Genomic DNA, 115,343 nt, shown 5'->3' on the forward strand with positions numbered 1-115,343 from the left:
GTTGGATATCATATCCAACCTCTATCTTCTTTATTAGTAATTTGAACAAAGTCAATTAAAGTGATTGATCACGAAAGGTTATAACTAAAAATTATAGTACTATTAAAATAAAATAGTCTAAAAATGATTGTTTTTTTTATTTTTTAACTATATAATTTAATTAATTAGGATTGTTATAAATACATGAGAAATTGATTTATTATTGAATAATTTCTTAGTATTTTATTAACTGGTTATAAAATAATGTATCAAGAATTTTAAAAACAGTAACATCAATTTTGTTCATAAAAACTATTATATATAGTAAATATAAAATTAAACATTAAGGAGGCAGCTGATGAAATTTATTTTATTTAGTGCACGAGAAGATGAGAAGATAGCGTTAGAATCTTATCAACAAAAGCACCCAGAAATTGAGCTTGATATCTACACGGAATCAATTGATGGCAATACAATGTCTTACATTAAAAAAGGTTATGATGGGTTAATTGCATCACAAGTAAAAGCCATTCCTGAGGCAGCTTATCATTTGATGAAAGAATCAGGCATTAAAGTTTTTGCTACAAGATCTGCAGGTTATGACATGTATAACCTTAAACTGTTGAAAGAATTAGGTATTCGTTTAACTAGAGTACCAGTCTATTCACCATTTGCTATTGCTGAGTTTGCATTTACCAGCGCCATGTATTTTTCACGTGATTTTGATATCATACAAGCAAATGCTCAAAAAGGTGACTTCAGTTGGCAAAAATCAATTACAAGTACTGAAATTCGTCGCAAGACCGTGGGAATTCTTGGTACTGGGAATATTGGACGCATTACTGCCGAAATGTTCAAAGCAATGGGTGCAACAGTGATAGGATATGACCTTTATCCAAATAAAGAGTTGGAAAGCATTTTAACCTATGTTTCAAGCGTAGAAGAATTAGTTGAAAAATCAGATATCATTTCACTACATGCACCTGCAACTGAAGAAAATTACCACATGTTTGATGCTGAATTGTTTAAACGTGCTAAGAAAAATCTCATCTTAGTTAATGCAGCGCGTGGTAGTTTGATTGATACAGAAGCTCTTTTAGACGCTCTTGATAATAATCAATTACGCGCAGCAGCTATTGATACCTACGAATACGAAGGACCTTTTGTAAATCAAACTGTTTCTTTAGATGCTGTTGATGATAAAGTGTTCTTAAGACTCCTTAAACATCCAAAAGTTCTTTATTCACCACATGTGGCCTTCCATACTTATAACGCTATTGAAAACTTGGTTCACATAGCGATTGATGGCGCAAAAAGTATTCTTCTTGGTGAAGAAGTTGAAGAAGAAGTTAAACTTTAAACCAATGTCAAAAACTACCATTATAATCACTATCACGCAAGTGGTAGTGATTTTTTCTAACCAAAAGTGTTAATTAACAGATGCGATAAAATGACAGAAAAAAAGAAGTAGGATATAATGATAGGAGATTATTTTGAGGAGTTTTAAATGTTTGAACGATTAAAATTATGGTATTACAATCATAAAACCTGGATATATAATACTCAGTATATTTTATACTCGATTGTTTTAGTCACTATTGTTATGCTGATTGACTTAGGGTATTTTAATGTCAGAGATTATATACCAGCAATTTTCTATACGAAAGTCTCATTAGCCAAGACTATTTTAGCTACACTTGCTGGTGCACAATTGACCATCACAACCTTTACTTTTTCAACCATTTTATCAGTCATGTCAAATTACATGTCTAATTTTTCACCGCGCGTGGTAGAAAATTTTGTTGACACTAAGATTACGATGAAAGTATTAGGAATCTTCTTTGGTGGCTTTTTCTATAGTATTACGGCACTCGTTTTTATGCGTGATGTTTTGGAAAACCAGCAAGTTATAGCAGGTTTTGTCTCAGTGGTTTATGCCATTGTTTCTATGACTTATTTTATCATTTTTGTACAAAATGTTATTAGAAGCTCTAAAAGTGAAAATCTCTTATCTGATATCTATAATGAAACACTGTCAGTGATTGAAAAAGAACTGGATAAACGTGAGGAATACCAAGGTTTTTTCAGCGATGTTGAAACACAGTCTATGCAACTTTACCCTAATGATAATGGTTTTTTAAGTGTCATTAATTTTGGTGAAATTTCAGATTTATTAAAAGAAAATAGTGCTGAACTCATTGTTGATTGTAAAATTGGAGATTTTGTCAATGAAGAAAAACCACTCGCTCACATTAATAAGGCTGAAAGTACAACTTTTGATGATGATTTAATGTCAAAAATAGCCGATTGTTTCATCTTGTCTGAGAATAAAGTTTATGAAAATGATTATAGACATGGCATCGATAAAATTGAAGAAATAGCTGTTCGAGCGCTATCGCCAGGGGTTAATGATCCAAATACTGCCATCCAGTGTATCCATAAAATTAGTCTCTTATTAGTCCCCATATCAAAAACGGTCAATAATCATATTATTGTTCAAGAAAATAAGAATGCTAAAATTGCATATACTGCTTATACTTTTGAAGAAGACCTCTATCATTCTTTTAACCAGATTGTTAATTATGGCAAAGAAGACATTGACGTCATGTATACTGTTTTAGAGGGCCTTGAGACCCTTTACTATTCAGCAGTTGCAGCCAACAAAAAAGCTGTTCTTGATTTTGTCAAAGATATGTATGACCATATTATTCCAAGACCAAGTGGTCAACTCAATCAAGAACGCTTAGACTATATTTATCAAAGAATACTAACAAAAAGTCAAGAAATAAAAGAAGCTTAATTTCTTTATTTAATCAAAAGAGTCATAACAGTTCACATTGATACTAGTTAGGCAGGAAAAGTTTATGAAAATTGTATTTGCGTCTGATTCTTTTAAAGGATCACTATCCTCAGAAAAAATTTCAGAGTTATTAGAGACAGTGACACCGCAAATTTTTCCAAACGCTGAGATGGTGTCTCTTCCAGTTGCTGATGGTGGCGAAGGGACAATGTCAATCTTAGTCAAGGCTTTAAAGGGGAGTTATAAAAAAGTAATAACAGAAGATCCATTGGGAGAGCCAGTGACGGCTTGTTATGGTTTACTGCCAAAGCATACTGCTATTATCGAAATGGCGAGTGCTTCAGGATTACCACTAGTGAAAGAAGAAAAAAGAAACCCTCTTTTAACGAGTTCTTATGGCACTGGCCTATTGATTCGTGATGCGCTTGACGAAGGGGTTGAACACATTTTAATAGCACTAGGTGGCAGTGCCACTAATGATGGGGGCATGGGAGCAATGACTGCTCTAGGCATTCATTTTTTAGATAAAAATGGTCAACGTCTAAAAGGGTCGGGTGAAGAATTAGCCAAGGTATATGCGATTGATGTTTCAAACGCTCACTCTAGACTTAAAAATGTTCAATTCACCATTTTATCAGATGTTACCAATCCTCTTTTAGGAAAAAATGGCGCCACCTATACCTTTTCTAAACAAAAAGGGGCTACAGATTCTATGATGCAATCCTTAGAAACGGGAATGACAGAGTTTTCTTACTTGGTTGAAAGATCAGTTGGTAGGCAACTCGTAAATAAAGAAGGGTCAGGAGCTGCTGGGGGGCTTGCTTTTTCTCTCATGGCATTTGTGAAAGCAAATGTGGCTTCTGGGATTGAAACGATTTTAGATATTTTAGGATTTGACACAAAAATTAAAGGTGCTGATTTTATTATTACTGGTGAAGGTCAGTTGGATCGTCAGTCTGCTTTTGGAAAAGTTATCTCTGGTGTCGCTAAAAGAGCAAAAAAACAAGATATCCCGGTTTTTGCAATCGTCGGTAGTTTACAAGACCACTATGAAACGATTTATGATTGTGGGGTTTCAAGTATTATCACTACTGTTAATAGACCAATGTCTCTTGATGAAGCACTTGAAAATAGTGAGTTTCTTTATCAAGATGCTGCCTATCGATTATTAACTGCAATTAGAACTGGTATGATAATCCATCAAAAAAGTAAAAATTAACCCTACTTACAAATTCTTTCTTTGCTATCATTTTTAGTTTAGTGTAAAATAATAATTAAAAGGAAAAAGGAGTCAAATATGATTTTAATAACAGGAAGTAAGGGGCAATTAGGAACTGAATTACGCCACCTTTTAGATGAAAGAAATGTTGATTATGTCGCTGCAGATGTTAGTGAAATGGATATTACGAATGAAGAACAAGTAGAAGCTTTTTTTGCAAAAGTAAAACCAACCTTAGTCTATCATTGTGCTGCTTATACAGCTGTAGATGCAGCAGAAGATGAAGGAAAAGAATTAGATTATGCTATTAATGTGACAGGAACTGAAATTATTGCAAAAGCTTCTGAGAAGTATGGTGCAACGCTTGTTTACATTTCAACAGACTATGTGTTTGATGGCAATAAACCATTAGGAGAAGAATGGTTAGAAACAGATACACCAGATCCACAAACAGAGTACGGACGTACTAAACGTCTTGGTGAAGAAGCTGTTGAAAAATTTGCTAGTCAATACTACATTATTCGTACGGCATGGGTATTTGGAAATTATGGGAAAAACTTTGTTTTCACCATGCAAGACCTCGCCAAAAAACACCCACGTTTAACCGTTGTCAACGACCAATTTGGTAGACCTACATGGACAAGAACACTTGCAGAATTCATGACTTATCTCACAGATAACAGAAAAGAATTTGGTTATTATCACTTATCAAATGACGCAGATAAAGTCACTTCATGGTATGATTTTGCAGTAGAGATTCTTAAAGACACTGATGTTGAAGTAGCACCAGTAGACTCTAGCCAGTTTCCAGCCAAAGCAAAACGCCCGTTTAACTCAACAATGAGCCTAGAAAAAACAAAAGCCACAGGCTTTGTCATTCCTAGCTGGCAAGATGCTCTCAAAGAATTTTACCGCCAAGGGAAAAAATAAAAAAAGAACAAGTATTATGAAATGATTTTTTATCTAATATTTTATATTGATTAATTTATTGAAAAAGTGGTTGTATTTCAACCATTTTTTTAATTTACTTAAATTATTGATTTTTTTTAATATTTTTATACAATTCTACTGTCGAATCAGTTTTTTGATTACTTTACTATTTTTTTTATTGAAGGGGGTACGAATATATGAAAATTAAACAAAAAATGTTTTATATTTTTTTGTTTTTACCAGTTTTCTTTTTGTTACGATGACTGTTAAAGCTGAAGAAAATATAATACCTTTTCCAAATGATCAATTATATTCTAATGAAAAAGGGTTTGAAGAAAACAAAGAAAGTAAAGAATTAATTGAGGAACCAAATCAGACTGTTTCTCAGGATTCTAACACTCCTGAAGGAGTACTAGAAAATATAGATGTTTCTGAGAAAGTAAAAGAAGTATCTGATTTGAAGGAAAATGTTGACAACTCTGTTAACAAACATATAGATAATGAAAATATTGACGAACCAGTTCTTGAAAATTCTAATGAATCAATAAAACAAGAACAAAAAGAGCAAAAAGTAAATACTGATGAGACAATTGATAAAAGAACAAGTAATTTTAGATCAACGACTATTGAAAAAAACAAAGTATCGGTTGAAGCTATTTTTCGTTTATACAATCCCAACACTGGTGAACACCACTATACATCAAGTAGAGGTGAAAATAATTATTTAGAGAAAGTTGGATGGATATCTGAAGGTATCGGTTGGTATGCTCCAGTACGTGGGGATGAAGTCTATCGACTTTATAATCCAAATAATGGTAATCATCATTATACAAAATCAAAAGGAGAAAGTAATTTTCTAAGTAGAGTTGGTTGGATTTATGAAGGTATTGGCTGGCATTCAGGCGGAACAAAAAGTATATATCGACTTTACAATCCCTATGCCAAAGGTGCAGGAAGTCATCATTACACAGGTTCAAAAGGTGAGAGTAATTATTTAGATAAAATTGGTTGGAATTATGAAGGAATTGGATGGTATGCTATTGAGGAATCAGTTTTAGATGATAGCATTACTAAACCAAATAATAAATTAGATGTTGAAATGACATCAACTGGACTTCAAGTAAATTTTTCATCAAATACTATCACTGATTATAGTAAAATAAGATTTTCTGTATGGTCAGAGAAAAATGGAAAAGATGATTTACTAACATACCAATCTGATTTTAATGGGAATGCAACAATTCCATTTTTGAATCATAATGATTTTGGTCTTTATAATATTGAAGCATATTTTGAAAATTCGAATAAAATTCTTGTATCTAAATCAATCGAACTAGAAACTTACAAGACTAATACTGAAATTAGTAAAGTTAATGATACAACTTATACAGTTAGAGTGAACAATGTTCCTATGGCAATTAATGGGATTGTAGTTCCTGTTTGGACATCTAAAAATGGACAAGATGATATAAAATGGTACGAAGGTAAAAAAATAGCAGATGGAGAATATTTGGCCACTATTTTATTAGGAAATCATAATCTTGAAGAAGGATTTTATAATGTTCATGTTTATGGAAAGGGATTTAAAAAGTTAGCTCCTCTAGCTGCAACCGAAGGTTTTACAACAAAACTATTACCAACACAAACAGGTAACATAAATATTTCTAACGTTGATAAGAAAAATTATAGTTTTACAGCCACTGTTTCAGAGGTTGGCCATAAATTAGGTATTAAATCTATTGATATTGCTGTATGGTCCGATCCAAATGGACAAGATGATATAGAATGGTATAGAGCTATTCCTCAAGCTGATGGGACATATAAAGCAATTGTTCATTTAGCAACCCATGAATTTGTAAATGGTAACTATAATATCCATGTATACTATAATCTAAAAAATAATACAAAGTCAGGAGTGGGAGCTTTAACTAAAAAAATACAAGTCCCTGCACCTAGAGAATTTATTCAAAAAGAATTACAATCTATTAGAAGTAAATTTAATGAACTATTTGGTGGAGTTCCAGGGAACAAATCTCTTGTTGTAATGCCAACAAATGGGACTGAACTTTTGTCTATAAATGATAATGTTCAACGTTCAGCATCAACAATTAAACTGTTTATCATGGCTGCAGCATTTGCCAAATCCGAAAGAGGCGAACTTAACCTTAGTCAAGCTTATACCATAAAAAATTCAGACTTGGTAGAAGCTTCTACAGCTTTAGCTGGAAAAGCTGGTGTAACCTATACTTTAGATGATATTACTAGAATGATGGTTCAATATAGTGATAATACTGCTACAAACATTATGATATCAGCAATAGGTGGTGTTGATGCTGTTAATAGTGAAATTCGTCGATTGGGCTATACTAAGACTACTCTAAACAGATACATGAGAATTCAATCTCAGATTGATAGAGGTTTAGAAAATTATATCTCTGCTGTTGAAGCAACAGATTTATTAAAAAACATCTATAATCAATCATCAACAGCTTCTACCCAATCAGATAAAAGTATGCTTAATAAATTAAGCAATAATTTTTATAAATTATGGCTTCCTGCAAATATTCAATCAATTGCTCAAACGTGGGATAAGCCTGGAAATGATCCTAAATTTGGAGTTGAAAACGATATAGCTATTATTAAGCGTAATGGTAGAGCATATGCAGTTGGACTTTTAACTCAAGGTAATAGAGGCAATGGTTTAACCTACACAAATAAATTTGCTCAATTTGGCAAATTCATTGCTAGTCTATTGTAGAAATTATAATATCTAAATGTTTTATTAAGATGAATTTAAAGTAATAGAAAAAAGATAGAAAACCTTTTTAAGTTTTCTATCTTTTGTTTTCCATTGGTTATTGTTGTTATAAACTTATGTTTTTAAAACAGAAATAATTATAATACCAAAAGGTTGATTTAAAGATAATCTAAGAGGTGAAAAACTTCAAATTATTTAAGAGATTGAAACAATAATTTATCAAAATAAGGATATGTTCAAAATCGCCAAAGAAATGAAAATATGATATAATAAAATGATTGTATTGTATAGAATGAGGTTATTATGCGTCACGTTTTTATCCTTGGTAGTAGAGGACTTCCAGCAAGTTATGGAGGTTTTGAAACTTTTGTTCAAGAACTGATTCAAAATCAAGTGTCTCCTGATATTAAATATCACGTGGCTTGTCTTTCAAATGAAAAACAAGGTCATCATTTTGATTACTCAGGCGCTGATTGTTTTACTATTAAACCTCCAAAGATAGGTAGTGCGCGTGTTATTGCCTATGATATGATGGCTATTAACTATTCCTTGTCTTTGATTCAAAAGCAGCAAATAAAACAACCTATTTTTTATTTACTAGGTAATACCATCGGTGGTTTTATTCATCCTTTTGCCAAAAAGATTAAAGGGGTGGGAGGAAAGTTATTTGTCAATCCGGATGGACTAGAGTGGAAACGTTCTAAATGGCCAAAACCTGTTCAAATGTATTTGAAGTACTCAGAAAAAATGATGACAAAGCATGCCAATCTTATCATTACAGATAACCTTGGCATTGAAGACTATATTAGAACCTCTTATCCTTGGTCTAAGACATCATTTATCGCTTATGGAACGGATACAGAATCGTCTAATCTATCACCAACAGACCCAACAGTGAGAGAGTTTTATCAAAAATGGCAAATCACAGAAAAAAATTATTACCTAATATTAGGACGCTTTATTCCAGAAAATAATTATGAAACTATTATTAGAGAATTTATGGCTAGTCAAACCGAAAGGGATTTGATCATTATTAGCAATTACGAAGGCAATGCTTACTTTGAAACTCTTCGTCAAAAAACTCATTTTAATCAGGATGAGCGTATTAAGTTTGTAGGTACCGTCTATGATAAAGAATTGGTTTCCTATATTCGTGAGAATGCCTTTGCTTACCTCCATGGTCATTCTGTTGGCGGGACTAATCCAGGTCTTCTTGAGTCACTAGCTCATACCGATCTAAGTTTAGTGTTGGACGTTTCTTTTAATCGTCAAACCGCTAAAGATGTTGTTTATTACTGGAAGAGCAAAGAAAATGATTTAAAAGACTTACTAAATAAGATGGATAAAAAAGACCATTTTAAAGAACTTGGTATAGCTGCCAAAAATCATGTTAAAGAGAATTATACATGGTCAAAAATTGTCAAAGAATATGAGGATTTATTTTTAAGTGAAAGTTAATATTGTGATGGCTACTTATAATGGCGAAAAATTTCTTGCCGAGCAAATCGAAAGTATCCAAAAACAAACCTTTAAAGATTGGACTCTTTTAATAAGGGACGATGGCTCTAACGATCAGACTAGAACTATCATTCAAGCCTTTGTCAAAAAAGATTCACGCATTCATCTTATCGATTCTGAAAAATTTGATAATGTGGGAGTTATTAAAAGTTTTTATACTCTTGTTAAGCGTGAGTCTGCAGATTTTTATTTTTTTAGTGATCAAGATGATGTTTGGTTGGAAGATAAATTAGAAAAGACATTAGCTAAAGCACAAACTTTTCCTAGCGATAAGCCATTACTGGTTTATACCGACTTATCTGTGGTCAATCAAAATCTTGAAATGATGACTGAAAGCATGATAGAAAAACAATCTCATCATGCCAATACGACTCTTCTTCAAGAATTGACAGAGAATACGGTAACTGGTGGAACCATGCTGATTAATCATACACTTGCCAAAAAATGGACAGTTGATGATAATATTTTGATGCATGATTGGTATCTTGCTTTGTTAGCTAGTGCAATGGGTAATCTTGTTTATATAGATAGACCAACTCAATTATATCGTCAACATGACAATAATGTTCTTGGCGCAAGGACATGGACAAAAAGAATGAAAAAGTGGCTAAAACCACACTTACTATTAGAAAAATATTGGTGGCTTATCACAGAAAGTCAAAAACAAGCCCGCCATCTCTTACAATTTGATTTATCAAAGCAAAATAAAGAGATGATTATAGCATACACTTCTCTACTTGAACAACCATTATCGAGAAGATATGCTGCATTAAAAAAGTATGATTTTAAAAAGAATCGACTTTTTCATACCCTCGTGTTTAGAGGACTTATTCTTACAAAAATAGGCTATAGGAGAAAATAAAATGTTGTTATTCCGAAAAGAAAATTGGATTCTTTTGCAAGAAATGGTAAAAACAGATTTTAAATTACGATATCAAGGCAGTTTGATTGGCCACTTGTGGTCAATTCTAAAACCACTCTTGTTGTTTACTATCATGTATTTGGTTTTTGTGCGTTTCTTGCGTTTTGATGACGGTACTCCACATTATGCTGTTTCCCTATTACTTGGGATGGTGACATGGAATTTTTTCACAGAAGCTACGAATATGGGTATGATGTCAATTGTTTCGCGAGGAGATCTACTTAGAAAACTTAATTTCTCAAAAGAAATTATTGTTTTGTCTTCTGTAGTTGGGGCGGCTATTAATTATTCTATTAATATGCTTGTTGTTTTGGTCTTTGCTCTTTTAAATGGTGTTGCCATCAGTTGGAAAATATTAATTGTTTTTCCTCTCTTTTTTGAAATTGCTTTATTGGCTACTGGGGTTGCATTTGTTTTATCAACCTTGTTTGTTAGATATCGAGATATTGGTCCTATTTGGGAAGTGGTCCTACAAGCCGGTCTTTACGGTACCCCAATTATCTACTCTTTAACCTTTATTATAAATAGAGGGCAGGTAACATTTGCTAAGGTTATGATGTTAAATCCAATTGCACAAATTATTCAAGATTTAAGGCATTTCATTGTCTATTCAGGGAGCCATAGGATTAGTGATTTAATTCAAAATCATTTCTTGGTAATGATTCCATATGTACTACCAATTATTATTTTTATTATTGGTTATATTGTTTTTAACAAAAATTCTAAGAAATTTGCGGAGATTCTTTAATGAAAACAAATGACATAGCAGTTAAAGTAGAACATGTTAGTAAGTATTTTAAATTGCCAACAGAGAGTTCTCAAAGCTTAAGAACAACTCTAGTGAATCGTTTTAAAGGTGTAAAAGGCTATAAAGAGCAACATGTTCTTAAAGATATTAATTTTGAAGTGAAAAAAGGTGATTTCTTTGGTATCGTTGGTCGAAATGGTTCAGGTAAATCAACTCTATTGAAGATTATTTCACAAATCTATTTTCCAGAAAAAGGTAAGATTACTATTGATGGGAAAATGGTCTCCTTTATTGAATTGGGTGTAGGGTTTAATCCAGAATTAACAGGACGTGAAAATGTTTATATGAATGGTGCCATGCTTGGTTTTACAACGGAAGAAGTGGATGCCATGTATGATGACATTGTTAATTTTGCTGAACTTCACGAGTTTATGAATCAAAAACTAAAAAATTATTCTAGTGGGATGCAAGTTCGTTTAGCATTTTCAGTAGCCATTAAAGCACAAGGTGATATTTTGATTCTTGATGAAGTTTTAGCTGTTGGAGATGAAGCTTTTCAAAGAAAGTGTAATGATTACTTTTTAGAGCGTAAAAACAGTGGAAAAACAACCATTTTAGTAACTCATGATATGGGTGCCGTTAAAAAATATTGTAACAAAGCCGTTTTGATTGAAGATGGATTGATAAAAGTTCAAGGTGATCCAGATGATGTGGCTAATCAATATAGTTTTGACAACGTTAATATTGAAGATGTTTCTCAAGAAGATAACGATGGCAATGACAAACAACAATTAGTTTCTGATTTTAAAATTAAATTATTGTCTAAAAATCAAGTATCGCCAGATGAAGAATTAGTCTTTGAATTTTCTTATAATGTTTTATCAGATATTGAGACTCACGTTGCTATTTCTATGATTGATTTAGATACAAACTACGGTTTGTACAACGATAACTCTATTAATCTAACGACATCAAAAAGAGGCTTGAAGAAATTTCACTATAAATGCTCTCTACCTTATTTAAATAACGCCAAGCTAAAATTAGTGGCAAGTGTCAGAGATGAAGAAAAGAGAGTTTTGGCATTCAGCTCTGCTTCAGATTCTCCAGTCTTTTTGATAAACCGTAAAGTAGATGTTGACGATAAATCAGAATTTGATGCTGCGACTGGATTGCTTAAAAGAAATGGAACTTGGAGTGACGTGAAAGGTCAATGAGTATGAAAAAAAATATCCTCTTTATTTCTCCGACAGGAACATTAGAAAATGGTGCTGAGATATCGATTACAAATTTAATGACTCATTTGTCTGATCTAGGATATCAGGTCTTTAATGTTTTTCCAAATATTGGTCATCCAACTCAAAAAAATTATGAGTTAAAAATGACATCTCACCATATTACATACTACAAATTAGAGATTTTAAACTGGTGGTGGGAAGAATCACCAAGCTTTTTACATGGTACAACAATGGATAGATCTTTTTTCTATGAAAAAAATATCAATGAAATAAGAACTATTATTGCTGAAAACGATATTGACGTAGTCATTAGTAATACTGTTAATGTTTTTCAAGGTGCCATTGCTGCTTCACTAGAAAAAAAGAAACATATTTGGTTAATTCATGAATTTCCAAAAGATGAATTTGACTACTATACTAAAAAAATTGAATTTATTTCTGATTCCTCAGATGCTATTTTTGCAGTCGATGGACCTTTAACTCATAAACTTAAGGAACTTTTCCCTAAGAGTACACAAATTAATTCATTCACACCAATGACAAATTTCATGACACAATCATTAACTCAAGGTGAATCAACACGATTTGTTTCTATTAGTAAAATTAATGATAACAAGAATCAATTGGAACTTTTAGAGGCCTATAAAGAGTTAAATCGAGTGGATATTCCTTTAGTTTTTATTGGTGATTGGGATTCAGATTATAAAAAGCAATGTGATGCTTATATCGAAGATAATGCGTTGGCAAATGTTACTTTCCTAGGGAATAAAGAACAGCCTTGGGATTATGTGACTGATAAAGATATCTGTGTTTTCACTTCGAAAGTTGAAACATTTGGATTGGTATTTTTGGAGGCTGTTAAATATGCTGTACCAACGATTTCTTCAAATAATGAAGGCTATCAATTTGTTGCTGATAAATTCAGGGCAGGTCGTGTCTATCCATTAGGAAATATTGAGAGATTGAAAGAAGAAATGTTTGACTATCTTGAAAATTTTGATGCTCGCAAATTAGAAGCTATAAACAACTCGAAACTATTAAAAGACAATAATCCTAACTATTACTACTCATCACTTATAGAAGAATTACAAATTGATAATCGAAAGAATAAAGTAATGGATGCTCTTTCGTCAATTGTTGGAAATTATAACCCTGATTACCATCCCTTTCAGATACATGAAAAGTTTGTCAGTGTTTATTTTTCAGATGAGAATAATCAATTCAATGAAAAGACAACTCTGAGATTGCCGTTTCGTTTTAAAGATACTTTTGTGATTAAAGTCCCTTTGGGGGTTAAAGAAATAAGAGTCGATTTATCTGAGACACCAAATTTTTTCAACTCTTTCTCACTGATTAATCAGATCTCAAAACAAATAATTAAGCCTAAAATTTCAACTCATGTAGAAATAGAAGAAGTCATTGTTTTTGATCATAATGATCCTCAAATTGTTTATAATGTTGAATCTTTTGAAGGTAAGGAATTGTTATTTTCTTATGAACTAGTAAGTATGACTAAGATCTTAAAACAAGATTACATTGAAAAAATTATCACTTTTAAAAATAATGAATTGAGAGATTTAAATCAGATTCAAGATAAATTAAACGAAGAAAAAGCTAGTCAAGAAAGTCAGTTCTCTCAACTTGAAAATCAATACAATGCTATTGTTAATTCAAGACGTTGGCAGATAACAACCAAATTAATTAATCTATTTAGGAGAAAAAAATGAACCGTTTGTTACTCTATGTTCACTTTAATAAGAACAATAAACTGAGCCCTCATGTTATTTATCAGCTTGAAAAGATGAAGCCTCTTTTTTCGCGTATTGTTTTTATTACAAATAGCATGTTAAAAGAACAAGATAAGACTACTCTACAAAACAAGCATCTATTTGATGAGTTTATTCAAAGAGAAAACAAGGGTTATGATTTTGCAGCATGGCATGATGGGATGGAAAAAATTGGGATGGATCGACTTTCAGATTACGATTCAATCACTGTAATGAACGATACCTGTTTTGGACCTTTGTGGGATATGGAACCCTATTATAAAACCTATGAAGACGATGATAGTGTTGACTTTTGGGGAATGACAAACCATCAAGCTGTTAAAACAAGAGAAGTGGCTATTGACGAACATTTACAGTCCTACTTTATTTCATTTAAAAAAAGAATAATCAATTCAAAAGTATTTAAGTCATTTTGGAATAATGTAGAATCTTATACCGATGTTCAAAATGTTATCGACAATTATGAAACGAAATATACAAAACTATTTACTAGAGCAGGATTTCATTATGCCTCAATTTTAAATACTGTTCCATTATCCGATGATTTTTTCCATTCTAACTTTACTATCCATTACCCCCATGTTTTGTTAGACCATAAGGTACCATTTGTTAAAATTAAGACTTTTGATTTAACTCAGCATTTGTCGCCATATGTGTTAAAAGAAATTGAAAAAATATCGGATTACCCTGTTGAGTTAATTCTTTCTCATATGAGTGATATTAGTCTTCCAACACCAGCCTATCTTTTAGATAGAAAAGTTTTGAAAAACGATCATAAACCATATTCAAATACCAAAAAAGTTGCTGTTCACCTTCATACTTACTATGTTGACTTGCTAGAAACTTTTTTAAAGCAATTTGAAGCATTTGATTTTGACTATGATTTATTTTTAACTACAGATTCGGAAACAAAAAAAGAAGCAATTAATAAAATTCTCTCATCTAAAGCAGTTAATGCAACAGTGTTGGTAACAGGAAACAGAGGTAGAGACGTACTACCAATGTTTAAATTAAAAGAAACACTATCTCACTATGACTACATTGGTCATTTTCATACTAAGAAATCTCCTGAATATCCCTATTGGGTAGGAGATTCATGGAGAGAAGAATTATTTCAAATGATGTTAAAACCTGCAGAAAGCATTCTTTCGACTCTTGAAAACAATGACAACTGTGGTCTCGTAATTGCTGATATCCCATCATTCTTTCGTTATACTAAAATTGTTGATCCTTGGAACGAAAATAAATTTGCTTCAGATATGAACGATTTGTGGGAAAGAATGAAACTTGATAGACAAATTGATTTTGATAAGTTAAACAATTTTATTATGAGTTATGGTACATTTATCTGGTTTAAATACGATGCTTTAAAACCTCTATTTGATTTGAATATTACAGATGAAGAAGTACCAAAAGAACCTCTACCTCAACATACTATCTTACATTCTATTGAGAGAATACTAATGTATTTGGCTTGGGCTAGAGGATACGACTATAGAATCTCTAAAAACGATATCTATATTACACCATTTGTTGATAATACTGTTCTAAACATTAGACCGGATACACTCCCTAATACTTATGTTAACTTTGATAATATAGGAGGAATCAAAGGCGCATTTAAATATATTTTCTTAGGTCCTGCAAGTGCTATGAAGTATATTTTAAAACGTCTTGTTAAAAAAATAAAATCATGAAAAAACCTAAATTACTCTATTCAACCATAATTAAATATTTATTTTCAATAGTTATCACTTTATACTCTTATAAAGTAACGTCGGATTTAGTGCCCATATTTGCAGGGGTTCTAGAACTGTCCATGATATTCTTTATTTCAAATATGCTTTTTAAAGTAAATAAATACATTGCGAATATTGTTAATACTGTTTTGATGTTACTTTATAATATTGAACAAGTTATTTTAATTTTTGGTGGTTCTTATTTAACTTATACAATGTTAACAAATGTAGATTCGTTAGAAGCCTTGTCAGGTCATGCTATTTTGTATGCTTCAGGTTTTCTTATATTGTTATTTTTTAGCTTTTTACCTATTTCAGAACAGCTAAAAAAAATGGAGTATCAAATTTTATCTTTTTTAGTCATTGTTATATTAGAAATAAGTGTAGTTGGTCTAAAAATTTTTGAAAACACTCCTTTTACAAACTATTACTCTTTAATTCAAATACATCAAGAAAGAATGGATTTATTAAATAGAATAGGAAACAATGAGGTTACTGAAAATTTTTATAAGAGCGAAGTTGTAAATGCTACTAGTAAACCAGAAAATTTACCAGATAATCCAAATATTGTTGTTATTTTTACGGAAGGATTATCTGAAAGAATACTTCATGATGATAGGGGGCTAATGGCCAATACTGTTCAAATTGAGGATGAGTCACTTTCTTTTGAAAACTATTATAATCATACTTTTGCAACATATTTGGGAATTAAAGGGCAGTTATATTCTGGTTACCAAGCAACAAATTACGAAGACAATTATCTTGTAGGCATGCAGGATGTTCTAAATGACAAAAACTACAATACAACCTTTATTAATACAGAACCAAATAATGTTGATTTCACAAAATATTTAAAAAGTATGAATTTTGATGAAGTTATTTCTCCAGATTCAATAAAATCAACCGTTTCTGATAAAAAAGCTTATCAATACTTGTTTGAAACAATGGAAGAAAAAGATAAAGAAGATGCCCCTTTCTTTATTTCTATGTATACTTTTGGAACCCATCTTAGTCTGGACTCTGATGATGAAATTTTTGGAGACGGAGAAAATCCGAATCTAAATAAATTTTATAATTTAGATATTCAATTCAAATCATTTATTGATATGTTTAATCAATCTGAGCTTTCTAAAAATACTATAATCGTTTTCACTACTGACCATGCAACTTATGTTGATGCCGATTATGTTAACACTTTTGGTAATGATAGAGCTGTTGGGCATCTTGATAAAGTACCGTTTTTCATTTATTATAATGGGGTGACACCACAAAGGATAGATGTTAATGGTAGAAATTCTTTATCTTTAGTACCTACCATATTGGATTATGTTGATATTTCAGAAGACAATTATTTTCTAGGAGATACTCTGTTCAATAATAACAGTACAAGCAAATTAGATACTATCTTTTCTTCTGAGGATTCTATTTTTACTACTAAAGATTCTAAAATAGATTTTTTAAAGCCTGAAGTTCGTGATGAAACACTGGATATAATTGAACAATACTACACTTTTAAGTTAATCAAATAAAATAGAATTATTGACTGACTTAAACATTAAGAAAAACTAAACTTCAATGATAAAAATTAGGAGAAGACTGTGAAGAAAATAATTCTTATTCCAGCTTATAATGAGAGTAGTAATATTGAGAGGACTATAAATTCTATCGAAAAAGATGCTCCAGATTTTGATTATATTATTATTAATGATTGTTCTACAGATAATACTCTTGAAATTTGCAAAAGAAATGGGTTTAATGTTATTTCATTACCAATTAATTTAGGGATTGGCGGTGCTGTTCAAACGGGATACAGATATGCTCAAAGAAATGGTTATGATGTTGCTGTTCAAGTAGATGGAGACGGTCAGCACAATCCTCTTTTTCTTTCGAAAATGCTTCATGAACTTACTGAATCTAATCTTGATATGGTAATAGGATCTCGTTTTATAACAAATGAAGGTTTTCAATCTTCGTTTGCACGTCGGGTAGGCATTCGTTACTTTAGATGGTTAATTAAATTAATAACAGGTGAAACTATTACAGATGCAACTTCTGGACTGAGAATGGTTAACAAAAAATTGATTGAGCGTTTTTCGTTTAATTATCCAGATGATTATCCGGAACCAGAAACAGTAGTGGAAGCACTAATTAACGGGAATAATATTAAAGAAATCCCAGTAATAATGAATGAACGAATAGGTGGTGTGTCATCTATTTCAATGTCGAAGTCGATTTATTATATGATTAAAGTGACTTTAGCAATATTATTTGTAAAATTGAGAGGAAAAAAATGATATGTCTAGTATAGCTAGAATTTTTGTAAGTATTTTAATATTTAGTTTTATTGTATGGGTGATAAAGCTCATTAAACATGACAAACTTGCTATTCGGTATTCTCTTTCATGGTTTATACTTGCATTTTTTATCTTAATATTTGCTTGGTTTCCTAATTTCCTAAAATTCATATCAAATTTATTAGGGATATATTCGCCAACAAATATGTTGTTTTTCTTCGGTTTCTGCTTAAGTCTAATGATTATCTTTTCTTTGACTAATAATATTTCTATTCAAAATCACAAATTAAAACATCTAGCCCAAGAAATTGCTCTGTTAAAAAAAGAGGAAGGAAATGAATAAATTAACATCTTATCAAAAAATGTTTTTTTGGAATATGATGGGAAGTCTTTCCACCGCTGTTATTTCAGTTGTTTTGCTGATTGTCGTTTCAAGATTTTTAAATACGATTGACTCAGATAGTTATGTGTTTGCTTACTCATTGGGCAATTTATTTGTAGTCATTGGTCTTTTTCAAATTAGAAATTTTCAAGCAACTGATATAGAAGAAAAGTATTCTTTTTCTATATATTTTTTGGCAAGGCTATTTTCTTGTCTATTAATGATTACAATTACAATCATTTATTTGATGTTGACTAATTACGATATCTATAAATCTCAGGTTATCTTTTATGTCTCATTGTACCGTCTTTCAGATGCTTTATCTGATTTATTTCAAGGTTTATTTCAACAACATGAACGTTTAGATATTGCTGGTAAATCTTTAACATTTCGAAATTCTTTAATCTTTTTGATTTTTGCTATTTTGATTTTTATGACTAGAGATTTACTTTTTAGTTTACAAATGCTTTGCATAACATCTTTTATATTTATAGCATTATATGACATCAGGAAATCAATTAGATTTGATAAAGTTGATTTTATTGGACTTTTGTCAAAAAATTCATTTGTAAAATGTTTAAAATTAATGAATGAAACTTTACCACTCTTTATAAATGGTTTTCTAATTATATTTATTTATAATCAACCAAAGTTTTCTTTGGAAACAATGACAAATTTAGGCAAAATAGCATTTGGCTCCCAAACGATTTTTAATATCTTATTTATGCCTGCATTTGTTATGAATTTGATGATGTTATTTTTTAGACCTGTGATTACAGAAATGGCCATAGCAATTGCTAAGCAAAAGAATCATCAGTTTAAAATTTTGCAAAGAAAGTTGTTCTCTAATTTATTTTTCCTTAGTATATTAATTATTTTTGGTAGCGGAATTGTTGGAATTAAATTTTTGGAAATTCTATACAATATAGAATTAAAGGAATATTGGTTTTCATTAATTGTTATAATGATTGGAGGTTCAATAGGAAGTTTTGCAACTGCTATTGACAATATATTGACTGCAATGAGATTCCAAAAATACCTAATAATTCCTTATTCAGGAAGTTTTATCGTATCTTTACTGTTTTCTAATAAATTAGTTGAAAATTTTCAAATTTTTGGAGCATCATTAAGCTTTATTACTGCAATGGTAGTGTGGTTAACTTTATCAATAGTGGTATTCCAATTTGTAAAAAGGAGAAGTAATGGACATTTTTAAAATTTTCTTTAAAACAAAAGATAAATTTTTGACATCTGTTTTAGTAAGTTTAACATTTCTATTGTTAATTAGTGGCCTCTCCTCAATTTTCTTAAGACAACCTGCAACATGGTATGATGAGGAAATACACTATGTGAGAAGTATTCAAATTGCAAATGGTGATATTCTAAAAACGCAAAAACAGGACAATACAAAATATGGTGGCAAAATTTCTCAAACTCAAAATGAATTTATAACTAAAGCATTTAATAGTAAACTTTTTGATAAAGAAATTGAAGCAATTGAACCCAATTGGATGGAAGATTATGCTTCTATAAGGTCTAATGATAAAAGCATCTATAAAGTTAGTGTAACAGCCGTTAGTTACATGCCATTTCAATATTTTCCTTTTTCCTTTATTGTTCTCATAAATAAAGTTTTACATTTGAGTGTAACTAGCGAATTTATTTTAATGAGACTTTCAGGATTTTTAGTTTCTTTTGTATTATTAATTTTGGCGATTAGAATTATCCCTTTTGGGAAATTAACACTAAGTTTGATTGCACTGTGTCCTCCTTTCTTCTTAAGTATGTCAAGTGTAACGGCTGATAGTTTTGTTTTTGGAATCACTTCTTTATTTATTGCCTATAGTCTTAGTTTAATTTATAAATCAATACAACGAACTGATAGAATCACTAAAAATGAAATCATTATTTATAGCCTGATTTCTTTAGGATTGATTTTTGCTAAACCTCCTGCTTTTTTATTAGTTGCTCTAACGATTCCTGTAATTATTGTAGGATTACATAACAAAGTTCTTACTAAGAAGCAGTCTCTATACCTTTTGTCACTCATCTTATTCCTGGCTTTTATAACCTTACTTTGGTTGTTTATAGTTAGAAATGTTGACAGTAGTCATTATTTTGGTGTGGCTGCTGATATTTCTAAGCAAGTCGCATTTCTTAAATCAAATCCTAAGACAGTTCTTATTTTACTGGTAAAAGAAATATCAAATTATAATTTCTTTGGAATGCAGTTAGGGTATGCAGATTCGGCGAATTACATGCAATTACCCATGCTTTCTTCCTTTTTTATAGTCATTTCTGTGACATTGAGTACTTTAATTAGTGATAACGTTATTGAATATGACAATAGTTGGAATAAAAAATTTGTTTTCTTTTTCAATGCATACAAAATAATTGGTTTCCTTGTTATTGTAGCCATTACTTTTTTGCTTCTTTATTTACAATTTACTCCTGTAGCAGCTCCTCAAATTGATGGTGTTCAACCCCGTTATTTTTTACCGTATTGGTTGCTTTTGTTATCTATTGCACCTAAAAAAATTAATACAAATAAAAAGACAATTATGTTCATTGTTTTATCAGGATTAGTACCACTAATTTATTATTTTATTTTCTTATTTATTCAGTTATAGATTACAAAATTACTATCTTTATTTTTAGTCTTTCAGTTGTACTTTCTAAATATTAAAAGAGGTGTTCTCTAGATGAAGTGATTTCAAAAGTTAGATAATTTAATTAAGGTAAGGATTGAGTTCTGTATTTCACAGAGCTCAGTCCTTTTAATATTTCTAAAAAACAAATAAACTATTTTCGAATAATTTAGTGTGGGAAATAATTTTCTTAATGAGAAATACATTTCTAACAAAAGAAAGGAGAAAAATGAGTAAAAAGAAAAATTTAATATTAAGTTGTTGTTTCTTACTATCTTATTTTATATGCTTGACTACAACAATTTTTGCTAATGAAACTGACTCTGGTCAAATTTATATTGATAATATTAACAAATCATTAGGAACTTATGATGTTTTATTACTTGAACCATCTAACCAAAATAATATTACCAAGATGAAAGTTGCCATCTGGTCAGATGAGGGCGGACAGGATGATTTAAGGTGGTATGAAGCTCACTACAATGATAATGGGGAAATGGTTTTTCATTTTAATGTTAAAAATCACAAGTCTAAAACAGGTCATTACATTACCCATGTTTACACAACTGATAAAAGTGGTCATGTAGAAGGAAAAAATCTTGGTAAAGTTGCTTTTAACATTTCTAAGCCTAAAGTTGAAACAAAATCAGATGGTTTTAAACTTTCAAACTCAATAAATCCTACTGATGGTTATCTGATGACTGCTATTTGGTCTGATGAATATGGTCAAGATGATATTAAGTGGTATCGTCATGACAGTGAAGGAGAGGTAGTTGCTCCTTATATTAATCATAAAGGTTTTGGAACATACCATGCTCATACTTATTGGTTTAAAAATGGTTCTTCTAGTTTTATTGGTTCTAAAACTCTAAGGTTAAACAAACCTCAACTTAATTATCAAATAAGCAAAATTAAAGACACAGCTTATCAAGTCACGATAAACAATGTGCCTCAACATATGAGAAGTATTCTTGTTCCTGTTTGGTCGGATAAAAATGGTCAAGATGATCTCAAATGGTATCAAGCGACAAAAATTGATGCTACTACTTATCAGGTAATGGTACCTCTTAAGAACCATCACTTTAATTTAGGGTACTACAGTGTTCATCTTTATGGAAGAAGTGATCTTTATACTGGTTTAAAGGGATTGCAAAGCACTTCTGGATTTGTTGTGAATACTATTGGGAACTATGAATCTCCTCAAATGGCAAGCACTTATGTTAAAGGGAGTTCTTCCGTTTTTTCTGTCAATGTTAATGAAACGCTTCACTCAAAAGGTATCAAACAGATAAGTGTTGCTGTATGGTCGGATGCTAATCAAGGTAACCTCAAATGGTATCAGAGTCAACACACAAATAATGGCACATTTTCAATAGAGGCTGATGTTAAAAATCATGCCAATAGAAACGGTCTTTATCATGTTCATGTCTATATTACTTATAATGACGGTGAAACGAGAGGTTATCCCTTGTCTCAAGTTTCGCTAAAAGCTAGGTCTGAAACAAGCTATGCTTACTTTTCACAGTATTATATGCCATCAAATTATCAAAATTTATTAACTTACAAATCTCCAACTTCAAGAACAATATATGGTGGTTATGACAATATTTCAACAAGCTACAGTCAAGGCCAGTGTACCTTTTATGTCTACAACCGAATTAGAGAAACGCATGGTTTTGCTGTTTATCGTTGGTTAGGGAATGGTCAAGACTGGGTTAATAGTTTAACTAGTCGCGGTTGGCATCGTAGTAACAAACCAACTGTCGGTTCTGTTTTGTCAGTCAAAGGAGGCTATGATCACACTTATCCTCAGTATGGTCATGTTGCCTTTGTCGAACATGTCAATTCTGATGGCAGTTTTCTCATCAGTGAATTAAATTATAATACCGTGCAAACTAAAGTTCATTGGCGTGTATTGCGGCCACAATTTTATTATAGTTTTGCGAGTTATCAATAACAACAACTGAAAGTCTCTTTATGAGTCTTTTTTTATTTATTATTTCATTAATATTATTACCATTAATCTTGAAGTACCACCCTAAAAATGCTAAAATAAAGAAAAAATTTGAAGACAAGAGGTCAAATGATGCTATTTTCAAAAAAGAAATGGACAGTCATTCTACCTATCGCTACAAGTATCTTGCTATACCCTTCAATGGTTTTGGCAGATGATACCATCACTCAGGTAGAAGTCCCCAAAGTAGAGGAAGTTGTTAGTAACGAACCTTCAACTAGTCAAACTATTCTAGAAACAAGCTTAGTCTCACCTAGTGACTTAAATTCTTCTCAAGAAAACAAGTCATCAGATGAACTATCTTCTTCTGAGAAAGTATCAAAAGAAGAAGCCGTTTCTGTTGAAGATACAACAAGCTCAGTTTCTGATACTGAAGAAGTGAATGCTTCAAAAGAGGAACAAGAGCTAATCAACAATAATAGCAATGGTAAAAATGAAGAAGAAATTGCTAATCGGGACAACGAAGCCACTAACGCAAGTGGTTTTAGAGCGAAACCTGGAACAGCTAATGCTGAAGTTGTGACGGATGTTTCAGAAGGCACAACAGGGCTACGTCTCCAATATCAAAGAGAAATTCCCCAACAAACAAGTATTCTATTTGCGGTTTGGACGGATAAAAACGGTCAAGATGATTTAAAATGGTATCGTGCCGAAACAGGTGGTGTTGCTTATGTTAGTTATGAAAACCATAAGTCCTATGGTCTTTATCATGTGCATACTTATGCCAACCAAAGTGGGCGTATGATTGGCTTAAATGCAACAACGATTACTATTAAAGAACCCACCCCTAAAGTCCAAATCACAAAAGCTGATGATAATCACTATCGTATTAATGTGAGTGATGTGCCTCAAACCATAAAAAGTATTGTGGTACCAATATGGTCTGATAAAAATGGTCAGGATGATTTGAAATGGTATCAAGCCAAACAACTATCACCAACTCAATATGAGACGCTAATCAATGTCAAAGATCATAAAAATGATTTTGGTTTTTATCATGTTCACCTTTATGGTTATAGCGAAATAACCAAATCACTCATTGGTTTAATGGCTACACCAGGTTTTAAACATGAGAATAAACAAGAGGAGACATACGCAAAAGTTAGTCTTCAAGGTTACAATAAAAACAATAGTACCTTCAGTGTAGTTGTGGATGCCAGTCAATCGACAAAAACCCCTCGGTATGTTCGAGTGGCCGTTTGGTCAGAAGCGAAAGGTCAAGATGACTTAAAATGGTACACACCAGCAATTTCAAACAACAAAGCAACTACCCAAGTAGATATTGCTAACCACAGTAATACCAGTGATTTTTATATTGTTCATGTTTACACTGATTATAGTGATGGAAAAACGATTGGGACAGATCTTGGTAAACACTATATTAATCGTCCACAACCCGCCAATAAAATCAGTTCAAAGTTGACTTCACAAGGAATAGAAATCAAGCTAACTTCTGATAGTATTAAAGATTTAAGACAAATTCGTTTTGCCGTTTGGTCAGACGACAAAGGTCAAGATGATTTGAAATGGTATGCAGCAAATTCTAATGGTGTAGCGACAGCTAACTATACTAATCATAAAGGATATGGTACATATCATATTCATACCTATGTTACTCAAAGTGGCCAATTAAAAGGATTAAAGGCTGACAAGCTAACTATTTCTAAACCAAATATCAAGGTTGCTATTAACAAACTTTCTGCAACTAACTATGAAGTGGTTGTGAGTGATGTGCCTCTATATCTTAGTGGTATTGTTACTCCCGTTTGGTCTGACAACAAAGGTCAAGATGATTTGAAATGGGAAAAAGCTGCTAAAATTTCTTCAACGAGTTACAAATCAATAATTGATGTGAGAAATCATCACTTTGATTCAGGTCATTACAGTGTTCATATCTATGGTTACAATCAACTAGAGGGTAATCGTTTGGTTGGATTATCTGCTAGTCCAGGCTTTAATGTGAAAAAGGTAGAACAAGGCAAAATAACAGCAGTTGTAACCAATCATAAACCTAATGAGGGAACTTTAGATGTCCTTATTTCGGAAACACCAACCTCACCAAAGATAAAATCTGTTCGTGTTGCGGCTTGGTCAGAAAGTAAGCAAGAAAACCTCTCTTGGTATGTTTCTGATAGTGTCAGAAATGGTTCAATTGTTGTTCATGTCAACCAAGCTAATCACCAACATAAAAAAGGTAACTATACTGTTCATGCCTATGTTACAAATACGGACGGTCAAGAAATTGGCTTTAATCTAGGTAATCATATGTTAAATTCCAATATTAAGGGATCGGCTTCACAAGGAAATTATGATGTGATTAATCGTGTGGTTTATCTTGATGCAGGACATGGCGGAAGAGATCCAGGTGCCGCTTATTTTGGTCATTCAGAAAAAGAATTGACCACAATAATGCAAAATTTGGTGAGACAGCGTTTAGAAAAAGAAGGCTATAAAGTTGTCACAACACGTGAATCAGAAGACGTTTATGTCGATTTACTAGATCGTTCAAAAAAATCAAACGCTTCTAATTCGGATTTGTTCTTAAGCATGCATTTCAACGCGTCAGTTAATAGTAGTATTAGCGGAATTGAAACCTATATGTACAAATATTATCAAGAGTACCCTTCTCGCATTAATAAGACTTACCACAACAATCCTGAACGATTAGCAAGAAGCCAAGTGTTGGCTAATGCGATTCAATCAGAAACGGTTAAAAGAACGGGTGCCCCAGATAGAGGGGTAAGGCGTGAAACCTTTGCCGTTTTAAGAGAGACAACAGCACCAGCTGTTTTGGTTGAACTTGGTTATTTATCAAATCGTTCTGAAAATAATAAGGTTATCCAACCGTCTTATCAAGCAAAACTAGCTGATGGTATTGTAGCCGGTATTAAGAAATATTATCGCACTTATCAATAAGAGATGATTAATACATGAATAAAAAACCTTTCTTTGTAAAAAAATGGCAAAGAAAGGTTTTTTCATGCTAATATTACGTTATACTAAGACCGTTTTATGGTATAATAGAAAGGAAATTAGACAACGAGGTAAAGCAATGACTTACGATAAATTATTAGACCGATTTTTAACATACGTTAAGATTAATACACGTAGTAATCCAGACAGTACGACAACCCCAACGACTGAGTCTCAAAAGGACTTTGTATTAAATGTGTTAAAACCTGAGATGGAGAGCATCGGTCTAGAAAATGTTCATTATCTTTCTCATAATGGTTACCTTGTGGGTACATTACCTGCCAATGATGAGTCTATGACTAGAAAAATTGGTTTTATTTCCCATGTTGATACGGCTGATTTTAATGCTGAAGGCGTAAATCCTCAGGTGATTACTAATTATGATGGTGGTATCATCCAATTAGGGCAAACATCTTATCAGTTAAACCCAAAAGATTTTCCAAATCTTAATCATTATCATGGTCAAACCCTCATCACGACTGATGGAACAACGCTTCTAGGTGCTGATGATAAATCAGGGATTGCGGAGATTATGACTGCGATGGCCTATCTTGTTAATCATCCAGAAATAAAACATGGTGAAATTCGTGTTGGTTTTGGTCCTGACGAAGAGATTGGCATTGGGGCAAATAAATTTGATGTTGCTGATTTTGATGTTGATTTTGCCTACACCGTTGACGGTGGCCCACTTGGTGAACTTCAGTATGAAACTTTTAGTGCAGCTGGTGCAGAAATTCAATTTTTAGGAAGAAATGTGCATCCAGGAACTGCTAAAGGCCAAATGGTTAATGCATTACAATTAGCGATGGATTATCATGAGCAACTGCCTAAGACAGATCGTCCAGAATTAACTGAGGGTTATGAAGGCTTCTTCCATCTTTTAAGTTTAAGTGGTACTGTAGAAGAAGCATATGCTAGCTACATTATCCGAGATTTTGAGGATAAAAACTTTTTAAAACGTAAAGCCTTGATGGCTGATATTGCCAAACAAATGAATGATGATCTTGGTGAAGAAAGAGTACTAGTGACTCTGTCTGATCGTTATTACAATATGAAAAAAGTCATTGAAAAAGATATGACTAGTGTTGAAATTGCTAAACAAGTCATGGAAAATCTAGACATCAAGCCAGTGATTGAACCTATTCGTGGAGGAACTGATGGTTCTAAAATTTCCTTTATGGGCATTCCAACACCAAATATTTTTGCTGGTGGTGAAAATATGCACGGACGTTTTGAATTTGTTAGTTTAGAAACTATGCAAAAGGCTGTTGATGTGATTATTGGCATTGCTAGCTATAAAGATTAAAATGATAGATTGATTATAACAGAGAAGGAGGTCGCAATGATTAAAATTTTTGGAAAAATGAGATATCACTTTCAACCAGAATTATCATGGCTGATTAGCTATTGGTCTTTAACCTTTATTCCAATTTTTGTTGCCTTATCTCTGCTCTATGAAAAGACAAGTATGTCATCTCAAATATTTTTATTATTTGGTATTTTTCTTCTTTTGACAGGATTTGGTCTCCATCGTTATTTTATTATCGAAGAAACTGGCTATTTAAGAATTGTCACTTTAAACATTTTTTCTAAGAAAAGGCTTTTGATTTCAGACATCTCTAAAATAAATGTTACTAAATCAACACTAACGATAGTCTTAAATAATGGTGAACGCCACCTGTTTTATATGAGAAAATGGCCTAAAAAATATTTTTTAGATGCTCTAGCAGTCTGTGACTCTTTTCAAGGAGAAGTTGAGTTACTTGATAATTTTATTCAACTTGATTATTTTGAAGCTTATAAGAATAATAAAAAAGCTCCTACGGTGTAGTAAGAGCTTTCGTTGGGCATGATTTGACAGCTAATAGTGTCTTATCTGAATTAGGGACTTCCTGAGTTAACTCTTCAGAGTTTGAAAACTTAACAATACCATTGTCATAGTAATCAAATACATCAGAGTAGGTTTGGCAAAGTCCACAAGCTATACATTTTTCTGGAATTATCGTTACTTTCATAGTATTATTGTAATACTAATTTCAAGATTTCACAAGGGAGAAGATATGGTAAAGAAACCATGGGAGACGAAAGTTTTTGCTGAAAGAAGGCAAAACAACTCTCGAAAACATAAAGTGAGTACAGTGATCAGTACGCCATTTTTGACAATTTTATTAGTTGTCTTCTTTGCTATTATTGTTGGTATCTTATTAATTGTTATCTATACTGCAAATGGTGGTTCTGAAAAACAATCCCTTGAAGAGGCGTTTTATAACCCAGATCGAACAACAAAAAACGTTGAACAAGAAACAACATCAGTAGAAGAAGTAAAAGAAACACAAACAACAGTAGAAACAACACCAAAAGAAAATAGAAAAACAATTACTGTAGAAGCTGGAGAAGGCCCGTCGCGTATTGCTGAGCGTGGGGGTATTTCACTTGAAAAATTATATGAACTAAACCCAGATAAAATGAGCACTGGGTCTTGGTTAGCTCACCCAGGAGATGAAGTTTTTGTTGAATAAAGAGGAAAAAATGACACCAATACAAATTGCTATAGATGGTCCTGCCTCAAGCGGGAAAAGCACTGTTGCTAAAATAATTGCAAGAAAATTAAACTATACTTACCTTGATACTGGAGCAATGTATCGCTCGATGACATATTTGATTTTAAAACATCAATTGACGGCTGAGCAAGTTCCAGAGATTATCGCTTTGCTAGATCAGTTCCCCTTATCTTTTGGTCACGGTAATGACGGCAATCCCAGAGTTTTTGTTGGAGATGTTGATATTACAGATATTATTCGTCAAAATGAAGTAACGAAAAATGTCTCTTGGGTCTCTGCTATTCCTGAGGTGAGAGAAAAGTTAGTTGATCTTCAAAGACGTATTGCACTTGAAGGTGGTATTGTCATGGATGGTCGTGATATCGGTACTGTTGTTTTACCTAAAGCAGAATTAAAGATTTTTTTAATTGCTTCTGTTGATGAAAGAGCTAATCGTCGTTATAAAGAAAACCTAGAAAAAGGTATTCCTACTGATTTAGAGACTTTAAAAGAAGAAATTGCTCAAAGAGATTACAAAGATAGTCACCGTAAGGTTTCTCCTTTAAAAGCGGCAGAAGATGCGATTACTCTAGACACAACCGGTTTGACCATTGAAGAAGTTGTCGACTTTATTTTAGAAAAAGCAAATAAAATCATTGACAGTGAAAATAAAATGTAGTATTATGGTATTAATGGGAAAAGCAGAAGTGAGAACTTCTCGCCTTGCAATTAACGTTGTCTGGCTCTACATAACACATTTCAATGATGAAATATAATGTAGTGCGGGCTTGTTAATCAGGCCCGCTTTCGTTTTTCTCTAAAAAATAAAAGAGGTGAAGAACATAGCTAAGAAGGATTTGTTCATTAACGATGAAATTCGCGTTCGCGAAGTACGTCTTGTTGGTCTTGAGGGCGAACAATTAGGAATTAAAATGCTCAACGAAGCCCAAGCACTTGCTGATGAAGCAAATGTTGACTTGGTACTTATTCAACCACAAGCAACACCACCTGTTGCTAAAATCATGGATTATGGTAAGTTTAAGTTTGAGTATCAGAAAAAACAAAAGGAACAACGCAAGAAACAAAGCGTTGTGACTGTTAAAGAAATACGCCTTAGCCCTGTTATTGACAAGGGTGACTTTGAGACAAAACTTCGTAATGGCCGTAAATTCCTTGAAAAAGGAAATAAGGTTAAAGTTTCAGTTCGTTTTAAAGGACGTATGATTACCCATAAAGAAATTGGTGCAAAAGTTCTTTCAGATTTTGCTGAAGCAACACAAGATATTGCGATCATCGAGCAAAGAGCTAAAATGGATGGTCGTCAAATGTTTATGCAACTTGCCCCTATTTCTGAAAAGAAATAAATGTAACACATTATTATTTAGGAGAGTATTAAAAATGCCAAAACAAAAAACACATCGCGCATCAGCTAAACGTTTTAAACGTACAGGTTCAGGTGGCTTAAAACGTTTCCGTGCTTATACATCACACCGTTTCCATGGTAAGACTAAGAAACAACGTCGTCATCTTCGTAAAGCTTCAATGGTAAGCAGTGGAGATTTCAAACGTATTAAAGCAATGCTTACTGGTCTTAAATAAGCGAACACTAGAATATTAATAGAATTATTTGGAGGATTATTATAAATGGCACGTGTTAAAGGTGGCGTTGTTGCACGCAAACGTCGTAAACGTATTTTAAAATTAGCAAAAGGTTACTATAGCTCAAAACATATCTTGTTCCGTACTGCAAAAGAACAAGTAATGAATTCTTATTACTATGCCTACCGTGACCGTCGTCAAAAGAAACGTGACTTCCGTAAATTATGGATTACACGTATCAATGCGGCTGCTCGTATGAATGGTTTATCATATTCACAATTGATGCATGGTTTGAAATTAGCTGAAATCGAAGTTAACCGTAAAATGTTAGCTGATTTAGCAGTTAATGATGCAGCAGCATTTACTGCTCTTGCTGACGCTGCTAAAGCAAAATTAGCAAAATAATGGCAATTATTTCACTACTAATTGATTTAGTAGTGATTTTTTAATTTTTTCAATCTAGCTTAATTCAGTGATTTAATATATAATAGTAATGCTGACTAAATCTGATAGGAAATAGATATGAATATAAAAGAACTCAAAGAACGGCAGAAAAAGATTAGAAATTTCTCAATTATTGCTCATATTGACCATGGGAAATCCACTTTAGCTGACCGTATTTTAGAAAAAACAGAAACAGTTTCAAGCCGTGAAATGCAAGACCAATTACTTGATAGTATGGATCTTGAGCGTGAACGTGGCATCACCATTAAATTAAATGCTATTGAATTAAATTATACCGCCAAAGATGGTGAAACTTATATTTTCCATTTAATAGATACCCCGGGTCACGTCGATTTCACCTATGAAGTGTCACGTAGTTTAGCGGCCTGTGAAGGTGCTATTTTAGTGGTAGATGCTGCTCAAGGTATTGAAGCGCAGACTTTAGCCAATGTTTATCTAGCACTAGACAATGATCTAGAAATTTTGCCTGTGATTAATAAAATTGATTTACCGGCTGCTGAACCTGAAAGAGTGCGTCATGAAATAGAAGACGTTATTGGAATTGATGCCAGCGAGGCTGTTTTAGCATCTGCCAAAGCAGGAATTGGGATTGAAGAGATTTTAGAGCAAATCGTTGAATACGTTCCTGAGCCAACAGGAGATGTTGAAGCACCATTAAAAGCTCTTATCTTTGACTCTGCTTATGATGCATACCGTGGTGTTATTCTTCAAGTTAGGATTATGGATGGCATTGTTAAACCAGGCGATAAAATCCAAATGATGAGTAATGGCAAAACATTTGATGTCACTGAAGTTGGTATTTTTACTCCTAAAGCTGTAGGACGCGACTTTTTAGCAACAGGGGATGTTGGTTACATCGCTGCAGCCATTAAAACTGTGGCAGACACTCGTGTGGGTGATACAGTGACTCTAGCTAATAATCCAGCCACAGAGGCTCTAGCAGGTTACAAGCAGTTAAATCCAATGGTGTTTGCAGGGATTTATCCAATTGATTCCAATAAATACAATGACCTGCGTGAAGCCTTGGAAAAATTGCAATTAAACGATGCTAGTCTTCAATTTGAACCAGAAACCTCGCAAGCACTTGGCTCTGGTTTTCGCTGTGGTTTTTTAGGTCTCTTACATATGGATGTTATCCAAGAGCGTTTGGAACGTGAGTTTAATATTGATCTCATCATGACAGCACCGTCTGTAGTTTATCATGTGAATACGACTGATGGTGAAGTGGTAGAAGTTTCAAATCCTAGTGAATTTCCAGACCCAACAAGAATTGACAGTATTGAGGAACCTTACGTTAAAGCACAAATCATGGTCCCACAGGAATTTGTTGGTGCAGTGATGGAATTAGCACAAAGAAAACGTGGTGATTTTGTAACCATGGATTACATTGATGATAATCGTGTTAATGTGATTTATCATATTCCGCTAGCTGAAATTGTTTTTGATTTCTTTGATAAATTAAAATCATCCACACGTGGTTATGCCAGTTTTGACTATGAAATTTCTGAATATCGGAATTCTCAATTGGTTAAGATGGATATTCTTTTAAACGGTGATAAAGTGGATGCGCTTAGTTTTATTGTTCATAAAGAATTTGCCTATGAACGCGGTAAAATTATTGTTGAGAAGTTAAAGAAAATTATTCCTCGTCAACAGTTTGAAGTGCCTATTCAAGCGGCAATCGGTCAGAAAATTGTTGCCAGATCTGATATCAAGGCACTTCGTAAAAATGTTCTTGCTAAGTGTTATGGGGGAGATGTTTCTCGTAAACGCAAGCTCTTAGAAAAACAAAAAGCAGGGAAAAAACGAATGAAATCTATTGGGTCTGTAGAAGTCCCTCAAGAAGCCTTCTTATCTGTCCTTAGTATGGATGATGATAATAAGAAATCTTGATAATAAGAAAACCCGCCAGAAACAAGTTTCTAGTGGGTTTTTACTGTTATTATTTCTTGACAACCAAATCAATAGCAGCTTTTAATTTTTCTTCTTGCTTAATAGGATCACTATCAGGGTGCTCTACACATTCTATAACTTTATTAGCAATTGCTAAGCCCATAATCCGATTAATACTTGATCTGACAGCACTCAACTGTGTTACAATGTCTATACATTCTTGGTCTTCTTCAACCATTTTTTGAATGCCTCTCAATTGGCCTTCCGTTCGTTTGAGGCGATTTAAAATATCTTTTTTTGATGTCATTAATCTGTCACTCCTTGTATAACTAATATACTATTTGTCCTTATTTTCGTCAAATAAGAAAAATATCATTTTCTTTGACAAGTATTTTTACTTGTGTTAATATACCGGTAGGGGTATATAAAAGGAGGTCTATATGACATTTATTGAAAGTATAAAAGCATTATTTTCAGAACCATTTGAATCAATTACAACCAATGAACTAGCTGATATTCTAGCTTCTAAAACGGTTCAGTTAATTGATGTCAGAACACCAGAAGAATTTAAGCAATCACATATTTCTAAAGCAAGAAACGTTCCTTTAAGTCAAATCAATAGTTTTGTTGGGCCAAAAGATAAAACTGTTTATGTGATTTGTCAATCTGGAATGCGTAGTAAAAAAGCAGCCAACCACCTTAGTAAAAAAGGGTATAAAGTTGTTAATGTCCGTGGTGGTATGAGTCAATGGCAAGGTAAAGTAATAGGAGGTCAAAAATGACAAAAGTTGTTATTGTAGGCGGTGTTGCTGGTGGTATGTCAGCAGCGACACGTTTAAGACGTTTAATGGAAGATGCGGAAATTATTGTCTTTGAAAGAGGGCCATTTGTTTCTTTCGCTAACTGTGGTCTTCCTTATTATGTTTCAGGTGAAATTAGTGACAGAGACCAATTGTTGGTTCAAACACCAGAACGTTTACAGGCACGCTTTAACTTAGATGTTCGTCCTTTTCATGAAGTGACTGAGATTGATCCTTCAAATCAAACTGTTACAGTGAAACATGATGGTCAAGAATTTGTAGAAACATATGATAAACTCATTTTATCACCAGGTGCTAAACCTTTCGTGCCACCTATTGAAAATCTTGAACAAGCAAAAAACGTTTTTAATCTTAGAAATGTTCCAGACCTTGATAAGATTATGAAACATATTGAAGCACTTCAGCCTAAAGAAGCAGTGGTTGTTGGTGCTGGTTTTATCGGTCTTGAAATGGCAGAGAACCTCACTAAAAAAGGTATCGCGGTTACTGTTGTTGAAAAAGCCCCACATGTTTTACCAGCTTTAGATGAAGAAATGGCAATTTTTGTTAAAAATGCTCTTGAAAGAAATGGTGTTAAGGTCATTACTAGCCAGTCAGTGGTTCGTTTTGAAGAAGAAGGAAGCAAGCTCATTCTAGAAAATGGCGACGTCCTTAATTCTAATTTGACGCTTTTATCAGTAGGTATCCAACCTGATACAGAGTTAGCCAAAAAAGCGGGTCTTGACCTCGGCTTAAAAGGTGGTATTTTAGTTGATGATCACTATCAAACTAGTCAAGAAAATATTTATGCGGTAGGCGATGCCATTGTTGTCAATCATCAAATTTCCAAAGAAGATGCGCTTGTTTCTCTTGCTTCACCAGCTAATCGCCAAGGAAGACAAGTTGCAGATGTTATTGCTGGCTTAAAGAGAGAAAACAAAGGATCAATTGGAACAGCTATTGTTCGCGTCTTTGATTTATCAGCAGCATCAACCGGTCTCAGTGAGCGTGTTGCAAAATCTTTAGGTTATGATGTCTCTGTTGTTCATACTTCTGGGAAGGACCATGCTTCCTATTATCCTGGTGCCACAGACGTTACCCTTAAATTAATTTTTAATCGTCAAACAGGTCAAATCTATGGAGCTCAAGGTGTTGGTCAAAAAGGAGTAGATAAGCGTATTGACGTTTTAGCTACTGCTATTAAAGGAAATCTTACTATTTTTGATTTGCCTGAACTAGAATTGACTTATGCGCCACCATTTGGCTCAGCAAAAGATCCAGTTAATATGATTGGTTATGCAGCTATCAATATTGCAGAAGGCCTTAGCCAAAACATTCAGTGGCATGAGTTACCAAAAGCATTAGAAAATGGTGCTAAACTTTTAGATGTTAGAACAACTCCTGAAGTTAAAAAAGGCCATTTCAAAGACTATATTCATATTCCGCTTGATAGCTTACGTGCTCGTTTATCAGAATTAGACAAATCTAATACTTATATTGTTAGCTGTCATAGTGGGCTTCGTAGTTACATTGCTGAACGCCTGCTACAACAAGAAGGCTTTAAGGTTAAGAACTTAGATGGTGCTTATTCGCTTTATAATGCTGTAAGACCAAAGGAGATTAGTCATGATTAAAAGTATTCCAATGCCTTCTTTTAAAGAATTGCACCAACAAAAACAAGTTAATCTCATAGATGTTCGTGAAAGAGATGAATATGAGAGTGGGCATATTCCTGGTGCTCAAAATTTACCTCTTAGTGAACTTCAGTTTAGTTTTCAAACCCTTGACAAAGCCAAAGACTATTTTATTGTTTGTCAATCAGGAAGTCGATCGCTTATGGCCAGCCAATTTTTAGATGAAAAAGGGTTTCATGTGACAAATATTGAAGGTGGCACTAGTGCTTGGCAGGGTGCATTAGAATAAGTAAAAGATGCTCTTATAGGGCATCTTTTTCGTGTTATTTACCCTTTAATTATAAATTTATGATATGATAAAGGATAGTCTAAGAGAACAGGAATAAGAAAATGTCAAATTTTATTGATTATGTCAAAAGAAATCGTAACACATTATTTGAAGAGATGCCCATCAATGAAGTTGATATTGCAAGCATTAATGAACTGGGTTATCTACCGATTGGAGAAGCCATTGATTTTTCAGATAGAATGAATTTTATTTCAATTAAGAAAATTGAAGCAGTCAATCATCGTTTGTTTAATCAGTCTGAATATAGCTTCATGACAACAAAAGAACGAGTGACTTTATATCAAGAAATGCTTAACTCGAAGCGCTATGGTGATATTGAAATTGGTTATTATGTTAATGACATTAATCCTGTTCTTGAAAAACAATTTTCTGCTATGGTTTTTAGACTACCTTCTATTAATTACACTCAAGTCGTTTTTCGAGGCACTGATGATAGTTTAATTGGCTGGAAAGAAGATGCTAAAATGACCTATATGCAGACAATGCCCTCTCATAAGTCTGCTCTCAATTATCTCACGACATTTTTAACCGATTGGCAAGGAGACGTTGTTGTTTCGGGTCATTCTAAAGGTGGGAATTTAGCCTTATATGCTACAAGTATGATTGATGAATCTTACCAAAAACAAATTACTGCTATCTATGCCCTAGATTCGCCTGGTCATTACGAGTCTTTGTTAGAGGCGTCTTGCTACTCTTTGATTAAACCAAAAATTATCTCTATTATCCCTAAAGAATCGATAGTTGGTGTTATGTTAAGACCAGACTTAAACGCTAAAGTCGTAGAAAGTAAGTCTTTTGGCTTCTTACAACATAAAGTATCGCAGTGGCAAGTCAAAGAGAATCAATTTCTTCTTGCTAAAGATACGACAATTATTAGTAAGGCTTTAGAAGAAACCTTCAAATTATGGCAAAAAGAATTAACAACGAAAGAATTAGAAACCTTCTTTGATATTTTCTTTGATTTATTCTTTGATATTGGTGTTGAAAGTTTAGATGATTTAAAAAACAATAAACGAAAAACCTTTGCTCATTTACTCAAAGAAATTGTTCAATTAGGTCCAAAAGAGAAAAAAATAATGCGAAAATCTCTAAGAACCATGCTTGTGATTTTCAATAAGAAGACGCTAGAAAAAGCATTAGATTACCGTCCAGAAATTGCAAAAGATTTTCTAGCTTGGGTTCTTTCTGATAAAGATGACTAATAGCTGATGACATTAATTATTCGCTACTATTTTTAGAAACAGTTTTCATAGTAGCCATCGGCTTTACATTTGCGTGTTTAAGAGAATCATGTTAAGATAGATGAAGAGAAAAATCAGAAGAAGAGGTATGAAATAGTGGCTTTTGGAGAAAACGGACCACGTAAGAAAACATTATTTGAAAAGGTAACAATTGTTGTTGTCCTTTTGATGGCTTTTATTACAGTGGGATCAATTTTATTAAGTGCACTTAGTGCAATCATGTAGAAAAACGCTTTTTAGCGTTTTTTTCTACTAAGAAAGAAGTAGGAAAAATTATGAGTATGTTTTTAGACACTGCTAAAATCCAAGTTAAAGCAGGACGTGGCGGTGATGGGATGGTTGCCTTTCGACGAGAAAAATATGTCCCAAATGGTGGTCCATGGGGCGGTGATGGTGGCCGCGGTGGTAATGTTATCTTTGTAGTCGATGAAGGGCTTAGAACCTTGATGGATTTTAGATACAATCGTCATTTTAAAGCTAAACCAGGTGAAAATGGAATGTCTAAAGGAATGCATGGTAAAGGAGCAGAAGACCTCTATGTCAGTGTACCCCAAGGCACAACCATCAAAGATGCCGAAACAGGTAAAGTCATCTCTGACCTTGTTGAACATGGTCAAGAATTTATAGTTGCAAGAGGTGGCCGCGGTGGTCGAGGCAATATTCGTTTTGCCACACCACGAAATCCTGCGCCAGAAATTTCTGAAAATGGTGAGCCAGGGGAGGAGAGAGAACTCGAGTTAGAACTTAAAATTTTAGCGGATGTCGGTCTTGTTGGTTTTCCCTCAGTTGGGAAATCAACATTACTTAGTGTTGTCTCAGCGGCTAAACCTAAAATTGGAGCTTACCATTTCACAACCATCGTTCCAAATATTGGCATGGTCAGAACAAAATCTGGTGAATCATTTGCCATGGCTGATCTTCCAGGTTTGATTGAAGGTGCTCACCAAGGTGTTGGTTTGGGGACACAATTCTTACGTCACATTGAACGCACACGAGTGATTCTTCACGTCATTGATATGAGTGGCAGTGAGGGACGTGACCCTTATGAAGATTATCTAGCCATTAATAAAGAGTTAGAAAGTTATAATCTGCGTTTGATGGAACGTCCCCAAATAATTGTCGCAAACAAGATGGACATGCCTGAAAGTCAAGCAAACTTAAAAGTCTTTAAAGAAAAATTGCAAGAAAACTATGATGAATTTGATCAGGTTCCAATGGTTTTTGCTGTCTCAGGGATAGCCCATCAAGGCTTGGAAGCACTACTAGATGCTACGGCTGAATTGTTATCAAAAACTGAGAGCTTTCCTCTTTATGAAGAAAGTCAGATGCTTGATGAAGCTTATTATGGCTTTGATGAAGAAGAAAAAGCCTTTTCTATTAGTCGTGATGATGATGCTACCTGGGTATTGTCTGGTGATAAGATTGAAAAACTCTTTGTCATGACTAATATGGAGCGTGATGAGTCTATTATGAAATTTGCTCGCCAATTACGTGGGTTAGGTGTCGACCAAGCACTCCGTGAACGAGGTGCCAAAGATGGTGACATTGTGAGAATTGGTAGCTTTGAGTTTGAATTTATAGATTAAGGAGTTTGATATGGGAGATAAACCTATTTCGTTTAAAGATAAAGATGGCAACTTTGTATCAGCTGCTGATATCTGGACACCTGAAAAACTAGAAGAACTCTTTAACAAGCTTAATCCCAACAGAAAATTTCGTTTGGAAAGAGAAAAAAAGCTAAAAGAGACAAAATAAACAATAGCAAAAAAGACCTGACACATTGTGTCAGGTCTTTTTATTAGACGTTTAAAACTTTATCAAGAAAGTCTTTAAGTCGAGGGTGTTTAGGATGATCAAAAATCTCTTCAGGGGTACCATCTTCAAGGAACTCCCCACCATCAGTAAAGATAACCCGATTGGCCACACGTCTTGCAAAGCCCATCTCATGGGTTACTATCAACATGGTCATACCTTGCTCAGCTAAATCTTTCATAACGTTTAATACATCACCAACCATCTCCGGATCAAGTGCAGAAGTTGGTTCATCAAAGAGCATGATATCAGGGTTCATGGCTAAACTTCTAGCAATGGCCACACGTTGTTTTTGTCCACCTGAAAGACTACTTGGATAGGCATTTGCCTTATCAGAAAGCCCAACTTTTTCAAGTAAGTCTAAACCAATCGTTTTTGCTTCTTCTTGAGAATATGTTCCAAGTTCGACGGGTGCAAAGATAACATTGTTAAGGACAGTCATATGCGGAAATAAGTTGAAGTGTTGAAAAACCATTCCGATATTTTCTCTTGCCTTGTCAACATTGGTTTCCTTATTGGATAAATCAAAGCCGTCAACGATTACCTTACCACTGGTGATACTTTCAAGTCGATTAAGAGTTCTTAAAAAGGTTGATTTCCCTGAACCAGATGGACCAATGATACACACCACATCTCCTTCATGGAACTGGGTGGTGATTCCTTTAAGAACTTCATTTTTACCAAATGATTTATGCAAGTCTTGAACATCAATTTTTAATGTTGTCATTAGTTAGACCTCTTTTCTAGTCGTTTTGCTAGTCTAGTTAATAGAGTGATGATTACGAGATACATGATTGCCAAAATGGCATACATACGGAAACTCTGGTAATTACGGGCAATAATAATCTTACCAGTTTGGAAAAGTTCTACTAGACCAATGGCAGATATAATGGTTGTGTCTTTAAGTGAAATAACAAACTGGTTAATAAAGTTAGGGAGCATCAATCGAACGGCCTGAGGAAGAATAATTTTTCTCATTGTAGTTGTGTAGGAAACCCCTAAACTTCGGCTGGCTTCCATTTGTCCAGCAGCTACAGCTTCAATACCTCCCCGAACAATTTCGGCAATATAAGCACCACCATTTAAACTAAGAGCGATAGTTCCTGCAACAAAATCATTGATAGGACTTTGTTGACCAGTCATTGATTCGATGAGGTTGGGAATTCCCCAGAAGATAAATGCCGCAACAATCATTAACGGTATACCACGAACAACGTCGACAAAAATAGAAGCGATAACGCGAAGACCCTTAATTGGACTAACACTCATCATACCAAAAATCAAACCAATAACGATGGCTATCGCAAAGGAAATAATAGCTAAGCCAAGTGTTCTCATAAGTCCTGTCAATAATTGTTGGTAGTTATTTGAAACCAAACCTAAAATAGTAGTTTCATCAACAGATGATTCTTGACTTTGTTTTTCGCCTAAATAGTTTGCAATAATTTTATCATATTCGCCATTTTCTTTCAAAGCAGCCAATCCATTATTAAACATTTCAATTAATTCTGGATTACTTCCTTTTTTAACTGAAAAACCATACTCCCCAGAAGGTTCTCCAGGAATTGGTGTGTCAAATTCACGACCTTGTTCAATTGCATATTTTAAAACGGCCTCATCATCCATTAAAGCATCTAAAGAACCAGAGTTAAGACTATCATACATTCCAGAAGCTTCGTCGAAAGGTTTTAAAACATAACCGTACTCACTGGCGTGTTCTTCTAGAAATTGATAAGAAGAAGTACCATTTTTTGCACCAACTGTTTTACCAGCTAGGTCTTTATAACTTGTAATTGGACTACCAGATTTTACTGCTAGAATAATGTTGGATAAATAGTAGGGGTCAGAAAAATCAAAAATATTTTTTCTTTCATCAGTAATGGACATACCTGCAATAGCACCATCAGCTTGTCCTGTCTGAACAGCATTTAAAGCGGCATCAAAACCAGGATGGGAAATTTCTATTGAAAAGCCTTGGTGCTCAGCTATCGCTTTGATAAGTTCCAAGTCGATACCAACGTACTGACCGTTGTCATCTTGATATTCAAAGGGAGCAAATGAAGAATCAGAAACAAGTTTATATGTTTCTTTTAGTGGAGTTGCCTTTTTAGAGGAGTCCCCATTAGCATCTGCATCACGTGATGTCCATTTTTCGATGATGGCGGCATAGCTACCATTTTCTTTCATTTCTTTAAGAGCTTTATTAAAATCATCAATCAAGTATTCGTACTGGCTGCCTTTTTTAACGGCAAAGGCAAAACTACCAACACTCTCGCCTTCCATATCAAATCGAAGATCTTTTCCTTGATTAATGGCGTATTGAACAACAGGTTTATCATCCATAAGAGCATCTACAGCGCCAGATTTTAGTGAGCTGTAAATGAGATCGTTTGTGTCGAATGATTTAACAGTGTAGCCATATTTCTCTTTATTGTTATTAAGAAAGCCTTGGGCAACGGTTCCATTTTTAACACCAACAACTTTTCCTTTTAACTCTTTATAGTCAGTGATTTTATTGTTAGAGGTTGTGACGATAACAATTTTAGAATCATAGTATGAATCTGAGAACGTAAATACTTTCTTTCTATCTTCTGTAATTGACATCGCCGCCATAATAGCATCAGCTTGTCCTGCTTGAACAGCATTGACAGCAGCATCAAATCCTGGGAAAGTCATTTCGTAGTCCCAACCAGAAATTTCAGCAACATTGTTAATGATATCAACATCTATTCCCTTGTAAGTTTGATCGGAATCTTTAAACTCAAAAGGTGCTGATGTAGCGTCAGAAACGATAGAAAACGTATCTGCAAAAATAGTTTGTTTTGTTATAAAAAATAGCGAAGCTATCGATAATAACAGTAATAATAGTTTTTTCTTCATTTGATCTCCTTAAAGTGTATTGTTAAAAATTATAACACAAAAATGGACAAATAACAAATAAACTCGATTCAATGTAATAAAATATAACATAAGTTAGTGAGGTAAAGGTATGAAAATCCTAAGGCTTTATGATAAAATAACTTAAGAGGTAAAGCTATGATAAATCGAAAAAATGATAACCACTTTAAACTAGTTTCAAAATACGATCCTTCAGGAGATCAACCGCAGGCGATTGAAACTTTAGTTGATAATATTGAAGGTGGCGAAAAAGCTCAAATTTTACTAGGAGCAACAGGAACAGGTAAAACCTACACAATGAGTCAGGTGATTCAAAAGGTTAACAAGCCAACGCTTGTTATTGCTCATAACAAAACACTAGCAGGTCAGCTTTATGGCGAATTTAAAGAATTCTTTCCTGATAATGCGGTAGAGTATTTTGTTTCCTACTATGATTACTACCAACCAGAAGCTTATGTGCCTTCTAGTGATACCTATATTGAAAAAGACAGTTCTGTTAATGACGAGATTGATAAACTAAGACATAGTGCCACATCTGCCTTATTAGAAAGAAATGATGTGATTGTTGTAGCATCAGTCAGTTGTATCTATGGACTAGGGTCTCCCACTGAATATGCTGAAAGTGTTGTTAGCTTACGACCAGGACTTGAGATTTCAAGAGATCAATTACTCAATGATTTGGTCAATATCCAGTTTGAAAGAAATGACATTGACTTTCAGCGTGGGCGTTTTCGTGTGCGTGGCGATGTGGTTGAAGTCTTTCCAGCAAGTCGAGATGACCATGCTTTTAGAATTGAATTCTTTGGTGATGAGATTGATAGGATAAGAGAAATAGAATCATTAACAGGTCGAGTGATCGGCGAGGTTGAACATCTTGGTATTTTTCCTGCAACCCACTTTATGACCAACGAAGAACGAATGGAAGAGTCTATTGCTAAAATTCAAGCAGAGTTAACAGAGCAATTAGCCGTTTTTGAAAAAGAGGGCAAGCTACTAGAAGCTCAAAGGCTAAAACAACGCACCGAATATGATATCGAAATGCTTCGTGAGATGGGCTATACTAATGGCGTTGAAAATTATTCTCGCCATATGGACGGAAGAAGTGAAGGTGAGCCACCCTTTACCTTGTTGGATTTCTTTCCAGATGATTTTTTAATCATGATTGATGAGAGTCATATGACGATGGGTCAGATAAAAGGGATGTACAATGGTGACCGTTCAAGAAAACAAATGCTAGTTGACTATGGTTTTAGATTACCAAGTGCTTTGGATAACCGTCCACTACGAAGAGAAGAATTTGAAGAGCATGTTCACCAAATTGTTTACGTGTCAGCGACACCTGGTGATTATGAGATGGAACAAACGGATACTGTTGTTGAGCAGATTATCCGCCCAACTGGTCTTCTTGACCCGATTGTTGATGTGAGACCAACCATGGGACAAATCGATGACCTACTTGGTGAGATTAATGAGCGTGTCAGTCGAGGTGAGAGAACCTTTATCACAACGCTAACCAAGAAAATGGCTGAGGATCTGACCGATTACTTTAAAGAGATGGGCATCAAGGTTAAATACATGCATTCTGATATCAAAACCTTAGAACGTACAGAGATTATTAGAGATTTAAGGCTGGGTGTGTTTGATGTTTTGATTGGAATTAATCTCTTACGCGAAGGGATTGATGTGCCAGAAGTCAGTTTAGTGGCTATTTTGGATGCTGATAAGGAAGGTTTCCTTAGAAATACACGTGGTCTTATTCAAACCATTGGACGTGCTGCGAGAAATGCTGATGGGCGCGTGATTATGTATGCGGATAAAATGACAGACTCAATGAGCCAAGCCATCAAAGAAACCGCACGCCGTCGTGAGATTCAAATGGCTTATAATGAAGAACATGGCATCACGCCAAAAACAATTAAAAAAGACATCAGAGATCTTATTGCCATTACAAAAAGTGTGGCTAAAGACAGTGAGCCTGTTGAATACGATAAGATGACCAAGAAAGAACGACAAGAAGCCATTAAAAAACTTCAAGGTCAAATGCAAGAAGCAGCAGAAATTCTTGACTTTGAGTTGGCCGCTCAGATTCGTGATATGATATTAGAATTAAAAACGATGGATTAAGGAGAAATTTATGCCACGTAGTCAAGAAGTCATTTTAACAAATATGTGTTTAATAGAGGATAATAAAGGAAATGTACTTGTGCAGATAAGAAAACCGGAAATGTATCGCTGGTCTGGTGTCGCTTTTCCAGGAGGACATATTGAAGAAAAAGAGAGTCTCCACGATGCTGTCGTAAGAGAAGTGTTAGAAGAAACAGGATTAACGATTAAGCAACCTAAACTAGTTGGGATGAAACATTGGTACAATCAAGAAGGTATCCGTTACCTAGTTTTTCTCTACCGTACCAATCAATACGAAGGAAAACTACAATCCTCAGACGAAGGTGAAGTCAAATGGGTAAAGAAAACAGAACTTCATAATATGGACCTGGCCTTTGATTTATTAGAATTACTCAAGGTATTTGAAGATGATTGCCTGTCAGAATTTTTCTATCGACCGACAGATAATGATAAGTGGCAAAATGAATTATACTAAGCAAAAACTAGTGGCTAAAAGACCACTAGTTTTTATTAGTTTGAAGTATGAAATCGCTTTTAATAATTAAAGAAATTTTATATAATATATTATAAATATAATTAAAAACAGGAGGAATACGTTAAGTGAATGGGAAAGTTTTAGGATTAGATATTGGGGTTGCTTCAGTTGGAGTGGGGATTATTGATAGTAAAACTGGGAAAATATTGCATTCCAGTTCAAGAATATTTCCTTCAGCAAATGCTGACAACAATAAAGATAGACGTTCAGCAAGACAAGCAAGAAGGTTGCTCAGACGCAAACAACATAGAGTGAAACGATTGAAATATTTGTTTGACAAATATCAATTAATTCAAAATGTTTCATTTTCTCATTCTGATGTTAATCCCTATGAAGCGCGTGTGAAAGGTTTGGCAGAAAAATTAACAATTGATGAGTTGTACTATGCTCTTTTAAATATGTTAAAGCATAGAGGTATCAGTTATTTAGATGATGCTGAAGAAGATGGAGGAAATAGTTCTTCAGAATATAAAAAATCTATTGAGGAAAATAGAAAACTGCTTAAAACTAAAACACCTGGAGAAATTCAGTTAGAGCGTCTGAATAACTATGGACAATTAAGAGGCAATTTCATTGTTTATAATGAAAATAATGAAAAAGAACATTTTATAAATGTGTTTTCAACCTCAGATTACAAAAAAGAGGCACAACAACTTTTAGAAACGCAACAAAAATGGCATGATAACATAACTAATCAATTCGTTGAAGAATTTATTGAGATTTTAACTGTGAAAAGAAAATATTATATCGGTCCCGGAAATGAATCATCAAGAACTGATTATGGTATTTATCGAACAAATGGTGACACATGGGATAATATTTTTGAAATTCTAATCGGAACTTGTGCTTATACTGGAAAAGTTAGAGCAGCAAAAGCATCTTATACAGCACAGGAATATAATTTATTAAATGATTTAAATAATTTAACTTATCCGACAGAGACAGGAAAATTAAGTCAAAACCAAAAAGAAGAAATAGTAACTTTTGCAAGAGATAAAGGTGCCACTGTTAAGCAACTTTTGAAATTTATATGTCAATCACTATCATGTGATTTAAGTGATATAAAAGGCTTTAGAAGAGATGCAAAAGATAATCCAGAAATTTCAACTTTTGAAGCATATAAAAAAATGAAAAAAGGGCTAGAAACAGTTGATTTTTCAGAACTTACAAGAGACGAAATTGACACATTAGCTCATATTTTAACTATTAATACTGATAAAGAAGCAATAGAGCAAGCTATTAAAATGGCTATAAATAAAAATGAGTTACCCTCTTGGAATGACAGCCAAACTACTGAATTGGTTCAACTCAGAAAAACAAATAGTACTCTTTTTGGAAAAGGATGGCACAGTTTTTCAATTGAATTGATGAAGGAAATAATACCTGAATTATATGCTACTGATAAAGAACAAATGAGCATTTTATCAGATAATAAGTATGTCTCTATGAAATCAAAACTGATGAATAGAAGTCAAAAAACTAAATATATTGATGAGGAGATAGTAACTGATGAAATCTATAATCCAGTAGTTGCTAAGTCTGTTAGACAAACAGTAAAAATCATCAATTTAGCAATTAAAAAATATGGTGAGTTTGATAAAATTGTTATTGAAATGCCTAGAGATAAAAATGAAGAAGAAGCGCGAAAGAAAATTAAAGCAAATCAGGATAAAAATAAAAAAGAAAAAGACTCTGCTCTTCAAGAAGCTGCGCTTCTTTATAATGGCAAGGATAGATTACCTCATCATGTCTATAATAATTATAAAGATTTAAACCTTAGAATTCGTCTTTGGTATCAACAAGAAGGAAGGTGTTTGTACACTGGTCGGAAGATAAATATACAGGATTTGATTGATAATCGTCAAAATTATGAGATTGACCATGTTTTACCACTGTCATTATCATTTGATGATAGTATTTCAAATAAAGTACTTGTAACGGCCTTATCTAATCAAGAAAAAGGACAAAGGACACCACTCCAAGCTATTCGAGAAATGAAAAATGCTTGGTCTTACTCAGAGTTTAAAAAATATGTTTTAAGTTTAAAAAGAATTGGAAAAACCAAATTAAATTATTTATTAACAGAAGAAGATATCAATAAAATAGAAGTAAAGAAAAAATTTATCGCCAGAAACCTTGTGGATACCAGATATGCTTCACGTGTTGTTTTGAATACTTTACAAGATGAATTTAAGCGCCTAAAAAAAGAAACCAAAATAGCAGTTGTTAGAGGAAAATTTACAGCTCATTTACGCTATCAATGGCAAGTTGAAGAAAAAAATAGAGATACCTATCACCACCATGCTATAGATGCCCTTATTATTGCAGCGTCTGCAAATTTGAAGCTTTGGAAAAAGATGAATGACCGTTTATTTGATGAATCAGATAGTCAATTTGTTGACTTAGAAACTGGTGAGATTATTTCAATTGATAACAAAGAATATAAAGAACTTGTTTTCCAACCACCTTTTAAAAAATTTACAGATACTTTAAATAGCAAAGAATTGTGGGAATCTATTTTATTCTCTTATCAAGTAGATTCAAAAGTGAATCGAAAAGTTTCGGATGCGACTATTTATGGGACAAGAAAAGCAAAAATTGGTAAAGATAAAAAAGAAGAAGATTATGTTCTAGGTAAAATTAAGGATATTTATAGTCTAGAAGGCTATGATAAGTTTATTAAACAGTATAATAAAGATAAAAGTAAATTCTTAATGTATCAAAAAGATCCAAAAACATTTGAAAAAGTAATTGAAGTCATTTTAACAGACTATCCTGATAGTAAAATGGATGAGAATGGCAGAAAAATTAAATGTAATCCGTTTGAAGAATATCGTAAAGAAAACGGATTAATGAGAAAATGGTCTAAAAAAGGAAATGGACCAGAAATTAAACAATTGAAATACTATGATACAAAATTAGGGAGTCATATTGACATAACACCTGAAAATAGTAGAAACAAAGTTGTCCTTCAATCTTTAAATCCATGGCGTACAGATGTTTATTTTAATCCAGAGACAATGACTTATCAATTGATGGGAATACGATACTCTGATTTAAGTTATGATAAAACAAATTACGGTATTTCAGTTGAGAAATATCATCAAATTAAAAAACAAGAAGGGATTGCTGAAATTGCTGAATTCAAATTTACGCTTTACAAAAATGATTTATTGTTGTTGAAAGATAGTAAAACCAGTGAAGAAATGCTAGTTAGATTTTTATCAAGGACTCTTCCAAACACCAAAAACTATGTAGAATTAAAACCTTATGGAAGTTCTCAAGGCCAAAAGAATGAACCAATATTATCTATTTTAGGAAATGCTGATAAAAATGGTAGAATGATAAAATCGTTAGCTAAACCTAATTTATCATTGTATAAAGTTAAAACAGATGTTTTAGGCAATCTTTTTTATATTAAGAAAGAGGAGTTGAAATTAAAATTTTAAAAATTTATCAAAAATACTTGAAAAAAAGGGTGCAAAGAGGTAAAATAATTGTGTAAGAGACGTCTTACACAATTACTTAAATCTTGCCGAGCCTACAAAGATAAGGCTTTGTGCCGAAATCAAACACCCTGCTTTGCGGGGTGTTTTTCGTTGTAGAAAAGAGGGATAAAAATGTCGTGGCGAGTAGTACATGTGAAAGATAGCCAAAAAATGAAACTAAAACTAGATAATCTAGTGATTCAAAAAGGTGGCGAGGAATTTATAATTCCTCTTAGTGATATTTCTGTCATTGTTGCTGAAGGTGGGGAAACAGTTGTAACACTTAGATTGTTAAGTGCATTGAGTAAGTACAATATTGCTTTAATTGTTTGTGATACAAATTTTTTACCTACTGGGTTTTATATGGCATATCATGGTCATTTTAGAGCCAGTAAAAAAGCTAGAAAACAAATTGCTTGGACAGAGACTGAAAAGGATGCTTTGTGGCGAGTGATTATCCATTTTAAAATCAATAATCAGCAAGACCTACTCAGTACATTAGAAAAAGATATTAAGGCTATTCAACTATTGGCAAATTACAAAGAAGAGATAGAGCCGGGTGATAAGAGTAATCGAGAAGGACATGCTGCAAAAGTTTATTTTAATGAGCTTTTTGGCAAAAACTTTACACGAAAAACTCAAAAAGAAGGAGATGTTATTAATGCAGGCTTAAATTATGGTTATACCATTTTGAGAGCACAGATGGCTAGAATAGTTGTTGGGTATGGCTTGTTACCTTTGATTGGTATTTTTCATAAAAATGAATACAATCAGTTTAATCTTGTTGATGATCTAGTTGAACCTTTTAGGCAGTGTGTTGATTTTTGGGTTTATCATCATTTGCAAGAGGCAGAATACCTAACCTATCATCATCGCTTGCAATTAATCAATTTACTAAATGCTAAAATTAAATACGGGAAAGAAAAATGTAGCGTATCTACTGCAATGGATCGTTATGTTCGAGGTTTTATTAGTGCTATAGAAAAAGGAGATATTAGTAAATTTCACTGCCCTGTAGTATCAAGTTTGGAATGGAGTGACTTATGAGGTATGAAGCTATGAGATTATTGTGTTTTTTTGATTTACCAATGGAAACAAATCAAGAAAAAAGAGTTTACAGAAATTTTAGAAAAGAACTAATTTCAAATGGTTTTGAAATGCTACAATTTTCAGTCTATTATAGAACATGTCCAAATAGAAGTTTTGCTAATAAGTATAAGAAAAAATTGAGCAATATACTGCTTCTCAATGGAAATGTTAGATTACTATCAGTTACGGAAAAGCAATTTTCTGAAATGACTTTAATTATTGGAACAAAGACTCGTCAAGAAGAAATAATTAGTGATAAAAAGATGGTGATTATATGAAGCAGATAAAAATATCTCATCCAGTTAATGAATATATTACTTTTAATTCAGGATCGTTCACACAAATTGTTGGGAATAATAAGGAAATAAAAGATTATATATTTCGTTCAATCAATTGGTATTTTACAGGAAAAAAATACAGCGAAATTGATTTATCTTTATTTCAACAAAAAGAACCCGAGATAAGAGAAGGTGATGTTTTGTTATCTCGTTCTGACTATCATCTTATTTCTCTACAATACAGTGGTGATTTAATAGAACAAATGTCATATAAAAAGGGAAGTCTAGCATATGAGTATCTAAAAGAAATTAGTGAGAATGTTGATTTTATGTCAGAATTGGAAAAAATAAATCATTCATTGACTCGGATTGCCACACTATTAAATCAAAAAATGAATATAAAAAATAATCATTTAGTCTATGGGGTAGATAATATTGATTTGACCTCACAGCACATTATTTCAAAATATTTATTACCAACCTATCTATTTGAAAATTTATCTATTTCTTATGAGATGCTTAACAATGATTTAAGCTACCAACTATTTTTTGATATGTTAGAATCTTATTTATCTTTTAAAACGGGTAAGTTACTATTGATATGTCAAGGGGTAGATTCTAAAGTATCTTTTAGAAATTATCAAGAAATTTGTCAACAAATAAAAAGAATGTGTCAAAAATTCCCATATTTTAAAGTGATATTATTTCCTAGTAGTAGTGCTTATACCGATATGGATCCCAAATATTTAGAGTCGGTTGTTGTGGTTGCCGATGCGATTGAAAATTTTTTTGAAGCAGACTTTATGTATGAACGATATAAAAGAAACTATCCTACTAATTATCCCATGTCACAAAATGAATTTTTACATTCTTTAGCAAGAATTGGTGATAACTTGTTTTCTTCTAAGGAAATAATTGAGTCAATGGCTTTTCAAGATCTAATATCTTTGAAGATAATCAATCAGCTTTATCATTATTCAACACCTAAAATAAATCAAATGATGCCGTCAAAGATGGAATTAGCATATTTATTTTCTTAAAATTGACAGTTTAGAAGAAACTTTTTATAATAGGGTTGAGAGGAAAAACTAAATAAGACGTTATTTGAGGTTTTTGTACTCTCAAGATTTAAGTAATTGTAAAACAATTGCTCGTGCAATCCTTATTGGTGATGGGTTTTTGTACTCTCAAGATTTAAGTAATTGTAAAACACACGTAGTCGGTCAGATTGTCTTCGCCTAGTTTTTGTACTCTCAAGATTTAAGTAATTGTAAAACCTAGGCTAGATTTTGAGAAAATGCGAGAAGGTTTTTGTACTCTCAAGATTTAAGTAATTGTAAAACAACGCTATCGACTTACTAGATAGCGCCAAGGTTTTTGTACTCTCAAGATTTAAGTAATTGTAAAACTTGATAAGTCTGCTTGTTTTAGATCATCAAGTTTTTGTACTCTCAAGATTTAAGTAATTGTAAAACTAGAAGAGAGTTTGAAGTATCTGCTAGTGGTTTTTGTACTCTCAAGATTTAAGTAATTGTAAAACCTGGAACGAATTCTCCATCTCTTTGATCTAGTTTTTGTACTCTCAAGATTTAAGTAATTGTAAAACCTGAAATCACATTTCCTGTAGTTGAAATTGGTTTTTGTACTCTCAAGATTTAAGTAATTGTAAAACTGGATAACTACCATTACGGACGACACTGACGTTTTTGTACTCTCAAGATTTAAGTAATTGTAAAACTCAAATCGTAAAAGATGGACAGAAATATGTGTTTTTGTACTCTCAAGATTTAAGTAATTGTAAAACTGCTGGATTATGACCAAAAAGGAATTCGTAGTTTTTGTACTCTCAAGATTTAAGTAATTGTAAAACTAATTAAGTTATCTTTATTTTGATGAATTTGTTTTTGTACTCTCAAGATTTAAGTAATTGTAAAACAGATTACCTTTTTCAAGTTTTGTATACGAAGTTTTTGTACTCTCAAGATTTAAGTAATTGTAAAACATCACATTTGAAAGGAGAAAGCATGCCTAAGTTTTTGTACTCTCAAGATTTAAGTAATTGTAAAACCAGAACACATTAAGAGCATTACGCTTGAGGGTTTTTGTACTCTCAAGATTTAAGTAATTGTAAAACCAGAATAGTCAAGCGGCAACGACAGCAGAGTTTTTGTACTCTCAAGATTTAAGTAATTGTAAAACTTTCAAGGAAGTCATTAAAAGCTATTTCAAGTTTTTGTGCTCTCAAGATTTAAACTCACTATTCTAAACAATAATAAAAACAGCAGGACTTTCCTCCTGTTTTTTTCATCCTTTAATAGTTTCCATATTCATAAAAAATGATTTTTGAAATGATAAAGAGCGACTACCAACTCCCCCAACAAGTCAAAGTCTTGTTTTTTCCTATACTAATAGTGTATAATAGCATAAAGGAGGATTAGACATGGAGTTACACTCACATCTTGAGAGAAATTTGGATGATGCTTATGATCATGTGATTGCGCATTTGAAAGAGAAAAAAGTACGTATCACTGAATCACGCAAAGCCATTATTTCTTATATGATTCAGTCCCTAGATCATCCTAGTGCTGAAATGATTTACCGTGATCTAAAGCCTAAATTCCCTAATCTAAGTCTAGCGACTGTTTATAACAATATTAGATTTTTGGTCGAAGAAGGATTTGTTTCAGAAATTAAACCAAGTAATGACAATACGACCTATTTTGATTTCATGGGACATAAACACCTTAACGTTGTCTGTGAACAGTGTGGTAAGATTACTGACTTTATGGATATCGATTTCTCGCATATTCAAAAAGAAGCAGCAGATCAAACCAACTATAACATTACAAAAACTCAATTTTTAATCTATGGTATTTGCCCAGAATGCCAACTAAAAAACAAAAAAAGCTGAAAGGCTTTTTTATTTTGTTTAGAATTATTCTAAATAACCTTGACTTTTTTATTTATAACGATTATAATTAAATTATAGTTAATTAGAACGGTTATAAAAAGGAGTCAGTCATGAAAGTCATCAATTGGTTAAAGAAAAACCCTAAAATGTTAAAAACTTTACTGTGTTTAGTTCTCATCATTATAGGATTCATTGTTCAGAGATATCAACCAACCATTGGAACACTCATATTAATTATGGCCTTTGTTGTTGGTGGTTATGATTCAGCCAAAGAGGGTTTTTTAGACCTGATTGAAAACCATCACTTAAATGTTGATATTCTCATGTTTCTTGCAGCAATTGGTGCTGGTCTTATTGGTTACTGGCTTGAAGGGGCGATTCTTATCTTTATTTTCTCTTTGTCCAATAGCTTGGAAGAATTAGCCATGGAAAAAAGTAAGAATGCCATTTCAGCATTAATGTCTTTAACACCAGATGTCGCAAGAAAGATGACAGCTGATGGTCAAATCGTAGAAGTGGCAACAGACTCTCTAAAAATTGGTGATGCAGTCCAAGTTCGAAAAGGCGAAGCCATCCCAATTGATGGAACACTCAATACTACTTTTGCTCTTGTTGATGAATCGATGGTGACTGGGGAACCTATTTCTGTTGAAAAATATGAAAATGATACGTTGATCGGTGGTACTATTAATCTAGACAATCAGATAAGCATGACTGTTACTGTTGAAAACAAGGATACCCTTTTTGCTAAGATTGTTAGTCTAGTTGAAGAAGCTCATGAAAATAAAAGTAAGACAGCAAGCTTTATTGAAGGTCTAGAAGACAATTATGTTAAGGCAGTCTTACTTTTAGTGCCAGTTTTTATCCTAGCTAGTCACTTTATCTTTGGCTGGGCATGGATTGATAGTTTCTATCGTGGTATGATTCTTTTGACCGTTGCTTCACCTTGTGCTTTGGTAGCTAGCTCAACGCCGGCTACGCTATCAGCCATTAGTCGGGCAGCCCAAAGTGGTCTCATCGTTAAAGGTGGTGATATCATTGACCGCATGGGCGATATCAATGTTGTCGTTATGGATAAAACAGGAACACTGACGAAAGGACTACCAAGTGTCGTTGATAGTAAAATGCTTTCTGATAACATCCTTGTCAATCAAGTGGTGAAAACAGTTGAAGAAACAAGTACTCACCCCATCTCTACTGCCTTGATGGAATACACCAAAACTCTTGATTCACTTGAATTAGACAGTATAGAAGACGTGACCGGCAAAGGCTTTATTGCCACGTATCATGGAGATTTCTGGCGTATTGGTAAAAAAACCTTTATTTTGGAAGCTATCTCTCAACTACCACAAGAGTTGAAAAATCCAATTGAAATGGCTGAAAAAGAAGGCAAAACTTTAGTGTTTGTTAGTCGTAATCATGAATTGATGGGTTATTATGCTCTCTTTGACGAGGTGAAACAAGAAAGTCGTCTAGCGGTTTCACAATTACAAGAGATGGGAATTAAAACCGTTATGCTAACTGGTGATAATGAAAAAACAGCTCAGCATATTGCTGATATGCTAGGGATTGACCAAGTGATTGCCAACTGTCTTCCCCAAGATAAAACAGCAGCGATCGAGAGACTAAAAGAAAAATACCAAGGCGTTGCCATGGTTGGTGATGGGATTAACGATGCGCCAGCACTTGCTTTAGCAGATGTCAGTTATGCTATTGGGGCAGGAAGTGATATTGCCATTGAAAGTGCTGATAGTGTTATAATGGACGATTTGACGAGACTACCGTTTTCCATTGCTTTATCAAAAAGAATGAAAACCGTTATTAAAGAAAATATTATCTTTGCATTAGCTGTTATTTTCTTCTTGATTTTGGCCAATGTTCTTCAATTAGTAAGCCTTCCTCTTGGAGTGGTTGGTCATGAAGGTAGTACTATTCTTGTCATCTTAAATGGGTTACGTCTGTTGAGAAGAACTCCCTTTCTTGCATCTTTCAAGCTAAAAGGATATAATGTAGAAAAACTTGAAAGAGAGTTCGTATGATTTATTTTGTTGTTGGTTTGTTGGCAGTTTTCTCCATTGTAAAAATTATTAGTTTTATAATGATTACCAAAAATATCAAGCCAACCAAGGAAGATATTGCTGCGGCAAAAAAGCGATTAGCTGAAGAAGAACTTGCTAAAAAGAAACGGCCAGACGATGATGATTTTGATTTCTAAATACTTAAAAAGCCTTTCTTGATTGAAAGGCTTTTTTATGTTTTTGCTTGATCTTAAAAGAGTTTAATCATTTATAAGGTTTTTAATTGGCCACGGAAATCTTCAATACTTTCATAGCCTTTTTCTGCCATAATGGCTTTTAATTCATTGGTAATTCGTTCAAAAACACTAATCCCTTCTTGATGAAGAGCAGTTCCAATTTGAACCATGCTGGCACCACAAAGGATGTGTTCAAAAGCATCACGTCCAGTCTTAACACCACCGGTTCCAATGATTTTGATAGAAGGATTAAGACGTTTATAAAAGGCATGGACATTAGCTAGGGCAGTGGGTTTGATATAGTCCCCACCAATGCCACCAAAACCATCTTTTGGTTTGATGACAACCGATTCATCATTGATAACCAAGCCATTTCCGATAGAATTAACACAGTTAACAAAAACGAGAGGGTATTGATTAAAAATGTTAGCTGCTTGATCAAAGTGAACAATGTCAAAATAAGGAGGCAATTTGACACCGAGTGGTTTAGTGTAATAAGAGAAGACTCCTGACAAAAGTTTTTCAGTGGCTTCAAAATCGTAAGCTATTTGAGGTTTTCCTGGAACATTTGGACAAGAAAGATTAAGTTCTACTAACCCTTGATAGTCGCTAGCTTGTACTTTTTTTAAAATAAGATGTGTTTCATCAGGAGATAAACCAACTAATGAAAGAAAATGAGGTTTGCTGTCAGGATTTTTTTCCAGTTCAGTGACATAGGCTAAATAATAATCAATACCAAGATTTGGTAGGCCCATTGAATTAATGGAACCCAAGTCGGTATCAAAGTAACGCGGTTCAGGATTCCCAGCACGCTCATTCAAAGTTCCTGTCTTTGTTACAAATGAACCAGCGATAGATGCATCAATTTCAGCAAGTTCTTCTTTAGTGTAGCAGTGAATACCAGCGGCATTCATCAAACAGTTTGAAAAGTGAAAGTTTCCAACAGTAGTAGCAGTAGATGTCATAATAACCTCCAAATTGATTTTTACTATTGTACCACGTGAGAAGAAATGTAGGCAAGTGTAAATAGTGTTTTCAAGTTTTTTCTTTCTTTTAGTAGATTTTTTCACAAATTTTTTGTAAAATAGAAAAGGTAAATTAATGACAATCGTCAAAATTAAAAGGAGAACGTTAAATGGCAAAATTAGTATTTGCACGTCATGGTGAATCACTATGGAACAAGGCTAACCTCTTTACAGGTTGGGCAGATGTAGACCTTTCTGAAAAAGGTGTTGAACAAGCAATTGAAGCTGGTAAATTAATCAAAGAAGCTGGTATTGAATTTGATATCGCTTTTACTTCAGTGCTTAAACGTGCTATCAAAACAACTAACTTGGCACTTGAAAGTGCTGATCAATTATGGTTACCTGTTGAAAAATCATGGCGCTTAAATGAACGTCACTATGGTGGCTTAACTGGTAAAAATAAAGCTGAAGCAGCAGAAGAATTTGGTGATGAACAAGTTCATATCTGGCGTCGTTCATACGATACACTACCACCATTAATGTCTAGAGATGATGAACATTCAGCACATACTGATCGTCGTTATGCATTGCTAGATGACAGTGTTATTCCAGATGCTGAAAACTTAAAAGTGACTTTAGAACGTGCGTTACCATTCTGGGAAGATAAAATTGCACCAGCCCTTAAAGAAGGTAAAAATGTCTTTGTAGCGGCGCATGGTAACTCCATTCGTGCACTAGTGAAACACATCAAACAATTATCAGATGATGAAATCATGGGTGTCGAAATTCCTAACTTCCCTCCACTTGTTTTCGAATTTGATGAAAAACTTAATGTTCAAAATGAATATTATCTTGGAAAATAAATAATTTGAATAAAAATCAAGGAGTATCATAGGTGCTCCTTTTTTATAATAGAAAAAAATTGTTTAAAAATGTTTATCTAAATGTTATGTTTTAAGGGAATTTCAGAAAAACTAAGAAAATAAAAAAATCAAATAAAATAAAGCAGATATCCTTGTATATTACAAAAATTAATGATATATTTGTATATGGAATATCCTCTATAAAAAATGAAAGGAAGTAGATATGTATTCTAAAATAAAAACATTTCTAAAGTCGTCTATAATCGCACTAATTGCCGTTATAGGTGTCTTTACTGTTTCAGCAAATACTGTTGAAGCAAAAGAACTAAACGATGTCGTTACAGATATTATCATCTGGGATGTCTCAAACGGAAGGGAGGCCTCGAAAAAAGGGACAGGCGAGTATGTGCTTGTTAAAGATTCAAGTTATCGTTTCACAACTGACTTTGATCTTTCAGCATATAATAACAATTTAGCTGATGGAGATTTCTTTAACTTTGATATTCCAGCTCCATTTAATATCAAACCAAGTACTTTTGATATCACTGACCCTGAAACGGGTATTGCTATCGGTACTGCCGAAGTTACTCCTGCTGGTGCGGCTCAAGGTGGAACTGTTAAAATTACTCTTAAAAATTTACAACAATATAAGGATAAAAAACAGACCACTGAGATTCTTAACGTTAAGGGAACTTTTTTTGTTCAGTTTAATATGACTGAGGTGTTGGCGACAACAACAAAAACATTTGAACATATCAAAGATGTGGGAACAAAAGATATTGTTCTCTCCGTTATTCCAAAATCAACTTCTGATAATACTGGAGTGTTGGGAATTGAAAATTATGCCAAATATAGTGGTGTCTTGACTGAACGACCATACAATTCTGCTATTTTAGGTAAATCTGGTACTTATCAACATCCTTGGCGTATTCGTCTTAATGCTTCAGGAAAAAATTATAACGAATTAAAAATTACTGACACTGTAGATGATTCTGGAGCTCCAATGCAGTTTATCCCAGAACTTTTAGTGGTTACTGCGGGTGATGGAATTAATCAAGGTTATCAATTAACAAATCCACAAACGTTAGTAGAAGGTACTGATTATACTATTACTTATAATCCAGCTTATACTAAATATGAAATTAATATTATCAATCCAGGAACAAGACGTTACATGATTGACTATGCAACAACAGCACCAGCGGACGGTTCAATTGTTGCTAATACTGTTAAAGTTACTTCTGATCAAGGTGATGTCACTGTTAGAGATAATTCAACTGCAACTTCAACAACAGTTGAACGTAATAGTCGTGTAACAACTGGTGGAACTATTAGTATTGAAACTGGTAATCGTATCACTATTTATAAAACTGATGAAGACACAGGTAAAGCTTTACCAGGTGCAATTTTCAAAATTACTAAACCAGACAAAACTGAGATAACATTAGACCCAACTGATGCTGAAAACGGACGTGTGCAATCGCCAGTCTTTACTGAAGCAGAAGTTAAAGCTGGTAAGTTTACCATTACTGAGGTGACTGCTCCAGATGGTTACAATATTTCTACTGAACCAATTGAAGTTAGTGTTTCTAATAAAGGTGCCATTCGTACAATTACTAATAAGAAAAAAGAACCACTACCTGTAAGCATTTCTATTGAAGCAACAAAAGCTTTAACAGGACGTGATTTAGCGGCTGATGAGTTTGAATTTGAACTTAAAGACGAAAAAGGAACTGTTCTAGCAACTGCTAAAAATACTGCAGATGGTAATATTGTTTTTGCCGATGTAGCATTTACAAAAGAAGGAACTTACAACTATACTATCGAAGAAAAAGCTGGTGACTTAGGCGGTGTGACATATGACACAACTCCAAAGGCAATAACTATTGAGGTTACTAAAGAAGCTGCTGACCCAGGTACTGATCCTAAGTATGATGGTAAATTAGTAGCAACTGTTACTTCTGAAAAACAAACTTTCAATAATACTTATGCATCAAAACCAGCTCTTGTTACTATTTCGGTAGATAAAAAATTAGTTGGCCGTGATCTTAAAGAAGGTGAGTTCACTTTTGAATTGAAAGAAGCTGGCGCAGTCATTAATACAGCTAAAAATAAAGCTGACGGCACAGTAACCTTTGATGAACAAACATTTAACAAAGTTGGAGTCTTTAACTATACTGTTAGTGAAGTTAAAGGTGATGAAAAAGGAATGACTTATGATGAAACAGAATTCCCTATCACTGTTACTGTTACTGATAATGGCAAAGGCCAATTGGAAGCAACTGTAACTCCAACAGAAAAAATTACTTTTAATAATAGTTACAAAGAACCTGTTTACAAACTAGGAAACTATGTTTGGATTGATGCTAATAAAGACGGTAACCAAGACGCTGGTGAAACACCAGTAGCAGATGTTAAAGTTGTTCTTACAAAAGCTGATGGTTCAACTGAAGAAACCAAAACAAATGCAGATGGTTACTATGAGTTCCCTAACTTACCAAATGGTGACTATAAAGTTGACTTCACTGTTCCAGAAGGTTACGAAGTAACACCTGTGACAGATGATGCTGATCAAGTTGATGGAAACTCAAATAACCCATCAACAACTGGTACTATCAAAGACGCAGACAACATGACAGTTGACTTAGGTCTTGTTAAGAAAGTCTACAAACTAGGAAACTATGTTTGGATTGACGCAAACAAAGATGGTAACCAAGACGCTGATGAAACACCAGTAGCAGGTGTTAAAGTTGTTCTTACAAAAGAAGACGGTTCAACTGAGGAAACTGTGACTGACGATAAAGGATTCTATGAATTCCCTAACTTAGACAATGGTAACTACAAAGTTGACTTCACTGTTCCAGATGGTTACGAAGTAACACCTGTGACAGATGATGCAGATCAAGTTGATGGAAACTCAAATAACCCATCAACAACTGGTACTATCAAAGACGCAGACAACATGACAGTTGACTTAGGTCTTGTTAAGAAAGTCTACAAACTAGGAAACTATGTTTGGATTGACGCAAACAAAGATGGTAACCAAGATGATAATGAAATACCAGTAGCAGGTGTTAAAGTTGTTCTTACAAAAGAAGACGGTTCAACTGAGGAAACTGTGACTGACGATAAAGGATTCTATGAATTCCCTAACTTAGACAATGGTAACTACAAAGTTGACTTCACTGTTCCAGACGGTTACGAAGTAACACCTGTGACAGATGATGCGGACCACGTTGATGGAAACTCAAATAACCCATCAACAACTGGTACTATCAAAGACGCAGACAACATGACAGTTGACTTAGGTCTTGTTAAGAAAGTAGATCCAACAACAACGACTACTACAACAACAACGACTACTACAACTACTACTGAAGAACCAACAACGTCAACTACTACGACAACAACGACAACTTCAGAAGAGCCAACTACAACAACTGTTAGTGGTTCAACTGAAGAACCAACAACAACGACAACTGAGCCAACAACGACTACAACAGAGGCTCCAACAACCACTACTGAAGAGCCAACAACGACTACAACAGAGGCTCCAACAACCACAACTGAAGAACCAACAACGACTACAACAGAGGCTCCAACAACCACTACTGAAGAACCAACAACAACGACAACAGAGGTTCCAACAACTACTAGTGAAGAGCTAACAACAACTACTAAGAAAGAAACACCTAAGAAAGATACTCTTCCAAAAACTGGTGACAATAGTGTTCTTGAAACAACACTCGTAGTCTTTGGTATGATGATTCTTTCAGGATTTGGCTTCTATGTCTATAGAAAACAAACCAACTAATGATAGCTAGAAAATGACATTCATTTTCTATCAGTAATCATTAAAACACTCTAGTACATAATACTAGAGTGTTTTTTTCTTTCTCTAAAATTTTCTATAAGATTGTGAATAATGTTGTTATCTTTGAATAATATTGCTATAATAGAAGTAATTTTAATTATTAAGTGAGGACATTATGGAAACCCCAGAAATAATATTAGAGAAGACTATTACTATCGGCGCACATAAAATTCATAAAACATTTCTGCAAAAAGCTATCCTTGCTTTTATAGGAGGGGCAATGATTAGTTTGGGCTATCTCTTATATGTGAGAGTTGCAGCTAGTGGTATGGATAATCTTGGTGCTTTTGCTGGATTTGTTGGTGCCAGTGTTTTTCCGATTGGACTTATCGTTATTCTTTTGGCTGGTGGTGAGTTAATTACTGGCAATATGATGGCTGTTTCTGCTGCTTTTATTGCTAAAAAAATTTCCATCAAGGACCTTCTAAACAATTGGTTAATCATTACTCTTTTTAATATTCTTGGTGCTATTTTTGTGGCTTATGTTTTTGGTCATCTTGTTGGTTTAACCACTTCGGGCCATTATCAAAAAGAAGTGATAGAAGTTGCGCACGCTAAACTATCAGCCAATCCTTTTCAAGCTTTCTTATCTGGTATTGGTTGTAATTGGTTTGTAGGAATAGCCTTATGGTTGTCCTACGGTGCAAAGGATGGTATGGGTAAAATACTAGGCATTTGGTTTCCAGTCATGACTTTTGTGGCAATTGGTTTTCAACATAGCGTTGCTAATGCTTTTATTATACCAGCTGCTATTTTTGAAGGCGCAGCTGGCTGGGGAGATTTTCTAAACAATTTCACTTTTGTCTACTTAGGAAATATTGTCGGTGGTGCTATATTTGTCTCTTTATTCTACTATCTTGTCTATAGTAAAAAGTCATAAAATTTGATAAAAATTTCTTGTTAATTAATGAAGAAAAAATCTGTCACGAGCAGGTTTTTTTTATTAAATTATGATAAAATAAAAGTCAGAGTTTTAGAAAGTAGAGTATGGTATGGCTGATAATCAACGTCCAACGAGAAAGAATCGAGTTAAAGTAGGAAAAGTAGTTGCTCACCGCATTAACCTACTTTTTTTCATCATTGTTTTTTTATTTACCATTTTGATTTTACGCTTAGCTGATATGCAGTTGATTAATAAGGAGTTTTATACTGCGAAAATCACTGCCTTAACAACTTATAAAGTAACAACTTCTAATCCAAGGGGACAAATTTATGATGCTAAAGGCGTTCCTCTTGCTAAAAATAATATCAATGAAGTGGTTGCTTATACGAGAAATTATACTTCAACAGCTCAAGAAATCAGAGAAACAGCTGAAAAATTATCTAACTACGTTACAATTTCAGATCTTAAAGTATCAGAACGAGATAAGAGAGATTATTATCTCGCTTTGACAGAAAATTACCAAGAAGTTTATGCATCTTTACCAGATGACCAAAAATATGATGATTTTGGAAATAAATTGGCTGAGTCTGTTACCTACAATAATGCAGTAGATGCTGTTTCAGAAGATGATATTGCTTATTCGGATGAAGAATTAAAAGTAGTTTCTCTTTTTTCACAAATGAATGCTACACCAATATTTAACACTTCTTTTTTAAAAACAGACCCCATCTCAGCTAAAGAAATCGCTGTGATAGCAAGTAATCAATCTGATTTACCTGGAGTATCAGTCCAATCAACCTGGGATAGGGTTGTTAATGAGAATTCTTTGTCTGATGTTATTGGTACCATCTCAACAGAACAAACTGGGCTACCAGCAGAAGAGTTAGACGATTATCTCAAAAAAGGCTACTCACTTAATGATCGTGTGGGAACTAGCTACCTTGAAAAATCTTATGAAGATTATCTACAAGGAAAACGAACGACTAGAGAGATTGTTGTTAACAAAAAAGGACAGGTTGTTAGTGATAATATTGAGACACAAGGACAACAAGGTAATAATCTCAAGTTAACTGTTGATTTGAAATTTCAAGAAGGTGTTGAAGATATTCTCAAACGCTATTTTGATTCCGAATTAGCCCAACAAAACACTCAAAATTCAGAAGGTATCTATGCCGTTGTTTTAGATGTTAATACTGGTGGTATTCTCTCAATGGCAGGTTATCAGCATGACATTAAAACAGGTGAAGTCAAAAAAAATGCCTTGGGAACAATTACTGAAGTCTTTACACCGGGGTCTGTTGTCAAAGGGGCAACTATTTCGGCTGGTTTTGAACATCAAGTCATTGCAGGGAATCAAGTCCTTCCTGATCAAGCCATTCAATTGGCCAACTCAGCGCCTATCAAATCTTGGTTTACCACAGCACCACTTCCAATTACTGCTAGTCAAGCTTTAGAGTATTCTTCAAATACTTATATGGTTCAAGTGGCTCTTAAGATGCTTGGTCAAGAATATGTGCCTGGAATGGTTCTGTCTACCGATGGTACTGAGGAAGCTATGACAAAACTACGTGAGTCTTTTGCTCAATATGGCTTAGGAGTTAGTACAGGAATTGATCTTCCCGGAGAATCATTAGGTTTTATCCCGACAGAGTTTGATGTTGCGAATTACTTAACAGAAAGCTTTGGTCAATTTGACAACTACACTCCTATGCAATTAGCCCAATATGCACTAACAGTCGCAAATGGTGGAAATCGTTTGGCTCCTCATCTTGTTGAAGGTATTTATCAGCAAGAAAGTAATGGCGAATCAGGTGATTTAATTGAAAGTATTCAACCAAAGTCTTTAAATACAGTTGCCATCTCTCCTGAAGAAATGGCGATTATCCAAGATGGTTTTTATCAAGTTGTCAACAGTAATTCAACGCTTTCAACTGGTCGTAAAATTGGTCAAGGGGCCAATGTTAGTATTTCAGCAAAAACGGGAACAGCAGAAAGTTATGTGAAAGACAAAGATGGTAAACTTGTGTATACTTCAAACTTAAATGTCGTGGCCTATGCACCAAGTGATAATCCACAAATTGCGATTTCAGTTGTTTTACCGCATGAAACGGATTTATCAGGAACTGTGAGCCATGATATTACTCGTGATATAGTTAATCTTTATCATTCATTGTATCCTATGAATTAGAAAGGATGGTTACCGTGCTCTATCCAACGCCTATCGCTAAGTTGATAGATAGTTTTACAAAATTACCTGGAATTGGTATCAAAACTGCAACACGCCTTGCTTTTTATACCATTTCAATGGCAGACGAGGATGTTAATGAGTTTGCCAAAAATTTACTAGCTGCTAAAAGAGAGCTAAGCTATTGCTCTATTTGTGGCAATTTAACCGATGACGAGATTTGTGATATTTGTAAAGATAAAACCAGAGATCAGTCGATGATTCTAGTCGTTGAAGAAAGTAAAGACATTTCTTCAATGGAAAAAATTCAAGAATATCATGGACTTTATCATGTTTTGCATGGCCTTATTTCTCCCATGAATGGCATAGGACCAGATGACATTAATCTTAAAAGTTTGATTACACGTTTGATGGACAGTCAGGTCAGTGAAGTCATTATTGCTACCAACGCGACTGCAGATGGTGAAGCAACGGCTATGTATTTATCGCGAGTTTTAAAACCAGCTGGTATTAAAGTGACTCGTTTGGCAAGAGGTCTTGCCGTTGGCAGTGATATTGAGTATGCAGACGAAGTAACACTTTTAAGCGCAATTGAAAATCGAACAGAAATTTAGAGGGTGACTAATGAAAAAGGAAACTTTGTTGTTATTATATGGTGGACGTTCAGCTGAAAGAGAAGTCTCAGTATTATCAGCAGAAAGTGTCATGCGAGCTATTGATTATGATCAATTTTTTGTCAAAACATTCTTTATTACACAAGATGGTGACTTTATTAAAACACAAGAATTTGATCAAAAACCTGACGAATCTGAAAAACTGATGACCAATGACAGTATTGTGTTGTCACAAAAAATAAAACCTAGTGATATTTATGAACCAGGTGCGGTTGTTTTTCCAGTTTTACATGGTCCAATGGGTGAGGATGGTTCCATCCAAGGCTTTTTAGAAGTCCTAAGAATGCCTTATGTTGGTACCAATGTTTTATCTTCAAGTGTTGCCATGGATAAAATTACAACCAAGTACGTTTTAAAGGCAGCTAATATTCCTCAAGTTAATTTTCTTTCTGTGATTGAAGGTGAAGTGATTGATGATAAAGTACATCAAATAGAAACGGAATTGAACTATCCAGTTTTTGTAAAACCTGCTAATATGGGGTCAAGTGTTGGGATTTCAAAAGCCGATAATCAAGAAGAATTAAGAGAGGCCCTTTCGTTAGCGTTTAAATATGACAGCCGTATTTTGGTTGAACAAGGGGTTGTTGCTAGAGAAATCGAAGTTGGACTGCTAGGGAACAAAGACGTGAAATCCACCCTACCCGGCGAAGTGGTTAAAGACGTTGCTTTTTATGATTATGATGCTAAATACATAGATAACAAGATTACGATGGCGATTCCAGCCAAACTAGATGACGCTAGCATTACAAAAATGCGTTCCTATGCTGAAACTGCTTTTCGTGCCATTGGAGGTTGTGGCTTATCTCGTTGTGATTTCTTTCTAACAAATGATGGTCATATCTATCTTAATGAATTAAATACTATGCCTGGGTTCACCCAGTGGTCAATGTATCCTCTACTTTGGGAAAATATGGGACTTAGCTATAGTGATTTGATCAAAGAACTTGTTTTGCTTGCTAAAGAGATGTTTGCAAAACGAGAAGACCATCTGATTTAAAATATGCTATAATAAAAGAGCTGATTAGCTCTTTTTTAATAGGAGAAATAAATGAAATTAAAGATACATGAAATTGCCCAAGCTGTAGGGGCAAAAAATGATATTAGTCAATTGAAAGATACCCCAATCAATACTATCGAATTTGATAGTCGTCTCATCAAAGAAGGCGATCTCTTCTTGCCTTTAAAAGGCAATCGTGATGGCCATGACTTTATTCCAGTAGCTTTTGAAAATGGTGCCCTCATAACCTTTAGTGAAAAAGAAGTTGATTACCCACATCTATTGGTTGAAGACACACTTCTTGCTTTTCAAACCCTGGCTAAATATTATCTTGAAAAAATGGCCGTGTCAGTTATTGCTGTAACGGGTTCAAATGGAAAAACGACCACAAAAGATATGATTGCTGCCATTCTTTCGACCACATTTTCTACCTATAAAACGCAAGGAAATTATAATAATGAAATCGGTCTTCCTTACACCATTCTACACATGCCAGATAACACTGAAAAACTGGTGCTTGAGATGGGACAAGATCATCTTGGCGACATTCATTTGCTATCAACAATTGCTAAACCAGACATTAGTGTTGTCACCTTGATTGGAGAAGCCCACCTTGCCTTTTTTGGTAGCCGAAAGAAGATCGCAAAAGGAAAGCTTCAAATTGCTGATGGGATGAAAGAAAAAGGACTCTTACTTGTTCCAAATGATCCAATCCTTGAAGATTTTTTACCAAACAATCAGGAAGTTATCAAATTTGGTCCAGAAACAGACCTCGCAGTTAATAACTTAAAAGAATATAAAGATTACCTCACCTTTTCACTTAATTTTATTGATGGAGAGATTTACTTGCCCGTTACAGGGAAATATAACGCGACAAATGCTATGGTAGCAGCCTATGTTGCATCTAGACTAGGTGTTTCAGATGTAAAAATCAAGTCTGCTTTAAAAAATATTATTCTAACGAAGAATCGAACACAGTGGAAAAAAGCAAAAAATGGAGCTGATATTTTAAGTGATATCTATAATGCCAATCCTACAGCTATGCGACTTATTCTTGAAACTTTCTCTAGTCTTGAGAAGCCAGAAAACAGTAAAAAAATTGTAGTTCTAGCGGATATGAAAGAACTTGGTGAAGCATCAAAATCACTGCATGAGAAAATCATTACCAGTCTTAATCCTGATCAGCTAGATGACGTTTATTTTTATGGTGAAGAAATTTACCCACTTTACCAATTGGCATTGAAAAAATTTCCAGAAGAAAGAGTTGTTTTCTTCAGCAAAAATAACCTAGTAGATGAGATTTCTCAACTGATTGAAAGGGTAAAAGAGCGATTAGAACCTCAAGATCAAATTCTATTAAAAGGTAGCCATTCCATGAATTTAGAAAAACTTATTGAGGCTATTGAGTGAGTAATAGAAATAAAATAATGGTGTCAAACCATTGGTAAATGGACTTTTTCAAGTCTTTTTACCAGTGGTTTTTAATATATTATTATATTGACATTCAAAAGATAAAAAGGTTATAATACTATTGAAAGCGTTAACAACTATATTATTTAAAGGAAGAGGTTTTTTAATGGGAAAAAGATCAAAAGAGTTATTTGATAAGCGTCAACGCTATTCTATTAGACGTTTAACTGTCGGAACGGCATCTGTTATGATTGGTAGCATGTTGCTTGGTGGACAAGTGGTTCTTGCTGATGAAGCAGGTAACACATCCTCTAATCCAATACTAGTAGAAAAAGTAAATTCAGAAACAAAAATTGAATCTCTTGAAATGGATGACAATCAATTGGCTTCTAAGGAGAACACACAAACAACCGTTAGTGAAGATCTTGAAGCCAATGAAGAAAGCACTACAGCTTTATCTTCTTCTGAAAATCCTACTACCGCTTTTTCAGATGCGATTGAAGAAACTGACCTTGCAGCTGAAGAGGTAGAAACTACTAATGCTAATCGCCCGACTGTTGAACTTGAGGTTGATAGTATTGGTCGCTTATATGAAGAAAATAAAGTGTTGACAGTTGACAATAAACGTGTTGATAGTAGTAACGATCAAAGAATTGATCTTGGAGAACATCTTGAAACAGTTAAGGAATTAAATGATGCGACAATTTATATGGAGTTTAAATTAGATTCTAACTCAGGTTTTAAGAGTCTTTTTTCAGCATCTAGTACAGAACATACCAATAATTATCTTACCCTTTATTCAAATGCTGGTACTATTGGCGTGGAAGGAAGAAATGGTAGTAGTCAATTTTATGGGGCCCCAACCGCTAACAGTCAAAAGCTAGTAGCAGGGGAGTGGAATTCCGTTGCCATGACTATAAACTCTTCTGAAGATGCTACTAATAAACTCTCTGTTTATGTTAATGGTGAATTGGCATATGCCGATCAAAAAACAGCTAACTTTATTAAAGACGTTATTGGTGTTAACCGTATGCAAATTGGTGCCACTCCTCGTTTAAATAGGATGCACTGGGGCGCACCGTTTGACTTAAAGAATTTGACCATTTATAATCGAGCTCTGACAGCCGATGAAATTGCAAAACGCTCTGCTATTTTTAAACGTGAAGCTTATCCTGAACGTTTGACAGGTGAGATGGCAGTTTCTGACCGTGTGACAGTGTTTGAGAGTGGTAAAAACAATCAAAGAGCGGCAGATGGTATTTTTAGTTACCGTATACCAGCACTTTTAACAACGAAAAAGGGAACGTTAATTTCAGCAGCAGATGCTAGAGAAACCCATCATAGTGACTGGGGGAACATTGGTATTACGATTAGAAGAAGTACCGATCAAGGAGTTACTTGGAGTAATCGTATTGATGCTATTAATATTAGAAATAACCCTAATCCAGCTAATCGTAGTCAACAATCACCTGTAACGATTGACTCAGTTTTAGTTCAAGATCCTTCTAATGAACGTATTATTTTAATCTATGACATGTTTTTAGAAGGACAAGCTATTCATAGTCTTCCAGCCAATAAGACAAGGTATGAAGAGCCTTATGTAACCATTGAAGGAAAGAGTTATCGTGCCTTATATCGTACCGATAATCAAGGGGAACAAGGCATCTATACTATCCGTGAAAATGGAAAGGTTTACTCACCAACTAATTTAGAAACAGACTATAGCGTTACATTGGAATCTGATCACCCAGCTAAAGAAACGATTGGTGATATTTATCAAAATAATAATTTAGTAGGTAATATTTTCTTTACAACAAATAAAACCAGTCCATTCAGAGCTGCTTGGGCTAGCTATTTGTGGATGCAATACAGTGATGATGATGGTGTCACTTGGTCAAATCCAAAAGATATTACTCCAATGGTTACTAATAATCAGATGAAGTTCCACGGGGTTGGACCGGGAGCTGGTATTGTATTACAACATGGTGATCACAAGGGACGTATCATTGTTCCAACTTATTCAACCAACTATGCAGCTGCTAATCATTTAACATCACAGTCTTCTCGTGTCATTTATTCTGATGATCACGGGGAAACTTGGAAGATGGGTGGCTCCCCTAATGATAATAGAACCTTATCTAATGGGACAACCATTCATTCCCTAACAATGAGTCAGTCAGCTGAACAGTTAACGGAATCTACTGTAGTCGAACTAGACAGTGGGGCATTGAAACTATTTATGCGCAACCCTTCTGGCCGTGTTAAAGTAGCTACCAGTACTGATGGTGGTGTCACCTGGCATGATTTAAAAGCTATTTCAGAAGTAGTTGATGTTTATGTTCAATTATCAGCTGTCCATACTCATCACAATAATAAAGAATATATTATTCTTTCAAACGCCAATGGACCAGCAAGAACAAATGGTTACCTTAGAGTAGCAGAAGTCTTACCTAATGGTGAATTGAACTGGGTAAATCATAAAATTTTACAAAAAGGCGACTATGCCTATAATTCTTTAACTCAGATTGGTGATAATAAATACGGTATCTTGTATGAGCATAACGACCCTGGCTATAATGCTTATAGCCTACAATTCAAATCCTTTAACATGGAATATGCTCTTGCTCAAACACAACCTATCGTTGAGGTCAAATCTATTGACAAGTTAGACGACTATCATTTCCGTCTCAATTTTGATAAGAGTGTTTGGGCACTAAGACCTGAAAATCTTTTATTAGAAGATGACCGTATTGCTTATTTTGTTTCCCAAGATAGCCCAACATCATTAATCTTTAATATCGCTTCTGAGGATTGGGGTAAAGCTATAAAGAGAACCATTCCTTCAGCCATTATTAATGTTAATAAAATTGATGTTGATATTGCTGGTACGCTTCCAACAGCTGACACTGAAAATGTTAATTCTTATGATATTTTAAGACGTGTTAATAATGTAAGAACTAATAAAATTGGCTATAATAAAGCTGAAATTAGTTATGCACCATTTGAAGGTGCTGATTATTACTTTATCAATCGTCTCAATATCGAGACACAAGAAGTTGAAAACTTTAAAACGTTTGATAATCATTTTATTGATCAAACCCTTCAAGCAGACCACAACTATTCTTATAATGTTACTGCGATTAAAAATGGTCAATCTAGTGTTGCTTCCATAGATGCCTTCGTTTTAGCGCATCAAGAATTTATGGATGATCGTGATGAGGCTATTAAGTATGGCGCTGCTTTTGGGAATTGGAGCGATCCAAAACTCTTTGGTGGCACAGAGAAATTTGCCGATATTACTGGAAATACGACACTGACAAAAGAAGATTATACTGCAACTGTTAACTTTGTCGGCAAAGGCATTGAAATATATGGTATCAAGAGCCCAGATTTATCAACTGCAACGGTTAAAATTGATGGGGTTGATCGTGGCATCATTGATTTCCATAAAGAAGGGGCAAAAGAAAGTGGTCTTTTAATCGCTCAATTTAACGACCTAGAAGATGGTTATCATACACTAGAGTTGATCGTTAATAATAATGAGACTACAAGGACAGGAAAACGTGATAAAATATCTCTTGACTCCTTTAGAATCATTTCTGGAGATCCTAACGCTCCAGAACGTTTAGACGATCGTGATTCAAGAATTCAATATGGCTCTGCTTTTGCTGAATTTTCAGATCCACAACTTTATAACGCAACAGAAAAATATGCTGACATCACTCCAGATGTTTCTGTTCCAGCAGAAAATGCGACTATGCGCTTATCTTTTAAAGGAACAGGTATTAGAGTTTATGGTAATAAAGCCACTACACTTGGTGAAGCAATCGTTACTATTGACGGCAATGAAGTTAATCCACTTGTTTTCTTCAAACAGTCTGGTGATGTTGAAAAACGTGCTTTAATTGGTGAGTACACTGGCTTAGATAATAGGTCTCATACCATTACTATCCGTGTTAATCCAAATGCTTCAATGACTAATAAAAAAATTAGTTTGGATTCTTTTGAAATCTTAAAACCACAAGCAAAAGCTATTCTTTCTCCAAGTCTTCTTGATGTCTCTGAAGATGAAGATCACGTATTATTAGTCATGGAAGAAGGAGATTGGCACTCTATTAAGCTTGTTATTGATAGTGTTTCTGATCCGATTATCTTAACTAAAACACCTGATTTGAATTTACAAGATTCATCAGGTAAAGTGGTAGAAAAAATTTCTGATACCCGTTGGAGTATCGCTCTTCCTGAAAATCTAAATCGTGAACAAGTATTAACGATTAAGGCAATTACAAACTATTCACAAGGTGATAGTAATCCAGGAATTGCACGTGTTGCTTCAAGAACACCAGAAGTCAAATACTATCACGTTACTACTAAGTCGGTTCTAAAAGATGGAACAGTTCTATCAGAAAAGATTGTGTTAGACAATCTAGCAACAGGAACGTCTTATGATATAACGCAACAAACACCAGAACAAATGATTGAACATAATGGTAAGAAATATTTCCGTGAATCCGTTTCTGATAACGTTGTGGGCACAGTTGGTGATCAAGATATTATTGTAACCTATACTTATATATTGGCTATCAACGAGCATCCAAATAATTTCCCAAGCTATGAGTTGCCTGAATCAGATTTTGTTCCTGAAACGAAAGTGCCAAATACAGCACCGACAGTTGAAGATAAACCATCCATTGTGTTTACCAATGGAAAAGGGGTAGTCAACGAAGTGCCTGAATTAACCTTCTCAACAGAAAAACGAGAATTAAAAGATGACACATCAGGTGTCATGGTTCAACTAGAAGTTGGTGAAATTGCAGCTATCGAAGGCATCAGTGTGGGTCATAAAGAAACCAAAGACCCAAGCACACCAAATGTGCTTAAAGATAAAGACTATGACCTCTTTGATATCTCATTAGTTGATGCTAATGGTCAAGCCATCAGTCCATTAAAAGACACACTCGTTATCATGCCAGTAGACGAAGGCAAAACCGTAGGAAAAGTGGTTTACCTCCCAAATACTGACCAAGAAGAAGAACTTGACTTTACGATGACAAGTTATGTGGACGCTAATGGTAAAACACAACAAGGCGTTGTCTTTGTGGCAAAACACTTTAGTGAATATGGTATTGTTTATCAAGTGAGAGAAACAAAAGTGCCATCAGACGCACCAACAGCACAAGATAAACCAGTCTTTGAAGGAACACTTGAAAGTAAGGTGCCATCGGATGCTCCAAACTATGAGTTACCGGAATCAGATTTTGTTCCTGAAACATCTGTACCAAAAGTGGCACCAACAGCACAAGATAAACCGGTCTTTGAAGGAACACTTGAAAGTAAGGTGCCATCAGATGCACCAAGCCATCAATTACTAGCCTTTGAAGGCAAACTAGAGCCAATGAGTAAAGGGGATAAGCAAACAAAAGACAAAGTAGAGCAAAAAGAAGTGAAGAGTGCTTCAGCTAATACTTTACCAAACACTGGTGATACGACAAACTCAGCAGTGCTAGGCACCATGTTAGCTCTATCATCACTAGCTTTATATGGTTACGGCAGAAAAAAAGGTGAGCAAGACATTTAATAGCTAAACTTCAAGAACTGATAAGTCAGTTCTACTGATAGAAATGCTGTTCAATGGATAGTATAAAAGGAGTGCAAATGCACTCCTTTTTCTTATGTATAATGGTTAGATTTTTATAAAAGAAAATTGTTTTGTGATTAGCTCTTATCATCACTTAGTGTTAGAAACTGTTCAGTAGTCATTGTTTGTCCCATTAGTGGGAATAGATTTTCTATTGGTAGGTCATGTAATTCTTTAGCTGTTGATGTCATCATATCAGTGATAAAATATTGATTATAAGCATACTGATAGGCATCTCGAGCTGTTGAGTCCACGGCTCCATGAGTTGCAATTCCACCTAGAACAATTGTATCAATGCCTCGTCTTCTTAGTTGCAATTCAAGATCTGTTCCAAAAAAGCCACTGAAGCCACGTTTATCAACGATATAATCATTTTCTTTAACAGCTAGTTCATCAGGAAAGTCAGAAAAACCACCAACATTTTTATTACCAGGTAAAGAAGTCATTGCATTGGGAGCTAGCATATCATTACCGTCATGAAATTTCACTCTAACAAAAGCAATAAAGCCACCCTTTTCTCTAAAAAGAGTAATGAGTTTTTTAGCATTTTTAAGAATAGTTTCAGAAGAATGTGGGGCAGTTGGTATTTCTAGAATACCCTTTTGCATATCGACTAAAACCAAAGCTGTTTTACTAAAATCCATAGAGTTTCTCCTTTTTAATAACAAGATAAATGACCTATTTTTACTGTTTATCTAAGCTATCCAATAATAAAATGATTAGACAATAAAAATAGTATATAATATCTTTATTTTAGAAAAAATAAATAAGCTTTTCAAGAGAAAAAAATTAATTGTGACACTAGAAATAAGACAATAAGTCAAAAAGCTAAACGAACAGTTCATAATTTAAAAAAATGTGACAAAAGGATTGACAGAAGAATAGTAAAGTGATACAATAACAAAGGTTTTAAATAAACTGACCTAAGACAGTAGGGGAGCTCGCTCATAATATTCCTACCGAGGCACAAAACGTTAATAAACGGATTGTACTTTCGTGTCTGGGTTTAGATGCGATTTTTTTGTGTCTAGCCAAAAATAATAACGGAGGTAAAACACTAATGAGTCAAGCAAATATTGCTAAAAAAGCAGAACTTGTTGATTTTTATGCTGAAAAAATGAAAGCAGCTGCAAGTATTGTTATTGTTGATTCACGTGGTCTTACTGTTGAACAAGATACTGTTCTTCGTCGTAACTTACGTGAAAGCGATGTTGAATTTAAAGTGGTTAAAAACGCTATTTTACGTCGTGCTGCTGAAAAAGCAGGTCTTAACAATCTTGAAGATGTTTTTGTTGGGCCAACCGCTATTGCATTTTCAAATGAAGATGTGATTGCACCAGCTAAAATCATCAATGATTTCTCAAAAACTGCTGATAAACTTGAAATCAAAGGTGGTGCAATTGAAGGTGAAGTATCTTCTAAAGAAGATATTATCGCACTTGCTAAATTGCCAAACAGAGAAGGTCTTCTTTCTATGCTTCTTTCTGTTCTTCAAGCACCAGTCCGCAATGTTGCGTACGCTGTCAAAGCAGTTGCAGAAAACAAAGAAGATGCTGCTTAAGCAGTTTAAATGTAGCTTAATTGCTACCAATACTATTTATTAAAAACATAATTTGGAGGAAAAATACAATGGCATTAAACATTGAAAACATTATTGCTGAAATTAAAGAAGCTTCAATCCTTGAACTTAACGATCTTGTAAAAGCTATCGAAGAAGAATTTGGTGTAACTGCAGCAGCTCCTGTAGCTGTAGCAGCAGCTGGTGGCGGTGCTGAAGAAGCTGCTAAAGATTCATTTGACGTTGAATTAACTGCAGCAGGCGACAAGAAAGTTGGCGTTATCAAGGCTGTTCGTGAAATCACAGGTCTTGGTCTTAAAGAAGCTAAAGGTCTTGTAGACGGCGCTCCTGGAGTCATCAAAGAAGGTGTTCCAGCTGCAGAAGCTGAAGAAATGAAAGCTAAACTTGAAGAAGCTGGTGCTTCAGTAACTCTTAAATAATAGAGTCATTTGATAATACAAAAACCATTGTTTTAAGAACAATGGTTTTTTTTATAAACTATTTAGAAAATTTTCGAAATAGTATTGACAAAAACAATAAAAGGATTATAATAAAGTTATCCTAATTAGAAAACTTTCGAAATAGATAAAGGAGTTACTATGGGAATTGATCAAACTTTGAAAGCCTTGAACGATGACAAAAGAAGAGAAATTTTAAAATTATTAAAAAAAGGTAGGCTGAGTGCGTCAGACATTTATCAACACTTTGATGTTTCAGATGCGACGATTTCACATCATTTATCAATTTTATTAAAAGCAGATTTAATCTTTTTAGAAAAAGAGAAAAATTACCGTTACTATAGTCTAAATACTTCTGTTTTTGAAGATATTTTAAATTTTATTACTTTTATTAAAAAATAAGGGGGCCATTATGCAATCAATAAAAAATTGGTTTAAAGTTAGTTTATGGTTATATCTTTTACCATTAGCAGTATCACTCTATTATTATCCTCAATTACCTAATAAGATTGCCATACATTTTAATTTATCTGATCAACCTAATCATTTTACTAATAAATTTTTAGCTTTATTTATTAGCATTGCTTTAATTTTTTTGATAGAATTATTCTCTCTTTACGTGATTTCTAAAGACCCTAAAAAGAACAATCAAAGCAAAAAACTTGTTATTTTTCTTTTGCTATTTATGCCAATAATGGCATTAACTTTAAATATAATCATGATTTCTTATGCTTTAAATACTAGTTTAAATGTCTTTATGCTGTTAAGAATTCTGATTTCTTTTCTTATTATAATCATGGGAAATTATCTGCCAAAAACAAAACGAAACCATACTCTTGGCATTCGTTTGCCTTGGACCTTGTCTAATGATGATAATTGGATAAAAACACATGCCTTTGCCGGTAAAGTATGGTTTATGGGTGGTGTCTTGTTATTATTAGTATCCATTTTTTCTCTAGCAAATAATCTGTTTATTGGCATGATGCTTCTTGTGATACTGTCTCCATTAGTTTATTCCTATGCCATCTATCAAAAACAAAAATAAAATTTATTTTAAACGTGGTAAGGTTTCTTATCGCGTTTTTTTATAGTCAAGAAATGTAAAATCATGGGGTTTAGCTAAGCCATCTCCAATTGTTTTGTTAGCCATTTTTAAATCATTTCTATTTCGAAACAAATTCTTTGACACTTAATTTCCTTTGCAGTAGAATAACATCATCGGTACGGCACCACTTAATGACTAATTGTCTCTTAGTACTCAGTTTGCCACTCAAGAAAGTGCGTTACCTAAAAGAAAAAAGGAGATATTTATTATGAAAATTGCAGTAGTTGGTACAGGAAATATTGGTTCACGTTTAGTTAAACGTTTTTCTAGTCACGGTGTTGATACCATTGTTATTGGTAGTGATTATGACAAATCATTAGCACTAGTAAATGAACTTAATAAAAATGTTGAAGCATTTCAAGATGTAAATGATGCGTTAAAAGCAGCAGATGCTGTTGTCATTGCTTTATGGTTTGATGGCCTTAAAGCTTTCGTGAAAGAACATGAAGAACAATTAAAAGGCAAAATTATCATTGACCCATCAAATAATATCGCTTTTGATGAAGAGGGGAATGTTAAAAGTCTTAACCCAGAAAATCTTTCATCAGGACAACAAATTGCTGAAGTTGTTCCTTCAGACAGTCATTATGTAAAAGCTTTTGGAACACTTCCAGCTGATCAATTAGATGCGACTGAAACTGAAGATGGTAAGAAAGTAACTTTATTCTATGCCACAGATGATGTAAAAGCTGGTGACAAAGTCGCTGAAGTGATTGAAAAAGCTGGCTGGGATGCTGTTTTAGTTGGTGGCGTTAAAGACACTGGACGTATTGAAGTATTTGGTGATTTACACCCATTTGGTGGATTAGAAGGTAAATTACTTTCTAAAGAAGAAGCAAAAGCAAAAATCTAATTAACTTACTTAAACGAGTAAAGAGGTGATAGACTTTTCTATCACCTTTTTTGTTAATAAAAGCCGTCTATTGAAATAGTAATCAGAGGAAAGTAGATATAAAAACAGAGCCTAACTGTTAAGTCAAAAAAGAAAGTGTTATAATAAGCAATAGAAATGAACAAAAAGGTGAAGTCAATTGCGCAAAAAATTAACCAAAGAAGAATTTAAAGAACTCATTAAAGATGGTATTATTGTTTCATGTCAAGCCCTTCCAGGAGAACCTCTCTATGTTGAAGAAGGAGGTATCATGCCTAGAATGGCACTTGCCGCCAAAAAGGCTGGTGCTTGCGGTATTAGAGCTAATTCTATTCGTGACATTAAAGAAATTAAAGAAATGGTTAATCTACCCATTATAGGGATTATTAAAAAGGATTATCCCCCTGAAGAGCCCTATATCACAGCTACGATGACAGAAATTGATGAACTTGTCGAAGCAGATGTTGACGTTATTGCTTTTGATGCCACAAAACGAAAACGTCATGATGGTCTTACCATTTTTGAATTTATCAGTAAAATTAAAGAGAAATACCCTCACCAGTTACTAATGGCAGACATTAGTACTTTTGAAGAGGGCCTTGAAGCCTACAAAGCAGGTGTTGATTTTGTTGGCACAACTCTTTCTGGCTATACAAGCTATAGCGATAAAACGAAAGGGCCAGATTTGTCTTTAATTAAAAAATTATCTCAAGCAAGTATTGATGTGATTGCCGAGGGAAGAATCCATAGCCTTGAAGATTTAATTGCTGTCAAAAACCTAAATCCGACTGGTATTGTGATAGGTGGTGCTATTACTCGTCCTCAAGAAATCGCTGAGCGTTTTATTAATGCCATCAAATAAATAAATGCTAAATGCTGAAATTCTCCAAAATTATCATGATTATTTTTACTAAAAGGGAATAAAAAAATCTAATGTAAAAGAATAAAGACTGTTTCATTCTTAAAAATAAGAACTGACAGTCTTTTTTGATAGTCAGCCTTTTAAAAATAAAAAAGGTGAGATTTATTTGAGGTAACAGTGATAGTTAGAAGAAAAAATGACTATATCATATAATGGACAAATCCCTAAAATTGGACTAAAATAGTAGTGTATAATTATCATTGAAGAAAGGGCGATTTTGTAATGGAAATAAGAGATTTAACGAGTTTGCCCGTTCATATTTTTGAGGAAGCTATTGCTGATAATCAGCATGCTAACATACCGTTTGCTTGGACTGAAACATTTTTAAAAATGATCAATCAAGAACCAGATGCCATTTTACTTCATATCTGGCCAATGGAAAAAACCGTCATTTTGGGCATGTTAGATAAGTTGCTACCAAATCTTTCTGAGGCTAAATCAGTCATAGAAAATAATGGTTATCAGCCTGTTGTTCGTAATATTGGTGGTTTAGCAGTTGTTGCTGACGAAGGGATTCTGAACTTCTCATTTATTATTCCAGATACGTTTAAAGATGCTATTTCAATCACTGATGGTTATCTCATCATGGTTGATTTTATCAAAATGCTGTTTTCTGATTTGCACAAACGGATTGACTATTTTGAAATTGAAGATTCCTATTGTCCTGGCAATTACGATTTGAGTATTGATGGTAAAAAATTTGCAGGTATTGCTCAAAGACGAATCAAAAAAGGAATAGTGGTCTCCATTTATCTTAGTGTTTCGGGCAATCAAGAAGAAAGAGGTCAGATGATTGCTGATTTCTATCAAAAAGGCTTAGCTGGTCAAACCACTAAAGTTAGCTATCCCAAGGTCAATCCATCCTCTATGGCTAACCTCTCAGACTTGTTTGAGGTGCCTTTTACTGTGGATGAGGTGATTGAGAGAATCTCACTAACTTTAAGACAACTAGGGTTTTCAATTAAAAATTGGCAACCTAATCAGATTCAAAAAGAACAATTTGACCTACATTATCAGAAAATGACAAATAACAAGAATTGAAAGAGGTCATAAAATGACAGATAATTCTATTTTATTTAAACCTTTACTCTTGCCAAATGGTGTTGTGTTAGAAAATCGTTTTGTGCTCTCACCGATGGTAACCAATTCTTCTACAAAAGAGGGATTAGTGACACAAGCTGATCTTGATTATGCCAGTCGACGAGCTGCTTCTGCACCGTTACAAATAACGGGAGCAGCCTATGTCGATGTATTTGGACAACTCTTTGAGTATGGTTTCAGCTCAGCCAAAGATGAAGACATTGAAGGATTAACTAAACTAGCACAAGCCATGAAGCGTAAAGGTGCAAAAGCTATCTTGCAATTAACGCACGCAGGGCGTTTTTCTAGTCATACCTTGACAAAGTATGGTTTCGTTTATGGACCTAGTGAGATGAGTTTAAACTCTCCAAAACCTCACCAGGTAAAGGCAATGACGATTCAACAGCTAGCTGACTTGGTAAAAGCATATGCTGATGCCACTAGACGAGCGATTAAAGCAGGCTTCGATGGTGTAGAAATCTCATCAGCACAACGTTTACTCATTCAAACCTTCTTTTCTACTTTTTCTAACGAGCGTGAAGATGAGTATGGTTATAAGACACTTGAAAGTCGTTCAAAACTCGGTCTAGAAGTCTTGAAAGCTGTTCAAGAGGTTATTGAAAAAGAAGCGCCAGCTGATTTTATATTAGGTTTTCGTGCTACCCCTGAAGAAACTAGGGGAGATCAGATAGGTTATTCGATTGATGAGTTTATGACTTTTATGGATTGGGCTTTGGCCGTTGCTTCCATTGATTATTTAGCCATTGCCAGTTGGGGTCACAATGTTTTTCGTAATCGTGTCAGAGGTGCGGGACCTTTTTCTGGACAACTAGTCAATCAGGTGATTTGGGACCACTTTAAAAATCGTTTACCAATTATGGCAACAGGTGGTATTAATACACCAGATAAGGTTTATGAAGCACTTGAACATGCTGATTTTGTTGGCTCATCAACACCTCTTGTGGTCGATCCAGAATTTATTCAAAAAATAAAAGAAAACAGAGAAGATGAGATTAATTTTAAAATAAAATTGTCTGATCTTCATAGCTTGGCTATTCCTGAAGCATCCTTTAAAGACATTGTGCCATTAATGGATTATGGGGAATCATTACCTCAAGAAGCACGTGATTTGTTCCGCGGTTTAGCCAAAAATTATAAGGAGGAGTCATGAAACTAGGGGTCTTAGATTATGGGCTGATTGATGCAGGAAAAACTGCAACAGAAGCCTTAGAAGAAACGGTTCTTCTAGCTAAAAAAGCAGAAGAACTGGGGTTTAGTCGTTTTTGGGTGGCAGAACATCATAATGTGTTTGCATTTTCAACCAGTGCACCTGAATTATTGATGATGCATTTAGCAGATCAAACAAAAACGATTCGAATTGGCTCTGGTGGTATAATGCCTCTTCACTACAGTGCCTTTAAAATTGCTGAACAGATTCGTACGTTAGAAACTTATCATCCTAACCGTATTGATCTTGGTTTAGGTAATTCTCTAGGAACAAGGTTAGTCAAAAAAGCCTTAAAAAGTGTTCATCAAAAAGAAGAGTATTACGATGTCTTAAAAGAATTAAGAAATTATTTATCTCTTAGCGAAGAAAATCCTTTGAATATCACTGTTCAACCCACAATTACTAGTGAACCTCAACTATTTTCACTTAGTAGTAGTGAGGAAACGGCTAAAGTTGTCGGTGAATTAGGGCTAGGCTATAGTTTTGGAATCTTTCCTTATATGCAAAAAAATCTATTGGAAGAAGCCCAAAAAGTGCCAGAAGTCTACCGTAAAAACTTTAAACCATCTTCTTTTCTAAATAAACCTTACGTTACGTTTGCGGTCTTTATCGTTATTGCAAAAACGAAAGAAGAAGCAAATGCTATGGCTAGAAGTCTTGATATCTGGATGCTGGGAAAAGATGATTTTAATGAATTCTCGCATTACCCTACCATTGAAGAAGCAAAGAATTATCCATTATCTGATAAGGAAAAAGAAATAATCAAAGATAATCGACAAAGAATGATAATAGGAACACCACAAGAGGTTGAAAAACAACTCAATGCGTTGTTAAGAATTTCCCAAGCTGATGAAATACTAGCTATTCCACTGGTTCCAGGATTTGAACAGAGACGACAATCTTTGGAATTATTATCACAACTAACGTTATCAAAATAATATATTAAGGAGAAAAACAATGAAAAAAATTGCAAACTACCTCTACATCGAAAAAGAAAATGATCTTTATACTATTAGTATGACCCCTGAATTACAAGATGATATTGGCACCATTGGTTTTATTGAATTTACCGATGAAGATGTTTTAAAAGTAGATGATATTATTTTAAATTTAGAAGCTTCAAAAACAGTTATGGGTATCTCATCACCTATTGCCGGTAAGGTTGTTGAACGAAATGAAGCAGCAACACTAACACCTAAATTATTGAACTCTGAGAAACCAGAAGATAACTGGATTATTAAATTAACAGATGTTGACGAAAAGGCTTTTGAAGCACTAGAAAATGTGTAAAATGGACCAATTATTGGAAAAAATGATTGTCTATTTATGGCAGGAAAATTCTCCAAACTCATCTTTGTCCTTACCAAAAACTTGTGAAGAAAAGTTAGCTTGTTGGCGTGGCTTAATCAATAAAAGACCAGCAAAACCAATTGCAGCAAGCTATTTAGAGGCTGAAGATGATTTTTTAGAAGCTTATAAAGCAAACCAAAAACTTGTTGGTCTGTCTGATTGTCAACAAACTGCTGTTGAAAAGATTTTAACCTACCATGGTGACATCACTTTGTTAGCTGTTGATGCGATTGTTAATGCTGCAAACAGTGAGATGCTTGGTTGTTTTATACCGAACCATCACTGTATTGACAATGCTATTCACACTTTTTCTGGTGTTCGCTTACGGTTAGCTTGTCAAGAATTGATGACAAAGCAACAGCATAAAGAGCCGATTGGGCAAGCAAAGTTAACTTTGGCTTATCACTTGCCTTCAAAGTATATCATTCATACAGTTGGACCAAGAGTCAATCCTAATCAAAGGGTTTCACCTATTCGAAAGGATTTATTGCGACGTTCTTATCTGTCGTGCTTACAATTAGCAAAAGAACAAGGCATTGAGTCATTAGCGTTTTGTGCTATTTCAACAGGGGAATTTGGTTTTCCTAAGAAGCTAGCTGCTGATATTGCTGTAAACTCAGTGCGTGAATGGTTAACAGAACATCCTCAGGGACCAACTGTTATTTTTAACACATTTACCAAAGAAGATCATAACTATTATCAAGAATTATTGAACTAGGAGAAAAAATGACAAAATGGCAAGTCTTTTCTAAAGACAATCTCAATCAAGCACAACAGCTAGCTGCCTTAATTTCAGAAGCCGAAGCCATTGTGGTGGGGATTGGTGCAGGCATGTCTGCTGCAGACGGTTTTACCTATATTGGTCCTAGATTTGAAAATGCTTTTCCAGATTTTATTGAAAAATATCATTTGCTAGATATGCTTCAGGCCAGTTTGTTTGATTTTGAAAGTTGGGAAGAGTATTGGGCCTTTCAAAGTCGCTTTGTAGCACTTAATTATTTTGACCAACCAGTAGGACAATCATACCTTGACTTATTAGAAATATTAAAGAACAAAACCTATCATATCATTACAACCAATGCAGATAATGCTTTTTGGGCTGCCCATTATGATAAAAATAAGGTCTTTCATATTCAAGGAGAGTATGGGCTTTTACAGTGTAGTGAACGTTGTCATCAACAGACCTATCAAGATGAACCACTGATTCGTCAAATGATTCTTCAGCAAAAAAATATGGTCATTCCAAGCGAATTAATTCCTTACTGTCCTAAGTGTCATGCCCCGTTAGAAGTCAATAAACGAAATGAAGAAAAGGGTATGGTTGAAGACGCTGATTTTGATGCTCAAAAAAATCGTTACGATAGTTTTTTAAGTCAACATGAGACTGGAAAGGTACTTTATTTAGAAATTGGTGTAGGACATACGACACCACAATTTATTAAACATCCTTTTTGGAAACGTGTCTCTGAAAATCCAGACGCTATCTTTGCGACACTAAACCACAAACAGTATCGGACACCACAACTGATTAGACCTCAAACACTTGAATTGACACAGAATATTGCTTCTTTAATCGCTGAAACTAAAAGCAACCTATTGCTTAATCACTAAAATCAATTATTAAGAAGGAGAACTCATGTATCTTATTGAACCTATCAAAAACGGTAAACGCATCACTGATGGGGCTATTGCTTTAGCCATGCAAGTGTATGTTCAGCAACATCTTTTTTTAGATGATGATATTTTATTCCCATACTACTGTGATCCAAAAGTTGAAATTGGAAAATATCAAAATGCTATTGTTGAAACTAACCAAGATTATTTAAAAGAGCACAACATCCCTGTTGTTAGACGTGACACAGGTGGTGGAGCAGTTTATGTTGATTCTGGGGCTGTGAACATTTGCTACTTAATTAATGACAATGGTGTTTTTGGTGATTTTAAACGCACTTATCAACCAGCCATTGATGCTCTTCATCATCTAGGAGCAACAGGTGTTCAAATGTCGGGACGAAATGATTTGGTGATTGATGGGAAAAAGGTTTCTGGGGCAGCCATGACCATTGTTAATAATCGCGTTTATGGAGGTTATTCACTTCTTTTAGATGTTAATTATGAAGCTATGGAAAAAGTGTTAAGCCCTAACCGTAAAAAAATTGAATCAAAGGGTATTAAGTCAGTAAAAAGTCGTGTCGGCACTATTCGAGAACACTTAGCCAAAGAATACCAAAACGTCACAGTGGATCAATTTAAAGATTTAGTGGTTTGCCAACTATTAGGAATTGATAACATTGATCAAGCAAAACGTTATGAACTAAGTGATGAGGATTGGCAAGGGATAGAAGCTCTTGCTGATGAAAAATATAAAAACTGGGAATGGAACTATGGGAATTCACCTCAGTATAGTTACCATAGAGATGGTCGTTTTTCAGCAGGAACCATTGACATTCATTTGAACATTGAAAAAGGTCGTATTTCAGATAGTCGTATTTATGGTGATTTCTTTGGAAAGTCTGATGTTGCTGATATCGAAAATGCTCTAAAAGGCGTTAAAATGGAAAAAGAAGATGTTTTCGAAGTACTAAAAAGCTTCGATTTAACCACTTATTTTGGTCAAGTAACAGCAGAAGAATTAGTGGATTTAATCTTCTCATAGACCAAATAGCTAATGAATTCTAAAACAGTAAGTAATAAACTTACTGTTTTTATTATATTATCCATTAAAGATTTAATAAATTGGTTAAAATACTTGAAATTCATGATAAAATTTGATAATATCATTTTTGTAGTCACTAGTCTATTGATAAAAATAGATTGGTAAGAATCAGGAAAAAAAGTAAGTGATTACTTTACAATACAGGAGATGTCTAACATCTCAATCATAACAATAACAAGAAAATTTTCCAATGGCTAACATGATTTTGGAAAAGGCTTTTTGTTTACCTAAAAATAGGCATCAATTAGATGGATGAAAGGGAGTGACGATTAAAACAACTATTTTTTTAAAAAATCTTATATTGCTATGTACTAGGGACTTATTCCCAATGATAAAAAAGGAGAAGAAAATGGCTATCACTGAAGAAATGAAAGAAATTATTAACACTCAACTGGCTATGGTTGCAACTATAGATAGTGAAGGAAATCCTGATATCGGTCCTAAACGTTCAATGCGTTTACATGATGATAATACTTTGATTTTCAATGAAAATACAGGCGGACAAACACAAGAAAATATCAAAAATAATGGTAAAATTGCTGTCGCTTTTGTTGACCGTGAGAAATTATTGGGTTATCGTTTTGTCGGTAAGGCTGAAATTCAAGACTCTGGAGAATTATACGAAGCTGCTAAAGAATGGGCAAAAGGACGTATGGGTGAGCCTAAAGCTGTAGGTGTGATTCATATTGAGCGTATTTTCAACTTACATTCAGGAGCTAAAGCTGGAACAGAAGTGAAATAAAAATAGTAAAAATAAAAAAGGAATCAATTGATTCCTTTTTTTGTTAGGGTTCTATGGTTGCCATTAAAAGATCAGCAGTTGTTGATGGTAATATTCTGACACGATTAAGTGTTAAAAGACCATTACTAGCACTTGCTAAGCCTTCATTTGTAGTTAATCCTAATTGATAAGATTCTTTTGCTAACGAAATGGTTAGGTCGCTATAGCGTCCAGCAGGATAAGCAATTGTCATAGTGTTTTGTTGGAGCTGTTCATCTAGAAATCTTTTAGATTCTTCCATTTGAAAGGTTTGTGTCGCCTGATCACTCATTTCTAAATCAGGATGAGTAACCGTGTGTCCTTCAAAGGACATGCCGTCTTTTTTCATCTCAATCATTTGTTCCACTGATAGGTTGGACACACGTCCTTCCTCAGTAAAACCAGTGATGACATTATTTGTTGCCTTGGCTTGATATTTTTTTAAAATGGGATAGGCAATATTATAAAAATCAACCATGCTATCATCAAAGGTTAGCCAAATCACTTTCTCACTAGGTAATTCATTATTATTAAGTGCACGGTATGCTTCTTCGGGTGTTAGAAAATAATAGCCTTCATCAACTAAGCGTTTAATATGACTTTCAAAAACGTCTGGATCAACAATCAAATTGGCGCTAGCCGCTTCAGAAGGGTCCATAACATGAACAGCGTGATACATCAGTATAGGAAAGGTGACGGGTGTTTCTTGTTGTTGCCAAGTTGGTTCTGAAGTCTCTTTTTCTTTTATAGCGTCACTAGTTGTCGTTTGGCTTTTTTGAGGTGTTTTTTCTTTGCTAACAAGACTTGCTTCTTGACTTTTAAACTCTTTTTCATCTTGTCTACTTTGTTGAAATAAAAAGAAAAGACCAGCCATAAGGCTTAGGGTTAAGATGAGTAGTAGAAAAGGTAAGGGCGGTTTTTTTCTTTTTGTTCTTTTATTGGCACGTCTTGATTGCATTTTATTCTCCTTAAATTATCAATAGTAAGATTATATCATAAAAATAAGAAGGATTATCAATGAATTCTAATCCTTTTTTTGATATAATAAGACAAATCATTTTAAGGAGAACAATATGACGTTAAAGATTGCTTTACTAGGTTTTGGGACAGTTGCTAGTGGTGTTCCTCTCATACTTGAACAAAATAGTGAAAAAATAAACCAATTGACACAAAAATCAATTAGTATTTCAAAAATATTGGTGAGAGATGAACAGGAAAAATCTCGATTAATGGCTCTAGGACACAATTACCACTTTGTTACTGACATTGAAGAGATATTAGCAGATGAAGAGATTTCAGTAGTGGTCGAATTAATAGGACGTATTGAACCAGCAAAAACCTTTATTACAAAAGCCTTAGAAAGCAAAAAACATGTTGTTTCTGCCAACAAAGATCTAATCGCTCTACATGACAAGGAATTACTTGCTATTGCTCGTCAAAACAAGGTCTCCTTTTACTATGAAGCAGCTGTTGCCGGTGGGATTCCCATTTTAAGAACACTATCACAATCATTAATTTCTGATAAAATCACCAGAGTATTGGGTGTTTTAAATGGCACTTCTAATTTTATGCTTACTAAGATGGTTGAAGAAGGCTGGACCTATGAAAAGGCTCTTCAAACTGCCCAAGAATTAGGCTATGCTGAAAGCGATCCAACCAACGACGTGGAAGGGATTGATGCTGCCTATAAACTAGTCATCCTCTCTCAATTTGCTTTTGGAATGACCATTGATTACAAAGATGTGATTCATCAAGGGATTACAAGCATCACTCCTCAGGATGTGACCTATGCCCAAACTCATGGGTATGTGATTAAATTGGTAGGCTCTATCGAAGAAACAAAAAGTGGTCTAGCCGTTGAAGTTGCGCCATCTTTCTTACCTGAAAACCATCCTTTGGCTAGGGTTAATGATGTGATGAATGCTGTTTATATTGAATCGATTGGTATTGGTGAGTCAATGTATTATGGTCCTGGTGCTGGACAAAAACCAACAGCAACATCAGTGGTTGCTGATTTAATGACACTTAGTAATGAAGTGGCAACAGTGGGTGAAGCAAAATTATTCAATAACTTTAACAGACCAACAAAAATAGCCAAACTTGAAGACAATCAATCAGCTTACTATTTCTCAATTGCTCTATCATCTGGTGACAAAGTTGCATTAACAGACTTCCTTAAAAACGAAGGCATAACAGTTAAAGAATTTGAACTTGAAAAGTCATCTAATGACGAAACCCTAGCAATGATTAGCACAACATCAATAACAAAACAAGTTCTTCAACACGTGCAACAAAAGCTTGCTGAGTCATCTGACTATCAGCTAATCAACGCCTTTAGAATTTTAGGAGATTAGTATGAAAATTATCGTTCCTGCAACGAGTGCCAATCTTGGTCCAGGATTTGATTCGATTGGTCTCGCAGTCACCAAGTATCTTGAAGTAACAGTTATTGAAGCATCAAGGACTTGGGAAGTGCTTCATGATTTGACGGATATCCCAACTGATGAGTCTAACTTACTCATCCAAATTGCTTTAAAGGTTAATAAGAATTTAACACCACATCGAATACAGATGACCAGTGATATCCCATTAGCCAGAGGTTTAGGCTCTTCTAGTTCAGTCATTGTTGCTGGCATTGAGTTAGCCAATCAACTTGGTGAAATGAAGTTATCTCTAGACGAAAAACTAAGATTAGCTAGCCTTTTTGAAGGTCATCCTGATAATGTTGCGCCAGCGATTTTTGGTAATTTAGTAGTGGCCAGTGATAACGACTATTTTTCTGGCTATACTGTTTCACCTTTTCCGTCTTGTCGGTTACTGGCTTTTATTCCTAATTATGAGTTGAAAACAAGCGATAGTCGAAATAGTCTTCCGGAAACACTTGAGTACACTCAAGCTGTAGCAGCCAGCGCGATTGCAAATGTTGCTGTTTCTGCTCTTGTGAAAGGGGATTTAGTTACAGCTGGGAAAGCCATGTCTTCAGACCTTTTTCATGAGCCTTATCGCCAAAAATTGGTGCCTGAATTTCAAAAGATAAAAGAACTTGCCAAACAATTTGGTGCATACACCACCTATCTTTCTGGCGCAGGTCCTACAATCATGACAATTCTTGATGATAAAAACGCCAAAAAAATGAAAGAAGCCGTTGATGATTTGCGATTAAATGGTGAAGCCATTATTCTTGACGTTGATACAAAAGGTTTACAGGTTATTTGATCTAGGAGGTAATTATGGAACATTCTGACTGGCATGATCTCATAAAAAAAGAATTACCAGAGGGGTACTATAGTAAAATCAATCAGTTTCTTAACGACGTCTATGATAAGAAAACAGTTTACCCTCCACGTGAGAAAGTTTTTAAAGCTATCCAAGAAACTAGTTTAAAAGATGTCAAAGTGGTTATTTTGGGACAAGACCCTTATCATGGACCCAAACAGGCGCAAGGCCTTTCTTTTTCAGCCCCTGATGAGATTAGTGCACCCCCTTCTTTACAAAACATTCTAAAAGAACTAAAAGATGACGTGGGAGAACGTCCCACTCATGACTTATCTAGTTGGGCTAAACAAGGCGTTCTCTTACTAAATGCGTCTTTAACCGTTCCTGAACATGAGCCCAATGCTCATGCAAATAGCATTTGGGAGCCCTTTACAGATGCCATTATTAAACTAGTTAATCAAAAGAAAACCCCAGTTGTCTTTCTGTTGTGGGGAGGTTTTGCTCGTAAAAAGAAATCTCTTATTACTAATCCTATTCACCTAATTATCGAAAGTGCTCATCCAAGCCCCTTATCAGCCTACCGTGGTTTCTTTGGAAGTCAACCATTTTCAAAAACTAACGCTTTTTTAAAAGCGCATCACTTACCAACAATTGATTGGTTAAACTAAAGGAGATATTATCATGTTATTAATCAAGGGTGGTCGTGTGATTGATCCCAAAACACGATTTGATGCTATTTGTGATATTTTAGTTGATGGTGGAAAAATCATCAAAATGGCAGAAACTATTGTCTCGACTGATGCCAAAATAATTGATGCCAAGGGCTTCATTGTTGCTCCTGGTCTAATCGATATTCATGTTCATTTTCGTGAACCAGGTCAAACACATAAAGAAGATATCCATACAGGCGCCTTAGCTGCGGCAGCAGGTGGTTTTACAACGGTTGTGATGATGGCAAATACTAATCCAACTATTTCTGATGTCAAAACGCTAAAAGAAGTTCTAAACTTAGCACAAAAAGAAGCGATTACCATCAAATCTGTAGCCACAGTCACTAAAAATTTTGATGGTAAACAGTTGACGCCGTTTAAGGAACTGTTAGAAGCAGGAGCCATTGGTTTTTCAGATGATGGGATTCCTCTTACAGATGCTGGAGTTGTTAAAGAAGCTCTACTTAAGGCAAAAGAACATAATACGTTTATTTGTCTTCATGAAGAAGACCCTGCCTTAAATGGTGTTTTGGGCTTTAATGAATCGATTGCTAACCGTCATTTTGGTTTTTGCGGTGCTACTGGTGTTGCAGAATATAGTATGATAGCGCGTGATGTGATGATTGCTTATGATACAAAAGCACACCTTCATATTCAACATCTCTCAAAGGCTGAAAGTGTTAAGGTGGTGGCCTTTGCGCAATCTCTTGGAGCAAAAGTAACAGCAGAAGCATCGCCACAACATTTTTCAGGAACTGAAAACTTATTGTTGGAAAAAGGTAGTGCTGCCAAAATGAATCCGCCTCTACGTTTAGAATCAGATCGCTTAGCTGTGATTGAGGGCTTACAAAACAATACTATCTCAGTGATTGCAACTGACCATGCCCCACATCATCATGATGAAAAAAATGTTGACGATATTACAAAAGCACCGTCTGGGATGATCGGGCTTGAAACATCATTGTCGCTAGGGTTGACTCATCTTGTTGAACCAGGCTTTCTTTCCTTGATGACGTTACTCGAAAAAATGACTGTCAATCCAGCTGGCTTATACAACTTTGATGCGGGTTACCTAGCTGAAAATGGACCAGCTGATATTGTTATTTTTGATGATAAAATCACTAAAACCATTGAACCAGATTTTGCTTCAAAATCGGCGAACTCACCTTTTGTCGGACAAGACTTAATCGGCGATGTCAAATACACCATTGCTAATGGTAAAATCGTTTATCAATCACCTTCGATTTAACATACAAAAAGACCCTAAGATGAACTTAGAGTCTAGATCAACCTTATTTGGTTGGTCTTTTTTGTTTGGTTAGATTTAAACCTATTGGCAGTGTATTTTCAGTCTTATTTTTAATCCGCTTCATATTGTCCTTATGTCTAATCAAAACAATTGATGCCATAGCAAAAATCATCACAATTAGTAGCAAATCATACTGTGGCAGTAATAATTGAAAGGCTGGCAAGATTATAACACTCAAACAAGCAATCACAGCAATGGCAATACTTGAAAAAGAGATCATACTTGATAAGTATAAACATATCATAAAGATGACCAAAAGATAAGTGAAAAAAGGTAGAGAGTATGCAAGAAGAACCCCTGCACTTGTAGCCACAGCCTTACCACCCTTGAATTTTGCATAGATTGGAAAAGTGTGTCCAATGATGGCAAAAAAACCAATCAATAAAGGAGACACCCCAGTCACTCCAAACCAAATCGGAAGAAGTGTCGCCAGCGTTCCTTTTAGTAAGTCAACAAATAAGGTAACAATACCTGCTTTGACTCCTAAAATTCTAAAAGTATTTGTTGTTCCTGTATTACCACTTCCAAGAAGGCGGATGTTTTTATGGAAAATAAATTGCCCAATCCATAGTCCTGTTTGAATAGAGCCAAGCAGGTAGGCAATCAGAATAAATAATAATGGTTTCATACTGTCATTATAACATAAGTGATTGATAAAAAAATAGCCAAAACGAGGACAAAACCTCAAATAGTTTATGAAATAAGTTAAAAATAAAAATTTTTTTGCAAAATAGCAAAAAAACTTGTAATATTAAAAGGATGAGAAAAGGTGGAGGTCATAGATGCCTAAAAAAGAAATTAATCTAAGTAATTATAATGATGATGCCATTCAGGTTCTAGAAGGACTTGATGCCGTTCGAAAACGACCAGGGATGTACATCGGCTCAACAGATGGAACAGGTCTTCATCACTTAGTCTGGGAATTGGTTGATAATGCAGTCGATGAGGCTCTCTCAGGTTTTGGTGACAAGATTGAAGTCACTATTTATAAAGATGGTTCATTGAGTGTTTCTGATAGAGGGCGTGGTATGCCAACAGGGATGCATGCTAAAGGGATACCAACCGTTGAAGTCATTTTTACCGTATTACACGCAGGTGGTAAATTTGGCCAAGGTGGCTATAAAACTTCTGGAGGTCTACATGGTGTAGGGTCATCTGTTGTTAATGCCTTGTCAACATGGTTAGAAGTTGAGATTGTTCGTGACGGCAATATCTACCGTCAACGTTTTGAAAATGGTGGCAAACCTGTTACCACACTAAAAAAAGTTGGGACTGCTCCAAAATCAAAATCAGGAACAACCGTTACCTTTATGCCTGATAGTAGTATTTTTTCAACAACTGATTTCAAGTTTAATACCATTGCTGAACGTTTAAATGAGTCAGCCTTTTTATTAAAAAATGTAACACTTTCTTTAATCGATAAAAGAACAGATGACAAGAAAGATTTTCACTATGAAAATGGGGTTCAAGACTTTGTCTCTTACTTAAACGAGGACAAAGACACTCTAACACCTGTTATCTATTTTGAAGGTGAAGAAGATGGCTTTCAAGTTGAAGTGGCCATGCAGTATAACGATGGCTTTTCGGATAATATCCTATCTTTTGTTAACAATGTCAGAACAAAAGATGGTGGAACGCATGAAACAGGTTTGAAATCAGCTATTACTAAAGCTTTGAATGACTACGCCAGAAAAACAAATCTTTTAAAAGAAAAAGAAAAAAATCTCGATGGGTCAGATTACCGTGAAGGACTGTCTGCTGTTTTGTCGATTTTAGTGCCAGAAGAACACCTTCAATTTGAAGGTCAAACCAAGGATAAATTAGGTAGCCCGCTTGCTCGTCCGTTTGTCGATGGCGTTGTTTCTGAAAAATTAAGTTATTTCCTTATGGAAAATGGTGAAATTGCTTCAAGTTTAGTCAGAAAAGCTATTAAAGCTAGGGCGGCTCGTGAAGCAGCTAGAAAAGCGCGTGATGAATCACGAAATGGTAAGAAGAATAAAAAAGATAAGGGTCTTTTATCGGGGAAATTAACACCTGCTCAATCTAAAAATCCCAAGAAAAATGAACTCTATCTTGTTGAGGGTGACTCAGCTGGAGGCTCTGCCAAACAAGGACGTGACCGTAAATTCCAAGCCATTCTTCCTCTAAGAGGAAAGGTCATCAACACTGCTAAAGCAAAAATGGCAGATATTTTGAAAAACGAAGAAATTAACACCATGATTTATACTATTGGTGCAGGCGTCGGAGCTGACTTTAATCTGGATGACATTAACTATGATAAAATCATCATTATGACCGATGCTGATACGGATGGTGCTCATATCCAAACCCTTCTTCTAACATTTTTCTATCGTTACATGCGTCCACTTATTGAAGCTGGTCATGTTTATATTGCCTTACCACCTCTTTACAAAATGTCTAAAGGAAAAGGTAAAAATGAAAAAATTGACTATGCCTGGACAGATGGAGAACTAGAAGAATTGCGTCAAGAATATGGTAAAAATGCTACGCTTCAACGCTACAAAGGATTGGGTGAAATGAATGCCACTCAACTTTGGGAAACAACCATGGATCCTGAAACGAGAACCCTAATTCGTGTCACGATTGATGATTTGGCGCGTGCTGAACGTCGTGTTTCTGTCCTCATGGGAGACAAGGTAGAGCCTCGTCGTCAATGGATTGAAGACAATGTCAAATTCACGCTTGAAGAAGCAACTAATATACTTTTATAGAGAAAGGAGGCAATCATGTCTAATGTTCAAAATATGTCCTTAGAAGACATCATGGGTGAGCGTTTTGGTCGTTACTCAAAATATATCATCCAAGAACGTGCTCTTCCAGATATTCGTGATGGCTTAAAGCCCGTTCAACGTCGTATTTTATATTCGATGAATAAAGATGGTAATACATTTGATAAGAGTTATCGTAAGTCGGCGAAATCAGTCGGAAATATTATGGGGAATTTTCACCCCCATGGTGACTCCTCTATCTATGATGCCATGGTAAGAATGAGTCAAGACTGGAAGAATCGAGAAATTCTGGTAGAAATGCATGGTAACAACGGCTCTATGGATGGTGACCCACCTGCCGCAATGCGTTACACAGAAGCACGTTTGTCAGAGATGGCTTCCTATCTGCTAACGGATATCGAAAAACAAACTGTTCCATTTGCTTGGAACTTTGATGATACTGAAAAAGAACCAACTGTTCTTCCGTCTGCCTTTCCTAATTTGCTGGTGAATGGCTCTTCAGGAATTTCTGCAGGTTATGCTACTGATATTCCTCCGCATAATCTTTCTGAGGTGATTGATGCGGTCATCTATATGATTGACCATCCAACAGCAACCCTTGATAAATTAATGACCTTTTTACCTGGTCCTGATTTCCCAACTGGTGCCATTATTCAAGGGGCTGATGAGATTAAAAAAGCCTATGAGACTGGTAAAGGTAGAATCGTTGTTCGTAGCTTAACCGATATTGAAACGTTAAAAGGTGGCAAAAAACAAATTGTTGTTAAGGAAATTCCTTATGAAATCAATAAAGCCACACTTGTTAAAAAAATAGATGATGTCAGAGTCAACAATAAAGTGCCAGGTATTGCTGAAGTCCGTGATGAGTCTGATAGAACTGGCTTGCGTATTGCAATTGAACTGAAAAAAGAAGCAGATGAAGAAACAGTCTTAAATTATCTCTTTAAATACACCGATTTACAAATTAATTATAATTTTAATATGGTGGCAATCGATAACTTTACACCTCGTCAAGTCGGTCTGAAAAAGATTTTAAAGAGCTATGTCAATCATCGTCAAGAAGTTATCTTAGCGCGTTCTCACTATGATAAAAACAAGGCTGAAAAACGTCTTCACATCGTTGAAGGTTTAATCAGAGTCATCTCTATTTTAGATGAAATTATTGCACTGATTAGATCAAGTGATAACAAGTCTGATGCCAAAGAAAACTTAAAAGTAAGTTATGATTTTTCAGAAGAACAAGCTGAAGCAATTGTAACCTTGCAACTTTATCGTTTAACCAATACCGATATCGTCACCCTTGAAGAAGAAGAAGCTGGTTTGCGCGAGAAAATTGCAACTCTTTCTGCCATTATTGGTGATGAAAAAACATTATTTAATGTGATGAAAAAAGAATTGCGAGAAGTGAAAAAGAAATTTGCTAATCCTCGTCGCAGTGAACTTCAAGCTAAAACACAAAGTATTGAAATTGATACAGCTAGTCTAATTGTCGAAGAAGACACCTATGTTAGTGTTACAAAAGCAGGCTATCTTAAACGGACTAGCCCCCGATCTTTTTCTGCATCTGATGTTGAAGAAGTTGGGAAACGTGAGGATGACGAATTGATTTTCCTCGAACAAGCTAAGACGACACAACATTTGCTACTGTTTACCAATTTTGGTAATGTTATTTATCGTCCTATTTATGAATTGTCTGATATTAAGTGGAAAGACGTTGGAGAACATCTTAGCCAGTCTATTACAACCTTTTCAACAGATGAAAGCATCATCTATGCTGAAATCATTGATGATTTTGAGAAACAAGCCATGACTTATTTCTCAGTGACTAAAAAAGGACAAATTAAGCGTTTTGAACGTCAAGAATTGACCCCTTGGCGCACTTATAAAACTAAGGCAATTAAATACGCCAAACTAAAAGGTGACGATGACGAAATCATTGCTATCTCACCAATTGTGTTAGAAGATCTTATGATAGTAACTCATAAAGGTTATGCTTTGAGATTTGGTATTGAAGATGTTCCAGTTGTTGGAAATAAAGCGGCAGGTGTTAAGGCAATTAATCTTAAAAAAGAAGATTATGTGGTGAGTGCCTTTAAAGTGACAAGCAGTAATATGTTTATTCTAACGCAACGTGGTAGCCTAAAGAAAATAGCTGTTGAGCTTATTCCAAAAACAAGCAGAGCTAATCGAGGCTTGCAAGTGATTCGTGAATTAAAAGCCAAACCCCATCGTGTTTTTGCAGCAGGTATCATTACCGCAAAAGATGATGTGATTGATTTGTTTACTAGCGAACTTCCAAAAGAAAAAGAATTGTTAGAAATAACATCAAAAACCCAAGAAAAATATAGTGTTAATCTAGCAACGTTATCGCAATCTGAAAGAACCAGCAACGGTAGTTTCATTTCAGATACTATTTCCGATCAAGAAGTATTAAGTGTCAGATTGGTTAGAAAATAAAAAGTAGCAGAGTTTGCTCTTGCAAGCTCCTGCTTTTTTTTGTAAAATCTATAAGAAGAGGTGGATTATGAGTAAAAAAGATAAAAAAATCACAGTAGAAATTGTAGAAAGTAAAATTAGCTTATCAAATAGTGAAATAGACGGCTTTCAATTAAAAATTGGTCGGAAAGTGATTGGGAGTATCGTCGAAATTGATGAAAAATTTGCTGTTGTTGATAATAATGACGTTTTAAGTTTTCATAAAACAATGGATTTAGCCGTGAACAACATCATAGAAAATTATAATTTAAATCACTAAAATCCTTAAAAAAGCTTGATTACAATAAGAATTTATGTTAAAATTGTTCTTGTTGTGGAAAGATAGCGAAGAGGCTAAACGCGGCGGACTGTAAATCCGCTCCTTCGGGTTCGGGGGTTCGAATCCCTCTCTTTCCATTTAATGGGGTATAGCCAAGCGGTAAGGCAAGGGACTTTGACTCCCTCATGCGTTGGTTCGAATCCAGCTACCCCAGTCATGGTATTAGGTTTTACCTAAGGCCGTCAAAGATAAATTTTGTTGTCATTGCGGGTTACCTTGAGAAAATATATTGTTGTCAGAAAGTTAGTAAACTAATTTTCTGTTGGAGGATTTTTTAGAATGAATGAATTTGAAGATTTGCTAAATAGTGTTAGCGAAGTGAGTGCTGGTGACGTTGTTACTGCAGAAGTATTGACAGTTGATAATGATCAAGCTAACGTTGTTATCAGTGGTACAGGTGTTGAAGGTGTTTTAACACTTCGTGAGTTGACTAATGATCGTAATGCTGACATTAATGATTTAGTAAAACCAGGGGAAACACTTGAAGTACTTGTTCTTCGCCAAGTGGTTGGAAAAGATACTGATACAGTGACTTTCCTAGTGTCTAAAAAACGCTTAGAAGCTCGCAAAGCTTGGGACAAATTAATTGGCCGTGAAGGCGATGTCATTACTGTTAAAGTGACTCGCGCTGTAAAAGGTGGATTGGCTATTGAATTTGAAGGTCTACGTGGCTTCATTCCTGCATCAATGATTGATACACGTTTTGTTCGCAACACTGAAAAATTTGTTGGGCAAGAAGTAGATGCTCGCATTAAAGAAGTAGATGCTGCAGAGAATCGTTTCATCCTTTCTCGTCGTGAAGTTGTTGAAGAAGCAGCTGCAGAAGCACGTAAAGAAGTTTTCTCAACATTGACTGAAGGATCAGTTGTAACTGGTAAAGTTGCTCGTTTAACTAGTTTCGGTGCTTTCGTTGATCTTGGTGGTGTTGATGGTCTTATCCACGTGACTGAACTATCTCATGAAAGAAATGTATCACCTAAATCAGTTGTTTCTGTTGGTGAAGAAGTTGAAGTTAAAGTTCTTTCAATTGACGAAGAAGCTGGTCGTGTATCATTATCTCTAAAAGCAACAACACCTGGACCATGGGACGGGGTTGAACAAAAACTTGCTGCTGGTGATGTTATCGAAGGAAAAGTAAAACGTCTTACTGATTTTGGTGCCTTTGTTGAAGTACTTCCTGGTATTGATGGATTGGTTCACATTTCTCAAATTTCACACAAACGTGTTGAAAATCCAAAAGATGTTTTATCAGTTGGTCAAGATGTAACTGTTAAAGTTCTTGATGTGAACGCTTCTGATGAACGTGTCTCACTTTCAATTAAAGCTTTAGAAGAACGTCCAGCACAAGACGAAAATTCTGATGAAAAACGTCAATCTAAACCACGTCGTCCAAAACGTCAAGAAAAACGTGACTATGATTTACCAGAAACACAAACTGGTTTCTCAATGGCTGACTTGTTTGGTGACATTGAATTATAATAATTAAGACAATAAAGCTCACTGGTATTCAGTGAGTTTTTATTATGCCTTAATAGAGTTATGAGTAAAAGGAGAGATACAAAAAGAAGTCTAGAAATTGTTAGACTTCTTTATCGTTGGTGTCAGTTTATTTTTATAATTGCGTTAATACTAAAGAATCTAATAATGAATTGTCTTTAGTCCTTAGTAGACTTTTGTTTTTTATCGAATTTAACCTCGTCGATAAGGTAGTCGATAAAGCGTTCCCCCATCTTAGACAATAATGTTTTTTGATGCTTAATATAAACAATGTTAATTTCGTCTTCAACATTCAAGGGTATTGAAATAATATTGTCTCCATTTAAATTGCTATTTAAAACACCGGTAGCAATAGTATAGCCATCAAGACCAATCAAAAGATTAAAAAGAGTCGCACGGTCACTGACAACAATTGATTTTTTGTGAGATAACTGAGACATGATTTCTTCTGAAAAATAAAATGAATTATGAAGACCTTGATCATAGCTAAAATAAGGAGAATCTTCTAAATCTTTCAAGTTTAAACTCTTTCTTTTTGCAAGAGGATGGGTTTTGCTAATGAAAACATGAGGTTGTGTTTTAAAAAGACTAGTCGCTGTTAAATGATTATCTTCAAACATTTTAGTCAAAACATCTTGGTTATAACTGTTTAGAAATAAGACACCAATCTCACTTCGGAAATTTTTAACATCATCAATGATTTCCCATGTTCTTGTCTCTCTTAGGAATAACTCATAACGTGTCATATCAGTTTTCTTTAATAAGGAAACAAAAGCATTAACGACAAAGGCGTAATGTTGTGAGGAAACACTAAAAAGCTCGCGGTTATTGTTTGGTGATTTATAACGTTCTTCAAGTAGGGCTGTTTGTTCAACAACTTGTCTAGCGTAAGAAAGAAATTCAACACCATCTTTTGTAAGACGAATTCCTTTAGAATGCCTAATGAAGATGGTAATCCCCATCTCTTTTTCTAAGTCTCTCACAGCATTTGATAGACTGGGTTGTGTGATATAGAGTTGTTTAGCAGCTTCATTCATGCTACCAGTTTCAACAATTTTGATAATATAGTGTAGTTGTTGTATTCTCATAAATCTATTTTATCATAAAAGTAAAACTTAAGAACTAGTATTATCTTCAAAAAATTTGACATGTGAAATAAAATTGCAAAAAAGGCTAAATTATGATATAATAGCGGAGAAAATTTCTTATTATTGAGGTGAAAAAAATGTCCTATAGTTCGAGAAGAACTAAACAAAAATCCACAAAATCTTTTGATTTCTTGACAGGTATTAATTCTATTTTTTTACTTATCTTCTCTCTGGTTGGTGGACTTTTTATTTTTAATATTCTTAAGTATAATTTTCTAAATGTCAGATTTATTAATGTTATCATAATAGCGAGTCTAATTCTATTTTTCGTGGTTAGTCTCTTTTTAATTGTCAAAAAAAGAGCTAAAGTGCTTACGCTAATAATGCTTTTGTTGTTGAGTATCGCCTCTGGTATTGGTCTTTATTTAACGCATTCTGCTATTAATATTTCAAATCATTTAAACGAAACAGCTAGTTACTCTGAAATTGAAATGAGTGTTGTTGTTCCTAAAGACAGTGAGATTACAGATGTGAGTCAACTAGATAATGTTTTAGCACCACTTGATAATGATAGATCTAATATTGACGCTTTGATGAATGATATAAAAACGCAAAAGAACAAAACAATTGCTGTTGAAACAACAGATTCATACGATGCAGCATATGAGGCTTTGATTGCAGGTGAAAAATCAGCTATGGTGATGAGTAGTGCGTATGATAGCTTACTAGAGGTCAAGCATGAAAATTACTCTGATAATCTTAAAACGATATACACCTATAAAGTCGTTAAACAAATTGAAAAACCTGATTCATCTGTGACAAATACTGATTCTTTCAATATCTATATCAGTGGTATTGATACTTATGGTTCTATTTCGTCTGTCTCACGTTCTGACGTTAATATCATTATGACTGTTAATAGAAAAACCAATAAGGTACTCTTAACAACAACGCCTAGAGATGCTTATGTTCAAATTCCAGATGGTGGTAATAATCAATATGATAAACTAACACATGCTGGTATTTATGGTGTTGAAGCATCTATTCATACTTTAGAAAATCTTTATGATATAAAAATTGATTACTATGCTAGAATCAACTTCACTTCATTCTTAAAACTAATCGATCTACTTGGTGGAATTGAAGTAGAAAACGACCAAGCGTTTACTAGTCATATTGGTGGTCTTGATTTTCCGGTTGGAAAACTTCAAATGAATTCAGAAATGGCCTTCGCCTTTGTAAGAGAACGTTATTCACTAGAAAATGGAGACAAAGACCGTGGTAGAAACCAGACGAAAGTGATTGCGGCAATCATTGATAAACTAACATCAGTAAATGCGATTACCAACTATACTAATATTATTAACGGGCTAGGTGATTCGATTCAGACCAATATGCCTCTTGAAACAATGATGGGGTTGGCTAACGATCAACTAAGTACTGGGGACCGCTATTCTGTCTTATCACAATCAGTTGACGGCGTTGGGTCAACCGGTGAATTACCATCTTATGCCATGCCATCAGCTAGTCTCTACATGCTATCGCTTGATGAAAATAATTTAGAAAATGCCAAATTGGCAATAAAAGAGACGATGGAGGGAACGAGATGATAGATGTTCACTCGCATATCGTTTTTGATGTTGATGATGGCCCGTCAACGCTAGAAGAAAGTGTGTCATTGTTGAAGATGGCCTATGATCAAGGGGTTAGAAAAATTGTTTCAACTTCTCATCGCCGAAAAGGAATGTTTGAAACACCCGAAGAAAAAATCGCTAAAAATTTTCAAGTTGTAAAAGAAACGATGAGGGAAATTCTTCCCAGCCTAGAACTTTACTATGGAGGAGAACTTTATTATTCGTCGGATGTCCAAAAAGGATTAGAAACCAAAGCCATACCGACCATGAATAATACAAAGTTTGCTTTGATAGAATTTAGTTCACAAACGCCTTGGAAGGAAATCCATTCCGCATTATCTAATGTTCTTATGTTAGGTATTACGCCTTTAGTGGCTCATATTGAACGCTATAACACTCTCGAATTTAACGATAAAAGAGTCAAAGAAATTATTAATATGGGATGTTATACCCAAATCAATAGTTCTAATGTTTTAAAGCCCAAATTGTTTGGTGACAAATATAAAATTTATAAGAAAAGAGCCAAATATTTCCTAGAAAACGATTTGGTCCACTGCATTGCTAGTGACATGCATAATACAGATGTTAGGCCACCTTATATGAAAGAAGCTTATAATCAAATCAAAAAGGATTATGGTAAAACTAGAGCAGAAGAGCTATTCAAGATAAATCCAGGATTATTATTAGAAAATCATTATATTTAGGAGACAAAATGGAAAAGAAAGATAACGGACAGATTGAAATTGATATTTTATTTCTACTGAAAAAAATTTGGAATAGAAAGTTTTTAATTCTATTAGTCGCTTCCCTCTTTGCGACGATAATGTTGGTCTTTAATGTTTTTTTTGTTAAACCAATCTATACATCAACAACTCGTATCTATGTCGTTAATCAAAATTCTGATGCGAGTATCACAACACAGGATTTACAAGCCGGAGACTACTTGGTAAAAGATTACCGTGAAATCATTGTATCTAATAGTGTCCTTTCAGATGTTGTTGAAAAAGAAGGTTTAAATTACTCTGAAGGTACCCTATCTTCAAAAATTTCGATTAACATTCCTGCAAACACTCGTATTATTTCGATTTCAGTAAGTGATGAAGATCCTCAAGAAGCTAGTGAGTTAGCGAACGCTGTGAGAGATGTTGCCGCTCAAAAAATCAAAGAAATAACAAAAGTTGAAGATGTCACTGTCTTAGAAGCTGCTAAACCGGCTTCAGGCCCTTCTTCTCCAAAAATTCAACGTAATACACTTTTAGCTTTTCTATCAGGTGCTTTTTTCACTACACTAATTGTTTTAGTCGTTGAAATTTTAGACGATCGTGTAAAACGTCCAGAAGATGTTGAAGAAGTTCTTGGAATGACACTTCTTGGTGTTATTCCTTCTATTGAAAAGTTGAGATAGGAGTTAAAAATGGCGCAGTTAGAATTAGTAAAACAAAAAGCATTATTGATTAGTAAAACCGAAGAATATTATAATGCTATCAGAACAAACGTTCAGTTTAGTGGGGCAAATATCAAAACAATTGTAATAACATCTGTCCAACCTAATGAAGGTAAAAGTACAACTTCAGTAAATTTAGCAATCTCTATGGCTAGATCAGGCTATAAAACTCTCTTAATTGATGCAGACACAAGAAATTCTGTGATGTCAGGCACTTTTAAAGCCAATTCAAAAATAAGAGGGTTAACAAGCTATTTATCAGGAAGATGTGAATTATCAGAAATTATCTGTGATACCAATGTTCAAAATCTTATGGTTGTTCCTTCAGGTCAAGTTCCGCCAAATCCAACCAGTTTATTACAAAACCAAAATTTTAGCCAGTTGATTGAGCTTGCTCGCTCAGTTTACGATTATGTCATTATTGACTCACCACCTATTGGTTTTGTTATTGATGCTGCGATCATTGCTCAAAAATGTGATGCCAGTATCATTGTAACAGAAGCAGGGAGTGTTAAGAGACGTTTCGTTCAAAAGGCGAAAGAACAAATGGAACAAAGTGGGGCACAGTTTCTCGGTATTATCCTAAATAAAGTCGATACAACAACTGAACAATATGGTGCCTATGGAAATTATGGTGCCTATGGAAATTATGGAAAAAAATAAAGAATTGTAATGTAAAAGAAAAAGAGGGAAATAGTGATGTATAGTTCTTCATCCAGAAAAAATATTTTTTATTTACTAGGTGATCTTATTTCCTTGGTTTTATCATTTTTTGTAGCCATATTATTAAAAAGTAATTTAAACATAAATAATGCTCTATTACCATTTATAATAATAATCATCTCACTAACTTTTATTGCTTTTTCAAATACATACTCAGTATTTGATGTTGAAAGTGTTTTTCAAACTATTAAAGTATCATTTAAAATATCAATGATAAATTCATCTTTTTTGATTATGTTTTTGTTTTTTATTATCTATTATAACCAAAGAATCATTTCAAAAAATGTTATTGAATTTATTGTAATACAATTTATCATTTTATTTACTTTAGTTTTTATCAATAGAAGAGTGATTAATAATGTTAAACGTTTTAGTGATTTGGACAGAAAAAATATTATCTTTTTTTCAAACTCTAAAGATGATGTTATAAATAGAAACGTTTTTTCACAGTATGGCTATCAAATAATTGCCTGTTTGACAAACGGAGAGCAATCACTTCAAGAGATTCCTTTATTAAGAAACTTCGATGAACTTCGTGATTTTTTGGCTGATAATGAGGTCAATGAAATCCTCGTAAGTTATGCTGCAAGAGAAGAATTTTTTTCAATTCAAAATAAACTTTATGAGATTGGTATTCCTGTATCAATTTGTTTAACCGACCCCACTCAAGACAATTTTTCTAGTCTTATTTTAAATAAGAGTGGTTCGTTAATCACGTTAACTCATTCATTAAATTATAGTGATTTTATCAATCTGTTTTTAAAAAGAGTGTTTGATATTATTTTCTCTATTATTGGTTTAATATTGACATTTATTGTTGCACTATTCATTTACCCGATTATACAAAAACAATCTAAGGGACCTTTGCTTTTTAAACAAGTAAGAATAGGGGCTAATGGCAAAAAATTCCAAATGTATAAATTTAGAAGTATGTATTTGGATGCTGAAAGCAAAAAGAAAGAACTAATGCAGAAAAATGAATTAAATACTGATTTAATGTTTAAGATTGATGAAGATCCTAGAATTTTTCCTTTTGGTAAAATTATCAGAAGTTGGTCAATTGATGAACTACCTCAGTTTATTAATGTTTTAAAAGGAGATATGTCTATTGTTGGAACCAGGCCCCCAACTTTGGAAGAGTATAAAAAATACAAATTACATCATTTTAAAAGATTGGTAATGAAACCTGGTATTACAGGAATGTGGCAAGTTAGTGGAAGAAGTAATATAAAGAATTTTGAAAAAGTAGTGGAATTAGATGCTTTTTATATTAGAAACTGGTCATTAAAACTTGATTTAAAAATTATACTAAAAACTTTTAAAGTTGTTTTAAATAGATCAGGAAGTAAATAGAATATATTGGGAATTTAAATGTTAGAATTTGTAAAGATTTTAGGTGTTAAAATTAATCCTCTAACTATGGAGGAAACGTTGGTTGAGGTTGAAAAATACTTATCGAAAGAAAAACCTTTACACTTAATGGGTGTAAACGCTGATAAAATCAACTTGTGTATAAGTAACCCAAAAATCAAAAAAATTGTAAATGAATCTGAAATTATTAATGCTGATGGTGCTTCTGTCGTTTTAGCTTCAAAGTACTTGGGTTATAGCATACCTGAGCGTGTTGCAGGAATAGATCTCATGCAAGAATTACTTCTTTTGAGTGAAAGTAAGAACTATTCCGTTTATTTTCTAGGTGCAAAAGAAGAAATAGTTTTAAAAATGTTAGAACGTTTTAAAACTACTTATCCAAATCTTAAAGTTGCTGGTCATAGAAATGGGTATTTTTCTGATGATGAAATAGACATCATACAAGAAGAAATTCGTGTGCTAAAACCAAATATTGTATTTGTTGGCATAACGTCTCCTAAAAAGGAATATTTAATTGATCATTTCTTGAATAATGGGCTAACCTCTGTTTTTATGGGAGTTGGAGGTAGTTTCGATGTGCTTTCAGGTAGTATAAAAAGAGCACCACTTTGGATGCAAAAAGCTAATTTAGAATGGCTTTACAGAGTCATGAAAGAACCTAAAAGATTGTTCAAAAGATATTTTGTTGGGAATGTAGAATTCATTAATCATGTATTGAAAGAGAAAAGAGAAAAGAATGGGAAATAATGATATTGCCAAGCTTCAAAAAACACTATTAGACGCATTAAAAGAATTTAAAAAAATTTGTGATAAAGAAGGAATAGTTTTTTTCTTGCGTGGCGGTAGTGTCATGGGTTCAGTTAAGTATAAAGGTTTTGTTCCTTGGGATGATGATGTCGACATTGCAATTCCAAGAGATCAATACGAGAGAATGATTGATATTTTAAATGATAAAGTTATTGCTGGTAAATATAAGGTGGTTAGTTATAAATACTATCCAGAGATTCATTGCTATTTTCCTCGCCTTTTCTTGGTTGAAGAAGAAAGAATCAAATTGGGTTTGCCGAGTAATACACATATGGGACTTCACTTAATGGATATTTTGCCTTTAGACGGTGCTCCAAATAATACCTTATTAAGAAATATATATTTTGCAAAAGTTTATGCTTTAAGATATTTATCTAGTCTCGGAACTCCTTATGTTGAGGGACATGTTAACATGCATAGTAAGAAGCAGAAGTTTATTATTAATTTTGGTAAATTTTTTCAACTTCATAAGATTTTTCCTCAAATTAAAGTTTATAACACGTTAGATAAACTTTATAAAAGATATGACTGGCGTGTTCAAGATTATGCAGGAACTATAACAGCCTCTTTATTTAAGAAGGAAGTTATGAAAAAAGAAATATGGGGAAAAGGTAAATTTTTACCTTTTGAAACAGAACAATTTATGGTTCCTGAATTGTATGATAGTTATTTGAAACAAATGTATGGGGAAAACTATCTAACTGAGGAACCACAAAATAAGAAATCCCACCATGAATAGGAGTTGAAAATGATTTGTTACCTTATTCTTCACTATATTGCTAAAGAAGAAACAATAAAATGTATTAATTCTTTAAAAGAAAAAGACTCAAATAATATTAAAATCATTGTTGTAGATAATGCTTCTCCTAATAATTCAGGTGAAGAACTATTATCATTGTATAAAAATGATAGTATGGTAGAAGTGCTTCTTAATAGTGAAAATTCAGGTTTTGCTAGTGGTAATAATTTTGGTTATAAATATATTAAGGATAATTATAAACCAGATTTTATTGTTATCATGAATAATGATGTTGAAATTTCAACAGAAAATTTTTCTTCTAAACTTAATAAAGTTTATGATGAAGAAAAATTTCATATTTTGGGACCAGATGTTTTTTCTACAACTTATAACTTACATCAAAGTCCTAAACGTTTAAAAAATTATTCTTACGAAGAAATTAAAGCACTTAATAATCATTTCTATAGACAATCAAATGATTTATTAAAAATAAAAATTAAGTCTATTATCAAATCTTTTTCTCCTCTCAGAAATTTCATCTATAGATATAGAAATAATAAACTTAATATTGATTTTTCAAAAAAATACTATAACGTACCTTTACACGGTGCATTTGTTGTCTTTTCTAAGGATTATTTTGAAAAGGAAGAGTTTGCTTTTCAACCTGGAACATTTTTTTATTATGAAATGGAAATTTTAGATTACATTTGTACCCAAAAAGAATACAAGACTATTTATTGTCCTGAATTAAAAGTTCTACATCATCAGAATATTTCAACTAATATTGTTTATAATAGTATGTTAAAGAAGACTATTTTTGCTAATAGGTGTAATTATGACTCTACCAAGGTATTTCTAGAGGTGATGGAAAGTTATATGAATAAAGGAGTGAAATAATTTAATTATGATAGGATTGTTATTGCTTTTCATCATTATTTTGCTTTTTGCAATTGTTTGTTATTTACTCTTTGAAAGAGACATACTTTCTCCACCAGTTTTAATGTCTAATATGTTTCTTTTAAGTATCACATTTGCACTTTTAAATGTAAAAAATTGGGAAATTGATTATAGTTTAGAGGCAGCATTAATTCTTATTTCTGGGATAATGGTTTTTACATTCCCTATTCTTTTTATACATAAGAAAATTAGGCCAACAAAAACATTAACTATTGATAGGCCTTTAAGAGTTGATGCTTGGAAAATTATCTCTGCCATTATAATCTGTTATATTATTATTTTTCTTTACAAAAGAGAAATCAATTATTTAGCTTCAGTTGCCGGATACAGTGGTGACAATTTACAGTGGTTCATTAGAAACGTCACTTCTTATGAGGGAATTTTGAACTTCAGTTCGAAAATGAGAATTATGATTAGGTTTGTCGATGTCACTGCTTATATTTTTGCTTTTACCTTAATAAATAATAGAGTTATCCACCGCTATAAGTATAAGTTTGACTACTTAATGCTTATCCCAATCTTTCTTTTCATTTATAAAACATTACTACTAGGTGGTCGCCAAGATATTTTAAAATTATTATTTGCTTGTGTCGTTCAAACCTATATTCTTGAAAAAAGAAAATTAGGATGGGGTAAGTCTATCTCAGGTAAATACTTTACTGTTGGCTTCGCTGGGATTGCAATTGGTATTCCAGCTTTCTATTACACATTATTTTTAGCTGGAAGAAGTACAAGTAGAACCTTGTTCCAATCAATTTCCACCTACATTGGTGGTCCTATTCAACATTTCAATCAGTTTATACAAGATCCTCCAGATAAAAGTCCTTTTTTTGGCAATGAAACCTTAACACCTGTTTTGAATTTTTTAAATCAGCTAGGTATTATTGATTATCAAAATACTGTGCATTTAGAATTTAGAAGATTAGGTGTTACGATTGGAAATGTTTATACCTTTTTTAGAAGACCTATCCAAGATTTTGGATTAGTAGGAATGTATATTTTCGTTATTTGTGTGGGAATATTTTTTGGTTACTATTATTATGCTAACATTAGAAGAGCAGATACAAATTTTCGAAGTGATGTTAGTACCATAGTATACTCATATATCTTTTACTGGATTTTTCTTTCTTCTATTGAACAATATTCTATGACAATTATAAGTATTTATACTCTTATTGGAATTGTTTTATTCTATATTTTGGGTTATTTTTATTGGAAAATTGAATTTAGAAATGGCAAAATAATTATTATCAATCAAGATAATAATGTTATCACAGAGACAGGAAGATAAATATGAAAAAGAAAAAAGTTATGGTGGTTTTTGGAACGAGACCAGAAGCGATAAAAATGTGTCCATTAGTTAAAGAATTGAAGAAAAATATCAATTTCGAAACTACAGTTTGTGTTACTGGACAGCACAAAGAAATGTTAGAACAAGTTTTAAAAGTTTTTGATGTGACACCAGAATATGATTTACAGATAATGAGACATGATCAAACACTGTTTTCAATCACAACAAGTATTTTGACAAAACTCAAGCCAATTTTAGAAGAAGTTGCCCCTGATATAGTATTGGTTCATGGAGATACTTCAACAACTTTTGCCACCTCACTTGCAGCTTTTTACCTTGGGATTAAAGTTGGTCATGTTGAAGCAGGTTTGAGAACATATAATATCAGAAGTCCTTTCCCAGAAGAATTCAATAGACAAGCTGTTTCAATTATGTCAGATTTTAATTTTGCTCCTACCGAAAATGCGAAATTGAATCTAATCAATGAAGGGAAAGCTTCACAGTCTATATTTGTAACTGGAAATACAGCGATTGATGCGTTAAAAACAACAATTTCTACATCATACTATCATGAATTATTTGATTGGATTGGTGATGATCGTTTAATTATGTTAACAGCCCATAGAAGAGAAAACCAAGGTTCTTCTATGGAAAATATGTTTAGGGCTATAAAGAGAGTATTAAAAGAACAATCTGATATTAAAGTTATCTATCCGATACATAAAAACCCTCAGATTAGAAAAATTGCTAATGAAGTTTTTCAAAATGATGATAGGATTAAACTGATTGAACCATTGGAAGTTATTGATTTTCACAATTTTTTAAACAAAAGTTATTTAATTTTAACGGATTCTGGTGGTATTCAAGAAGAGGCCCCTTCTTTAGGAAAACCTGTTTTAGTCATGAGAGACACAACTGAACGTCCTGAAGGAGTAGCAGCTGGGACACTTAAGCTTGTTGGTACTAATGAGGAGATAATCTATCAAAATTTTATTAAGTTATTAAGTGACGATAATGAATATGAGAAAATGAGCAAGGCAAGCAATCCTTATGGCGATGGTGAGTCTTCCAAAAAAATTGTTGAAATTTTAGAAAGAAATTTGTAGCAAACTTAAGGAGAAAAGCGGTTGAAAAATTCTAAAATTGTTAATTTAATTAAAAATTTTAGTTACATTATAACGTCAAATTTTTTAAATTTATTTGTTTCGACACTTGTTATTTTAGTCTTACCCAAGGTCATAGGTGTTGCAAGTTATGGCTATTGGCAACTTTATACTTTTTACTTAACCTATATAGGATTCTTTCATTTTGGATGGTGTGATGGTATCTATTTAAAATTTGGGGGAAAGAATTATAATGACTTAAATAAGCAATATTTTTTCTCACAATTTTTTCAATTCTCATCATTTCAATTAATTTTATCTATTTTAGTACTTTTATATTCTATTTTTGTCATTCAAAATTTTGAAGAAAAGTACATTATGATTGCTATATCTGTTAACTTTCTAATAACTAATATTAGACAATTTTTCATTTTTCTTTTACAAACAACTAATCAAATAAAACAAAGTTCTCTCATTATGATTAGTGATAGGGCGATTTATGTTGTTATGATAGTTATCTTGTTGTTTAGTGGGAAAACAAGTTTCTATCTTATGATTCTACTAGACAATATTGCCAGATTTATTTCTTTACTTTACTCAAGCTATATATGTAAAGACATTGTTTTTTTCCCAATTAAAAAACTTTATATTAACATTAGAGAAAGTATTGACAATATTCTAATTGGCATTAACTTAATGTTTTCAAATATAGCTAGTAGTTTGATTATTGGAATTATTCGTTTCACTATTCAAAGGAATTGGAGTATTGAAACTTTCGGGAAGGTTTCTTTAACTTTAAGTATTTCAAATTTAATGATGACCTTCATCAATGCTATTGGAATAGTGATTTTCCCCATTCTAAAGAGATCAAAATCATCCAATCTACCTATCATTTATAAAAGTTTACGAAACATTTTAATGTTATCAATGCTTTTTGTTTTAATTCTTTATTTCCCCTTAAAAATTATTTTAACGTATTGGTTACCCAATTACTCTGAAAGTTTGGTTTTTATGGGTATTATTTTTCCAATGACTGTATTTGAAAGTAAAACGTCTCTATTAATTAATACCTACTTAAAAGCGCTAAGAATGGAGAAAGTAATTTTTAAAGTTAATGTGTTTACTATGTTATTAAGTTTAGTAATCACTCTATTTACAGCATTTTATTTTAAGAATTTAATAATAGTTGTTTTAACAATTATCATTCTTCTGGCATTTAGAAGCATACTTTCTGAAATAATTTTGGCGAAGCACTTAGATGTAGCAGTCAATAAGGATATATTATTAGAGTTACTGTTGAGTTTTGTTTTTATTCTTTCTAATTTCTTATTCTCAACAATGCATTCATTTATAATCTTTGTTTCATTCTATTTACTATATATTTTTATTAAGAAGTCAGATTTATCTAATACTTTTAAGAATTTCAAACAATTGATTAAAAGTTAATTAAGTATTACTAACTAACCGGTATAACAGAAATAAAGGAAATAAAATTATGATGAGATTAAGTGTTATTATTCCATGTTACAACGAAGAAGAAAATATTTTCCCTTTCATTGAACAAATAAAAAAAATAGAAAAACAACTCAAAGAACATCTTTTATTTGAATATATTTTTGTTGACGATGGTTCAACTGATAAAACACTTGAAAGAATTCAAGAAATTCGACAAAATAATAATAATATTTTCTACTTGTCATTTTCAAGAAATTTTGGCAAAGAAAGTGCCATGTTAGCTGGCATGAAAGCAAGTAAAGGGGACTATATTACTATTATGGATGCTGACTTGCAAGACCCCCCAGAATTGTTACTTGATATGTTTGATAAAATCAAAGAAGGCTATGATATTGTCGGTACTAGAAGAATTAATCGCAAAGGTGAGCCGTTAATCAGATCATTATTTTCAAAAATGTTTTATAAAATCATGAATCTGATATCTGAAATAAAAATGATTGACGGACTAAGAGATTTTAGTCTCATGACAAGACAAGTTGTTGACAGTATCTTATCATTAGAAGAAGTGAACCGATTTTCTAAAGGTATTTTTTCTTGGGTTGGTTATCGTTCAACATATCTTAGTTATGAAAACAGAGATAGAGTTTATGGTAAGTCATCATGGAATTTTTGGTCACTATTAAGATATTCATTTGAAGGATTTATTAATTTTTCTGAGGCACTTCTTAATATAGCTGTGTGGAGTGGTACATTATCATTTATCCTTTCAATAATAGGTATTATTTTTATCGTAGTAAGAAAACTAACGATTGGTGGTAGTGTTAATGGTTGGGCTAGTTTAGTGACCATAATATTATTAATTGGTGGCATACAATTACTCTGTATTGGTATTTTAGGAAAATACATTTCTAAAATTTTCTTAGAGACAAAAAAACGCCCACTATATTTTATAAAAGAGAAGGCTTTAAATAATGATAGATAAGAAAATTAACGCACTCGTTCAAAGTAATAAGAAAGTCTATTTATCTCTTTTTCTATGGTCGCTTCTTTTTACAATTATTTCTGTTGTCGCCATTAATGTTTCTAACCCACCCTATGATTATCAGTTTCACATGATACGTATTATTGGACTTGCAGATTCTTTAAAAAATGGTGATTTTCTGCCAAACTTAAATCATATTTTTGCCTATGGCACAGGGTATGCCTCAAATATGTTTTATGGCAGTTGGCAACTGTATTTGCCGGCTTTAGTGATGATAATTTTTAACAATCCTATCACTTCTTACACCTCTTTTGCCGCTTTTTCAATACTTTTAACTTCTTTTTCAACCTATTTTTCTTTTGAGAAAATGATAAAAGACAGGTACAAAAGTTTTCTTATCGCATTAATCACTCCCTGTTTTTTTCCAATATTTGGATTTGGAATGACTTATGTGGTTTTTTTAGTCCCTTTATTGTTTTACGCTATTTATAAAGTGATCTATTTAGATAAGAATAACCCTGTTTTCCTAGGCGTAGTGATTGCCATTTTAGTTCAAACACACACATTATCCACCTTAATTTTAGGGTTTATTTCTTTGGTATTTGTATTGTTTAATGTCAAAAGACTCACTCTAAGGTATTTCCTATCATTTTCTTTGTCGCTCATTTTAGCAATCTTTCTATCGAGTGGTTATATTTTTCAATACATAGAGCAGGTTAAATCCCAACATTTCTATTTTTCTTGGACAACTCGAGATTTTCCTGTTGCTCGTGAGTTATTATTTAATCTAGATAATGGTTTTAATTCTGGATTTTCTTCTTTGAAAAGCAATTATGATTTATTGTTGAAGGTGTTTTTTATTTATTTCATAATAAAATTCAAATCATTAAAAAATATTTCCAAAACAGTGTTACTTACAATCTTAATTGTTTATCTTTCAATGACTAAAATTTTACCATGGTATGGTTCTCTGAGGTATACGTTTTTAGGAACATTACAGTACACAGAACGCCTTTATTTCTTTTTACCAATTCTTCTTCTTATGGTAATTGGAATAGAGTTACATTCAAAATTTTTAAAACCGTTACTGATTTCTGTTGTTGCTTTTTATCTATTGATACCAATTTTTAAAATGTCTGTTTGGCATTATTCAAGTAGTATGCTCCGAATGAAAGATAACAGTGATAGAATAACACAAATGTACCACCATTCTAATAGTCAATTTGCTAGTCCTAGTGGTGATGAATACTACACTTTAGATATTAATCATGATAATGTTAGAAATCCAAACTTTGGGAATTTTTCTCAAGTGAATAATGTGTTAATTACTAATGTGTCAAAAAAATATAATCGATTAGAATTCGATTATAAGATTATTAATGAGGATCAAGAAGCATCTGTAATACTTCCTAAAATTTGGTATAAGGGTTATCGTGCTGATTATTCTAATAATGGTAAAGGAAGTCAGCCTTACCTTGATAAAAGAAATAGAACCGATGATGAGATTAATCAAATGAAAAAACTTTCTATGCCGTACGTGTCCAGTCAGAAAGTGTTAAATGATGGAAAAATAAAGTTATCTTTTCAAAAAAGTGGGCATGTGTCAATCTTTTATAAAAAAACAACCGTACAAAAAATAGGCTATGGTTTAGAATTAATGTCATGGACATTTCTAATTGTTATAGTTTATTTAAAAAGGATTAAATATAACTCTTACTTTAATGATTAACGTTGTCTTATCAAAGATAAAAAGATATAATGGAAGTATTAAATAATTAAGGAGACTTTTATGAAAGCAAAAAAAATTATTCTTAGTGTTTTATCCTTGTTAGCACTTGTTGTTTTAGTTGCCTGTGGATCTGGCAAAAAGGAATTAAAAACTTCTTACTATCAAAGTAACCAACCTGGAGTGGATATTCGTATGACTTTCCATTACGATGAAGATAAAGATGCGATTGTTAAGCAAGAAACACATACACAGATGGATTATGCTGGTTTAGGCGTTCAAACAGCTGATGAAGCAAAAGATATTCTAGATAGTATTGCTGCTCAATATCAAGGAATAGATGGTGTTTCAGATAAAATCGATTATGGCGAAAACTCTCTTAACGAAGATTTAGTGATAGATTACGAAAAAGTGGATTTTAAAGAGATTGCTGACATTCCAGGCGTATTTTCAAATAATCTTGAAAATGCTGACTACATTAGTTACAAACAAACATTAGAATTTCTTGAAAAAGGTGGCTTCAAAGAAGTTGAAGACGGCAAATTTAAAGATTTTCAACCCTTAAATTAAAACTGAGATTTTTAATAAAAGCTATTGATAGATAATTGTCTATCAATGGCTTTTTAATTGACTCTTTATCCAGAAAAAATCTATTGCCTTCTTTGCCTTAACAAGATAAAATAGAGGTATGACTTAATTGAGGAGTATGAGATGAAGAGAAATAAAACACTAATAAGCTTTTTACTTGTGATTGTAATGATTATTTTAAACGCATGTGGTTCAAAAGAAAAAACAATTGAATCTATTGCCTTTCAAAATGCCATTCCAGGTCGAGATATTAGGTATATTTTTTACTATGAAAAAGGTAGCGATAAAATTGTGAAGCAAGAATCTATTACCATCTTTTCATACAGTGCTTTTGGGGTCGACTCACAAGAAGAAGCTAAGGCACTTTTAGACCCACTATCCAAAGACTATGAAGCCATTAAAGGGGTTACGCAGACCGTTGAATATGAAACAGATTACCTGACAGAGAAGATTATGGTTGATTATTCAAAAGTCGATTTAAAACAATTAAAAGACGATCCAAGATTTGAAATAGAAGGCGAAGATGCTGATTATTTTAGTTTAACAAGATCTGTAAAACCTTTTAGAAATAAAACTAGTGGCTTTGTAGAAATTAAAGATGGCAATTTTAAAGAGTTTCAACCTTAACAGGAAAAGCAAAACTTTATTTGTAAAAGTTTGCTATATTATTTGGAAATCTATATAATATAAAGAAAAAGGAGAAATTCATGAGAAAAAAACAGATTATTCTAGGCTTAATAATGACAGCCATGCTTGCTATTTTAGTAGCTTGTGGTTCAAAAACAAGCAAAACTGAAAGTGTTTCTTACCAAAGTAATCAAAAGGGTGTTGACAATCGTGTAACTTATTACTATGAAAAAGGAACCGATGAAGTTACAAAACAAGAGGCTGTTACTCAAATGTCTTATGATTTTCTAGCTGTTAAGAATGCTGAGGAAGCTAAAAAGAAACTAGAATCATTTACTAGCATGTATGAAGGAATTGAAGGTATTACTGAGGACGTTAAATTTGAGGAGTCATCTTTAACCGAAACTGTTACGATTGACTATACTAAGGTAAATTTTGCTGAACTTTCAGAAATTCCTGGTATTGATGCCGTTAATTTAGAAAACTCTGACTATATTAGCCTTGATCAATCTGTTCAATTGATTAAACAACAAGGTTTTGAAGAGGTTAAGGACGGCAAGTTTAAAAAATTTGAAGAATAAAAAGAAGTGGCCTAGCCACTTTTTTTATCGATAATGAAAGTAATTGATTGCTTTTAAATCTCATTTTTTATAGAATAAGAGGACATGTTGGCAAGACTCTTGTTGGTGTCAACTTAAAAAGGAGTGATACGTTTAATATGTTACGTCTAATTAAAAAATTTCCAGAGCAAGTCTTTTTATTTCTGTTTAATGCCGGTGTGTTCACTTGGCTAAAAATGGGGAGTCAAACGATACTAAATAATCTTGGTGTTGATTCAGCAAATCTCATGGCAAAAGTGCCTGATTCTATCCGTACTCTAACAGGCGGTAGTCTTGAAAATCTTAAAACTTTGGTTGAAAGCTCTCCGTGGATCTGGCTTGTTATTTCTATGGGTGTTCTCATTGTCATTCGTTTTGTCAAAGGTCTCATCAAGTTTTTACTATTTACGGCAATTATTCTCATCGGTCTTTATCTTTTATTTAAGAATCAAGATTTCGTTAATCTTGTCGTTTCAAAGTTCTAAATAGCTTATATTTTTTGCCCACTTTGTGGGCTTTTTTGTTACAATATTAATATGATTATTTTACAAGGAAACAAGTTAGAGCGCTCCTTTGCTGGAGATATTTTATTTCATAATATTACTATTCAAGTTGATGAACGTGACCGCATTGCACTAGTTGGTCGAAATGGTGCTGGGAAATCAACCCTCCTCAAATTATTAGTTGGTGAGGAGAGCCCAAATTCCGGTCAAGTCACGACGAAAAAAGACCTTTCCTTATCATATCTAGCCCAAGACAGTCAGTTTGATTCTGAAAATAAGATTTACGAAGAAATGCTTGGTGTTTTTAACGAGCTACGACAAACAGAAAAAACCCTGCGACAGATGGAAGAAAAAATGGCAACAGTGTCTCACGAAGCCTTGGAAAAACTGATGTCAGACTATGATAAGTTGTCAGAGAACTTCAAACATCAAGGGGGCTTTACCTATGAATCAGATATTCGAAGTATTTTAAACGGCTTCAAGTTTGATGAGACCATGTGGGAAATGCCAATAAAAGAGTTATCTGGTGGACAAAAAACACGTCTTGCTCTAGCAAAAATGTTATTGGAAAAACCTGAGCTTTTAGTGCTTGATGAGCCTACAAATCATTTAGACATCGAAACCATTGCCTGGTTGGAAAACTATCTTGTTAATTACCCAGGCGCTTTAGTGATTGTTAGTCATGACCGTTATTTTCTAGATAAGGTGACGACGATTACTCTTGATTTAACACCCAACTCACTTGATAGGTATGTTGGTAATTACTCCCGTTTTGTTGAACTAAAAGCACAAAAAATAGCCACTCAAGAAAAATTATTTGAAAAACAGGCAAAAGAAATTGTCAATCTTGAAGATTTTGTGAAGCGAAATATTGCTAGAGCCTCAACGACTAAGCGTGCCCAATCAAGACGCAAACAACTGGAAAAAATAGAACGACTAGATAAGCCTTCAACGCAAACCAAAAAGGCCAATATGACCTTTCACTCTGAGAAACCCTCAGGCAATGTCGTCTTAACCGTTTCAGAGGCTGCTATTGGTTATGACGGCGACATCTTAGCCGATCCGATTCAACTAGACATTAGAAAATATGATGCCATAGCAGTAGTTGGCCCAAATGGCATTGGGAAATCAACACTGATTAAAACTATTATTGGTGATATTCCTTTAATCGCAGGTGCGATTAAGTTTGGAGCTAATGTGGAAAGCGGGTATTATGACCAAACTCAGTCGCGTTTAACACCAAACAATACCGTTCTGGAAGAATTATGGTCTGCTTTTCCAACAACGCCGGAAGTGGCTATTAGAAATCGTTTAGGGGCCTTTTTGTTTTCTGGTGAGGATGTTAAAAAAACAGTTGCCGTGTTATCAGGAGGCGAGAAAGCCAGACTGTTACTCGCTAAGTTATCCATGGAAAATAACAACTTTCTCTTACTGGATGAGCCGACTAACCATTTAGACATTGATAGTAAAGAAGTGCTTGAGAATGCCCTCATCGATTATGATGGCACTTTACTCTTTGTCAGTCATGACCGTTATTTCATCAATCGAGTGGCAACAAAAGTGATTGAAATTTCTGAAACAGGCAGTACACTTTATCTCGGTGATTATGATTATTACCTTACCAAAAAAGCAGAATTAGAAGCGACATTACAAGCTGACAATGTGACTGAAAATTCTCAAAAACACGATGAGAAAAATGATTATCATACCCAAAAAGCAAGCCAAAAAGAATTGCGAAAACTAACCCGTCAACTCTCTGACCTTGAAGAATTACTGGAAAATTTGGATGCTAAAATAGCTACAATTGAAGCTGAAATGACACAAACCAATGATGCTGAAACACTCATCTCACTTCAAGAGCAACTTGAAGACAAGACAACACAACAAACAAATGCGATGACCAAATGGGAAGAAATCGCTGAAATGATTGAAGACTTTGAAGAGTAGTAATCAAAAAACTCACAGATAATTCTGTGAGTTTTTCTTAAGCCTCAAAGTCAGCTTTATTCTTAACAT

Annotated in this window: 100 protein-coding genes, 2 tRNA genes, 1 CRISPR repeat array and 2 other annotated features (1 of these 105 running past the window's edge); of the genes, 92 read left to right on the forward strand and 10 right to left on the reverse strand. The window is 33.8% G+C overall.

Features of this window, described 5'->3' with window-relative positions:
• Positions 1-337 precede the first annotated feature (337 nt).
• The 20 genes from JHK62_RS01295 (at position 338) to JHK62_RS01390 (ending at position 27,777) form a co-directional block, all read left to right on the forward strand.
• A complete protein-coding gene (locus JHK62_RS01295; RefSeq protein ID WP_199574873.1) occupies positions 338-1,339 on the forward strand; it encodes a D-2-hydroxyacid dehydrogenase in 1,002 nt (333 codons plus the stop codon).
• A gap of 147 nt (positions 1,340-1,486) precedes the next feature.
• Positions 1,487-2,779 (forward strand): DUF2254 domain-containing protein, encoded by a 1,293-nt coding sequence (locus tag JHK62_RS01300; protein WP_199574874.1) that lies wholly within the window; start codon positions 1,487-1,489, stop codon positions 2,777-2,779.
• A 64-nt stretch (positions 2,780-2,843) separates the two neighbouring features.
• Complete coding sequence (locus JHK62_RS01305; protein WP_199574875.1) at positions 2,844-3,998, forward strand: glycerate kinase; 1,155 nt, start codon at positions 2,844-2,846, stop codon at positions 3,996-3,998.
• 78 nt (positions 3,999-4,076) lie between these two features.
• Complete coding sequence (gene rfbD / locus JHK62_RS01310; protein ID WP_199574876.1) at positions 4,077-4,928, forward strand: dTDP-4-dehydrorhamnose reductase; 852 nt, start codon at positions 4,077-4,079, stop codon at positions 4,926-4,928.
• Positions 4,929-5,187: 259 nt separating this feature from the next.
• The gene (locus tag JHK62_RS01315; protein WP_199574877.1) at positions 5,188-7,686 is read left to right on the forward strand and encodes a GBS Bsp-like repeat-containing protein; all 2,499 of its coding nucleotides are present in this window, start codon (positions 5,188-5,190) and stop codon (positions 7,684-7,686) included.
• A gap of 303 nt (positions 7,687-7,989) precedes the next feature.
• Positions 7,990-9,144 carry a beta 1-4 rhamnosyltransferase Cps2T gene (gene cps2T / locus JHK62_RS01320; RefSeq protein ID WP_199574878.1) on the forward strand — a complete coding sequence of 385 codons (1,155 nt, stop codon included), beginning with the start codon at positions 7,990-7,992 and terminating at the stop codon, positions 9,142-9,144.
• Complete coding sequence (locus JHK62_RS01325) at positions 9,134-10,066, forward strand: glycosyltransferase (RefSeq protein WP_199574879.1); 933 nt, start codon at positions 9,134-9,136, stop codon at positions 10,064-10,066. The genes cps2T and JHK62_RS01325 overlap by 11 nt, the downstream gene beginning before the upstream one ends.
• A 1-nt stretch (position 10,067) precedes the next feature.
• Entirely contained in the window at positions 10,068-10,874 is an 807-nt protein-coding gene (locus JHK62_RS01330) for an ABC transporter permease (protein ID WP_199574880.1), read from the forward strand.
• On the forward strand, positions 10,874-12,088 hold the full coding sequence (locus tag JHK62_RS01335; protein WP_199574881.1) for an ABC transporter ATP-binding protein: 1,215 nt from the start codon (positions 10,874-10,876) through the stop codon (positions 12,086-12,088). The genes JHK62_RS01330 and JHK62_RS01335 overlap by 1 nt, the downstream gene beginning before the upstream one ends.
• Positions 12,089-12,090: 2 nt before the next feature.
• Complete coding sequence (locus JHK62_RS01340) at positions 12,091-13,836, forward strand: glycosyltransferase (protein WP_199574882.1); 1,746 nt, start codon at positions 12,091-12,093, stop codon at positions 13,834-13,836.
• Positions 13,833-15,593: a rhamnan synthesis F family protein gene (locus JHK62_RS01345; RefSeq protein WP_199574883.1), complete on the forward strand. Its 1,761-nt coding sequence runs from the start codon at positions 13,833-13,835 to the stop codon at positions 15,591-15,593. Before JHK62_RS01340 ends, JHK62_RS01345 begins: the two co-directional genes overlap by 4 nt.
• Positions 15,590-17,164, forward strand: a complete 1,575-nt coding sequence (locus tag JHK62_RS01350; RefSeq protein ID WP_199574884.1) for a sulfatase-like hydrolase/transferase — start codon at positions 15,590-15,592, stop codon at positions 17,162-17,164. The genes JHK62_RS01345 and JHK62_RS01350 overlap by 4 nt, the downstream gene beginning before the upstream one ends.
• A 69-nt stretch (positions 17,165-17,233) precedes the next feature.
• Entirely contained in the window at positions 17,234-17,929 is a 696-nt protein-coding gene (locus tag JHK62_RS01355) for a glycosyltransferase (protein ID WP_199574885.1), read from the forward strand.
• A gap of 1 nt (position 17,930) precedes the next feature.
• Complete coding sequence (locus tag JHK62_RS01360; protein WP_199574886.1) at positions 17,931-18,272, forward strand: DUF2304 domain-containing protein; 342 nt, start codon at positions 17,931-17,933, stop codon at positions 18,270-18,272.
• Positions 18,265-19,527 carry an MATE family efflux transporter gene (locus JHK62_RS01365; protein ID WP_199574887.1) on the forward strand — a complete coding sequence of 421 codons (1,263 nt, stop codon included), beginning with the start codon at positions 18,265-18,267 and terminating at the stop codon, positions 19,525-19,527. Before JHK62_RS01360 ends, JHK62_RS01365 begins: the two co-directional genes overlap by 8 nt.
• On the forward strand, positions 19,514-20,941 hold the full coding sequence (locus JHK62_RS01370; RefSeq protein ID WP_199574888.1) for a DUF2142 domain-containing protein: 1,428 nt from the start codon (positions 19,514-19,516) through the stop codon (positions 20,939-20,941). Before JHK62_RS01365 ends, JHK62_RS01370 begins: the two co-directional genes overlap by 14 nt.
• 247 nt (positions 20,942-21,188) lie before the next feature.
• Positions 21,189-22,916, forward strand: coding sequence for a GBS Bsp-like repeat-containing protein (locus tag JHK62_RS01375; RefSeq protein ID WP_199574889.1), 1,728 nt, complete (start codon positions 21,189-21,191; stop codon positions 22,914-22,916).
• A gap of 126 nt (positions 22,917-23,042) precedes the next feature.
• Complete coding sequence (locus JHK62_RS01380; protein WP_199574890.1) at positions 23,043-25,889, forward strand: GBS Bsp-like repeat-containing protein; 2,847 nt, start codon at positions 23,043-23,045, stop codon at positions 25,887-25,889.
• A 136-nt stretch (positions 25,890-26,025) separates the two neighbouring features.
• The gene (pepT, locus tag JHK62_RS01385) at positions 26,026-27,252 is read left to right on the forward strand and encodes a peptidase T (protein WP_199574891.1); all 1,227 of its coding nucleotides are present in this window, start codon (positions 26,026-26,028) and stop codon (positions 27,250-27,252) included.
• 36 nt (positions 27,253-27,288) lie between these two features.
• Positions 27,289-27,777: an EbsA family protein gene (locus JHK62_RS01390; RefSeq protein ID WP_199574892.1), complete on the forward strand. Its 489-nt coding sequence runs from the start codon at positions 27,289-27,291 to the stop codon at positions 27,775-27,777.
• Here JHK62_RS01390 and JHK62_RS01395 read toward each other — a convergent pair.
• Positions 27,767-27,961 carry a ferredoxin gene (locus JHK62_RS01395; RefSeq protein ID WP_199574893.1) on the reverse strand — a complete coding sequence of 65 codons (195 nt, stop codon included), beginning with the start codon at positions 27,959-27,961 and terminating at the stop codon, positions 27,767-27,769. The two genes, JHK62_RS01390 and JHK62_RS01395, sit on opposite strands and share 11 nt — an antisense overlap.
• A 45-nt stretch (positions 27,962-28,006) precedes the next feature.
• On the opposite strand from JHK62_RS01395, the gene JHK62_RS01400 reads away from it, so the two are divergent.
• The 6 genes from JHK62_RS01400 (at position 28,007) to lepA (ending at position 32,443) form a co-directional block, all read left to right on the forward strand.
• Complete coding sequence (locus JHK62_RS01400) at positions 28,007-28,465, forward strand: SAG1386/EF1546 family surface-associated protein (protein ID WP_199574894.1); 459 nt, start codon at positions 28,007-28,009, stop codon at positions 28,463-28,465.
• A 10-nt stretch (positions 28,466-28,475) separates the two neighbouring features.
• Positions 28,476-29,165: a (d)CMP kinase gene (gene cmk, locus JHK62_RS01405; protein ID WP_199574895.1), complete on the forward strand. Its 690-nt coding sequence runs from the start codon at positions 28,476-28,478 to the stop codon at positions 29,163-29,165.
• A 14-nt stretch (positions 29,166-29,179) separates the two neighbouring features.
• Positions 29,180-29,305 (forward strand) — a sequence feature (ribosomal protein L20 leader region).
• Between the two features lie 14 nt (positions 29,306-29,319).
• A complete protein-coding gene (gene infC, locus JHK62_RS01410; protein ID WP_026216725.1) occupies positions 29,320-29,850 on the forward strand; it encodes a translation initiation factor IF-3 in 531 nt (176 codons plus the stop codon).
• 34 nt (positions 29,851-29,884) lie between these two features.
• The gene (gene rpmI / locus JHK62_RS01415; protein WP_018369531.1) at positions 29,885-30,085 is read left to right on the forward strand and encodes a 50S ribosomal protein L35; all 201 of its coding nucleotides are present in this window, start codon (positions 29,885-29,887) and stop codon (positions 30,083-30,085) included.
• 45 nt (positions 30,086-30,130) lie between these two features.
• The gene (gene rplT / locus JHK62_RS01420; protein ID WP_199574896.1) at positions 30,131-30,490 is read left to right on the forward strand and encodes a 50S ribosomal protein L20; all 360 of its coding nucleotides are present in this window, start codon (positions 30,131-30,133) and stop codon (positions 30,488-30,490) included.
• Between the two features lie 117 nt (positions 30,491-30,607).
• A complete protein-coding gene (gene lepA / locus JHK62_RS01425; protein ID WP_199574897.1) occupies positions 30,608-32,443 on the forward strand; it encodes a translation elongation factor 4 in 1,836 nt (611 codons plus the stop codon).
• A gap of 49 nt (positions 32,444-32,492) precedes the next feature.
• On the opposite strand, the gene JHK62_RS01430 is transcribed toward lepA, so the two are convergent.
• Positions 32,493-32,750 carry a metal-sensitive transcriptional regulator gene (locus JHK62_RS01430; protein ID WP_199574898.1) on the reverse strand — a complete coding sequence of 86 codons (258 nt, stop codon included), beginning with the start codon at positions 32,748-32,750 and terminating at the stop codon, positions 32,493-32,495.
• Between the two features lie 133 nt (positions 32,751-32,883).
• Here JHK62_RS01430 and JHK62_RS01435 point away from each other — a divergent pair, with 133 nt between their 5' ends.
• From JHK62_RS01435 to JHK62_RS01465, 7 genes are all read left to right on the forward strand, one after another.
• Entirely contained in the window at positions 32,884-33,225 is a 342-nt protein-coding gene (locus JHK62_RS01435; protein ID WP_199574899.1) for a rhodanese-like domain-containing protein, read from the forward strand.
• Complete coding sequence (locus JHK62_RS01440; protein ID WP_199574900.1) at positions 33,222-34,877, forward strand: FAD-dependent oxidoreductase; 1,656 nt, start codon at positions 33,222-33,224, stop codon at positions 34,875-34,877. Before JHK62_RS01435 ends, JHK62_RS01440 begins: the two co-directional genes overlap by 4 nt.
• On the forward strand, positions 34,870-35,166 hold the full coding sequence (locus JHK62_RS01445; RefSeq protein WP_199574901.1) for a rhodanese-like domain-containing protein: 297 nt from the start codon (positions 34,870-34,872) through the stop codon (positions 35,164-35,166). The genes JHK62_RS01440 and JHK62_RS01445 overlap by 8 nt, the downstream gene beginning before the upstream one ends.
• 101 nt (positions 35,167-35,267) lie before the next feature.
• Complete coding sequence (locus JHK62_RS01450) at positions 35,268-36,428, forward strand: Mbeg1-like protein (protein ID WP_199574902.1); 1,161 nt, start codon at positions 35,268-35,270, stop codon at positions 36,426-36,428.
• A 135-nt stretch (positions 36,429-36,563) separates the two neighbouring features.
• Positions 36,564-36,692 (forward strand): DUF4044 domain-containing protein, encoded by a 129-nt coding sequence (locus JHK62_RS01455; protein ID WP_199574903.1) that lies wholly within the window; start codon positions 36,564-36,566, stop codon positions 36,690-36,692.
• A gap of 50 nt (positions 36,693-36,742) precedes the next feature.
• Positions 36,743-38,053, forward strand: a complete 1,311-nt coding sequence (gene obgE / locus JHK62_RS01460) for a GTPase ObgE (protein ID WP_199574904.1) — start codon at positions 36,743-36,745, stop codon at positions 38,051-38,053.
• Positions 38,054-38,063: 10 nt separating this feature from the next.
• On the forward strand, positions 38,064-38,222 hold the full coding sequence (locus tag JHK62_RS01465) for a hypothetical protein (protein WP_199574905.1): 159 nt from the start codon (positions 38,064-38,066) through the stop codon (positions 38,220-38,222).
• Between the two features lie 43 nt (positions 38,223-38,265).
• Here the strand turns inward: JHK62_RS01465 and JHK62_RS01470 are convergent, their stop codons facing one another.
• Both JHK62_RS01470 and JHK62_RS01475 read right to left on the reverse strand, forming a co-directional pair.
• Positions 38,266-39,006: an amino acid ABC transporter ATP-binding protein gene (locus JHK62_RS01470; protein ID WP_199574906.1), complete on the reverse strand. Its 741-nt coding sequence runs from the start codon at positions 39,004-39,006 to the stop codon at positions 38,266-38,268.
• Positions 39,006-41,159, reverse strand: a complete 2,154-nt coding sequence (locus JHK62_RS01475; protein WP_199574907.1) for an ABC transporter substrate-binding protein/permease — start codon at positions 41,157-41,159, stop codon at positions 39,006-39,008. Before JHK62_RS01475 ends, JHK62_RS01470 begins: the two co-directional genes overlap by 1 nt.
• Positions 41,160-41,315: 156 nt before the next feature.
• Between JHK62_RS01475 and uvrB the strand changes: the two genes are divergently transcribed.
• From uvrB to JHK62_RS01520, 9 genes are all read left to right on the forward strand, one after another.
• Entirely contained in the window at positions 41,316-43,301 is a 1,986-nt protein-coding gene (gene uvrB / locus JHK62_RS01480) for an excinuclease ABC subunit UvrB (protein WP_199574908.1), read from the forward strand.
• A gap of 10 nt (positions 43,302-43,311) precedes the next feature.
• Positions 43,312-43,776, forward strand: coding sequence for an 8-oxo-dGTP diphosphatase (locus tag JHK62_RS01485; protein WP_199574909.1), 465 nt, complete (start codon positions 43,312-43,314; stop codon positions 43,774-43,776).
• Positions 43,777-43,901: 125 nt separating this feature from the next.
• On the forward strand, positions 43,902-47,285 hold the full coding sequence (gene cas9, locus JHK62_RS01490; RefSeq protein ID WP_199574910.1) for a type II CRISPR RNA-guided endonuclease Cas9: 3,384 nt from the start codon (positions 43,902-43,904) through the stop codon (positions 47,283-47,285).
• A gap of 171 nt (positions 47,286-47,456) precedes the next feature.
• Entirely contained in the window at positions 47,457-48,371 is a 915-nt protein-coding gene (cas1, locus tag JHK62_RS01495; protein WP_199574911.1) for a type II CRISPR-associated endonuclease Cas1, read from the forward strand.
• Positions 48,368-48,691 (forward strand): CRISPR-associated endonuclease Cas2, encoded by a 324-nt coding sequence (gene cas2 / locus JHK62_RS01500; RefSeq protein ID WP_199574912.1) that lies wholly within the window; start codon positions 48,368-48,370, stop codon positions 48,689-48,691. The genes cas1 and cas2 overlap by 4 nt, the downstream gene beginning before the upstream one ends.
• Entirely contained in the window at positions 48,688-49,731 is a 1,044-nt protein-coding gene (gene csn2-St, locus JHK62_RS01505) for a CRISPR-associated protein Csn2-St (RefSeq protein WP_199574913.1), read from the forward strand. The genes cas2 and csn2-St overlap by 4 nt, the downstream gene beginning before the upstream one ends.
• Positions 49,732-49,800: 69 nt before the next feature.
• Positions 49,801-50,890: a CRISPR direct-repeat array (repeat unit 36 nt; unit sequence GTTTTTGTACTCTCAAGATTTAAGTAATTGTAAAAC).
• Positions 50,891-51,131: 241 nt separating this feature from the next.
• Positions 51,132-51,602, forward strand: a complete 471-nt coding sequence (locus tag JHK62_RS01510; RefSeq protein WP_199574914.1) for a Fur family transcriptional regulator — start codon at positions 51,132-51,134, stop codon at positions 51,600-51,602.
• Between the two features lie 110 nt (positions 51,603-51,712).
• Entirely contained in the window at positions 51,713-53,641 is a 1,929-nt protein-coding gene (locus JHK62_RS01515) for a heavy metal translocating P-type ATPase (protein ID WP_199574915.1), read from the forward strand.
• Positions 53,638-53,817 (forward strand): hypothetical protein, encoded by a 180-nt coding sequence (locus JHK62_RS01520; RefSeq protein ID WP_199574916.1) that lies wholly within the window; start codon positions 53,638-53,640, stop codon positions 53,815-53,817. Before JHK62_RS01515 ends, JHK62_RS01520 begins: the two co-directional genes overlap by 4 nt.
• A 71-nt stretch (positions 53,818-53,888) precedes the next feature.
• Here JHK62_RS01520 and JHK62_RS01525 read toward each other — a convergent pair whose 3' ends face one another.
• The gene (locus JHK62_RS01525; RefSeq protein WP_199574917.1) at positions 53,889-54,821 is read right to left on the reverse strand and encodes a dihydroorotate oxidase; all 933 of its coding nucleotides are present in this window, start codon (positions 54,819-54,821) and stop codon (positions 53,889-53,891) included.
• Positions 54,822-54,991: 170 nt separating this feature from the next.
• On the opposite strand from JHK62_RS01525, the gene JHK62_RS01530 reads away from it, so the two are divergent.
• The 8 genes from JHK62_RS01530 to JHK62_RS01565 all read left to right on the forward strand — a co-directional run bounded on the left by JHK62_RS01530 (position 54,992) and on the right by JHK62_RS01565 (position 71,285).
• A complete protein-coding gene (locus JHK62_RS01530) occupies positions 54,992-55,684 on the forward strand; it encodes a phosphoglycerate mutase (RefSeq protein ID WP_199574918.1) in 693 nt (230 codons plus the stop codon).
• Positions 55,685-55,907: 223 nt separating this feature from the next.
• Positions 55,908-59,498 carry an SdrD B-like domain-containing protein gene (locus JHK62_RS01535; protein ID WP_199574919.1) on the forward strand — a complete coding sequence of 1,197 codons (3,591 nt, stop codon included), beginning with the start codon at positions 55,908-55,910 and terminating at the stop codon, positions 59,496-59,498.
• A 175-nt stretch (positions 59,499-59,673) separates the two neighbouring features.
• On the forward strand, positions 59,674-60,438 hold the full coding sequence (locus JHK62_RS01540) for a formate/nitrite transporter family protein (RefSeq protein WP_199574920.1): 765 nt from the start codon (positions 59,674-59,676) through the stop codon (positions 60,436-60,438).
• Between the two features lie 112 nt (positions 60,439-60,550).
• Positions 60,551-62,629, forward strand: coding sequence for a penicillin-binding protein PBP2B (gene pbp2b, locus JHK62_RS01545; protein WP_199574921.1), 2,079 nt, complete (start codon positions 60,551-60,553; stop codon positions 62,627-62,629).
• Positions 62,630-62,643: 14 nt separating this feature from the next.
• On the forward strand, positions 62,644-63,240 hold the full coding sequence (recR, locus tag JHK62_RS01550; protein WP_199575237.1) for a recombination mediator RecR: 597 nt from the start codon (positions 62,644-62,646) through the stop codon (positions 63,238-63,240).
• Between the two features lie 10 nt (positions 63,241-63,250).
• Positions 63,251-64,297, forward strand: a complete 1,047-nt coding sequence (locus JHK62_RS01555; protein ID WP_199574922.1) for a D-alanine--D-alanine ligase — start codon at positions 63,251-63,253, stop codon at positions 64,295-64,297.
• 51 nt (positions 64,298-64,348) lie between these two features.
• Positions 64,349-65,707: a UDP-N-acetylmuramoyl-tripeptide--D-alanyl-D-alanine ligase gene (locus tag JHK62_RS01560; RefSeq protein WP_199574923.1), complete on the forward strand. Its 1,359-nt coding sequence runs from the start codon at positions 64,349-64,351 to the stop codon at positions 65,705-65,707.
• Between the two features lie 166 nt (positions 65,708-65,873).
• Positions 65,874-71,285 carry a sialidase domain-containing protein gene (locus JHK62_RS01565; protein WP_199574924.1) on the forward strand — a complete coding sequence of 1,804 codons (5,412 nt, stop codon included), beginning with the start codon at positions 65,874-65,876 and terminating at the stop codon, positions 71,283-71,285.
• Between the two features lie 137 nt (positions 71,286-71,422).
• Here the strand turns inward: JHK62_RS01565 and JHK62_RS01570 are convergent, their stop codons facing one another.
• A complete protein-coding gene (locus tag JHK62_RS01570; protein ID WP_199574925.1) occupies positions 71,423-71,989 on the reverse strand; it encodes an isochorismatase family protein in 567 nt (188 codons plus the stop codon).
• 260 nt (positions 71,990-72,249) lie between these two features.
• Positions 72,250-72,376, forward strand: a sequence feature (ribosomal protein L10 leader region).
• Positions 72,377-72,405: 29 nt separating this feature from the next.
• Between JHK62_RS01570 and rplJ the strand changes: the two genes are divergently transcribed.
• The 14 genes from rplJ (at position 72,406) to JHK62_RS01640 (ending at position 83,375) form a co-directional block, all read left to right on the forward strand.
• Positions 72,406-72,906, forward strand: coding sequence for a 50S ribosomal protein L10 (gene rplJ, locus JHK62_RS01575; RefSeq protein ID WP_199574926.1), 501 nt, complete (start codon positions 72,406-72,408; stop codon positions 72,904-72,906).
• A 68-nt stretch (positions 72,907-72,974) separates the two neighbouring features.
• Positions 72,975-73,343: a 50S ribosomal protein L7/L12 gene (gene rplL / locus JHK62_RS01580; RefSeq protein ID WP_199574927.1), complete on the forward strand. Its 369-nt coding sequence runs from the start codon at positions 72,975-72,977 to the stop codon at positions 73,341-73,343.
• A gap of 159 nt (positions 73,344-73,502) precedes the next feature.
• Positions 73,503-73,763 carry an autorepressor SdpR family transcription factor gene (locus tag JHK62_RS01585; RefSeq protein WP_199574928.1) on the forward strand — a complete coding sequence of 87 codons (261 nt, stop codon included), beginning with the start codon at positions 73,503-73,505 and terminating at the stop codon, positions 73,761-73,763.
• Positions 73,764-73,773: 10 nt separating this feature from the next.
• The gene (locus JHK62_RS01590) at positions 73,774-74,406 is read left to right on the forward strand and encodes an SdpI family protein (RefSeq protein WP_199574929.1); all 633 of its coding nucleotides are present in this window, start codon (positions 73,774-73,776) and stop codon (positions 74,404-74,406) included.
• Between the two features lie 199 nt (positions 74,407-74,605).
• Positions 74,606-75,319 (forward strand): NADPH-dependent F420 reductase, encoded by a 714-nt coding sequence (locus JHK62_RS01595; RefSeq protein WP_281389849.1) that lies wholly within the window; start codon positions 74,606-74,608, stop codon positions 75,317-75,319.
• A 178-nt stretch (positions 75,320-75,497) separates the two neighbouring features.
• Positions 75,498-76,199: an N-acetylmannosamine-6-phosphate 2-epimerase gene (locus JHK62_RS01600; RefSeq protein ID WP_199574931.1), complete on the forward strand. Its 702-nt coding sequence runs from the start codon at positions 75,498-75,500 to the stop codon at positions 76,197-76,199.
• A gap of 282 nt (positions 76,200-76,481) precedes the next feature.
• The gene (locus JHK62_RS01605) at positions 76,482-77,300 is read left to right on the forward strand and encodes a lipoate--protein ligase family protein (protein WP_199574932.1); all 819 of its coding nucleotides are present in this window, start codon (positions 76,482-76,484) and stop codon (positions 77,298-77,300) included.
• Between the two features lie 13 nt (positions 77,301-77,313).
• Complete coding sequence (locus tag JHK62_RS01610; RefSeq protein ID WP_199574933.1) at positions 77,314-78,510, forward strand: NADH-dependent flavin oxidoreductase; 1,197 nt, start codon at positions 77,314-77,316, stop codon at positions 78,508-78,510.
• Entirely contained in the window at positions 78,507-79,505 is a 999-nt protein-coding gene (locus JHK62_RS01615; RefSeq protein ID WP_199574934.1) for an LLM class flavin-dependent oxidoreductase, read from the forward strand. Before JHK62_RS01610 ends, JHK62_RS01615 begins: the two co-directional genes overlap by 4 nt.
• A 19-nt stretch (positions 79,506-79,524) precedes the next feature.
• On the forward strand, positions 79,525-79,857 hold the full coding sequence (locus JHK62_RS01620) for a glycine cleavage system H family protein (protein WP_199574935.1): 333 nt from the start codon (positions 79,525-79,527) through the stop codon (positions 79,855-79,857).
• Positions 79,850-80,635, forward strand: coding sequence for a protein-ADP-ribose hydrolase (locus tag JHK62_RS01625; protein WP_199574936.1), 786 nt, complete (start codon positions 79,850-79,852; stop codon positions 80,633-80,635). Before JHK62_RS01620 ends, JHK62_RS01625 begins: the two co-directional genes overlap by 8 nt.
• Positions 80,636-80,643: 8 nt before the next feature.
• Entirely contained in the window at positions 80,644-81,528 is an 885-nt protein-coding gene (locus JHK62_RS01630) for an SIR2 family NAD-dependent protein deacylase (protein ID WP_199574937.1), read from the forward strand.
• A 25-nt stretch (positions 81,529-81,553) separates the two neighbouring features.
• Positions 81,554-82,573 (forward strand): lipoate--protein ligase, encoded by a 1,020-nt coding sequence (gene lplA, locus JHK62_RS01635; RefSeq protein ID WP_199574938.1) that lies wholly within the window; start codon positions 81,554-81,556, stop codon positions 82,571-82,573.
• 409 nt (positions 82,574-82,982) lie between these two features.
• Entirely contained in the window at positions 82,983-83,375 is a 393-nt protein-coding gene (locus JHK62_RS01640) for a pyridoxamine 5'-phosphate oxidase family protein (RefSeq protein WP_199574939.1), read from the forward strand.
• Positions 83,376-83,418: 43 nt separating this feature from the next.
• Here the strand turns inward: JHK62_RS01640 and JHK62_RS01645 are convergent, their stop codons facing one another.
• A complete protein-coding gene (locus JHK62_RS01645; RefSeq protein WP_199574940.1) occupies positions 83,419-84,351 on the reverse strand; it encodes a polysaccharide deacetylase family protein in 933 nt (310 codons plus the stop codon).
• A gap of 115 nt (positions 84,352-84,466) precedes the next feature.
• On the opposite strand from JHK62_RS01645, the gene JHK62_RS01650 reads away from it, so the two are divergent.
• Genes JHK62_RS01650 through JHK62_RS01665 form a run of 4 tightly spaced genes read left to right on the forward strand, consistent with a single transcriptional unit; the run spans position 84,467 to position 88,568 of the window.
• Positions 84,467-85,747: a homoserine dehydrogenase gene (locus tag JHK62_RS01650; RefSeq protein ID WP_199574941.1), complete on the forward strand. Its 1,281-nt coding sequence runs from the start codon at positions 84,467-84,469 to the stop codon at positions 85,745-85,747.
• Between the two features lies 1 nt (position 85,748).
• The gene (gene thrB, locus JHK62_RS01655; protein WP_199574942.1) at positions 85,749-86,609 is read left to right on the forward strand and encodes a homoserine kinase; all 861 of its coding nucleotides are present in this window, start codon (positions 85,749-85,751) and stop codon (positions 86,607-86,609) included.
• Positions 86,610-86,623: 14 nt separating this feature from the next.
• On the forward strand, positions 86,624-87,277 hold the full coding sequence (locus JHK62_RS01660) for a uracil-DNA glycosylase (protein WP_199574943.1): 654 nt from the start codon (positions 86,624-86,626) through the stop codon (positions 87,275-87,277).
• Between the two features lie 13 nt (positions 87,278-87,290).
• On the forward strand, positions 87,291-88,568 hold the full coding sequence (locus tag JHK62_RS01665) for a dihydroorotase (RefSeq protein WP_199574944.1): 1,278 nt from the start codon (positions 87,291-87,293) through the stop codon (positions 88,566-88,568).
• A gap of 43 nt (positions 88,569-88,611) precedes the next feature.
• Here the strand turns inward: JHK62_RS01665 and plsY are convergent, their stop codons facing one another.
• Complete coding sequence (gene plsY, locus JHK62_RS01670) at positions 88,612-89,256, reverse strand: glycerol-3-phosphate 1-O-acyltransferase PlsY (protein ID WP_199574945.1); 645 nt, start codon at positions 89,254-89,256, stop codon at positions 88,612-88,614.
• A gap of 154 nt (positions 89,257-89,410) precedes the next feature.
• Between plsY and parE the strand changes: the two genes are divergently transcribed.
• The 6 genes from parE to rpsA all read left to right on the forward strand — a co-directional run bounded on the left by parE (position 89,411) and on the right by rpsA (position 95,672).
• On the forward strand, positions 89,411-91,360 hold the full coding sequence (gene parE, locus JHK62_RS01675; RefSeq protein ID WP_199574946.1) for a DNA topoisomerase IV subunit B: 1,950 nt from the start codon (positions 89,411-89,413) through the stop codon (positions 91,358-91,360).
• A gap of 15 nt (positions 91,361-91,375) precedes the next feature.
• Positions 91,376-93,835, forward strand: a complete 2,460-nt coding sequence (parC, locus tag JHK62_RS01680; RefSeq protein WP_199574947.1) for a DNA topoisomerase IV subunit A — start codon at positions 91,376-91,378, stop codon at positions 93,833-93,835.
• Between the two features lie 67 nt (positions 93,836-93,902).
• Positions 93,903-94,133 carry a DUF2969 domain-containing protein gene (locus JHK62_RS01685; RefSeq protein WP_199574948.1) on the forward strand — a complete coding sequence of 77 codons (231 nt, stop codon included), beginning with the start codon at positions 93,903-93,905 and terminating at the stop codon, positions 94,131-94,133.
• Between the two features lie 56 nt (positions 94,134-94,189).
• Positions 94,190-94,270 (forward strand) — tRNA-Tyr (locus JHK62_RS01690).
• Positions 94,271-94,275: 5 nt separating this feature from the next.
• Positions 94,276-94,347: transfer RNA gene (locus JHK62_RS01695), tRNA-Gln, on the forward strand.
• 125 nt (positions 94,348-94,472) lie between these two features.
• Positions 94,473-95,672 carry a 30S ribosomal protein S1 gene (gene rpsA, locus JHK62_RS01700; RefSeq protein ID WP_199574949.1) on the forward strand — a complete coding sequence of 400 codons (1,200 nt, stop codon included), beginning with the start codon at positions 94,473-94,475 and terminating at the stop codon, positions 95,670-95,672.
• A gap of 176 nt (positions 95,673-95,848) precedes the next feature.
• On the opposite strand, the gene JHK62_RS01705 is transcribed toward rpsA, so the two are convergent.
• Positions 95,849-96,778, reverse strand: coding sequence for a LysR family transcriptional regulator (locus JHK62_RS01705; protein WP_199574950.1), 930 nt, complete (start codon positions 96,776-96,778; stop codon positions 95,849-95,851).
• 137 nt (positions 96,779-96,915) lie between these two features.
• Here JHK62_RS01705 and cpsA point away from each other — a divergent pair, with 137 nt between their 5' ends.
• The 18 genes from cpsA to JHK62_RS01795 all read left to right on the forward strand — a co-directional run bounded on the left by cpsA (position 96,916) and on the right by JHK62_RS01795 (position 115,274).
• Positions 96,916-98,388 carry an LCP family glycopolymer transferase CpsA gene (gene cpsA, locus JHK62_RS01710; RefSeq protein ID WP_199574951.1) on the forward strand — a complete coding sequence of 491 codons (1,473 nt, stop codon included), beginning with the start codon at positions 96,916-96,918 and terminating at the stop codon, positions 98,386-98,388.
• On the forward strand, positions 98,385-99,116 hold the full coding sequence (gene cps4B / locus JHK62_RS01715; protein ID WP_199574952.1) for a capsular polysaccharide biosynthesis protein Cps4B: 732 nt from the start codon (positions 98,385-98,387) through the stop codon (positions 99,114-99,116). Before cpsA ends, cps4B begins: the two co-directional genes overlap by 4 nt.
• An 8-nt stretch (positions 99,117-99,124) precedes the next feature.
• On the forward strand, positions 99,125-99,817 hold the full coding sequence (locus tag JHK62_RS01720; protein ID WP_199574953.1) for a Wzz/FepE/Etk N-terminal domain-containing protein: 693 nt from the start codon (positions 99,125-99,127) through the stop codon (positions 99,815-99,817).
• Positions 99,818-99,826: 9 nt separating this feature from the next.
• Complete coding sequence (locus tag JHK62_RS01725; RefSeq protein ID WP_199574954.1) at positions 99,827-100,519, forward strand: tyrosine-protein kinase; 693 nt, start codon at positions 99,827-99,829, stop codon at positions 100,517-100,519.
• Positions 100,520-100,555: 36 nt separating this feature from the next.
• A complete protein-coding gene (locus tag JHK62_RS01730) occupies positions 100,556-101,932 on the forward strand; it encodes a sugar transferase (protein ID WP_199574955.1) in 1,377 nt (458 codons plus the stop codon).
• Between the two features lie 18 nt (positions 101,933-101,950).
• Positions 101,951-102,697: a WecB/TagA/CpsF family glycosyltransferase gene (locus JHK62_RS01735; protein ID WP_199574956.1), complete on the forward strand. Its 747-nt coding sequence runs from the start codon at positions 101,951-101,953 to the stop codon at positions 102,695-102,697.
• Positions 102,687-103,496: a LicD family protein gene (locus tag JHK62_RS01740; protein ID WP_199574957.1), complete on the forward strand. Its 810-nt coding sequence runs from the start codon at positions 102,687-102,689 to the stop codon at positions 103,494-103,496. The genes JHK62_RS01735 and JHK62_RS01740 overlap by 11 nt, the downstream gene beginning before the upstream one ends.
• Positions 103,497-103,505: 9 nt before the next feature.
• The gene (locus tag JHK62_RS01745; RefSeq protein WP_199574958.1) at positions 103,506-104,393 is read left to right on the forward strand and encodes a glycosyltransferase; all 888 of its coding nucleotides are present in this window, start codon (positions 103,506-103,508) and stop codon (positions 104,391-104,393) included.
• A 7-nt stretch (positions 104,394-104,400) separates the two neighbouring features.
• Complete coding sequence (locus tag JHK62_RS01750) at positions 104,401-105,744, forward strand: O-antigen polymerase (RefSeq protein ID WP_199574959.1); 1,344 nt, start codon at positions 104,401-104,403, stop codon at positions 105,742-105,744.
• Positions 105,745-105,746: 2 nt separating this feature from the next.
• Positions 105,747-106,850 (forward strand): non-hydrolyzing UDP-N-acetylglucosamine 2-epimerase, encoded by a 1,104-nt coding sequence (gene wecB, locus JHK62_RS01755; protein ID WP_199574960.1) that lies wholly within the window; start codon positions 105,747-105,749, stop codon positions 106,848-106,850.
• A gap of 21 nt (positions 106,851-106,871) precedes the next feature.
• A complete protein-coding gene (locus JHK62_RS01760) occupies positions 106,872-108,293 on the forward strand; it encodes an MATE family efflux transporter (RefSeq protein WP_199574961.1) in 1,422 nt (473 codons plus the stop codon).
• A 49-nt stretch (positions 108,294-108,342) separates the two neighbouring features.
• Positions 108,343-109,284 (forward strand): glycosyltransferase family 2 protein, encoded by a 942-nt coding sequence (locus tag JHK62_RS01765; RefSeq protein ID WP_199574962.1) that lies wholly within the window; start codon positions 108,343-108,345, stop codon positions 109,282-109,284.
• Positions 109,274-111,013 (forward strand): glycosyltransferase family protein, encoded by a 1,740-nt coding sequence (locus JHK62_RS01770; protein WP_199574963.1) that lies wholly within the window; start codon positions 109,274-109,276, stop codon positions 111,011-111,013. The genes JHK62_RS01765 and JHK62_RS01770 overlap by 11 nt, the downstream gene beginning before the upstream one ends.
• A 60-nt stretch (positions 111,014-111,073) precedes the next feature.
• Complete coding sequence (locus JHK62_RS01775) at positions 111,074-111,580, forward strand: DUF1307 domain-containing protein (protein WP_199574964.1); 507 nt, start codon at positions 111,074-111,076, stop codon at positions 111,578-111,580.
• A gap of 141 nt (positions 111,581-111,721) precedes the next feature.
• A complete protein-coding gene (locus JHK62_RS01780) occupies positions 111,722-112,225 on the forward strand; it encodes a DUF1307 domain-containing protein (RefSeq protein ID WP_199574965.1) in 504 nt (167 codons plus the stop codon).
• An 80-nt stretch (positions 112,226-112,305) separates the two neighbouring features.
• Complete coding sequence (locus JHK62_RS01785; RefSeq protein WP_199574966.1) at positions 112,306-112,806, forward strand: DUF1307 domain-containing protein; 501 nt, start codon at positions 112,306-112,308, stop codon at positions 112,804-112,806.
• 137 nt (positions 112,807-112,943) lie between these two features.
• A complete protein-coding gene (locus JHK62_RS01790) occupies positions 112,944-113,309 on the forward strand; it encodes a hypothetical protein (protein WP_199574967.1) in 366 nt (121 codons plus the stop codon).
• Between the two features lie 51 nt (positions 113,310-113,360).
• Positions 113,361-115,274 (forward strand): ABC-F family ATP-binding cassette domain-containing protein, encoded by a 1,914-nt coding sequence (locus JHK62_RS01795; protein WP_199574968.1) that lies wholly within the window; start codon positions 113,361-113,363, stop codon positions 115,272-115,274.
• A 37-nt stretch (positions 115,275-115,311) separates the two neighbouring features.
• Here JHK62_RS01795 and gatD read toward each other — a convergent pair whose 3' ends face one another.
• Positions 115,312-115,343 carry the 3' portion of a lipid II isoglutaminyl synthase subunit GatD gene (gene gatD, locus JHK62_RS01800; RefSeq protein ID WP_199574969.1) on the reverse strand. 757 nt of this gene lie beyond the right edge of the window, so only the last 32 of its 789 coding nucleotides appear in the window; its start codon lies off the right edge, out of view — the gene reads right to left on this strand; the stop codon is at positions 115,312-115,314.

Source organism: Streptococcus pacificus (genome assembly GCF_016481305.1).
Lineage (GTDB): Bacteria > Bacillota > Bacilli > Lactobacillales > Streptococcaceae > Streptococcus > Streptococcus pacificus.

Coding starts and splice junctions, on each gene's coding strand:
- JHK62_RS01705 (WP_199574950.1), bottom strand. CDS start 96,778: ATGAGAATACAACAACTACACTATATTATCAAAATTGTTGAAACTGGT.
- obgE (WP_199574904.1), top strand. CDS start 36,743: ATGAGTATGTTTTTAGACACTGCTAAAATCCAAGTTAAAGCAGGACGT.
- JHK62_RS01620 (WP_199574935.1), top strand. CDS start 79,525: ATGAAAAAAATTGCAAACTACCTCTACATCGAAAAAGAAAATGATCTT.
- JHK62_RS01445 (WP_199574901.1), top strand. CDS start 34,870: ATGATTAAAAGTATTCCAATGCCTTCTTTTAAAGAATTGCACCAACAA.
- JHK62_RS01295 (WP_199574873.1), top strand. CDS start 338: ATGAAATTTATTTTATTTAGTGCACGAGAAGATGAGAAGATAGCGTTA.
- rfbD (WP_199574876.1), top strand. CDS start 4,077: ATGATTTTAATAACAGGAAGTAAGGGGCAATTAGGAACTGAATTACGC.
- JHK62_RS01450 (WP_199574902.1), top strand. CDS start 35,268: ATGTCAAATTTTATTGATTATGTCAAAAGAAATCGTAACACATTATTT.
- JHK62_RS01345 (WP_199574883.1), top strand. CDS start 13,833: ATGAACCGTTTGTTACTCTATGTTCACTTTAATAAGAACAATAAACTG.
- JHK62_RS01465 (WP_199574905.1), top strand. CDS start 38,064: ATGGGAGATAAACCTATTTCGTTTAAAGATAAAGATGGCAACTTTGTA.
- JHK62_RS01370 (WP_199574888.1), top strand. CDS start 19,514: ATGGACATTTTTAAAATTTTCTTTAAAACAAAAGATAAATTTTTGACA.
- JHK62_RS01735 (WP_199574956.1), top strand. CDS start 101,951: ATGTTAGAATTTGTAAAGATTTTAGGTGTTAAAATTAATCCTCTAACT.
- JHK62_RS01585 (WP_199574928.1), top strand. CDS start 73,503: ATGGGAATTGATCAAACTTTGAAAGCCTTGAACGATGACAAAAGAAGA.
- rplT (WP_199574896.1), top strand. CDS start 30,131: ATGGCACGTGTTAAAGGTGGCGTTGTTGCACGCAAACGTCGTAAACGT.
- csn2-St (WP_199574913.1), top strand. CDS start 48,688: ATGAAGCAGATAAAAATATCTCATCCAGTTAATGAATATATTACTTTT.
- plsY (WP_199574945.1), bottom strand. CDS start 89,256: ATGAAACCATTATTATTTATTCTGATTGCCTACCTGCTTGGCTCTATT.
- JHK62_RS01555 (WP_199574922.1), top strand. CDS start 63,251: ATGAAAAAGGAAACTTTGTTGTTATTATATGGTGGACGTTCAGCTGAA.
- pepT (WP_199574891.1), top strand. CDS start 26,026: ATGACTTACGATAAATTATTAGACCGATTTTTAACATACGTTAAGATT.
- JHK62_RS01365 (WP_199574887.1), top strand. CDS start 18,265: ATGAATAAATTAACATCTTATCAAAAAATGTTTTTTTGGAATATGATG.
- JHK62_RS01650 (WP_199574941.1), top strand. CDS start 84,467: ATGACGTTAAAGATTGCTTTACTAGGTTTTGGGACAGTTGCTAGTGGT.
- JHK62_RS01535 (WP_199574919.1), top strand. CDS start 55,908: ATGTATTCTAAAATAAAAACATTTCTAAAGTCGTCTATAATCGCACTA.
- JHK62_RS01605 (WP_199574932.1), top strand. CDS start 76,482: ATGGAAATAAGAGATTTAACGAGTTTGCCCGTTCATATTTTTGAGGAA.
- JHK62_RS01725 (WP_199574954.1), top strand. CDS start 99,827: ATGGCGCAGTTAGAATTAGTAAAACAAAAAGCATTATTGATTAGTAAA.
- JHK62_RS01775 (WP_199574964.1), top strand. CDS start 111,074: ATGAAAGCAAAAAAAATTATTCTTAGTGTTTTATCCTTGTTAGCACTT.
- JHK62_RS01525 (WP_199574917.1), bottom strand. CDS start 54,821: ATGACATCTACTGCTACTACTGTTGGAAACTTTCACTTTTCAAACTGT.
- JHK62_RS01795 (WP_199574968.1), top strand. CDS start 113,361: ATGATTATTTTACAAGGAAACAAGTTAGAGCGCTCCTTTGCTGGAGAT.
- cps4B (WP_199574952.1), top strand. CDS start 98,385: ATGATAGATGTTCACTCGCATATCGTTTTTGATGTTGATGATGGCCCG.
- JHK62_RS01720 (WP_199574953.1), top strand. CDS start 99,125: ATGGAAAAGAAAGATAACGGACAGATTGAAATTGATATTTTATTTCTA.
- JHK62_RS01740 (WP_199574957.1), top strand. CDS start 102,687: ATGGGAAATAATGATATTGCCAAGCTTCAAAAAACACTATTAGACGCA.
- JHK62_RS01340 (WP_199574882.1), top strand. CDS start 12,091: ATGAAAAAAAATATCCTCTTTATTTCTCCGACAGGAACATTAGAAAAT.
- JHK62_RS01560 (WP_199574923.1), top strand. CDS start 64,349: ATGAAATTAAAGATACATGAAATTGCCCAAGCTGTAGGGGCAAAAAAT.
- rpmI (WP_018369531.1), top strand. CDS start 29,885: ATGCCAAAACAAAAAACACATCGCGCATCAGCTAAACGTTTTAAACGT.
- parC (WP_199574947.1), top strand. CDS start 91,376: ATGTCTAATGTTCAAAATATGTCCTTAGAAGACATCATGGGTGAGCGT.
- JHK62_RS01435 (WP_199574899.1), top strand. CDS start 32,884: ATGACATTTATTGAAAGTATAAAAGCATTATTTTCAGAACCATTTGAA.
- rplL (WP_199574927.1), top strand. CDS start 72,975: ATGGCATTAAACATTGAAAACATTATTGCTGAAATTAAAGAAGCTTCA.
- JHK62_RS01570 (WP_199574925.1), bottom strand. CDS start 71,989: ATGGATTTTAGTAAAACAGCTTTGGTTTTAGTCGATATGCAAAAGGGT.
- JHK62_RS01780 (WP_199574965.1), top strand. CDS start 111,722: ATGAAGAGAAATAAAACACTAATAAGCTTTTTACTTGTGATTGTAATG.
- JHK62_RS01335 (WP_199574881.1), top strand. CDS start 10,874: ATGAAAACAAATGACATAGCAGTTAAAGTAGAACATGTTAGTAAGTAT.
- cas1 (WP_199574911.1), top strand. CDS start 47,457: ATGTCGTGGCGAGTAGTACATGTGAAAGATAGCCAAAAAATGAAACTA.
- wecB (WP_199574960.1), top strand. CDS start 105,747: ATGAAAAAGAAAAAAGTTATGGTGGTTTTTGGAACGAGACCAGAAGCG.
- JHK62_RS01510 (WP_199574914.1), top strand. CDS start 51,132: ATGGAGTTACACTCACATCTTGAGAGAAATTTGGATGATGCTTATGAT.
- JHK62_RS01395 (WP_199574893.1), bottom strand. CDS start 27,961: ATGAAAGTAACGATAATTCCAGAAAAATGTATAGCTTGTGGACTTTGC.
- thrB (WP_199574942.1), top strand. CDS start 85,749: ATGAAAATTATCGTTCCTGCAACGAGTGCCAATCTTGGTCCAGGATTT.
- JHK62_RS01360 (WP_199574886.1), top strand. CDS start 17,931: ATGTCTAGTATAGCTAGAATTTTTGTAAGTATTTTAATATTTAGTTTT.
- uvrB (WP_199574908.1), top strand. CDS start 41,316: ATGATAAATCGAAAAAATGATAACCACTTTAAACTAGTTTCAAAATAC.
- pbp2b (WP_199574921.1), top strand. CDS start 60,551: ATGGCTGATAATCAACGTCCAACGAGAAAGAATCGAGTTAAAGTAGGA.
- JHK62_RS01400 (WP_199574894.1), top strand. CDS start 28,007: ATGGTAAAGAAACCATGGGAGACGAAAGTTTTTGCTGAAAGAAGGCAA.
- JHK62_RS01475 (WP_199574907.1), bottom strand. CDS start 41,159: ATGAAGAAAAAACTATTATTACTGTTATTATCGATAGCTTCGCTATTT.
- JHK62_RS01380 (WP_199574890.1), top strand. CDS start 23,043: ATGATGCTATTTTCAAAAAAGAAATGGACAGTCATTCTACCTATCGCT.
- JHK62_RS01430 (WP_199574898.1), bottom strand. CDS start 32,750: ATGACATCAAAAAAAGATATTTTAAATCGCCTCAAACGAACGGAAGGC.
- JHK62_RS01685 (WP_199574948.1), top strand. CDS start 93,903: ATGAGTAAAAAAGATAAAAAAATCACAGTAGAAATTGTAGAAAGTAAA.
- JHK62_RS01790 (WP_199574967.1), top strand. CDS start 112,944: ATGTTACGTCTAATTAAAAAATTTCCAGAGCAAGTCTTTTTATTTCTG.
- JHK62_RS01530 (WP_199574918.1), top strand. CDS start 54,992: ATGGCAAAATTAGTATTTGCACGTCATGGTGAATCACTATGGAACAAG.
- JHK62_RS01770 (WP_199574963.1), top strand. CDS start 109,274: ATGATAGATAAGAAAATTAACGCACTCGTTCAAAGTAATAAGAAAGTC.
- JHK62_RS01765 (WP_199574962.1), top strand. CDS start 108,343: ATGATGAGATTAAGTGTTATTATTCCATGTTACAACGAAGAAGAAAAT.
- JHK62_RS01375 (WP_199574889.1), top strand. CDS start 21,189: ATGAGTAAAAAGAAAAATTTAATATTAAGTTGTTGTTTCTTACTATCT.
- JHK62_RS01630 (WP_199574937.1), top strand. CDS start 80,644: ATGACAAAATGGCAAGTCTTTTCTAAAGACAATCTCAATCAAGCACAA.
- JHK62_RS01305 (WP_199574875.1), top strand. CDS start 2,844: ATGAAAATTGTATTTGCGTCTGATTCTTTTAAAGGATCACTATCCTCA.
- JHK62_RS01615 (WP_199574934.1), top strand. CDS start 78,507: ATGAAACTAGGGGTCTTAGATTATGGGCTGATTGATGCAGGAAAAACT.
- JHK62_RS01315 (WP_199574877.1), top strand. CDS start 5,188: ATGACTGTTAAAGCTGAAGAAAATATAATACCTTTTCCAAATGATCAA.
- JHK62_RS01640 (WP_199574939.1), top strand. CDS start 82,983: ATGGCTATCACTGAAGAAATGAAAGAAATTATTAACACTCAACTGGCT.
- JHK62_RS01330 (WP_199574880.1), top strand. CDS start 10,068: ATGTTGTTATTCCGAAAAGAAAATTGGATTCTTTTGCAAGAAATGGTA.
- JHK62_RS01730 (WP_199574955.1), top strand. CDS start 100,556: ATGTATAGTTCTTCATCCAGAAAAAATATTTTTTATTTACTAGGTGAT.
- rpsA (WP_199574949.1), top strand. CDS start 94,473: ATGAATGAATTTGAAGATTTGCTAAATAGTGTTAGCGAAGTGAGTGCT.
- JHK62_RS01300 (WP_199574874.1), top strand. CDS start 1,487: ATGTTTGAACGATTAAAATTATGGTATTACAATCATAAAACCTGGATA.
- JHK62_RS01665 (WP_199574944.1), top strand. CDS start 87,291: ATGTTATTAATCAAGGGTGGTCGTGTGATTGATCCCAAAACACGATTT.
- JHK62_RS01625 (WP_199574936.1), top strand. CDS start 79,850: ATGTGTAAAATGGACCAATTATTGGAAAAAATGATTGTCTATTTATGG.
- cas2 (WP_199574912.1), top strand. CDS start 48,368: ATGAGGTATGAAGCTATGAGATTATTGTGTTTTTTTGATTTACCAATG.
- JHK62_RS01745 (WP_199574958.1), top strand. CDS start 103,506: ATGATTTGTTACCTTATTCTTCACTATATTGCTAAAGAAGAAACAATA.
- lepA (WP_199574897.1), top strand. CDS start 30,608: ATGAATATAAAAGAACTCAAAGAACGGCAGAAAAAGATTAGAAATTTC.
- JHK62_RS01440 (WP_199574900.1), top strand. CDS start 33,222: ATGACAAAAGTTGTTATTGTAGGCGGTGTTGCTGGTGGTATGTCAGCA.
- JHK62_RS01610 (WP_199574933.1), top strand. CDS start 77,314: ATGACAGATAATTCTATTTTATTTAAACCTTTACTCTTGCCAAATGGT.
- JHK62_RS01540 (WP_199574920.1), top strand. CDS start 59,674: ATGGAAACCCCAGAAATAATATTAGAGAAGACTATTACTATCGGCGCA.
- JHK62_RS01785 (WP_199574966.1), top strand. CDS start 112,306: ATGAGAAAAAAACAGATTATTCTAGGCTTAATAATGACAGCCATGCTT.
- cps2T (WP_199574878.1), top strand. CDS start 7,990: ATGCGTCACGTTTTTATCCTTGGTAGTAGAGGACTTCCAGCAAGTTAT.
- rplJ (WP_199574926.1), top strand. CDS start 72,406: ATGAGTCAAGCAAATATTGCTAAAAAAGCAGAACTTGTTGATTTTTAT.
- JHK62_RS01660 (WP_199574943.1), top strand. CDS start 86,624: ATGGAACATTCTGACTGGCATGATCTCATAAAAAAAGAATTACCAGAG.
- cmk (WP_199574895.1), top strand. CDS start 28,476: ATGACACCAATACAAATTGCTATAGATGGTCCTGCCTCAAGCGGGAAA.
- JHK62_RS01645 (WP_199574940.1), bottom strand. CDS start 84,351: ATGCAATCAAGACGTGCCAATAAAAGAACAAAAAGAAAAAAACCGCCC.
- parE (WP_199574946.1), top strand. CDS start 89,411: ATGCCTAAAAAAGAAATTAATCTAAGTAATTATAATGATGATGCCATT.
- JHK62_RS01350 (WP_199574884.1), top strand. CDS start 15,590: ATGAAAAAACCTAAATTACTCTATTCAACCATAATTAAATATTTATTT.
- JHK62_RS01470 (WP_199574906.1), bottom strand. CDS start 39,006: ATGACAACATTAAAAATTGATGTTCAAGACTTGCATAAATCATTTGGT.
- JHK62_RS01520 (WP_199574916.1), top strand. CDS start 53,638: ATGATTTATTTTGTTGTTGGTTTGTTGGCAGTTTTCTCCATTGTAAAA.
- cpsA (WP_199574951.1), top strand. CDS start 96,916: ATGTCCTATAGTTCGAGAAGAACTAAACAAAAATCCACAAAATCTTTT.
- JHK62_RS01485 (WP_199574909.1), top strand. CDS start 43,312: ATGCCACGTAGTCAAGAAGTCATTTTAACAAATATGTGTTTAATAGAG.
- JHK62_RS01750 (WP_199574959.1), top strand. CDS start 104,401: ATGATAGGATTGTTATTGCTTTTCATCATTATTTTGCTTTTTGCAATT.
- JHK62_RS01590 (WP_199574929.1), top strand. CDS start 73,774: ATGCAATCAATAAAAAATTGGTTTAAAGTTAGTTTATGGTTATATCTT.
- JHK62_RS01515 (WP_199574915.1), top strand. CDS start 51,713: ATGAAAGTCATCAATTGGTTAAAGAAAAACCCTAAAATGTTAAAAACT.
- JHK62_RS01565 (WP_199574924.1), top strand. CDS start 65,874: ATGGGAAAAAGATCAAAAGAGTTATTTGATAAGCGTCAACGCTATTCT.
- JHK62_RS01390 (WP_199574892.1), top strand. CDS start 27,289: ATGATTAAAATTTTTGGAAAAATGAGATATCACTTTCAACCAGAATTA.
- lplA (WP_199574938.1), top strand. CDS start 81,554: ATGTATCTTATTGAACCTATCAAAAACGGTAAACGCATCACTGATGGG.